This is a genomic window from Streptomyces sp. CB02009, from assembly GCF_001905825.1.
In the GTDB taxonomy this organism is placed as follows: domain Bacteria; phylum Actinomycetota; class Actinomycetes; order Streptomycetales; family Streptomycetaceae; genus Streptomyces.
Genome location: NZ_LIVV01000010.1, coordinates 170849 through 286191 on the forward strand (window position 1 = coordinate 170849; position 115343 = coordinate 286191).

The following is a 115343-nucleotide window of genomic DNA, read 5'->3' on the forward strand; positions in this document are numbered from 1 at the left end:
CGGGCGTCGAACTCGGCGAGTTCGGCCGCGCCGCGGGGGTCGCCGGGGTGGACGACGGCCAGCACGGCGGCGCGGACGCAGGCCGCGTCGTCGAAGAAGTGCGGGTTGTCGTGGCCGGTCGCGGGCGGACGCAGGCCGGTGGCCAGGTTGCCGAGGCCCGCGCGGACGGAGATCCGGGCGCGGAGCGGGAGGACGGCGGACTCGACCTCGGGCGCGCGTTCCGCCGCGGCGGCGACCTGTCCGGCGAGGGCGTTCCAGGCGAGGTCGACGGCGGCGCGGAGCCGGCGCTCCTCGGGGAGCCCGGTGAAGACCGGGCCGGAGGCGGTGAGGATCGCCTCGGCGGTGAAGACCGCCCATTCGGCGTCGTCGGAGGGGCCGAGCCGGAGGGGCTCGGGGGGCTGGTTGAGGGCGATGGGGACGGGGAGGGTGGTCGTGGCGTTCTGCTCGGCGAAGGTGTCGAGCTCGCGGGTGAGGCGGCGGGTCCACTCGGGCATGCGGGCGGCGCGGTGCCGTGCGGCGGGCCATCCCGCGGCGTCGCCCGCGGCGAGGCCGAGGAGGAGGCCTTCCACCGCGTCGCGCGGCGGCCTGCGGGGGGCCTCGGGCCGTCGGGCCTCCTGGGTGCCGCCCCAGGAGCCCGTGCCGTGGGGTGGGGCGAGGGCCGGCGGGTCGGTGCCCGGCAGCGGGGTCACCGTCAGGTCCTGGCGGGCGCCGAGCGGGGGGCCGGTGTCCGGCAGCCGGCGCTGTGCCCACCCTTCCCCCGGCTCCGTCAGGGGCTGCCCCCGCCGCCCCGCGGAACGGTGGCCCACGGCGGTGGCGGCGTCGCCCACGGCGGCGGGCGCGCTGCCCGCCGTCGCTGCCGCTGCCGTTGCCGGCTCCGTGGCCGTGGCCGTGCCCGTGGCTGTGTCCGTCGTCGTCGTGTCGTCGCCCATCAGGACTCCTCCTCCGGGGTCAGGAGGTCCGCCACGTCCAGGACGTGGTAGCCGCGCATCGAGGGGAGGCAGCTGCCCGTGACCGGGGTGATGGCCGAGGCCCACTCCTCGGGGATCGCCCGTACTCCGCCCGCCGCACCCGCCAGCGCGCCCGCCACCGCCGCCGTGGTGTCGGCGTCGCGGCCCATGTTGACGGCCGTCAGGACCGCCGTGCGGAAGTCGCCCCGCGCCGCCGCGAAGGCGCCGAACGCCAGACCCACCGCTTCCGGGGCCAGGTCCGTCCACGGATAGCCGCCGATGACGACCGCCGAGCGGACCTGGCGCTCGCGGGTCAGCGGGTCCGGCTGGACGCGCTGGGCGGCGACCACCGCGCGGCGCAGCGAGCGGGCCGTCCAGGAGTCCATCGGGACGGCCGAGAGGGCCGCCGCGATCACCGAGGTCACCCCCGCTCCCGCCATCGCCGCCGCGACGCCCGCCGCGACCGCCTGGCCGCCGTAGATGCCCTCGCCGTCGTGGCTGACGCTGCCGTCGATCGCGACCAGCCGGGCCGCCTCCGCCGGGCGGCCCGCCGCGAACACCCCGAACGGCGCCGCCCGCATGGCGAGACCGTCGCTCCAGGCATGCCGGTGCTGCGCGGAGATCGGCGCCGCGAGGCCCCGGCGGAGGTTCTCCAGGGTGCCGCGCTCCGAGAACCCCGCCCCGCGGAACGGGCCCTCGTCGAGATCGGCGATCCAGTGGTGCCAGGCCCGTTCCACGTGGTGGACGGTGAGGGCCGAGCCGTGCCGGGCGAGCAGCAGCGCGGAGAAGATGGCGTACTCGGTGTCGTCCGTGCCCGCCGGGCTGTCCGTCACGAAGCCCTCGATCCGGCCCCAGCGGCGGCGGATCTCGGAGGGGCGCATGTTCTCGGCGGGCGCGCCGAGCGCGTCGCCGACGGCGAGGCCGAGGAGCGCCCCTCTCGCCCGTTCGCGCGTATCGCATGCCGTGGTGGTCACCATGTCCGTGGCCCCTTCCTCGGTGGGGGCGCATCGACGGCGCCCCGATGCCTGGATCTGTGCCACGACGGGCCGCGAACGCGACGAAGAAACGTCTCTGTCACCCGCCTGACACCACGCCAGAACCCGGTTCACGCAGCAAGGTACGCCTTAGTAAGTACGGCCTGCCTTGCTGGCGCGCCCCTTACATCGCGCGTATTTTCGAGGGTGTTGGGGGCGGCGGGAGCAACCCGGCCCGCCGGAACGAGGGGAGAGCCATGTCCATCATCGAAGCTCAGGCGCCACTGCACGAGGCCCACCGCGACAACCACACGCACCGCGACGTGAACGGCGGTTGGCTGCGCCCGGCGGTCTTCGGCGCGATGGACGGACTCGTCTCCAACCTCGCCCTGATGACCGGTGTCGCGGGCGGCGCGGTCTCCACCCAGACCGTCGTCATCACCGGTCTCGCCGGACTCGCGGCCGGTGCCTTCTCCATGGCGGCCGGCGAGTACACCTCCGTCGCCTCGCAGCGCGAACTGGTCCAGGCGGAACTGGACGTCGAGCGCCGTCAGTTGCGCAAGCACCCGGTCGACGAGATGGAGGAGCTCGCCGCGCTCTACGTCTCCCGGGGCGTCGAGCCCGCGCTGGCCCGCGAGGTCGCGATGCAGCTGTCGAAGGACCCCGAGCAGGCCCTGGAGATCCACGCCCGCGAGGAGCTCGGCATCGACCCGGACGACCTGCCGTCGCCGATGGTCGCCGCCGTCTCGTCCTTCGGCTCCTTCGCGCTCGGCGCGCTCCTGCCCGTCCTGCCGTTCCTGCTCGGGGCGACCGCGCTCTGGCCGGCCGTGCTGCTCGCGCTCGTCGGGCTCTTCGCCTGCGGCGCGCTGGTGGCCCGGGTGACCGCGCGCGGCTGGCTCTTCAGCGGGATGCGGCAGCTCGTCCTCGGCGGCGCCGCCGCGGCCGTCACGTACGGGCTCGGCATGCTCCTCGGGGCCGCGCTGTAGCCCGCCCCGCGAGCGCGGGGAACCGGGTGCGGATTCCGTACGGGATGCCGTACGGAATCCGTACCCCCACAGAAGACCGAGAGGCTCCCAGAAGGGGCCTCTCGGTCATTTCGGGGCGCCTTTTCGGGGCGAAAGGCCCGTATCGGCTGTGACGTATATCCCTGGCCCGATCCGCCGCAGCGATGAGACACTATGCACGACGCCACATATGTAGCCGGTTACTCGGCGGTTTCGAACCCGTGACCAACGGGAATGAGGCCTGAGCGTCGCTGGGCAACGAAGCCCACACAGTGACGGGTCGCCGACGACCCGGAGATCCTCCGGATCACGTCGATCCGTCCCCGCGAGACAGGCCTCTGACCTCGCAAACCACAGGTGAACCCACACCACCGCTCCGTATCGGTGGTGTCCGCATGTTGGAACACGCTATCCACGTAGCGAGAAACCAGCCATCATGTAACCTGCACGAAATTTCGCGGAGGGCCAACGTCGTCCCTCGGCAGCAGAGCTCCCCCAGACGTGGTCTGGGAGATGCCCCCAGCCACGACGACGACGGGAGAGCCGATGCGTTCCGACGCCTGGTCGCCCATGGACGGTCGCCCTGCTCCGCAGGGGATGTACGACCCCCGTAACGAACACGACGCCTGCGGTGTCGGGTTCGTGGCCACCCTCACCGGTGTAGCCAGCCACGCGCTGGTCGAGCAGGCGCTGACCGTACTGCGCAACCTCGAGCACCGCGGCGCCACCGGCTCCGAGCCCGACTCCGGTGACGGCGCCGGCATCCTGCTCCAGGTCCCGGACGCCTTCCTCCGCGAGGTCGCCGGATTCGAGCTCCCCGAGGCCGGCGCGTACGCCGTCGGCATCGCCTTCCTCCCCGAGGACGGCACCGACGAGACCGCCGCGAAGATCGAGGCGATCGCCGCCGAAGAGGGCCTGAACGTCCTCGGCTGGCGTGACGTCCCCGTCGCCCCCGAACTGCTCGGCGCCTCCGCCCGCGCCACCATGCCGGTCTTCCGCCAGCTCTTCGTCGCCGACTCGGCCGGCGACGCCACCGGCATCGCGCTCGACCGCAAGGCCTTCGTCCTGCGCAAGCGCGCCGAGCGCGAGGCCGCGACGTACTTCCCGTCGCTCTCCGCCCGCACCATCGTCTACAAGGGCATGCTGACCACCGGCCAGCTGGAGCCCTTCTTCCCGGACCTGTCGGACCGCCGCTGCGCCACCGCCGTGGCCCTCGTCCACTCCCGGTTCTCCACCAACACCTTCCCGAGCTGGCCGCTGGCCCACCCGTACCGCTTCGTCGCCCACAACGGTGAGATCAACACCGTCAAGGGCAACCGGAACTGGATGACCGCCCGCGAGGCCCAGCTCGACTCCACCGTCTTCGGCGAGGGCCCGCTCGACCGGATCTTCCCGATCTGCACCCCGGACGCCTCCGACTCGGCCTCCTTCGACGAGGTCCTGGAGCTGCTCCACCTCGGTGGCCGCTCCCTGCCCCACGCGGTCCTGATGATGGTCCCGGAGGCGTGGGAGAACCACGAGACGATGGACCCGGCCCGCCGCGCCTTCTACCAGTACCACTCCACGATGATGGAGCCCTGGGACGGTCCGGCCTGCGTCACCTTCACCGACGGCGTCCAGGTCGGCGCGGTCCTCGACCGCAACGGACTGCGCCCCGGCCGCTACTGGGTCACCGACGAGGGCCTCGTCGTCCTCTCCTCCGAGGTCGGCGTCCTCGACATCGACCCCGCCAAGGTCGTCCGCAAGGGCCGCCTCCAGCCCGGCAAGATGTTCCTTGTCGACACCGCCGAGCACCGCATCGTCGAGGACGACGAGATCAAGGCCGCCCTCGCCGCCGAGCACCCCTACGAGGAGTGGCTGGAGACCGGCGAGATCGAGCTCTCCGACCTCCCCGAGCGCGAGCACATCGTGCACACCCACGCCTCGGTCACCCGCCGCCAGCAGACCTTCGGCTACACCGAGGAAGAGCTCCGCGTCATCCTCGCGCCGATGGCCCGCACCGCCGGCGAGCCCCTCGGCTCCATGGGCACGGACTCGCCGATCGCGGCCCTGTCCGCCCGCCCGCGGCTGCTCTTCGACTACTTCACCCAGCTGTTCGCGCAGGTCACCAACCCGCCGCTGGACGCCATCCGCGAAGAGCTCGTGACCTCGCTGCGCTCCTCGCTCGGCCCCGGCAGCAACCTGCTCGAGCCCACCTCCTCGACGTGTCGCAGCGTCACCCTGCCCTTCCCGGTGATCGACAACGACGAGCTGGCCAAGCTCATCCACATCAACGCCGACGGCGACATGCCCGGCATGAAGGCCGCGACCCTCTCCGGCCTCTACCGGGTCTCCGGCGGCGGCGACGCCCTCGCCGCCCGCCTCGACGCCATCTGCGCCGAGGCCGACACCGCCATCGAGGGCGGCGCCCGCCTCATCGTGCTCTCCGACCGGCACTCCGACGCCGAGCACGCGCCGATCCCCTCGCTGCTGCTCACCGCGGCCGTCCACCACCACCTCATCCGCACCAAGCAGCGCACCAAGGTGGGTCTGCTCGTCGAGGCCGGTGACGTCCGCGAGGTCCACCACGTCGCCCTGCTCATCGGCTACGGCGCCGCGGCGGTCAACCCGTACCTCGCCATGGAGTCCGTCGAGGACCTGGTCCGCGCCGGCACCTTCATCGAGGACCTGGAGGCCGAGCAGGCCATCCGGAACCTGATCTACGCCCTCGGCAAGGGCGTCCTCAAGGTCATGTCCAAGATGGGCATCTCCACCGTCGCCTCCTACCGCGGCGCCCAGGTCTTCGAGGCCGTCGGCCTCGACGAGACCTTCGTCGCCACGTACTTCAACGGCACGGCCACCAAGATCGGCGGCGCCGGCCTCGACGTCGTCGCCAAGGAGGTCGCCGCCCGCCACGCCAAGGCGTACCCCGTCTCCGGCGTCCCCTCGGCGCACCGCCTCCTGGACATCGGCGGCGAGTACCAGTGGCGCCGCGAGGGCGAGCCGCACCTGTTCGACCCGGAGACCGTCTTCCGCCTGCAGCACGCCACGCGCAACAAGCGGTACGACATCTTCAAGCAGTACACGGACCGGGTGAACGAGCAGTCCGAGCGCCTCATGACGCTCCGCGGCCTCTTCGGCCTCAGCTCCGACCGCCCCGCGATCCCGGTCGACGAGGTCGAGCCGGTCGCCGAGATCGTCAAGCGCTTCTCCACCGGCGCCATGTCGTACGGCTCCATCTCCCGCGAGGCGCACGAGACCCTCGCCGTCGCCATGAACCAGCTGGGCGCCAAGTCCAACACCGGTGAGGGCGGCGAGGACCCCGACCGCCTCTACGACCCGGCCCGCCGCTCCGCGATCAAGCAGGTCGCCTCCGGCCGCTTCGGCGTCACCAGCGAGTACCTGGTCAACGCCGACGACATCCAGATCAAGATGGCCCAGGGCGCCAAGCCCGGCGAGGGCGGCCAGCTGCCCGGCCACAAGGTCTACCCGTGGGTCGCCAAGACGCGTCACTCGACGCCCGGCGTCGGCCTCATCTCGCCGCCGCCGCACCACGACATCTACTCCATCGAGGATCTGGCCCAGCTGATCCACGACCTCAAGAACGCCAACCCGGTCGCCCGCATCCACGTGAAGCTGGTCTCCGAGGTCGGCGTCGGCACGGTCGCCGCAGGTGTCTCCAAGGCCCACGCGGACGTCGTCCTCATCTCCGGCCACGACGGCGGTACGGGCGCCTCGCCGCTCACCTCGCTCAAGCACGCGGGCGGCCCCTGGGAGCTCGGCCTCGCCGAGACCCAGCAGACGCTGCTGCTCAACGGCCTGCGCGACCGGATCGTCGTCCAGACCGACGGCCAGCTCAAGACCGGCCGCGACGTCGTCATCGCCGCGCTGCTCGGCGCCGAGGAGTTCGGCTTCGCCACCGCGCCGCTCGTCGTCTCCGGCTGCGTCATGATGCGCGTCTGCCACCTGGACACCTGCCCGGTCGGCATCGCCACCCAGAACCCGGTCCTCCGCGACCGCTTCTCCGGCAAGCCCGAGTTCGTCGTCAACTTCTTCGAGTTCATCGCCGAGGAGGTCCGCGAGCTCCTCGCCGAGCTGGGCTTCCGCAGCATCGAAGAGGCCGTCGGCCACGCCGAGCTGCTCGACACCAGCCGCGCCGTCACCCACTGGAAGGCGCAGGGTCTCGACCTGGAGCCGCTCTTCTACGTGCCGGAGCTGCCCGAGGGCGCGGTCCGCCACGCCCTGATCGAGCAGGACCACGGCCTGGAGAAGGCCCTCGACAACGAGCTGATCCAGCTCGCCGCCGAGGCCCTGAACGCCGCCTCCGCCGAGGAGGCCCAGCCGGTCCGCGCCCAGGTCGCCATCCGCAACATCAACCGCACGGTCGGCACCATGCTCGGCCACCAGGTGACGAAGCGGTTCGGCGGCGCCGGCCTCCCGGCCGACACCATCGACATCACCTTCACCGGCTCCGCGGGCCAGTCGTTCGGCGCCTTCCTGCCGAGCGGTGTCACCCTCCGCCTGGAGGGCGACGCCAACGACTACGTCGGCAAGGGCCTCTCCGGCGGCCGCGTGATCGTCCGCCCCGACCGGGGCGCCGACCACCTCGCCGAGTACTCCACGATCGCGGGCAACACGATCGGGTACGGCGCGACCGGCGGCGAACTGTTCCTCCGCGGCCGCACCGGCGAGCGCTTCTGCGTCCGCAACTCCGGCGCCCTGGTCGTCTCGGAGGGCGTGGGCGACCACGGCTGCGAGTACATGACCGGTGGCACGGCGGTCGTCCTCGGCGAGACCGGACGCAACTTCGCGGCCGGCATGTCGGGCGGTGTCGCCTACGTCGTCGACCTCGACCGGGACAACGTCAACTCCGGCAACCTGGGCGCGATCGAGGCCCTGTCGGACACCGACAAGGCGTGGCTGCACGATGTCGTGCGCCGCCACCACGAGGAGACCGGCTCCACGGTCGCCGAGAAGCTCCTCGCCGACTGGGACGCGCACGCGGACCGGTTCAGCAAGATCATCCCCACCACGTACAAGGCAGTGCTCGCCGCCAAGGACGCCGCTGAGCTCGCCGGTCTCTCCGAGGCCGAGACCACCGAGAAGATGATGGAGGCGGCGACCCATGGCTGACCCCAAGGGCTTCCTGACCACCGGTCGCGAGGTCGCGCAGACCCGCCCCGTGGGCGAGCGCGTCAGGGACTGGAACGAGGTCTACGTCCCCGGCTCCCTGCTGCCGATCATCAGCAAGCAGGCCGGCCGCTGCATGGACTGCGGCATCCCGTTCTGCCACAACGGCTGCCCGCTCGGGAACCTGATCCCCGAGTGGAACGACTACGCCTACCGCGAGGACTGGGCGGCGGCGTCGGAGCGGCTGCACGCCACCAACAACTTCCCGGAGTTCACCGGCCGCCTGTGCCCGGCTCCGTGCGAGTCCGCGTGCGTGCTCGGCATCAACCAGCCGGCCGTCACCATCAAGAACGTCGAAGTCTCCATCATCGACAAGGCCTGGGACGCGAACGACGTCAAGCCGCAGGTGCCCGAGCGCCTCTCCGGCAAGACCGCCGCCGTCATCGGCTCGGGCCCGGCGGGCCTCGCCGCCGCCCAGCAGCTCACCCGGGCCGGCCACACCGTGGTCGTGTACGAGCGCGCCGACCGCATCGGCGGCCTGCTGCGCTACGGCATCCCCGAGTTCAAGATGGAGAAGCGGCACATCAACCGCCGCATCGAGCAGATGCGCGCGGAGGGCACCAAGTTCCGCACGGGCATCGAGGTCGGCCGCGACCTGACGTCGACGGACCTGCGCAAGCGGTTCGACGCGGTGGTCATCGCCGCCGGCGCCACCACCGCCCGCGACCTGCCCGTCCCCGGCCGCGAGCTGAACGGCATCCACCAGGCGATGGAGTACCTGCCGCTGGCGAACAAGGTCGTCGAGGGTGACTTCGTCGCCCCGCCGATCACCGCCGAGGGCAAGCACGTCGTCGTCATCGGCGGCGGCGACACCGGCGCCGACTGCGTCGGCACCGCCCACCGCCAGGGCGCGGCCTCGGTCACGCAGCTGGAGATCATGCCCCGGCCGGGCGAGGAGCGGAACCCGGGCCAGCCCTGGCCGACCTTCCCCATGCTGTACAAGGTCACCTCCGCGCACGAGGAGGGCGGCGAGCGGGTCTACTCCGTCTCCACCACCCACTTCGAGGGCGACGAGGACGGCAACGTCCAGTCCCTCCACCTCATCGAGGTCGAGTTCGTCGACGGCAAGCTGACCCAGAAGCCGGGCACGGAGCGCAGCATCCCCGCCCAGCTGGTCACGCTCGCGATGGGCTTCACCGGCACCGACGTGGAGAACGGCCTGGTCGCCCAGTTTGGTCTGGACCTCGACGAGCGGGGTAACATCGCCCGAGACGCGGACTTCGCCACCAACGTCGATGGCGTGTACGTCGCCGGCGACGCCGGCCGCGGTCAGTCGCTCATCGTCTGGGCCATCGCCGAGGGCCGCTCGGCCGCCCGAGGCGTGGACCGCTACCTGACCGGCGCCAGCTCCCTGCCGGCCCCGATCCGCCCGACGGACCGTTCGCTGATGGTCTGATCCGACCGGATCACCCCGAGAACGTCCCGTACAACGAGGTACGGAACTGAGCGCGGCGCCCCCCGAATGTCCCCGACCGGACGACTGGGTGGGCGCTGTTGCGCGTCCGAAGGCGGGGAGACGGGACCGGCCGGGTCAGCTCACCGGACCGGGGAAGATCCAGGTGATCAGGGAGGCTGCCGACACGGCGAGGACGCCTACGAGGCCCATCCAGCGGGCCCAGGCGGTGGTGCGCCGGACGGTGGCAGCCCGCTCCTTCTCGTAGTTCAGCAGGTACTCCGCGTCGGTGAGCACTTCCTCGTCCGGCCGTTCGTGAACGGCTGAGACCATCATCCAGGAGGCCACAAGGAGGAGCAGGAAAGCCCCGGCGAGCAGCCCGATCACCCACCACCTCGGGCCTGTGGTCATCCTGCTCAGGTTCTCCTGCCCCTTGAGCACGAAGATCACGGTGAGCAATCCTGTGAGCGTGGTGAGGAAGTTCCGGTATCCCTCAGCCTGCTGGAGCGCGGCCCGCAGCCGCTCGGGCGGGCTCGCCATCGCCCGCCCCCGCAGGGAGGCGTTCCACAGCTCGTCGTCGGTGAAGTCACTCACAAGGAGATTCCCCCCGGCGGAAGCGCGATCCAGAACGAGGCTCCACAGCCGTCCGGGACCCCGTCCGGCCGATTCACATGCCAGGTCGTGCACTCGCATCTGGCATGCCTGGGCGAGCCTGTGGCCAGAAGATCCCGCAGGGGCTTCGAGGGGCCCTTGGTGACGTACTGGACCCCCGCGATGACGTTCTTGGTGACGCACCGGCACTGGGGACATTCGCCGGCGGCCTCCACGCCGTCGCCCTCGCTCCGCACGTGCCAGAGGAAGGCGGTCAGGGGCTGGGTGGGAGGGAAGGGCTTGCGCTGCCAGGGAATGGGGGAACTCATGCTTGCGGTCCTCTGTGCGTGGGAACGACGAGTGAGAACAACCGGGCGTAGCGGTGGAGGATCTCACGGACATCGTTCTCGGACTGCTCGGTCTCCTCGGCACAGAGGACGACGTGCTCGTCGGTGACGGTTCCCGCGATTGCGGGAGCTCGACCGGTCAACCGTTCGGTGAGGACGAGGACATCACGCCAGCCGGGGATGATGCCGCCTTCCTCGCCCTCCGGTTCGAGCGTGGTGACCTGGAGCCCGAGGGCCCGGAAGGGCGCGTACCGCTCGTAGGTCCTCGCGAGCGTCCAGCCGAACCGGCCGGCGACGAGGACGAGTTCGAGCGGACCGAGGCGCCCGGGGCCCAGCAGCCCCGGGTCGAAGGCGGCCAGGTCGAACTCGTCGGTGAGAAAGCCCTCCAGAGTCTCGGAGTCGGGTCCGGTGAAGGGGCCGGGGAGAGTGGGGCCACCGACGGCCTGGAAGGCGAGAGCGGTTCGGAAGGCGTCACCAAGGCTTTGACGGGAGCGCTTGGCCAGGTACAAGAGCTGTTGACAGGTCAGCACGGTGCGGAAGAGCATCCGTCCCTCCCGCATCCCCTCCTCGAACAATGTCGAGATCGACAGATGGGGGGCAAGGCTACGAAAGGGCTCGGAGAGTTCGACGATCTTCAAGGGAAAGGGCAGGGCGAGTGCCTCCACCTGGTCGATCTGAGCACCGAGAGTGCCTTTCTCCCGGGCGGCGAGCAGGGTCAACGGCTCGACACACAGGCCTCGCGCGTCGATGTCCCAGCGCCCACCGCGATAGGCCGAGAACGGATGAACCATGTCGAGGAGGCGGTCCAGAAAGGGGTCCATCGAGCTGATCTTTTCGAGGTTCGCCTCGACGAGGGCAAGGCACCCGGGAGTAAGCAAGCCGCACACATCCAGATGCCGCAGGTCCTGCCTCAGTGAGGCGAAGCCGTTGCTGATGTCGGCATTGCGCACGGCGGCGGCGATGCGCCATGGGCCGAAGGAGGGAGTGCCGGTCTCCGACTCGAAGGGAAAGAGCCCCCCGACCCAACGGGGCACGGTCCAATCGGCGACGGCGTCGGGGATTGCAGGTGCCGCGAGGCTTGTGGCAGCGGTGAGGTGGTTGATCTGTTCCACCACTCGGCCAACCGGAACTCGCATGCTCTGGGACCGCTTGAAGACGTCGAGGAGGCTGAAGTCACGCCTGACCCAGGGGGGCTCACCGTCCACGTCGTACGAGAGCAGGCGCCGCTCGTCACCGGTGAGCGGTCGATGGCCGAGAGTGGCATCGGACACCTCCGGCGCAAGGCGGAACCCCAGAGGTGCCAGCTCCCGGATTCGTTCGGCTAGCTGTTCACGCTGCTTGACGGAGGAGGCGCGCACGAGCAGGTCCACGGGGTGGACCGAGCCCCCGTGCCAGAGTTGGCTACTTCGCTCTGTGACCAGACTGATGTCGGAGGCGAGCAAGCTCGCCTCCGTCTCGAGGACAACGCCCTCTGCGAACGGGGGAACGTCGTCCCAGCCGGGAACGGGTACCCAGCGGGTCAGTTCTCGGGCGCCCGCGAGCGCCTCGGTCAGCAGAATGCCGTGGGCTGCGGCTACGGGAAGGAGCGGCGCGAAGGCTGCCGGCATCGGATGCCCCTCGACCGACTCGCGCCGCCGCGCCTCCCTCTCGGCGAAGTACAGGTCGGCCATGAGTACGGTCGGTGTCACAGCGTCCAGAGCGCGGATGTCGGTGGTTTCGGGCACCGGCACACCGGCGATGGCGTAGCGCCGTTGCGCGCGCACGGCCGTCGAGAGGGGTTGACCGGTGAGTGCTGCCGCCCACAGGGCAGCGGCCCAAGATCCATCGGGCACGACCCTGTCGAAGAGGAGCGCATCAATGCCTTGGGGCCGAGGGTACCCACTGGGCGTGAAGGGTCTGCGTACCTCGCTGAACACGTCCAGCACGGAGTTCCGCCATTGGACGAACAGGTCACCTTCGTACAGGCGCTCCGCACGGAACGCCTGCTCGTAGTGCCGCAGCCGGATGGATCGTCCGTCGAAGGGCAGGCACCCCACCTCACGCAGCCGGAACGCGGAGTTGGCCAGGCTTCGTTCGTCCTGTGTCGCGTGCAGGACTCCCAAGGCGTCTTCGTCGAGCGAGTCGAAGACCTTCACGGCCAGGGCCGGTTCGGTGAGGGCGAGTTCCCACAGCCACCGCAACCGCACCTCCGCGAAGCTTGCGACTGCCTCGGTCACGCCGTCGAGCAGCCGCTCCTCCACTCCTTCCTGATCCCAGTCGACCAGCCCGTTTCGGTCCACCGTCGGGACCGGCTGGTCGCGTTCGCGCAGGTTGAAGACATAGCCGTCGACCTCCGGCGCGTTCTTGATCACCACGCCGTCGAGGAGGAGCTGGCCCTGGCCCTGGACGAGCCATGCGTCGGTCCCCGCCCGCGCCGGGTCCTCCGGCCAGTCCTCCGCCGCCTTGAGCTCGCCCGGTGACCACTCCTCAGAGCGGATCTTGTTGCCCTCGCGGTCCAGTTCGAGCGCCGTCACCCGGTGGTCGCTCACCCACAGCAGTTTCCGCAGCGTCTCCACCAGTGACGGCGGTGTCTCGCCGTCCGCGCTCAGGTAGAGGCGGACCACCGTCCCACCGCGTTCCGGAGCGTCGGTGGTCTCCACGATCTCCAGGAGGCCCGAGCCGGACTGGATGGTGGCCTGGAGCGGGGCCTCCGTACGGGACGGGTTGCCGTGGAGGTCGATGGTGGCGGTGGTGACCACGACCTCTTCGGCAAGCATGAAGTAGCTGAACACTCCGATGCCGAAACGGCTGTTGAAGGGGATCGGCTCGATGCCGGCGCGCCGCCAGTTCCTGCGCTCCTGGACGAAGTCCGGATCCTGCTCGTATCGCTTGCCGGCCCGCGCGAACATCGAAGTGAGCTTCCGGCGGCTCATGCCGGTCCCCGTGTCGCGGCACTCGATGTACGGGCGATCCTCCTCGTCGTACGCCTGGACGAAGGAGATCTCGGGCTCATGCCCTCTCGCCCGGCACGTGTTCAGCCGCTCTCCATACGCGGCACGCAGCTGCCGGTAGCGGCAGGCGTCCAGGGCGTTCTGGTAGAGCTCCCTGACGGCGAGCATCTTGTCGCCGTACAGCTGGGTGCCCATGAGCAGCGGGCGGATCTCGTCCTCGGCGAGCCGGAAGCGCTCCAGCGGCTTGGTGTACTGCTGTTCCAGCGGCTCCAGGAAGTCCGTGGTCACCTTGCGTGGGATGCCGCGCAGCAGGTCCGGCGCGGTGGTGCGTGCATCCTTCCAGCCCCGGTGGAGTGCGCGGACCGAGGCGTCGGCGGTGGCTGCCAGCTCCTCCACGGCCGCGTGCAGCGCGGGGTGCGGGCAGAGGAAGTTGACCGCGAGGTCGTACCCGTCCCCACCGTCCGTCGGCATGTGCTCGTCGGCGGACTCGAGGCGGTACTCGGAGAGTGCCGCAGTGACGTCCGAGGGCACGAGGCGGCGATGCGCACCCAGGTGGTCGACCAGCACGCTGGACATGCGCCGGGGGTCGGCGGACAAGAGGGACGCCAGCCAGACGAGGTACGCGAGGTCGCGGGCGCGCCACGTGTTTCCGGGAACGGCGGGATGCTCGTTCCAGCGGAGTTCGCCGCTGTCGTTGATCCGAGGGCTGCTGCCTGGTGCGACCGTGACGTGAGCCAGTACCTGGCGGAGTTGGCGCTCGATCAGTGTGCGTTTCTGAGGTGAAGGTTCGCTGGGGGAACCGGCAGTTACCGCCGCTGTCACCATGTCCAGCAGGTGGTCGACCGCCGGGTAGTCGCCTGTACGGTCCCACAGTCGGTCCCAGTCGGCGATGAACCGGTGTCGCAGCCAGTGGTCGGCCGCCGCGGCCGGCTCGTGGAGATGACGCTGACGCAGAGTCTCGGCAGCCAGGCTCACCTGCGAGTGGGCGCGGGACACATCCCGAGCCGCGTCGCACACCAGGCGGTCGTGCGGGGTGAGGGCTTCGCGCCCCCGTCCGCCCTCGCGCCGGTCGATCCTGTCCGGCCGCAATGCCGCCAGCTCGCTCAGAGCGATGGCCACGACGCCTTCGTGAAGCAGGGGAGCAGCGAGTAGCGCCGCGGTCTCGGCGGGGGAGAGCCGCTCGCCGCCGGTGAGGCGGGCGGCCTCGACGAGCCGGCCGAGGCGCTCCACCACCCGGAGGGGGTAGTCGGGGTCGCTCCACGGGGTGACGAGCGCCGAGTCCGTGACAAGGCGACTCTTCGCGACCTCGCGCGCGAGGTCGGACAACCTTTCCTTGACCCGGTCGTGTGTGGCCGCGTCGTGCGAGGTGTGCTGCCAGAGTGTGGAAGCACTGATCGCATCGGCCCAGCGCTGGGTCACCCGCGAGCCCCGGCAGAGAACCAGCCGGTCCGCGAGGCCCTCCACGCACTGGAATTCGACCGTCGGCGGGGGCTCTACGAGCCGTGAAGCGAGCCGCTCGACCCGATTTCGGACGAAGTCGTGAACGTCCTTGAAGGTCTTCGGGGGACTGTTCCGCGACAGGGCCTCGGAGAGAGCGATACCGAAGTAGCTGCCCTTCTCGGGGTCGGCGTAGGCCGGCTGGCCGCGGCCGCTCGCGCGAAGCCAGGCCACATCGCGGTATGCGGAGTTCACGAGTGGAGTCTCGTGCGGGTCCGTGGGCGAGGATGGATCCTCGACGCGGCAGGTATCGAGGCAGACCACGACCGTGACGCCCGCGGGGAGGCCGCCGAGGAGGACCTCTGGGCTGACCTCGAGCATCGCCCGACCGAACAGCGACCCGTCGGCGCGAGGCCTGGCGTCGGCGGTGAGCAGGTACTCGCGCTCGCCGACGGTTACACCGTGGCAGGAGAAGTAGAGGAACGCGGTGTCCCCTGCCCGGCACGAGAGCATGAAGTCCTCGAGGGCGGTCTCGATCGAGCCGCACGTCGTGTCCCGTCGCTCCATGTCGGTGTGGCCCGGGTGCAGGGTGTCGATGTCGTAGCCGGACTCGGCGAGGGCGGATCCCACCATCTCTATGTCGCGGTCGACGAAGTCGAGCGGGGGGTAGCGCATGGAGAGTGCCTTGTCCCGTTTCAGGAACGGGGTCTTCCCCACGCCGATGAGCAGTGCCCGCCGCCTCCCGGTCACATCCGGCTCCCCGGCTGCGTCCGTCGACGCGTACGTCGTCGAGTTCACCTTCACCCCCAACTCCCCTGCGTGGCACCCTGGGCGCCCATGATTCCAGAACGCCACAGCGCGCGGAGGGCTCTCGAAGGGAGACGTGGACGTTCGCCAACATGCCGATTTCCAGGTGGACTTCTGCCCGGAAGCCGCCGGCGCCGAGGTGACAGACGTGGTACCCCGGGGGGCCGTCACGGTCGTGAGCTCGCCGCCCGGGGCGTTCACGCGGTCGTGTCCAGGGCCCGGAAGTGGGGGATGACCTTCGTGCCCCACTGGCGGACGGTCTCCAGGCAGGCTTCCTGCGGGACGGTGCCCATCTGGATCAGGCACATCACCTCGTCGACGCCGATCTCCCGGAGCCGTTCGACGTACGCGATCGCCGTGGCCGCGTCGCCGTACGCGTGCTCGGTGTTGTAGGTGCCGGTGTCGACCGGGCGGGCCGGGACGTTCGCCTCGTGCAGCCGGGCGATCAGCTCGTCCCGTTCGCGGGCCAGCGCGCCGGCGTGGTCCTCGTCCTCCGCGTATCCGGTGGGGGCGGGCGCGCCGCCGTACCAGTGGGCGATCGACTCGGCGAAGAAGCGCTGGCCCCGGGTGCCGAGCCGGAGCGCGCGGTCGGCGTCGTCCAGGACGACGGTCGGGCAGAGGGCGGAGAAGTGGTCGTTGACCTCGGTGGAGACGAACCGCGACCCGTCCCGGTCGGCGAGCGCCTCGTCGTACACCGCGCGCATCGCGCGGACGTCCTCGGCGCCCGCGAAGCCCATCACCAGGGCCCCGATGCCGAGTTCGGCCGCCTGCCGGAGGGACGCGTGCTGCGAGCAGGCCATGAAGAGCGGCGGGTGCGGCCGCTGGACCGGGCGGGGCAGGATCGCGCCGGGGCCGATGTCCAGCGAGCCGTGCCATTCGAACTCCGGCGCGCGCCACGCGGCGGCGAGGATCCGCAGGGCCTCCTCCGTCTGCGGCGCGGTGTCCTCGGGGCGCACCCCGAACATCCGCATCTCCTGGCGGGTCGCGCCCCGTCCGGCGCCGATGTCGACCCGGCCGCCGGAGAGCACGTCGAGCATGGCGGTGCGTTCGGCGACCCGGACGGGGTGCTGGTAGCCGAAGGGCATGGTGACCACGCCGTGGCCGACGCGGATGGTGCGGGTGCGGGCGGCGACCCAGGTCAGGAAGACCTCGGACGCGCTCATGTGGGCGTACTGGGTGAGGGAGTGGTGCTCGACCGCCCAGATCCGGTCGAAGCCCATCTCCTCGGCGAGGACGGCCTGTTCGACGCAGTCGTGGATGACGCGGTGTTCGCGGGCGGGGGTCGGGTCGACGAGCTGTGCTTCGAAGATCATGGAGAACTTCACGGGGCGCTCCTCCCGGAGGAGATACGGCGAATATGCCTAATCGAAATACTTCTAGCAGGCATAGGGGGAGGAGGGAAGGGCCGTAGACTGCCGCCCGTGGCGGACGAAGAGACCGTGCCGGCGCTACCGGCGACCAGCTGGGCCGTGCTCGGACTGCTCTCCTTCGGGCGGGAGTTGTCCGGCTACGACCTCAAGAAGTGGTCGGACCGGTCACTGGGGCTCTTCTACTGGAGCCCCTCCTTCAGCCAGATCTACAGCGAGCTCAAGCGCCTGGAGAAGGCCGGATACGCCGGCTCGCGCCTGGTCGCCCCGGAGGCGGGCCCGCGCGACAAGCGCGTCTACCGGATCACCGACGAAGGACTCTCCGCCGTCAAGGCCTGGGCCCGCACCGCGCCGCTCGACCCGCCCGTCCTCAAGCACGGGCCGATGCTCCGGCTCTGGCTCGGCCACCTCCTCGAACCCGAGCGGATGCGGGAGGTCCTCGCCGCCCACCGGGACCACGCCGAAACCATGCGGCTGCGCGCCGAGGCCGACGCGGCGGACGCGTCGGCGGACGAGGCCTGGGCGTACCCCCGGCTCACCCTCACCTGGGCCGAGCGGTACTACGCCGCCGAACGAGACCTCGCCGACGCCATGCTCGCGGACATCGAGCGGATGGGGCGGGAAGCGGCGGGCGGGGACGCCACGGGCAGGGACGCGACGGACGAGTCGGGAGGAGAGAACCCATGGCGATGAGTCTGCGGAAGGTCGAGGAGACCGCGCCCGCGCTGGTGAGCCTCTACAAGCAGGCGGGCGAGTCGCTGCGGCGGCACGGGATCGACGGCCAGCCCGTCGCCGTCCACCTCGTCGTCGACTACTCGGGGTCGATGAAGCCGTACTACGCCAGTGGCGCCGTCCAGGCCCTCGCCGACCGGGTGCTGGGACTCTCCGCCCAGCTCGACGACGACGGGCGGGTCCCCGTCGTCTTCTTCTCCACCGACATCGACGCCGAGACCGAGATCCGGCTCGACGACCACGCCGGCCGGATCGACCGCATCGTCGCCGGGCTCGGGCACATGGGGAAGACCAGCTACCACCTGGCCATGGACGCCGTCATCGACCACTACCTGGACAGCGGCTCCACCGCCCCCGCGCTCGTCGTCTTCCAGACCGACGGCGGGCCGATCAACCGGCTCGCGGCCGAGCGGTACGTCTGCAAGGCGGCCCGGCTGCCGATCTTCTGGCAGTTCGTCGGCTTCGGCGACCCCGGCAGCCGGCAGTTCGAGTTCCTGCGCCGGCTCGACGAACTGGACGTGCCGGCGAAGCGGCCCGTCGACAACTGCGGCTTCTTCCACGCGGGCCGGGACCCGGGCAGGGTCCCGGACGCGGAGCTGTACGACAGGCTCGTCTCCGAGTTCCCGGCCTGGCTCGCGGCGGCGCGACGCCAGGGCATCGTCCGGTCATGACGCGGCGTCCCCCACCTCCTCGCCGAGCCGCGCGAACTGCTCCTCGGTGAGGCTGACGTCGAGCGCGCCCAGGTTCTCCACGAGATGCGCGGCCGAGGTCGTGCCCGGGATCGGAAGGATGTGCGGGGCCCGGTGCAGCAGCCAGGCCAGGGCCGTCTGCGAAGGGCTGGCGCCGATCTCCCGGGCGACCCGGGCGACCGGTCCCTCCGGACCCGCGTGCCCGCCCATGGCGACCGGGAAGAAGGGCACGAACGCGATCCCGCGTCCGGCGGTGTGCTCGACGACGTCCTCGTGGTCGCGGTTCGCCAGGTTGTAGAGGTTCTGCACGGCCGCGATCGGCGCGACCGCCTCGGCCTCCGTCAACTGGGCGACCGTCACCTCCGAGAGGCCGATGTGCCGCACCTTGCCCTCGTCCTGGAGCTGCCGCAGGGCGCCGATCTGCTCGGCGACCGGGAAGGCCTCGTCGAGACGGTGCAGATGGAGCAGGTCGATCCGCTCGGTGCGCAGCCGGCGCAGGCTCAGCTCGGCCTGCTGGCGCAGATAGGCCGGGTGCCCGAGCGCCACCCATTCGGTGGGCGAGGGCCGCACCACGCCGACCTTGGTGGCGACCGCGACCCCCTCGCCGTACGGCCGCAGCGCCTCGGCGAGCAGCTCCTCCCCGGCCCCGAGGGCGTACGCGTCGGCCGTGTCGAAGAGGGTGACGCCCGCCTCGGCTGCCGTCCGCAGCAGCGCGATCGCCGCCGCCCGGTCGGCGGGGGCCGTCCAGACGCGGGCCTCCGGTCCCGTCGGGTCACCGGGGCCGTCGGCGAGTCGCATCGTGCCGTATCCGATCCGCCTGACCGGGAGGTCGCCGCCGAGCTGGAATATCGTCGGGTGCGAGGAGTCCGTGCCGGGCGTGCGGGCCGTGCCGTTCGCGGCGGTGGCGCTGGCCGCGCTGGCCGCGCCGGCCCTGTCGGTCGTGCTGGTCGCGCCGGCCGTGTCGGTCACGCTGGTCGTGTCGGTCGTGTTGTTCGTCATGCTCGGACCGTAGGAGCTCACACGGATGTGAGGTTCAAGCGCGCACGGGCGGATGTGAGGGGGGTCACATGAAGATCGGTGAGCTGTCGCGTGAGACCGGGGTGAGCGTCCGGCTGCTCCGCTACTACGAGGAGCAGGGCCTCCTCGCCTCGGAGCGCACCCCCGGCGGGCAGCGGACGTACGGCTCCGACGCGCCCTCCGTCGTGCGCCGGATCCGGGCCCTGCTCGGAGCCGGACTGCCGACCCGGGTGATCGCCGAGGTCCTCGACTGCGTCTGCGGCAGCGAAGGGGAGATCGAGCCCTGCCTCAGCCCGCTGCTGGTCGCCCGACTCGACGCCATCGACGAGCAGCTCCACGACCTCCAGGGCACCCGCTCCTCGCTCGCCGCGCTCGTGGCCGCGACCGAGGGGCGGAAACTCGCCACCGCCGACTGAGCGCGGGGGAATCCGGTGGCCCGCGGTCGGGGCCGTGGGCGATCATGACGGCCATGACTTCCCTGGTACGACACGTGACCATCGACTGCGCCGACGCCTACGCGCTCGCCACCTTCTGGGCGAAGGTCCTGGACTCCAAGGTCTCCGACGAGGACAAGCCGGGCGACGAGGAAGCACTCGTCGAGACGCCCGGGGCCGGCCTCCTCTTCATCCAGGTCCCCGAGCCGAAGACGGGCAAGAACCGCATCCACCTCGACCTCCAGCCGCAGGACCGCACCCGCGACGAGGAGGTCGAGCGGCTGCTCGGCCTCGGCGCGACCCTCCTCGACGACCGCCGCAACCCGGACGGCACCGGCTGGGCGACCCTGGGCGACCCGGAGGGCAACGAGTTCTGCGTCGAGCGCAGCACCGCCGAGCGCTCCGCCACGGCCTGACCCGGGACGTTCGGAGTAATACCGGACCGTAGGTGTCGGGTATCCGGTGTCTCCTGGACGCATGGGAGACACCGGAACCACCTGGTCGGCCTTCGAGGCCGTAGAACCCGCGTTCGCCGAGACCGTGCGCGAGCGCTTCGGGCAGTACACCCACCACACCCTCGCCACCGTGCGCGAGGACGGCTCGCCCCGGCTCAGCGGCATCGAGGTGGGCTTCCGCTTCGGTGAACTCTGGCTCGGCATGATGCCCGGCTCCCGCAAGGCCCGCGACCTGCGCCGCGACCCCCGGCTCAGCCTCCTCGCCAACCTGGGCGAGGGCACCGGCATGGGCGGCGGAGACGTCCGCGTCGCCGGGCGGGCCGTCGAGGTCACCGACCCGGAGACCGTCGCCCGGTACGTCGCCGACGCGGGGGAGCCCCAGCCGTTCCACCTCTTCCGGGTGGACCCGACCGAGGTCGTACGGACCTGGGTGGACGGCGACGAACTCGTCGTCCGGACGTGGTCCCCCGGACATCCGGCGCGCACCTTCCGCCGCGGCAACGACGACAGCCCGCCCCGCCTCGTGCCGTGACCGCGGGGACGGTCCCCGTCGGCGCCCGGCACCCGTGGCGCCAGAATGGACGCGTGCCGAACACTCCCCAGAGCTCAAGCAAGAAGAAGTCCCCGGTGAGCGGCGGGCCCGAGCGGCGCCGTGAACTCCTCGACACGGCGGCCGAGGTGTTCGCCGCGCAGGGGTACAACGCCACCACCGTCCGCAAGATCGCGGACGCCGCGGGCATGCTCGCCGGCAGCCTCTACTACCACTTCGATTCCAAGGAGTCGATGCTCGACGAGATCCTCTCCACCTTCCTCGACGAGCTGTGGCAGGGGTACGACGCCGTCCTCGACGCCGGCCTCGGGCCCCGCGAGACCATCGAGGCCCTGGTCACCGAGTCCTTCCGTGAGATCGACCGGCACCGTGCCGCGGTCGCCATCTACCAGAAGGAGTCCCGGCACCTCACCGACCAGCCCCGCTTCCAGTACCTCACCGACTCGCAGCACAGGTTCGAGAAGGCCTGGCTCGGCACCCTGGAGCGCGGGGTCGCCGCCGGCGTCTTCCGCGCCGACCTGGACATCCGCCTGACCTACCGCTTCGTCCGCGACACGGTCTGGGTCGCCGCGTCCTGGTACCGGCCGGGCGGCCTGCACCGCCCCGAGGAGATCGCCCGCCAGTACCTGTCCATGGTCCTGGACGGAATCGCCGTACGGACGTGAGGGCACGGAGGAGCCGTCACGGTCACCGGAAGCCGTCACGGTCGCCGTGTGCCGTCAGGGTCACCGTGAAGCCGTCACGGTCGCCGTGAAGCCGTCAGGATCACCGGACGGCTGTGAGGTCGCCCACGTCACACCCTCCTGGTCAGGTCTGATCCGTCCGGGCATCGGCCGGGAGGGGCGGGAAGGTTCCGGGGCGCACTATTGTTCCGGTAGAGACATCCGGGGCTCGTACCGCGCGTTCCGGGAAAACAGCCGGGGCCCGTATCGCGTGTTCCGGGTAGAGCAGCCGGGGCCCGCACCGTGCAGGTGCGGGCCCTGGCTGTGCCGCGAGCACCGGCCAGAAAGGCACGCATGATCCGCTCCGAACGCCCCCACAAGCGCAGCCCCCGCACCGCCCAGGCGAAGTCCACGTCACAGCCGAAGGCCTCCCGTGGAGGGCGCCGTCCCTCCGCGCCCCCGCCGCCGAGCGAGTTCACGCCGCCGGAGACGGTGACGCCCGCCCTGCCCGCGGTGGCCGCCTTCGCCGACCTCGACATGCCCGAGGGCCTGCTGCGGACCCTGGGCGAGCAGGGCGTCACGGAGCCGTTCCCGATCCAGGCCGCGACCCTTCCGAACTCGCTGGCCGGCCGTGACGTGCTCGGCCGGGGGCGTACCGGCTCCGGCAAGACCCTCGCGTTCGGACTCGCGATCCTGGCCCGTTCGGCCGGCCGCCGCGCCGAGCCGGGCGCGCCCCTCGCGCTCGTCCTGGTGCCCACCCGCGAGCTCGCCCAGCAGGTGACCGACGCGCTCACCCCGTACGCCTCCGCGCTGCGGCTCCGCGTCACCACCGTCGTCGGCGGCATGTCGATCAGCCGGCAGTCGTCCGCGCTGCGCCGCGGCGCCGAGATCCTCATCGCCACGCCCGGCCGGCTGCACGACCTCATCGACCGCGGCGACTGCCGTCTCGACCAGGTCGCCGTCACCGTCCTCGACGAGGCCGACCAGATGGCCGACATGGGCTTCCTGCCCCAGGTCACGAAGCTGCTCAAGCAGGTCGAGCCGGGCGGGCAGCGCCTGCTGTTCTCGGCCACCCTCGACCGGAACGTCGACCGGCTGGTCAAGATGTTCCTCGACGACCCGGTCGTCCACTCCGTCGACCCGTCGGCCGGCGCGGTCACGACGATGGAGCACCACGTCCTGTACGTGATGGACGAGACCGACAAGAAGGCCGTCACGCTGAAGATCGCTGCCCGCGACGGCCGGACGATCCTCTTCCTGGACACCAAGCGCTCCGTGGACCGGCTGGTCAAGCGGCTCCTCGCCAACGGTGTACGGGCCTCCGGCCTGCACGGCGGCCGCTCGCAGCCGCAGCGCAACCGGACCCTGGACCAGTTCAAGAGCGGCCAGGTCACCACGCTCGTCGCCACGAACGTGGCCGCCCGAGGCATCCACGTCGACGACCTCGACATGGTCGTCAACGTCGACCCGCCGATGGACCACAAGGACTACCTGCACCGCGGCGGCCGCACCGCCCGCGCCGGTGAGTCCGGCAGCGTCTTCACCCTGGTGCTGCCCGAGCAGAAGCGCGACATGGGCCGACTGATGTCGCACGCGGGCATCAGCCCCCGCACGGCGCAGATCAAGTCCAGCGACGAGCAGCTCGCCGAGCTGACCGGCGCGCGGGAGCCCTCGGGCGTCCCGGTCGTCGTCGAGACCCCGCAGCCGACCCAGCCGCGCAAGCCGGCCGGGTCCGGCTCCGGTGCCGGTGGCGGCCGTTCCGGCGGTCGGCGCCGCCGTCCCGCGGGGGCCGGAGGCACGGCCGGTACGGGCACGGCCTCGGGCCGTTCCGGAACCGCGGGCACGGCCTCGGGCCGCGCCGCGGGCTCCTCGGGCCGTGCGTCGGGCTCCGCGGGCCGCACCGCCGGTGCCGCCGGCGGCTCGGGCCGCGCGTCCGGCGGCGGCCGAGGCGCCGGCTCCGGCACGGGCGGCGGACGCGGTGCCGCCGCGGGCGCCGGAGCGGGTGCCGCCCGCTCCGGGCGTCAGGCTCCGGGCACCAGCCGTTCGCGCAGCGCGAGCAGCTCGCGGAACTCCAGGCCGAGGCCGTCCGACACGTAGCGGAACACGCTCCCGTACGAGGAGCGCAGCTGCTCCAGGGCGGTGTCGAGGTACTCCGCCCGCACCTCCTGGAGCGGAATGATCAGGGCCGGGTTCTGCATGAGCCCGGCCTGTTTCAATCCCTCCCGCACCTTTGCGTCGTACGCGGCGCGGAAGGTGTTGGAGGCCAGGTAGTCCGCCCGGGCGAGGGAGTCGGGCACGCCCAGGAGCGTGAGCAGCAGCCAGCTCGCCCAGCCGGTGCGGTCCTTGCCCGAGGTGCAGTGCAGGAGCAGGGGCCCGCGGCGGCGGTCGGCCAGGTCCCGCAGGGTCGCCGCGAAGGCGGCCCGGTTCGCGGGGTCGGTGACGAACGTCCGGTACACCTCGCGCATGAACGCGGCGGCCCGGCCGCCGCCCAGCATCTCCTCCTGCCGCACCGGGTCGCGCGAGCCGATCGCGGTGAGCAGCTGTCCGAACAGGCCGTTGTCGGTGACGGGCCGGGGGACCGGGACGGCACCGGCCGGGAGCCGGTCGGCGCCGTCGTGGCCGACCTCCAGGGGGATCCGCAGATCGACCACGGTGCCCAGGCCGAGCCCGGCGAGCGTGGTCAGGTCCGCGTCGGTCAGCTTGGCGAGGTGGTCGCCCCGGTAGGCGAGGCCGTACCGGACCCGGCTCCCGTCGTACGTGGGGTGGCCGCCGAGGTCGCGGACGTTGACCGCGCCCTGGAGCGGGATCTGCCGGATCGGGGGCGCCTGCGGGGACCGGGGGCGGGCGACCGCCTGTGTGGGCAGGGCGCCGAGCAGGGCGGTGGCGCCGGTGGCGGTGAGCAGCGCGCGTCGAGACAGGTGCACGGCCGGACTCCTTTGCGGCTCAAGGGGGTTGAGGGTCGAGGGCGGGCACCCGTGAGGGCGGGCGCCCATCAGGGCGGGTCCGCGTGAGTGCGGGCACCCGTGGGCGCATCGACCACCCTTCCACCTAACGTTTGTTAGGTCCGTTCTCGGAGGGAAGGTAGCAGCCGACGGGCCTGGAGGGGAGGGTCGTGCGCGGCCGCCCCGTTCCCCGCGAAGCGCCGATCACTCCCGTGCACACGGGATCCGCACGTTCGCGACCAAGGAGTCAACGTCCGGCGAATTGAAGGGAATCGGCCTTCCCGGCCGGATCTACGCGCGTCAAAATCTCAGCCATGCGAATCCCCCCTCGATTCACCTTCGCCGGCGGTGTCGCCGCCGCCCTCGTCTCCTCCCTCCTCCTCGGCGCCCCGGCCACCGCCGCGGCCCCGGCGTCCGTCACGGCCCCGGCGTCCGTCACGGCCACCGCCGCCGTCGGGGACATCTGCTACTCCGACCTCCCCGGCGAGGCGTACACGACCCTGCGTCTGATCGACGCGGGCGGCCCCTTCCCGTACAGCCAGGACGGCTCCGTCTTCCAGAACCGGGAGCAGATCCTGCCGGGCCGCTCGACCGGCTACTACCACGAGTACACGGTCGAGACCCCCGGCTCCTCCACCCGCGGCGCCCGCCGGATCGTGACCGGCGACTCGGCGCGGGAGGACTACTACACGTCCGACCACTACGCGTCCTTCGACCTGGTCGACTACGCCTGCTGAGCCCGCCCGGGAATCTGCCCGGGAGTCCACCCGGCAACCCGCCCGGGAGTCCGCCCGGGCAGGTCAGGCGCGGCGCGGGGACGTCCATTCCAGACGGGTCCTGACCCGGGGGTCGTGGACGTACTCCAGGGCGGCGAGTGCCGTCTCCCGCGCCGCGCCCTCCGGGTCGCCGTCCGCCAGGGCCGAGGCCAGCGCGTCGACGGCGCGCGGGTCCTGACGGATCGCCAGCCCGCGCGCGGCTTCCGCCGCCGTCTCCGGATCGGTGTCGCCGAGCCGCTCGGCGAGCCCCTCCCGCACCAGCGGGGTGTCGTCGGGCAGCTCGGCGAGCGCGAGCGTCGCCCAGTCCCGCACCCGCGCGTCCCCGTCCCGGCTGAGCGCGAGCAGCACCCCGAGCGCCTCCAGGTGCCCGGCCGGCACGATCCCGGCGAGGGCCCCCGCGACCGCCCGCCGGACGGCCGCGTCGGGATGCCCCGCCGCGGCGAGGAGTTCGGGTACGGCCGCCGGGTCCCCGCACTCCCCGAGCGCCGTCACCACCGAAAGGACCGGCTCCCGCGCCGGTACGGGCGAAGCCCCCGGCATCGGCGAAGGCCCCGGTACCGGCGAAGACCCCGGCGCCGAGGAAGGCCCCGGCTCCCGCGCAGAGGGAATCCGCCCGCGCCCCGCGGGTCCCGCCTCCCGCGGCACCGCCACCGCCACCGTCACCTCGGCCGCGACCCGGCGCAGCACAGGGACCGCGCTCGCCGCGAAGCCCGGCAGCGCGCCGAGCACCCTCGCGCCCAGCGCCCGGCGCAGCGGGTCGCGGTACGCGCACCACGCGGCCGCCGCCACGAACGTCTCCTCGTCGGCGCGGCCGGCGAGTTCGGCCACCGCCGTCGTCCAGTCGTCGAGCTCGGGATCGCCGCAGCGCAGCGCCCGCGCCGCCAGCTCCTCGTGCGAGGTGTGCAGCCCGAGCGCCGCCTCGACCAGCGTGGCGATCGCCGCGTGCCCGGTCTGCCGGTCGTCGCCGCGACCGGGCGCGCCGTCCTCCCGCAGCAGCTCGACGACCACCGTCACCCCGCCGTCCTCGCGGACCCGGCGGACCACCGCCTCGTACGTCTCGCCGCCCTCGTTCCCCGCGACGAGTCCGCGCCGCAGCTCGGCCGCCATGTCGACGCCGATCCAGCGCCGGGCCTCCCGCAGCGCGGCCTCCCGGGAGTTCGCCCCGTGGTCGAGCAGCGCCCGTACGCAGCCGGTGGAGCCGCGCCGGGCGGCGGCCACCAGCGGCAGGATCCCGTCGGGCCCGCGCCGGTCGGGGTCGGCCCCGTACTCGAGCAGCAGCCGGGCCGTGTCGCTGTGCCCGAGCCGCAGGGCCCAGGCGAGGGCCGTGAAGCCGTACGCCTCCTCCTGGTCGGGTGCGGCACCCGCCGCGAGCAGCGCCCGTACCACCTCGGTGTGCCCGCCGACGGCGGCCCCGCACAGGGGCAGGTCGTCGCCGTCCGCGCCGCTGCCCCGGCCGGGATCCGCCCCGGCGGCCAGCAGCACCCGTACGATTCCGGCCTCGTCGCCGACGGCCGCCCGGTACAGCGCGGTCTCCCCGTCCTCCCGGCCCTCGGGGTCGGCCCCGTCCCGCAGGGCCTGTACGGCCCCGTCCTCGTCTCCGTCACGGATGGCGTCGAACAGCGTGCTCATGCGCCGACCCTGACCCGCCGTCCGGTCCTGGCGCAAATCGATTCCCACCCTTCCGTCCCACCCGGCTCCCCGCCCCGTTCCCGGCGCCGCGGCCGGCTCGTACGCCTGTGCCAGAATCGGGCCGCATGACGCACGATCACGATCACGGCCGGGACGGTGCGACGCTCAGCGTCGGCCATGGGGACACCGCCCTCGCGAAGGCCCTGGAGGAGGGGCTCGACGCCTTCAACTTCGCGGCCACGGACACCACCCCCGAGGACCAGGGCGAGCTGTCCGTGAAGGCGGTCGACGAGCGCGGGGAGCTGATCGGCGGCCTCACCGGCTGGACCTGGAGCGGCCTCTTCGGCATCGACATGCTGTGGGTCCGCGAGGACAGTCGGCAGGACGGCTGGGGGAGCCGCCTCCTGCGCGCCGCCGAGGACGAGGCGCGGCGGCGCGGCTGCGACCGCGCCACCGTCTCGTCGTTCACCTTCCAGGCCCCGGACTTCTACCGGCGGCACGGTTACGTCGAGACCGGCCGGGTGCTCGGCATCCCCGGCGGCGCCGAGGACGTCCACTTCCACAAGAACCTGCTCCAGGACCGGCCCGGCGACCAGGGGTAGACCTCCTCCGAGCCCCGCCGGCGAGCAGGCCTAACCCGCGCACTCCAGCACCGTCCGGCACACCCCGCACCGGGCCTTCAGCGCCCGGCCCGCCGGGATCCGCAGGCGCTGCCGGCAGACCGGGCAGAGGAACGAGACACCGGTCGCCGGCGCCCCGCCCGTGAAGGCGTACGGGGCGCCCTCGCCGGCCCGCCCCCGCCGCCGCTCCCAGCCGTACCGGCGCCGCTCGGCCCAGCCGGCCCCGGCGAGCGGCGGCGCCGACCGCTCCCGGTCGGCCTCGGCCCGGCCCCGTACCCAGGCCTCGTACGCCACGGCGCTGGTGAACCACGGTGACGGGTCCTCGCCGAACACCTCGGCCCGTTTGGCGAGGACGTAGCCGAACTCCTCCGGGGTCAGATAGCCGAGCTTCTGGCTCTCCACCCCGTCCTGGCGGTACGCGTCGAGCAGCAGCCACCCCGCGCCCAGGTACGTGGTGACGACGTCGGTGAGGATCTCGTTCTCCGCGGTCCCGGGGAAGCCGAGGCCGAGCCGGTGCAGCAGGACGTGGGTGATCTCGTGGGCGAGGGCCGCGCCGATGTCCCGGCGGCGGGTCCGGAAGCGGTCGTTCAGCTCCACGAAGTACTCGGGCCCCGCGGCGAGCTCGACGGCCGCCGCGTGCTCCATCGGCCGGAAACTCACCACCAGGCGCGCCTCGGGCAGCCGCAGGTGCCGGACCAGGGCGCGGGCCACCCGCTGGGTGCCGAGGTGCAGGTCCTCGTCGTCCCCGAGGGCCACGTCGGCGGGGGCCACGCTCGTCGGGTGGCGGTGTACCCCGTCGGGGGAGAGGCGCCGGTAGAGCGCGGTGAGCGAGGCCCCGACGGCGGCGCGGTGCGGGAAGCCGTGGGCGACGCGGTCGCCCTCCTGACGGTGCGGCATACGGGACCCCCCCTCTGGCCCATTTTACGACCCGGTGCGGTGTGGCTGAAAAGGCTTCCTTGTGGCGGCAGTTGAGAGTTGTCCATAATCCGGACATGACTTGACGGGCGCATGTCATCGCCTGTCGAGGCAACCCCCCATGAGAGAAGGCAGACACGTGAATCAGAACCGCATGGTCCGTGCCCTCCAGAAGCTCGCCGCCGCCGGCGCCGTCGTCCTGGCGGCCGTCAGCCTCCAGCCCACTACCGCCTCCGCCGCCCCCGCCCCCGTCGTCGGAGGCACCCGCGCCGCCCAGGGCGAGTTCCCCTGGATGGTCCGGCTCTCCATGGGCTGCGGCGGCTCGCTGATCACCCCGCAGGTCGTCCTCACCGCGGCCCACTGTGTGAGCGGCTCCGGCAACAACACCAGCATCACCGCCACCGCCGGAGTCGTGGACCTGCAGAGCAGCAGCGCGATCAAGGTCAAGTCCACCAAGGTCCTCCAGGCCCCCGGCTACAACGGCAAGGGCAAGGACTGGGCGCTGATCAAGCTGGCCAGCCCGATCACCTCGCTGCCCAACCTGAAGCTCGCCGAGACCACCGCGTACAACACCGGCACCTTCACGGTGGCCGGCTGGGGCGCGGCCCGTGAGGGCGGCGGTCAGCAGCGCTACATGCTCAAGGCGAACGTGCCGTTCGTCTCCGACGCCTCCTGCCAGAGCTCGTACGGCAGCGACCTCGTCCCCGCCGAGGAGATCTGCGCCGGCTACAGCCAGGGCGGCGTCGACACCTGCCAGGGCGACTCCGGCGGCCCCATGTTCCGCAAGGACAACGCCGGAGCGTGGGTCCAGGTCGGCATCGTGAGCTGGGGCCAGGGCTGCGCCCGGCCCAACTACCCCGGCGTCTACACGGAGGTCTCGACCTTCGCCGCCGCGATCAAGTCGGCCGCGGCGACGCTGTAGCGGTCCGCACGACCAGGTGCCCCGGAGCGGCCTCGGCTCCGGGGCACCACCGCGTACTGGCTCCCGCCGTACGGGGACGGGCTCGGCGGACGCCGGGCGCGTCGGACTCCTGCGGGTCGCGGGCTTCGAGGGACGCCGGCCGGCCGGGCTTCTGCGAGACGCGGGCTTCGGCGGACGCCGGGCGCGACGGCCTCCTGCGCGTCGCGGGCTCAGTCGACGCCGAGCTCGACGGCGTATTGCGGGACGGGCGCCGCCTGAGGATTCGGCTAGCTCGACGGCCCCCTGCGGGAGGCGGGCTTCGGTGGACGCCGCGCCCGACGTCCTCCTGCGGGACGCGGGCTCAGTCGACGCCGAGCTCGACGGCGTACTGCGGGACGGGCGCAGCCTGAGGACTCGGCGAGCCCGACGGCACCCTGCGGGAGGCGGGCTTCGGCGGACGCCGGGCGCGACGGCCCCCGGCCCGACAGCCTCCCCCGCGGCGCGCACCGGCTCAGACGACGCCGAGTTCGACGCCCGGCTCCCCGTCCCCCTCCAGTTCCAGCAGCCACACCTCGTTCGTGCCCTCCCGCAGCACCGGGCCCGGGACGAACAGCGCCTCCTGCGGCCCCGCCGACCAGTACCGGCCCAGGCAGAAGCCGTTCACCCACACGAAGCCCCGGGTCCCGCCCGGCACCCGCAGCCACGCGTCCCCCGCCCCGGCCACCGCGAGCGTCCCCCGGCGCAGGCCCGGACCGCCCCGGCCCGCCGCCGCCTCGAAGGGCACCTTGTCCACGGCCGCCGCCTCGAAGGCGTCCAGCCGCAGCCCCCGGGACCGGAACCCGTGCAGATACTGCCGCTCGTGCCGCACACCCCCGGTGATGCCCTTCGGCTCCGCCAGCCGCGGCCCGTAGTTGACCCGGCCCAGCGACTCCACCCACAGGTCGACGACCGCAGGACCCGCCACCGGCCCGGGCAGCGACACGTCCTCCCCGTCCGAGGTGTCCAGCACCCCGGCCGCGGCCCCGTCCACGTACACCACCGCCCGGTCCCGCAGCCCCGTCACCCCCAGCGGGTACGGCTGCCGCGGCCCCGGGACCGCCACCCGGTAGCGGACCAGGCCCCGGTCCACCCCGAGCTGCTCGAAGGTCGGCGGCACCGGCGTCACCGCCTCCTCGTCACCGAGCACCTCAAGGACCGCCTCCAGCGGAGCCCACCCGTCGAGCACGCCGGACACCGGCGCCGCGAGCCCGGCCGGCGGCTCAGGAACCTCCGGCAGCGGCCCCTCCGCGTACGCCGCGAGCACCTCCCGGAAACGCCAGAACTTCTCCGTCGGCCGCCCCGCCTCGTCCACCGGCGCGTCGTAGTCGTACGAGGTCACCGTCGCCCGCAGCGGCCCGTCGTGCAGCTCACCCGCCCGGTTCGCACCGGCCCGACCGCCGAAGTTCGTGCCCCCGTGCGCCATGTACACGTTGACCGAGGCCCCGCACTCCAGGATTTCCCGCAGCGCCTCCGCCGCGTCCCCCGCGTCCCGCACCGCGTGCTCGGTGCCCCAGTGGTCGAACCAGCCGCACCAGAACTCCATGCACATCAGCGGCCCCGACGGCTGGTGGCGCCGCAGCGTCGCGAAACCCTCCCGCGCACCCGAACCGAAGTTCGCCGTCGCCAGCACCCCCGGCACCGAGCCGCCCGTCAGCATGTGGTCCTCGGGCCCGTCCGACGTGAACAGCGGAACGCTCACCGCGCAGCCACGCAGCAGCTCCGCCACCCACTCCAGATAGCCCCGGTCACTGCCGTAACTGCCGTACTCGTTCTCCACCTGCACCAGGACCACCGGCCCGCCCCGGTCGATCTGCCGCTCCACCACCTGCGGAAGCAGCCGCCGGAACCAGTCCTCCACCGGCACGAGGAACCCCGGGTCCAGCGTCCGCACCCGCCGTCCCAGCGGACCGGTCAGCCAGTGCGGCAGACCGCCGTTCTCCCACTCGGCGCAGATGTACGGCCCCGGGCGCACGATCGCCCGCATCCCGGCCCGCGCCACCGCGTCCAGGAACCGGCCCAGGGCGTCCGTGTCCACGTACCGCCCCGGCTCCGGCTCGTGCAGATTCCAGGGGACGTACGTCTCGACGCAATTGAGGCCCATCGCGCGCAGCATCCCGAGCCGGTGCTCCCACTGCGCCTCGTGCACCCGGAAGTAGTGCAGAGCCCCCGACAGGAGGCGCACCGGCCGACCGTCGAGCAGAAAGTCCTCGTCACCCACAGCGAACGTGCTCATGGCCTCACCCTCACCCTCTGGCGGCGAAGCGGTCCATGGACAAAGATCGTCGCAGTTTGGACGTTAGAGCCCGCCCGGCCCCGATCCGCCGGAGGGGCCGAGGAGGGGCCACCGCATGTACCACACCTGGATGCGCTACTTCACGCCCAGCCCCGTCCACCACCGCCTCGGCCTCGTCTGCCTCGGCGTCGGACTCCAGCACGGCACCCTGCCCACCGTCGGACCCCGCACCCTCGACCACCACGTGGCCGTCGTCGTCTCCGCCGGCAGCGGCTGGTACCGGGGCCCCGACGGCCGCCGCACCACCGTCACCGCACCCGCCCTCCTCTGGCTGACGCCCGGCGCCCCCCACCATTACGGCGCCGACCCCGGCACCGGCTGGGACGAGGCCTTCGTCGACTTCTCCGGGCCCGCCACCGCCACCTACACCGAACTCGGCTACATCGAACCCGACCGGCCCGTCGTCCCCCTCGCCGACGCCGCACCCGCCCGCGCCGCCATCGGCCGGATCGCCCGCGCCGCCCGCGCCGGCAACCCCCTCCTGGAGGTCGAGACCGGCGCCGCCGTCCACGAACTCCTCGTCGCGCTCCGCCGGTCCCGCGCCGACACCAACGCCGACGGCGACCCCGTCCTCGCCGCCCTCGCCCGCGACGCCTTCCAGCCGCTCTCCGTCGCCGAACACGCCGCCCGGCACGGCATGACCGCCGCCGAGCTGCGGACGGCCGTCCGCAGGGCCGCCGGATGCAGCCCCAAGGACTACCTGCTCACCGTGCGCCTCGGCCGCGCCAAAGAACTCCTCGCCGCCACCGAGCTGCCCGTCGCCGCCGTCGCCCGCCGCGTCGGCTACGACGACCCGGCCTACTTCTCCCGGCTCTTCACCCGCCGCGTCGGTACCGCCCCCATCCGCTTCCGCGAGCAGCAGGGACGTGCGGTGCACGGCGGCTGGAGCACCACCGTTCCGGATCCCGAACACCCGCCCACGATCCTCTCGAGATCCGTCTAAGCTCGCAGATCATGAGTGAGTCCCCGCGCCCCCACCAGCCCACCCCGCCGCAGGCCCCCGCCCCGTCCCAGCCCGACGAGGCCGTCCGGGCCGAGCTGACCCGGCTGCGCGAGAGCATCGACAACATCGACGCGGCGGTCGTGCACATGCTCGCCGAGCGCTTCAAGTGCACCCAGCAGGTCGGCGTCCTCAAGGCCGAGCACCAGCTGCCGCCCGCCGACCCGGCCCGCGAGGCCCGGCAGATCGCCCGGCTGCGGGAACTCGCCGGGAGCGCGAAACTGGACCCGGCCTTCGCGGAGAAACTGCTCAACTTCATCATCGCGGAGGTCATCCGCCACCACGAGACGATTGCGGACGGAGCACGCTGATGGCCCGCGTCACGGTCTTCACCCTCGGAGGGACCATCTCCGCACGAGGCGGTGACGCGGCCCGCATGAGCGGCCAGGAGGTCCTCGCCGAACTCGGCGGCGACCACGACGTCGTACTGAACGACTTCCGCCGCGTCCCCAGCTCCACCCTCACCCACGCCGACCTCGCCGCGCTCGCCGCCGAGGTCCGCGCCACCGTCGCCGCCGGCTCCGGCGTCGTCGTCGTCCAGGGCACCGACACCCTGGAGGAGACCGCCTTCCTCCTCGACCTGCTCTGCATCACCGAGCAGCCGATCGTCGTCACCGGCGCCATGCGCCGCCCCGACCTGCCCGGCGCCGACGGCCCCGCCAACCTGGCCGCCGCCCTCGCCGTCGCCGGCCACCCCGCCTGCCGGAACCTCGGCGTCCTCGTCGTCCTCGCCGACGAGATCCACGCCGCCCGCCTCGCCCGCAAGACCCACACGACCTCCGTCGCCACCTTCGCCTCACCCGGCGCGGGGCCGCTCGGCACCGTCGTCGAAGGCGAACCCCGCATCCTGCTCCGCCCCGCCGTCCAGGCCGCGTTCTGCCCGCTGCGGCTCGACCCCGACGTACGGGTGGCCCTGATCACCCTCTCCCTGGGCGACCGGGGCGAACTCCTCGACGCCGTCGACCACCGCTTCCAGGGCCTCGTCGTCGCCGCCTTCGGCGCCGGCCACGCCCCCGCCCGGCTCGTCGAACCCCTCGCCGAGATCGCCCGCCGCATCCCGGTCGTCCTCGCCTCCCGCACCGGAAGCGGCCCGACCCTCTCGGACACCTACCGCGGCCCCGGATCCGAATACGACCTGCTGCACCACGGACTGATCCCGGCCGGCCCCCTCGACCCCGCCAAGGCCCGGATCCTGCTCCACACGCTGCTCTCCAGCGGAGCGGCCGGCCCGGCAGGCTACGACCGCCCCCGGATCACCGCCGCCTTCGCCCACCTGAACGGCTCAGGACTCGCCTGAGAACACCGGGAAACCCCCCGGAGGACGGACCAGGACAAGGTCAGGACCCCACCACCCCTGCCCGACGCCGAACGCATCGGGCAGCATAGGGCCATGTCCGTACTGACGCGCGACGAAGCGCAGACCCGTGCCCAGCTCCTCGACGTCCAGCACTACAGCGTGGACCTCGACCTCACCACCGGCGACGAGACCTTCGAATCGACCAGCCTCATCCGGTTCACCGCCCGTACCGCCGGGGACACCTTCGTCGAGCTGAAGCCCGAAACCCTGCACTCCGCCCTCCTCGACGACGAACCCCTCGACGTCACCACCCTGGACGGCAACCGCCTCCCGCTGCGCCTGAGCGAGGGCGAGCACGTCCTGCGGATCAGTACGACCATGCGCTACTCCCGCACCGGCGAGGGCATGCACCGGTTCGCCGACCCCAGCGACGGCGCGTCGTACGTCTACACCCAGCTCTTCATGGAGGACGTCCAGCGCGTCTTCGCCGCCTTCGACCAGCCCGACCTCAAGGCCGTCTTCGAGACCGCCGTCACGGCCCCCGAGGGCTGGACCGTCCTCGCCAACGGCATCACCGAGCAGCACTCCGACGGCATCTGGCGCTCCGCCGCCACCCCGCCGCTCTCCACCTACTTCGTGTGCGTCGCCGCCGGCCCCTGGCACTCCGTCCGCACCGAGCACGCCGGGCTGCCCTTCGGCATCCACTGCCGCCGCTCCCTCGCCCCCCACCTCGACGCCGACGCCGACGAGATCCTCGCCGTCACCAAGGCCTGCTACGACCGGTTCCACGAGAAGTTCGACGAGCCGTACCCCTTCGACTCCTACGACCAGGCCTTCGTCCCCGAGTTCAACGCCGGCGCCATGGAGAACCCCGGCCTCGTCACCTTCCGCGACGAGTTCGTCTTCCGCTCCGCCGTCACCGTCACCGAGCGGCAGACCCGCGCCATGGTCATCGCCCACGAGATGGCCCACATGTGGTTCGGCGACCTCGTCACCCTGCGCTGGTGGGACGACATCTGGCTGAACGAGTCCTTCGCCGAGTACATGGGCTACCAGACCGTCAACGAGGCCTGCTCCGACCTCTTCCCCGACACCTGGGTCGACTTCGGCGTCACCCGGAAGGCCTGGGGGTACGAGGCGGACCAGCGGCCCTCCACCCACCCCGTCGCCCCCGACCCGGAAGCCGTCCCCGACACCGCCTCCGCCCTCCTCAACTTCGACGGCATCTCGTACGCCAAGGGCGCCTCCGCCCTCCGCCAGCTCGTCACCTGGCTCGGCGAGAAGGACTTCCTCGCCGGCATCAACATCCACTTCAAGCGCCACAAGTTCGGCAACGCCACCCTCGCCGACTTCATCGACAACCTCGCGGCCGCCACCGACCGCGACGTCCACGCCTGGGCCGACCAGTGGCTCCGCACCACCGGCGTCGACACCCTCACCCCCGCCCTCACCGGCGAAGGCCTCCACTGGAAGCTCACCGTCGACCGCGACGGCAGCCGCCCGCACCGGGTCGCCGCCGGCCTCTACGACCGCGACCCCTCCGGCGAACTCGTCCTCCGCGAACGCCGCGAACTCGACGTACCCCAGACCGAACCCGCCGAACTCACCGGCCCCCGCCCCGCCCTCGTCGTCCTCAACGACCAAGACCTCACCTACGCCAAGCTCCGCTTCGACCAGCCGTCCCTGGAAGCCGCCCTGCGCGGCCTCTCCCGCATCCCCGACGCGCTGACCCGCGCGGTGATCTGGAACGCCCTGCGCGACATGGTCCGCGACGGCGACCTCCGCCCCGCCGACTACCTCGAGGTCGCCCTCGCGCACCTCACCGAGGAGACCGAACTCGCCCTCGTCCAGGGCGTCCTCGGCTTCGCCCGCACCCAGATCGCCGACCGGTACGTCACCGAGGAGGAGCGCCCCGCCGCCCTCTCCACCATCCGGCAGATCGCCCGCGCCCTGCTGCGGCGCACCGAGGACGGCGAGGCGCCCGGCCTGCGCCTCACCGCCGTCCGCGCCCTCATCGACAGCGCGACCACCCCCGACCAGATCGCCTCCTGGCTCGACGAGGGCACCGTCCACGGCGGCCCCGAACTCGACCCGGAGCTGCGCTGGCGCATCCTCGCCCGCCTCGCCGTCCTCGGCGCCACCGACGAGCCGACGATCGCCGCCGAACTGGAGCGGGACCCGAGCGCCACCGGCCAGGAGGGCGCCGCCCGCTGCCGCGCCGCGCTCCCCACGGCGGAGGCCAAGGCCGCGGCCTGGTCGGCCCTCTTCGACACCGACGACCTCTCCAACTACCTCTTCACCGCCACCGCCCAGGGCTTCTGGCAGCCGGAACAGGCGGAACTCGTCCGCGACTACGTCCCCCGCTTCTACCCGGCGGCCATCGCCCTCGGCGCCAGGCGCGGCGCCGCGATGGCCGAGGCGGCCGGCCGCTACGCCTTCCCGTCGTACGCGATCGACCGGGAATCCCTCGCCCTGGGGGAGCGGCACCTGACGGACGAGATGATCCCGGCGCTCCGCCGCAAACTGGTCGACCAACTGGACGACCTGACCCGAGCCCTCACCGCCCACACCGCCTGACGAACCGCCCGGGGTCGGTGACCCGCCCCGGGCCGGGCTCGGCTCCGACCCCGCGCCGGGCCCCCGCCGGGCCGGTTCGGCTCCCGCCTGGCGTCGGGCCCCCGCCCGACCGGGCGGGCGCCCGCCCCCGCGCGTGCCTCCGCCCGGCCGGGGCGGCGCCCACCCGTCCGCGTGCGCCCGCCCGCCACGGGCACCCGCCCCGCTCGGGCTGCGCCCACCCGCCGGGGCGGATCCCACCCCCGCCACCCCCGTTGTGGGCATCTGTTCCGCTGGGGCGTGGGGGTCCCCCCGGACGGAGTCTGGGGGAGGGTGGGCACAACGGAACGGCGCCCGTTGCCGGGCCTAGGCTTCCGCGCCTGTACCCGCACCACTGGTGCGGCGCTGTTGGGGTGGGGCTTCAGGCACAAGGGGCGGAGGCGCCGCCAAGGGCGCCGTCCCGTGTGCCCACCCGTCCCGCCCCAGCGGGACGATTGCCCACACGGGGGTGGGCGAGGGTGCAGCCCGCACGGCGGCGCCGCCCACACGGTGGCGCGGCCCGCACGGGCCGTGGGCGGGGGCGCTGCCCGCTGGGGGCGGCGGGGCCCGCACGTCGCGGGTGGCCCCAGGCGGGGGTGCTGCCCGCAAGGCAGCGGGGGCGCGGGGCCCGCGAGCAGGTCGGCAGGGACGCCGCGTGGCCCGCACGGCGAGCGCCCCCTAGCACGAGGCGGAGGTGTCGTTCAGGCCGTGCGCGGCAAGGCGTCACCCGTTCGGGTTATAGCCGGCCACTCCCCGGACATACCCCCACAACCCCCGGCACCCTGTCGTCCATGCGTGCCGAACCCCCACCCCTCGCCGCCGATCCCACCGCCCTGAGCCGCCTCCTCGGCACCACCCTCGACGCCCTCCGCGACGGCGCCCGGACCCGCGGCGGCCCGCTTCCGGCCGGGGGTCCCGAGGCCGTCGCGCGGCGGGTGCGGGAGGCGCTGGGGGAGCCGCTGCCCGAGACGGGCCACGGCGCCGACGAGGCACTCCGTACCCTCGTGCGGGTCCTCGCGGAGGGCGCCGCCGACCCCGCCCACCCCCTCTGCGCCGCCCATCTCCACACCCCGCCCCTCGCCCTCGCCGCCGCCGCAGACCTCGCCGCCTCCGCCCTCAACCCGTCCATGGACTCCTGGGACCAGGCCCCCGCCGCCTCCGCGATCGAGGACCGGGTGACGGCCGCCCTCGCCGCCGAGGTCTTCCCGGACGCCCCGCGGCCCGACGCGCTCGTCACCACCGGCGGCACCGAGTCCAACCAGCTCGCCCTGCTCCTCGCACGCGAACGCCAGGGCCGCCAGGGCCGCGCCGTCCGCACCGTCGTCGGCGCGAACGCCCACCACTCCTTCCAGCGGGCCGCCTGGCTTCTCGGCCTCCCGGAGCCGGTCGTGGTGCCCACCCCGCGCGGCACCCTGGACCCGGCCGCCGTGCGCGAGGCACTGGCCGCCCTCAGCGGCCCGGTCCTCGTCGTGGCGACCGCGGGAACCACCGACGAGGGCCTCATCGACCCGATCCCCGCCCTGGCCGACCTCTGCGCCGACTACCGCGCCGACGACCGCACCGACAACCGCGCCGACCTCCCCGAGTACCGGCACGCCGACCTCCACGTCGACGCCGCCTACGGAGGCCCCCTCCTCTTCAGCCGCACCCACCGCCCCCTCCTCGACGGCCTGGCCCGCGCCCGTACCGTCACCGTCGACCTGCACAAACTGGGCTGGCAGCCGGCCGCCGCCGGACTCCTCGCCGTACGGGACGCCGCCGACCTCGCCGTACTGGGCCACACCGCCGCCTACCTCAACGCCGACGACGACACCGAGGCCGGCCTCCCCGACCTCCTCGGCCGCTCCCTGCGCACCACCCGCCGCCCCGACGTCCTCAAGACCGCCGTCACCCTCCGCGCCCTCGGCCGCGCCGGACTCGGCGAGCTCGTCGACGCCTGCATGGACCGGGCGCAGGAGCTGGCGGACCTCGTCGAGAAGGCACCGGGGCTCGACCTCCGGGCCCGCCCCACCCTCACCACCGTCCTCTTCCGGCCGAACGGCCCCGGCGTCACCGACGGGACCGTCGCCGCCGTCCGCCGCACCCTCCTCGCCGAGGGCCGCGCCGTCCTCGGCCGCGCCGAGGCGGACGGCCGCCTCTGGCTCAAGGCCACCCTGCTCAACCCCCACGCCACCTCCGGCGACCTGGCCCAGCTCATCACCCTCGTGGAAGGCAGCACGCACCGATGACCGGCACCACCCCCCAGGACGACCCCGACCGCCCCCACGATCTCGTCGGCGTCGGCATCGGCCCCTTCAACCTCTCGCTCGCCGCCCTCGCCCACGGCGCCCCCGGCGGGCTCGCCACCGCCTTCTTCGAGCAGAAGCCGGCCTTCCACTGGCACCCGGGCCTCCTCATCGAGGGCGCCACGCTCCAGGTCCCGTTCCTCGCCGACCTGGTGACCCTCGCCGACCCGGCCAGCCCGTGGACCTTCCTCAACTACCTGAAGAGCCGCGAGCGCCTCTTCCCCTTCTACTTCGCCGAGAAGTTCCACATCCAGCGCGCCGAGTACGACGCCTACTGCCGCTGGGTCAGCGAGCGGCTCCCCGGTCTGCACTTCGGGCACCAGGTCGACTCCGTCCGCTGGAACCCCGAACGGCGCCTGTTCGAAGTCGACTTCACCCAGATCGACCCGGGCGGCGAGGCCGAGGCCCTGGGCCGCGCCTACACCCGCAACGTCGTCCTCGGCGTCGGCACCGAGCCCTACGTCCCCGAGCCGCTCAAGCCGCTCGCCGACGCCCCCGGTGTCCCCGTCTTCCACTCGGCCGACTACCTCGCGCACCGCGAGACACTCCTCGCCGCCGGGCACGTCACCGTCATCGGATCCGGCCAGTCCGGCGCCGAGGTCTTCCTCGACCTGCTCCGGGCCCGCCCCGCCGGGGCCGAGCGCATCCACTGGCTGGCCCGCACCGAGGCCTTCGCGCCGATGGAGTACTCCAAGCTCGGCCTCGAACACTTCACCCCGGACTACACCCGCTACTTCCACGCCCTGCCCGAGCCGGTACGCGGCGAACTCATGCCCCGGCAATGGCAGTTGCACAAGGGCATCGACGCCGACACGATCGCCGCCATCCACGACGAGCTGTACCGCCGCACCCTGCACGGCGGCTGGCCGGAGGCCGTCCTCACCCCGGGCGTCCGGGTCCGGACCGCCGGCCGGGTGGCCACCACCCAGGTCGAGCTGCACCTGGAGCACCTCCAGCAGGGCACCCGCTCCCGCCTCACCACCGACGCCGTCGTCCTCGCCACCGGCTACCGGGAGCGCCCGGTCGACCGGATGCTCGCCGGACTCGACCCGTACCTCCGCCACGACTCCGCGGGGCGCGCCCGCGTCGACGAGCGGTACCGGCTCGTCCTCGACCCGTCCGTCACCGGCGCCGTGCACGTACAGAACGCCGAGCGGCACACCCACGGCGTCGGCGCCCCCGACCTCGGCCTCGCGGCCTGGCGCAGCGCGACCATCCTCAACTCGATCACCGGCAAGGACCCCTACCCACTGCCCCGCCGCACCGCCTTCACCACCTTCGGCCTGGAGACACGAGAGGCGCCGAGCATCCCGGCCCAGGGCCAGAAGCTGACGCCTCTCGTACAGCAGTGAGAACCCGACGGGCCTCAGAAGACGAGGCCCCCGGAAGATGAGCCCTAGAAGACGGGGACGCCGTCCCGCGTCAGCTTCCAGTCCACCGAGGCGAACAGGGACGGGTCGACCGTCCCCTTGGCCTGCACCCACCGGATGATCGTGTTGCGGATCTCGTCCGAGTCGGCCCACAGCTGCTGGGCGCCGGCGACGTGCGGGAACGCGCCGCCGCCGCTCGCCCGGTAGTTGTTGACCGCGAGGACGAACTTCGCCGCCGGGTCGAGGGGCTTGCCCTCGAAGGACAGGTTCACGATCCGGGAACCGGCCGGCCTGGCGATGTCGATGTCGTACGTGAGCCCGGAGACGGCGTCGTAGTTGTAGTCGGGGATGCCGTCGGCGTTGGTCAGCTTCGCCGTGTCGACCGGAGCGCCCGCCGGGGTCTGGACGTAGTACCGCGCGGAGAACTCCAGGTAGTCCTTCAGCTGGGCGCCCGTCATCAGTCGGGCCTCCAGGGTGTTCTCGAACGGGTACAGGCCGGCGGCGTCCTTGATGGAGACCTGGCCGGCCGGGATACGGGCCGTCCGGGAGAAGCAGGAGGCCTGCGAGAGGACCGGCAGGGACGCGTGGGCGCCGCCCGCGAGGGCCGCCTTCACGGTCTCGGCCTGGACGACGTTGATCAGGTCGATGATCGGCTCGTCCTTCCACGGCGCGTCGGCCGTGGTCATCGCGGCCGTGGAGGTGCCGATGATCTGGTTGACGTACGCCACGACCTTCTTGTGCTCGTCCCCGAGCAGCCCGGTGATCTCCGGGTCCTCCGCCACCGTGTTGGAGTTGAGGACCTGCGCCGCGACCTTCTCGACGGTCCAGCGGCCCTTCTCCCACACCAGGTCGAAGTCGAAGAGGGTGAGGCGCTGGCCCCACTTCAGGGGCTCGGACAGGACGACGTCCTTGCCGGTCTCCTTGTTCTTCACCCGGTACTCGGGGATCTCGGTGTGCGCGTGGCCGACGAGGATCGCGTCGATGCCCGGCACCTGCTCGGCGACCAGCCCGGCCGCGTTCTCGATGTGCGGGAGCTGGTCACCGTACGAGGAGGTGCCGCTGGAACCGGAGTGCGCCGAGACGACGACCACGTCCGCACCCATCGAGCGCAGCTTCGGCACCCATTTCGCGGCCTGCTCCTCGAGGCCGGGGAAGACCATCCGGCCGCTGACGTTGGCCTTGTCCCAGATGGCGATGCCGGGGTTGGTCAGGCCGAGCACCGCGACCTTCACGTCCTTGCCGTGCGGGGTGCGCAGCCGGTGCATGCTGTACGGGGCGAACGCCGGGCGCAGGGTCTTGGCGTCGAGCGCGTTGGCCCCGAGCAGCGGGAAGTCGCACTGCTCCTCGAACTTGCGGAGCACCGGGATGCCGTAGTTGAACTCGTGGTTGCCGAGCGCGGCGGCGTCGTAGCCGATGGCGTTCATGGCCTGGGCCATCGGGTGGACCGGGCCGCGGCGGGCGGTGATCGGGTCGACCTTGGCGTAGTAGTACGACAGCTGGGTGCCCTGGATGGTGTCGCCGGCGTCGATGAGGAGGGTGTTGCGGCGGCCCTTCTCCTTCCGCACCTGGTCGACCAGCGTGGAGATCTTCGCCAGGCCCACGTCGTTGTGCGCCTTGTCGTCGAACTCCTTGTCCGTGAAGTAGTCCCAGTTGAAGACGTTGCCGTGCAGGTCGGTGGTGCCCATCACGGTGAAGGAGTACCGCTTCCGCGGACGCGGGCGGCCGTGGCCGCCGTGGGCCTCGGCGGGAACGGCGACGGCTCCGGCGACGGCCACCCCGGCCCCGGCGGCGGCCGAGCGCTCCAGGAACGTCCTGCGGTTCAGCGGCATGTGTTCTCTCCCCTTGTGGTTCCGTGCCGTCGGCGCCGACCGTGGCGCACAACGCGCGTAGATTCTGACCCGGACAGCCACGTCGGCGACAGGGCTTTCGGGTCACGGAGTGGGAAAGTGTTCGGTGGACGATCGCTGCCGAACACGGAGGAGTCAGGACGTGACGCAGGAACACGCGACCCCGGAAGCGCCCCAGGTGACGGTCCGCGGAGAGGGACGGCTGGAGGTCGACCCGGAACTCGCCCGCATCTGGGTCGCCGTCTCCGCCCGGGGACCCGACCGCTCGACGACCCTCGCGGACCTCACCCGCCGCAACGCCCAGGTGCTCGACCTGGTCAAGGCGCAGGGCTCCGCGGTGGAGAAGCTGGAGACCGGCAGCTTCTCGATCTCCCCCGAACTCACCCGCAAGGGACGGGGGGAGCGGGTGCACGCCTTCCACGGCCGGGTGCGGGTCACGGCCGAGCTGACCGACTTCACCGTCCTCGGCGAGCTGGTGACCCGGCTCGCCGACCTGGAGCTGACGAGCGTCGACGGCCCCTGGTGGTTCCTGCGCCCCGCCTCCCCGGCGTACGCGGAGGCCCGCAGGCTCGCGGTGGACGAGGCGGTGCAGCGGGCGCGTGCCTACGCCGAGGCGCTCGGCACCTCGCTCTCCTCACTCCTCGAACTGTCGGACGCGGGGGTGGCGGAGCCGATGATGCCGCGGCGGGCGGCCTTCGGCTCGGCGGCGGTGGCGTACGCGGCGGAAGGCGCCGGAGAGGCCCCGCCGCTCGACCTCGAACCGCAGCGCCAGACAGTGACCGCCGAGGTCGTGGCGCGCTTCACGATGCGGCCGCCCGCACTCTGAGACAGGGGGCGCCGGGGCGCGTAAATCGCTCATCGGAGCACCCCGGCGCACAGATTCAAGACTTGTCAACAGCCTTTCACGGAAAGGTTGTTGAGTAGTCATGTCTTGCCAACTCGCTACTGGTGGGTAAGGCCTAGGCTCGACCCATGCGCCGAGCGAAAATCGTTTGTACCCTTGGGCCCGCCACCGAAACATACGACCAGATCAAGTCGTTGATCGAGGCCGGAATGGACGTGGCCCGCCTCAACCTCAGCCACGGCTCCTACGCCGAGCACGAGGAGCGCTACCAGCGCGTACGCAAAGCCTCCGACGAGACCGGCCGCAGCATCGGAGTCCTCGCCGACCTTCAAGGCCCGAAGATTCGCCTCGGCCGCTTCCGCGAAGGCCCCGTACTCCTTGAACGCGGCGACGAGTTCACCATCACCGTCGAACCGATGGAAGGCGACCGCCACTGCTGCGGCACGACCTACTCCGGCCTCGCCGCCGACGTCACCGCCGGTGAGCGCATCCTCGTCGACGACGGCCGCGTCACCCTCGAGGTCGTCTCCGTCGACGGACCCCGGGTGAACACCGTCGTGATCGAAGGCGGCATGGTCTCCGACAACAAGGGCCTCAACCTGCCCGGCGTCGCCGTCTCCGTCCCCGCCCTCTCCGAGAAGGACATCGAGGACCTGCGCTGGGCGCTGCGCATCGGCGCCGACGTCATCGCGCTCTCCTTCGTCCGCAGCGCCCGCGACATCGACGACGTCCACCGGATCATGGACGAGGAGGGCCGCCGGCTGCCCGTCATCGCCAAGATCGAGAAGCCGCAGGCCGTCGAGAACATCGAGGAGATCGTCGCCGCCTTCGACGGCATCATGGTCGCCCGCGGCGACCTCGGCGTCGAGATGCCGCTGGAGCAGGTGCCGATCGTCCAGAAGCGCGCCGTCAAGCTCGCCAAGCGGAACGCCAAGCCGGTCATCGTCGCCACCCAGATGCTCGACTCGATGATCGACAACTCCCGCCCCACCCGCGCGGAGGCCAGCGACGTGGCGAACGCCGTCATCGACGGCACCGACGCGGTGATGCTCTCCGGCGAGACCAGCGTCGGCCGCTTCCCGATCGAGACCGTGCGCACCATGAGCCGGATCGTCGAGGCCGCCGAGGAGGACGTCCTGGCCAAGGGCCTCCCGCCCCTCACCGACCGCAACAAGCCCCGCACCCAGGGCGGCGCGGTCGCCCGCGCGGCCGCCGAGATGGGCGACTTCCTCGGCGCCAAGTTCCTCGTCGCCTTCACCCAGTCCGGCGACACGGTCAAGCGCCTCTCCCGCTACCGCTCGCCGATCCCGCTCCTCGCCTTCACCCCCGACCCGGCGACGCGCTCCCAGCTCAACCTCACCTGGGGCGTCGAGACCTTCCTCGGCCCGCACGTCGACTCGACGGACGCGATGGTGGCCCAGGTCGACGAGGAACTCCTCCGGATCGGCCGCTGCCGTCCCGGCGACATCGTGGTGATCACGGCCGGCTCCCCGCCGGGAGTCGCGGGCTCGACGAACCTGGTACGGGTCCACCACATCGGGGACCCGCTGACGTAGGGCTCAGTGCGTGGGGCCGACGTGGCGGTCCATGAGGGTGACGTCGTCCCGCCGTGCCAGAGAGACGTCCTGCGCCCCGGCCGCCCGGCGCCTGCTCCGCCAGGCCGCACCGACATGCTTCGGCGTGTCGGTGGGCGGCCGCGTGGTCACGCGTGTGGGTGACGATCGCTGACTGCTCGTCGGCCTTCGAATCGAAGGAAAAGTGCCCCAGGTGGGATTCGAACCCACACTGTCCGCTGTTTGAGAGCGGCCTCTCTGACCAGTTGGAGTACTGGGGCCTTCGAAAGCGAGGACGTTACCGCCCCTGCGGGGCACCACATTACAGGAGCTAGGTAGGCTCAGGGGAGCAGTACTTGCCCCGCAACGAGGAGCTCCCGTGACCGCCCCCGAGTCGCCCCAGCCCGCCGACGACGCCGACGCGTCGCACGTCCCGCCGCTGACGACCCGCGTCGTCATCGCCGAGGACGAGGCCCTCATCCGCCTCGATCTCAAAGAGATGCTGGAGGAAGAGGGCTACACGGTCGTCGGCGAGGCCGGTGACGGCGCCAAGGCCGTCGAGCTGGCCCGCGAGCACCGCCCCGACCTCGTCATCCTCGACGTGAAGATGCCCGTCCTCGACGGCATCTCGGCCGCGGAGAAGATCGCCGGCGAGTCCATCGCCCCCGTCCTCATGCTCACCGCGTTCTCGCAGCGCGAGCTCGTCGAGCGGGCCCGGGACGCCGGTGCCATGGCGTACCTCGTGAAGCCGTTCAGCAAGAGCGACGTGGTGCCGGCCATCGAGATGGCCGTGTCCCGCTTCTCCGAACTGCGCGCCCTGGAGCAGGAGGTCGCCGACCTCTCCCAGCGGCTGGAGACCCGCAAGCTGGTCGACCGTGCCAAGTCCGTCCTGCAGACCCAGTACGGGCTGACGGAGCCGGCCGCGTTCCGCTGGATCCAGAAGACGTCCATGGACCGGCGCATGTCCATGCAGCAGGTCGCCGAGGCCGTCATCGAGGACGCCGAGGAGAAGAAGGCGGCCAAGGGCCAGTAGCCCCGCCCGCCCCGCCGTACGCGTACGGAGAAGGCCCGCCCCACGGCTCTGTGGGGCGGGCCTTCTGTCTGCGGTGCCGACCTGGCGGGTCAGTCCTCGCCGAGGTACGCCTTGCGGACGGACTCGTCGTGGAGCAGGTTCTGGCCGGTGCCGGAGAGCACGACCTTGCCGATCTCCATCACGTGGCCGTGGTCCGCGAGGGCGAGCGCGGCCTGGGCGTTCTGCTCGACGAGCAGGATCGTGGTGCCCTGGGCCTTCAGCTCGGCGATGGTGGCCATGATCTTCTGCATCATGATCGGCGAGAGGCCCATGGAGGGCTCGTCGAGCATGAGCAGCTTCGGCTGGGACATCAGCGCCCGGCCCATGGCGAGCATCTGCTGCTCGCCGCCGGAGAGCGTGCCGGCGGCCTGCTTGCGACGCTCGCCCAGGATCGGGAAGAGGTCGTAGGCGCGCTGGACGTCCTTGGCGATGCCCGCGGTGTCCTTCCGGAGGAAGGCGCCGAGGAGGAGGTTCTCCTCGATCGTCATCCGGGGGAAGATGTGGCGGCCTTCGGGGGAGTGGGCCAGACCCAGCGAGACGATCTTGTGTGCGGGGATCTTGCGGAGGGACTTGCCCTCGAACTTGATCTGGCCGCCGACCGGCTTGAGGAGCCCGGAGAGGGTCCGCAGGGTGGTGGTCTTCCCGGCGCCGTTGGTGCCGATGAGGGTGACGACCTCACCGGCGTCGACGGAGAAGGAGATGCCCTTGACGGCCTCGATCTTTCCGTAGGCGACGCGCAGGTCCTCGACTTCGAGCAGTGCGGTCATGCGTCGTTCTCCTTGCCCGAAGCAGGGTCGTGCGTGGTGTCCTCCGAGGAGGTCTCCTCGGCGGCCGGTGCCTCGTCGTCGGCGGCCTCGGGGGTGTCGGTCGCCGCGGGGGCCGCGGGGGCCTCGGGGGCGTCGTCCTCCGACGGCGCGTCCTCCTCGGTGGCCGCGTCCTCGGTGGGGGCGGCCTTCGCGGGGGCCTCCTCCGCCGGTGCGTCCGCGACGGGCTCGCCGAGGTAGGCGGCGATGACCCGCTCGTCGCTCTGGACGGTCTGGCTGTCGCCCTCGATCAGCTTCTGGCCCTGGACGAGCACGGCGACCCGGTCGCAGAGGTTGAAGATGAACCGCATGTCGTGCTCGATGACGAGGACGGCGATGCCCATGTCCCGGATGGCGAAGATGAGTTCCTCCGCCGCCCGCGTCTCCTGCGGGTTCATGCCGGCGGTGGGCTCGTCGAGCAGGATCAGGCCGGGGTCGCTCGCGAGGGCGCGGGCGATCTCGAGCTTGCGCTGCTCTCCGTAGGGGAGGTTCTTGGCGAGGTGCTGCGCCTTGTCCTGGAGGCCGATGAACTCCAGGAGCTCCATGGCCCGGTCCGTGGCCTCGGCCTCGGCCTTCTTGAAGCCGGGGAGGCGGAGCAGTGCCGACCAGAGGCCCTGCTTCATCCGGGTGTGGCGTCCGACGAGGACGTTCTCCAGGACCGTCATGTTGTGGAACAGACGGATGTTCTGGAAGGTGCGGGCGATGCCGGCGTCGGTGACCTTGTACGACGTGGGCGGCAGGACCTGGCCCTTGTACCGGACTTCGCCCTCGGTGGGGACGTAGAGGCCGGTGAGGCAGTTGAAGAAGGTGGTCTTGCCGGCGCCGTTGGGGCCGATGAGGCCGACGATCTCGCCGCTGTTGACGGTCAGGTTGACGTCGCGCACGGCGGTGAGGCCGCCGAAGCGCATGGTGACCCCGCGCGCGTCGAGCACGGCCTCGCCGGCGGTCGGCGCGGCGGTGGCGTCTGCGGTCTTCGTGGTGGTCGTCATGGTTCAGGCACCTGCCTTGGCGAGCGTGGCGGGCGTCTCGTCGTTCTCGTGGAACTCCAGCTGGTTGCGCCGGTTGGCGATCATGCCTTCCGGGCGGAAGCGCATGAGCAGGATCAGCGCGACGCCGAAGGCGAAGAGCTGGTACTCGCCCATGAACTGGAGCTTGTTGGGGATGAGGAAGAGGAGCGAGGCGCCGACCAGCGGACCGCTCATCGTGCCCATGCCGCCGAGGACGACGGCCGCGAGCAGGAAGGCGGAGTTGGGCGGGATCGGACCGGCGAAGAGGTACTGCTCCGGGGTCACCGTGTAGGTCACGTGGGCCTGCACGGTGCCGGCGAGGCCGGCGAGCGAGGCGCCGAGGGCGAAGGCGATGAGCTTGACGCGGAAGCCGTTGATGCCCATGGCGAGCGCGGCGGTCTCGTCCTCGCGGATGGCGACCCAGGCACGGCCGATGCGGGAGTTGCCGCTGCGCCGGAAGACCAGCACGACGACCGCCATGATCAGCAGCATCAGGAAGAAGTAGTTCGCGAAGCGGCCGATGGTGAATCCGGCGACGGAGTGCTCGGCGCCGAAGTCGAACCCGAAGATGTTGAGGTTCGGGATGGACGCGATGCCGTTGGAGCCGTTGGTGATGTCCGGGCCGGAGGTGCCGTCGGTGTTCATGACGGCGATGCGGAAGATCTCACCGAAGCCGAGCGTCACGATGGCGAGATAGTCGCCGCGGAGCCGCAGGGTCGGGGCGCCGATGAGGACACCGAAGACCAGGGAGGCTCCGGCGCCGACCAGGATGGCGGCCCAGAAGGGGAAGTGCACGCCGAACGGCGAGGTGGGGGCGCCCGAGACGAGGGCGGCCGCGTAGGCGCCGACGCCGAGGAAGGCGACGTAGCCGAGGTCGAGGAGACCGGCGAGGCCGACGACGATGTTCAGGCCCAGGGCGACCGTGGCGAAGATCAGGATGTAGACGCCGAGCGTCGCGTACTGGTCGTCGGTCTGGGTGAAGGGGAAGAGCGCCGCCGCGGTGAACGCACCCGCGATGGTGAGGTTCTGGTGCTTCTTGGTGAGCTGCGTGGCCTGCTGCATGAGGCCGGACTTGTTGACCGCGGCGAAGCCGAGGCCGGCCGTGATGAGGAAGCCGACGAACAGCTCGTCGTACTCGGTGCCGACGCCGTAGGTGAAGACGCCGAGCGCCACGGCGAGGATGCCCGTGATGATCAGGATCTCGACCGCGGAGTGCATCGGGGGCAGCTTGCGGGCGGTGCCGGTGGTGGCGAACGCTTCCTTGAAGACCGTCCAGCCGTTGCCGGCGCGGTGCTTGAACTGGTCCCAGCCGGTGTCTTCGGGGTCGACGGGGTGGACCGCGGGCCGCTCGAAGGGGAGGGCGAGGGCGCCGAGGAGGGTGATGAGGGTGGCGAACGCGACGATCGCGCCGCCCGGCTCCAGGTTGACCGGGCCGCCGAGCGAGACGCTGATGGCGGCGACGGTGTACCAGGTGGTGCCGAAGGCGGCGAGCGCGGCGAACTTGACGGCCGCGTCGGCGCCGGCCGGGGTGAGCCAGCGGGTGCCCTTGACGCCGTACGAGGAGAGGGCGAAGACGGCGGTGAGCAGTCCCAGGACCAGGACCTGGAGCTGCAGGCCGGCCGGGGAGCCGTAGTACGTGAGGTCGCCGGGGAACGTGGGCGTCCAGGTCCACGAGAGGAAACAGCTGGCGACGGTGAGGACGGCGCCGCCCAGGGTGAGGGCGCGGGCGGCCTTGACCGGCACGAAGCCGAGGAGGCCGGTGGCCTCGTCCTGCTTGGAGACCGGTGCTGCCTGGGGGTTCTCGGAGATGGTGGTCATGGTGCTCACGCCCTGTCCGCGACGCGCTCGCCCAGGAGGCCTTGGGGCCGGGCGAGGAGTACGACGATGAGGAGTACGAAGGCCCAGACGTCGGCCCAGGACTGGCCGCCGAGCTGCTCCATACCGGGGATGTGGCTGATGTACGCCGTCGCCATGGTCTCGGCGATACCGAGGACGACTCCGCCGATCATGGCTCCGTAGATGTTGCCGATACCGCCGAGGACGGCGGCCGTGAAGGCCTTGAGTCCGAGGAGGAAGCCCATCTTGTAGTCGACGACGCCGTACTTGAGGCCGTAGGCGACGGCGCCGACGGCGGCCATCGCGGCGCCGAGGGCGAACGCGATCACGATGATCCGGTCCGTGTTGACGCCCATGAGCTTGGCGGTGTCCGGGTCCTGCGCCGTGGCCTGCATGCCGCGGCCGACGCGGGTGCGCATGACGAAGAAGGCGAGGACGGCCATGCAGATCGGGGCGGCGATCAGGAGGAAGACGTCGCCGGTCTGGATGGTGACCGGGCCGAGCTCGATCGGACCGCCGGGGATCTGCGGGAAGGTCCGGGCGGACTTCGCCTCGGGGTACCAGACCCACACCGCGTACTGCAGGGCGAGCGAGAGACCGATGGCCGTGATGAGGGGGGCGAGGCGTGGGCCACCGCGGAGCGGGCGGTAGGCGAACCGTTCCGCTCCGACGGCTATGGTGGTCGCGACGATCACGGCACCGATGATCATGACGGGCAGCGCGACCCAAATGCTGGTGCCGCCGGGCAGGATGAGCCAGACCGTGAGCGCCCCGAAGCCGCCGGTCATGAAGATCTCGCCATGGGCGAAGTTGATGAGCTGGACGATGCCGTAGACCATCGTGTAGCCGACGGCGACGAGCCCGTACATGGATCCCAGTAGCAGGCCGTTGACCAGCTGCTGCGGCAGTTCGTTCACCGCATTGTCCTCCGAGACTTTCGACGGATGTGACACCGCGCGGGGAGCCAGGTGCGGCCCCCCGCGCGGTGAAAGTGGTGCTGAGTGGTGCTGAGTGATGCGGAGTTGCTGGTGATGCGGGGTGGTGAGGCTGATCAGCCGCCGAAGGTGTCGGACTTGACCGGCTTGAACGCGCCGCCCTCGACCTTGTAGACGGTGAGCTGCTTGTTGGTGGTGTCACCGAACTCGTCGAAGGAGACCTTGCCGGTCACGCCCTCGAAGGAGACACCCTGCATGGCCTCGACGACCTTGGCGCGCTCGGGGGCCTTGCCGCCGTTGCCCTCGGTGGCCTTCTTGACGGCCTCGATGATCGCCCAGGTGGAGTCGTACGCGTAGCCGCCGTAGGCCTCGTAGGCCTCCTTGTAGCCCTTGGCCTTGTAGTTGGCCAGGAACTCCTTGGCGGAGTCGAGGGACTCGATCGGCGCGCCGACGGAGGTGGCGATGTCGCCGTTGGTGGCGGCCGCGCCGCCGAGCTTCACGTACTCGGGGCTGTAGATCGCGTCGCCGCCGACGACGACGACCTTCGCGCCGGCTTCCTTGATCTGCTTGGCCAGCGGGCCGGCGGCCGGGTACTCGCCACCGTAGTAGACGACGTCGGCGCCGGAGCTCTTCACCTTGGTCGCGACCGCGGAGAAGTCCTTGGTGTCGGGGTTGATGTGCTCGGTGCCGAGGACCTTGCCGCCCAGCTTCTCGAACTCGCCCTTGAAGGTGCCCGCGAGGCCGGCGCCGTAGGTCTTCTTGTCGTCGATGATGAAGGCCTTGGTCTTCTTGGCCTCGTTGTAGACGTACTGGGCGGCGAACGGGCCCTGGATGGCGTCCGTGGTGGCGGTGCGGAAGTAGGACGTGTAGGTCCGCTTCTTGTCGCCGGTGCTCCAGTTGATGCCCTGGCTCAGCGCCGGGTTGGTGTTGGCCGGGGAGACCTGCACCAGCTTCGCGTCGTCGAAGACCTTCTGCATCGACTCGGCGACGGAGGAGTTCAGCGGGCCGACGACGCCGAGGACGCTCTTGTCGGCGACGAACTTGGTGGCGTTCTGCTGGCCGGCGGAGGGCTGCGCCTGGTCGTCCAGGGACTCCAGCTTGAAGGTCACGCCCTTGACGTAGGCCTTCTCGTTGGCGGTCTTGACCGCGAGGTCGGCGGAGTTCTTGATGCCGAGACCGAGGGCCGAGAGCTCGCCGGTGAGGGGCGCGTCGAGACCGATGGTCACGGTGACGTTGCCGCTCTCACCGCCGCCCTTCTCGGCGCCCTTGTCGTCGCGCGAACCACAGGCGGTGAGGGTGAGTGCTCCCGCGGTGACCGCGGTGGTGAGTATGAGCATCGAACGGTTTCGCACGAAGGGTCCTTTCCCTGGCGCGGCCCCCTCGGATGAGGCGGTGCCGTGAAGCTGCGGAGCGAGGGGTGCCGTTTTGGAACGCCGGGCCGTACTGGGGTTGGTACAGGGCCGTGCAGTAGGACGCGCCCGGCGGCGCGGTGACTGGCGGTGACTCTAAGCGCAGGTGGGGAGGGTCGGGGAGCGCCGAGGTCAGGATGTGACTGTCTTGTTATGCCGACGGGGAAAGAGTGTGCGCGCCGGGTGGGAAAACCGGGGCATAGAGGGCTGTAATGCGGTGTTCACATAGTGAGAACGCGCAGTTCCGCTAAGGGGCTTGAGCGATTCTTGGTACTGACGGTCCGCTCAGCGGACTCTCCGGATATCGGACAACGGCAGAAACCTGAGCGGACGAACCGGCCCCTCCGGTTCGGCGGCCGGCACCCTTTGTGTATGTGACACAGCGTGACGAAATTCCGGGCGGGGGCTGGGCGGGCGCGGGGTGGGAACGCCGAAGGGGCGGCACCCGAAGGTGCCGCCCCTTGGTCGTGCGTGGCTGGTCAGGCCCCCTGTGTGACCGCTCAGGCGTTCGAGGTGTCCGGAATGCTGGACGCGTCCTTCGCGGTGACCTCACGCAGCAGACACGTCAGCCGCGCCGTGCACACCCGCTTGTCCTGCTCGTCGGTGATCACGACCTCGTACGTGGCCGTCGACCGCCCGCGGTGCACCGGCGTCGCCACTCCGGTCACCAGGCCGCTGCGCACCCCGCGGTGGTGGGTGCAGTTCAGGTCCACGCCCACCGCGATCTTCGACACCCCGCCGTGCAGCATCGAACCGATGGAGCCCAGCGTCTCCGCGAGCACGGCCGAGGCGCCGCCGTGCAGCAGACCGTACGGCTGGGTGTTGCCCTCCACGGGCATGGTGCCGACGACCCGCTCGGCGGACGCCTCCAGGATCTGGACGCCCATCCGGTTGCCGAGGTGCCCGGCCGAGAACAGCGCCGGGAGGTCGACACCCAGCGCCGCGTACTCGTCGAGGACCTCCTGCGGGAACTTCACGTGCTGCTGCTCACCCATGCCCGGCTCCGTTCGTTTCGTACGTCTTCGTACGGCTGGTCTTCCTGAGCTGCCTGAGCAAACGCTTAGGCGGATGCGGATTCTTCCAGACGGACGATCACGGACTTGCTCGCGGGGGTGTTGCTGACGTCCGCCGTCGACTCCAGCGGCACGAGCACGTTCGTCTCCGGGTAGTAGGCCGCCGCGCACCCCCGGGACGTCGGGTAGTGCACCACCCGGAAGCCGGGCGCCCGCCGCTCGCTGCCGTCCGTCCACTCGCTCACCAGATCCGCGTACGCCCCGTCCGCGAAGCCCAGCGCCGCCGCGTCCTCGGGATGGACCAGGACGACCCGGCGGCCCCCCTTGATGCCCCGGTAGCGATCGTCGAGCCCGTAGATCGTGGTGTTGTACTGGTCGTGCGAGCGCAGCGTCTGGAGGAGCAGCCGCCCCTCCGGCACCCTCGGGTACTCCACCGGCGCCGCCGTGAAGTTGGCCTTGCCGGTCTTCGTCGGGAAGCGGCGCTCGTCGCGCGGACCGTGCGGCAGCCGGAAGCCGCCCGCGTCCGCCGCGAGACGGGCGTTGAAGTCCTCGAAGCCGGGCACCACGCGCGCGATGCGGTCCCGGATGGTGGCGTAGTCCGCCTCGAACTCCTCCCAGGGCGTGGCCGATCCGTCGCCGAGGACGGCGCGGGCCATCCTCGCCACGATCGCCGGCTCGGACAGCAGGTGCGGGCTCGCCGGCGGCAGATTGCCCCGCGAGGCGTGCACCTGGCTCATCGAGTCCTCGACCGTCACGAACTGCCTGCCACCCGCCTGCACGTCCTTGTCGGTACGGCCCAGGGTGGGCAGGATCAGCGCGCGCGTGCCCGCCACCGCGTGCGAGCGGTTCAGCTTCGTCGAGACGTGCACGGTCAGCCGGGCCCGGCGCATCGCCGCCTCCGTCACCTCCGTGTCGGGCGTCGCCCCCACGAAGTTGCCGCCCATCGCGAAGAACACCTTCGCCTCGCCGTCCCGCAGCGCCTGGATCGACCGGACCACGTCGAAGCCGTGGTGGCGCGGCGAGACGATCCCGAACTCCTTGTCCAGGGCGTCGAGGAAGGCGGGCGCGGGCCGCTCGAAGATCCCCATCGTGCGGTCGCCCTGCACGTTCGAATGGCCGCGCACCGGGCACACCCCGGCGCCCGGCCGGCCGATGTTGCCGCGCAGGAGGAGGAAGTTGACCACCTCGCGGATGGTCGGCACCGAGTGCTTGTGCTGGGTGAGACCCATCGCCCAGCACACCACGGTCCGCTCCGAGGCGAGCACCAGCTCCAGGGCCCGCTCGATCTCGGAGCGGTCCAGACCGGTCGCGGCGAGGGTCTCGTCCCAGTCGGCCTCCTTGGCCGCCGCGGCGAACTCCTCGTACCCGTGGGTGTGCTCCCGTACGAACTCCTCGTCGACCGCCCCGGCCGTCTCCAGGACCAGCTTGTTGAGGAGCCGGAAGAGCGCCTGGTCGCCGCCGATCCGGATCTGGAGGAAGAGGTCGTTGAGCGCGGCGCCCCTGAGCATGCCCAGCGGGGTCTGCGGGTTCTTGAACCGCTCCAGGCCCGCCTCGGGCAGCGGATTGACCGAGATGATCCGCGCGCCGCCCGCCTTGGCCTTCTCCAGGGCCGAGAGCATGCGCGGATGGTTCGTCCCCGGGTTCTGCCCGGCCACGATGATCAGGTCCGCCCGGTGCAGGTCCTCCAGGGAGACGCTGCCCTTGCCGATGCCGATGGTCTCCGTCAGCGCCGACCCCGAGGACTCGTGGCACATGTTGGAGCAGTCCGGCAGGTTGTTCGTGCCGAACTCGCGGGCGAAGAGCTGGAGCAGGAACGCCGCCTCGTTGCTCGTCCGCCCCGAGGTGTAGAAGAGCGCCTCGTCGGGGGAGGCGAGCGCCCGGAGCTCCTCCGCCAGGACGGCGAAGGCCCGCTCCCAGGTCACCGGCTCGTACCGGTCGCCGCCCTCCGGCAGCAGCATCGGCTCGGTGATCCGGCCCTGCTGGCCCAGCCAGTACCCGCTGCGGGTCGCCAGGTCCGCCAGCGGGTGCGCGGCGAAGAACTCCGGGGTGACCCGGCGCAGCGTCGCCTCCTCGGCGACCGCCTTCGCGCCGTTCTCGCAGAACTCGGCCACATGGCGCCTGTCCTCTTCCGGCCAGGCGCAGCCGGGACAGTCGAAGCCGTCCTTCTGGTTGACCTTGAGCAGGGTCCGCGCGGTGCGCCGCAGCCCCATCTGCTCCTGGGCGATCCGCAGGGTGTGCCCGATGGCGGGCAGCCCGGCGGCGGCGTGCTGCGGCGGCGTGACCTGCGGTGTGTCCTGAACCGGGTCGCCGACCGGCGGCTTGCTGACCATCGCGCTCTCCCTTGAGCGGTAATCCTGCGGCGTACGTCTCCGATCCTGTCACGCGGCGGTGACAGCCCGGCACCCCGCCGGTGCCCGCGGGAACGGTGGGCGGGATTGTCAGTCGGCCGTGGCAGGATCGTCATGTGGCCGAGACAGCATCGAAGAACCCCGCAGACACCCGCCCCCGCCTGCTCCTCATGGACGGGCACTCGCTCGCGTACCGGGCGTTCTTCGCGCTGCCCGCGGAGAACTTCACCACCGCGACCGGGCAGCCGACGAACGCGATCTACGGGTTCGCCTCGATGCTGGCGAACACGCTGCGCGACGAGGCGCCCACGCACTTCGCGGTCGCCTTCGACGTGTCCCGCAAGACCTGGCGGTCCGAGGAGTTCCCGGAGTACAAGGCGAACCGCTCCAAGACCCCCGACGAGTTCAAGGGGCAGGTCGAGCTGATCGGCGAGCTCCTCGACGCGATGAACGCGCCGCGGTTCGCCGTGGACGGCTTCGAGGCCGACGACGTCATCGCGACCCTCGCCACCCAGGCCGAGGCCGCCGGCTTCGAGGTCCTGATCGTCACCGGCGACCGGGACTCCTTCCAGCTGGTCTCCGACCACACCACCGTGCTCTACCCGACCAAGGGCGTCTCCGAGCTCACCCGCTTCACCCCGGAGAAGGTCCAGGAGAAGTACGGCCTCACGCCCTCGCAGTACCCCGACTTCGCGGCCCTGCGCGGCGACCCGTCGGACAACCTGCCCGGCATCCCCGGCGTCGGCGAGAAGACCGCGGCCAAGTGGATCAACCAGTTCGGCTCCTTCGACGAGCTCGTCGAGCGCGCCGAGGAGGTCAAGGGCAAGGCCGGCCAGAACTTCCGCGACCACCTGGAGTCGGTCAAGCTCAACCGCCGACTGACCGCGATGGTCACCGACGTCGAGCTGCCGAAGGGCGTCACGGACCTCGCCCGCGAGCCCTACGACCGGGGGGCGGTCGCCCTCGTCCTCGACACCCTGGAGATCCGCAACCCCTCGCTGCGCGAGCGGCTCCTCGCCGTCGACCCGGGCGCCGCCGAGGACACCGCCCCGGCCCCCGAGGCGGGCGTCGAGATCGACGGCACCGTCCTCGGCGCCGGCGAGCTCGCCCCCTGGCTCGCCGAGCACGGCACCGAGCCCCTCGGCATCGCCACCGTCGACACCTGGGCCCTCGGCACGGGGAACGTCGGGGAGGTCGCCCTCGCCGCCGCGGGAGGCGCCGCCGCGTGGTTCGAGCCGAGCGCGCTCGACGAGGCCGACGAGCAGGCCTGGGCCGCCTGGATCGCCGACCCCGACCGGCCGAAGGCCATGCACAACGCCAAGGGCGCCATGCGGGTCTTCCCCGAGCACGGCTGGAGCATCGCGGGCGTCACCATGGACACCGCCCTCGCCGCCTACCTCGTGAAGCCCGGCCGGCGCTCCTTCGCGCTCGACGCGCTCTCCGTCGAGTACCTGCACCGCGAGCTCGCCCCCGCGTCCGCCGCCGACGGCCAGCTCGCCTTCGGCGCCGACGACACCGCAGAGGCCGAGGCCCTCATGACCCAGGCGCGGGCCGTCCTCGATCTCGCCGCGGCCTTCGAGGAGAAGCTCGGCGAGGTCGGCGCCCGCGAGCTCCTCCACGACGTCGAGCTGCCCACCTCCGCCCTCCTCGCCCGCCTGGAGCGGCACGGCATCGCCGCCGACCGCGACCACCTGGAGGCCATGGAGCAGCAGTTCGCCGGGGCCGTGCAGCAGGCCGTGAAGGAGGCGCACGCCTCCGTCGGCCACGAGTTCAACCTCGGCTCGCCCAAGCAGCTCCAGGAGGTCTTCTTCGGCGAACTGAACCTGCCGAAGACCAAGAAGACCAAGACCGGTTACACCACGGACGCGGACGCGCTCGCCTGGCTGGCCGGCCAGACCGATCACGACCTGCCCGTGATCATGCTCCGGCACCGCGAGCAGGCTCGCCTGCGGTCCACCGTCGAGGGCCTGATCAAGACGATCGCCGCCGACGGGCGCATCCACACCACCTTCAGCCAGACGGTGGCCGCCACCGGCCGCCTCTCCTCCACCGACCCCAACCTGCAGAACGTGCCGGTGCGGACGGACGAGGGCCGCGCCATCCGGCACGGCTTCGTCGTCGGAGAGGGCTTCGAGGCCCTCATGACCGCCGACTACAGCCAGATCGAGCTGCGCGTCATGGCGCACCTCTCCGAGGACGAGGACCTCATCGAGGCCTTCACCTCCGGCGAGGACCTCCACACCACCGTCGCCTCCCAGGTCTTCGGCGTCGAGCGGTCCGCCGTCGACGCCGAGATGCGCCGCAAGATCAAGGCCATGTCGTACGGCCTCGCCTACGGCCTGTCCGCCTTCGGCCTCTCGCAGCAGCTGAACATCGATCCGGGCGAGGCCCGCGGCCTGATGGACACCTACTTCGAGCGCTTCGGCGGGGTACGGGACTACCTGCGCCGGGTCGTCGACGAGGCCCGCGCCACCGGCTACACCGAGACCATGCTCGGCCGCCGCCGCTACCTGCCCGATCTGAACAGCGACAACCGCCAGCGCCGCGAGGCCGCCGAGCGGATGGCGCTCAACGCCCCGATCCAGGGCACGGCCGCCGACATCGTGAAGGTCGCCATGCTGGGCGTCGACCGGGCGCTGACCGAGGCGGGCCTCGCCTCCCGGATGCTCCTCCAGGTCCACGACGAAATCGTGCTCGAACTCGCCCCCGGCGAGCGCGAGCAGGTCGAGGCCCTGGTCCGCGAGCAGATGTCGGCCGCGGCCGACCTGCGGGCCCCCCTGGACGTCTCGGTGGGCGTGGGCCACGACTGGGACTCGGCGGCCCACTGACCCTGCCCCGGCAGGTGGGCGCCACCCCAGGCGTCCCCTGCCGGAGCACGGGGTGTCTCGGCGATCCGGCCGGGCCCCGGGGGATGCCGCGCCGATCGGCCCGAGCCCAGGGGATGTCTCGCCGTTCAGGCCGGGCTCGCGGTGTCGCCGCTCCGGCGCGACCGGCAAGTCCTCCTAGGCGTCGGCGCCTGACGGCACCTCATGCGTGCGGCGGTCCTCATCGCCGGGCACCGGGGGAGGGGGCGTCGGACCCGCCGGCCGCGCGGGGCGCGACGATCCCAGGAGCCGGACCCCCGCCCCGTACAGCACGAGCCCGACGGCGAGCCCCGCACCGGCCCCGAAGCAGGCCGTCGGAATGACGTCCAGGGGCGTCTCGATCCGGTCCCAGCCCCAGTACGCCGCCCAGCGCAGCACCCGGTGGGCCGTCCCGGCGAGGACGCAACCGCCGATGAGTCCGGCCGCGAGCAGACGCCCGCGGCGGCCGGGGACCCGTACCCCGGCCGGCGGCTCCACGCCCGCGGCGGAGCGGAGCGCCCGCGCCGTGAACCACCCCAGGAGCCCGAGCGCCAGGGCCGAACCCCCGTACTGCGCGTAGAGATAGACCGGGAACCCGGCCACGACGTCACCGAGGAACGGGATCATCCGGGTCCCCCAGCGGTCGAGGTGGGTGAACGAGTCCCACACGACATGGGTGGTCGAGCCGACGACCGCCGAGACGCCGAACCACCCGGCGAGCGCGGCCGGGTGCCGGTCGCGCCAGACGCCGCCCCGGACGAACCCGTACACCCGCCCGCGCCACCGGGCGGGCAGCAGCACGACGAGCGGCTCACGGACGGTCAGCCACAGGGCCACCAGCACGGCGGTGATCAGGACGTCGACCGTGACGAGCCCGACGGGGGAGTGGGTGACGTCCCCGAAGACCATCGCCCCCGGGACGGCCGTCGCCGCGAAATAGGTCATGTCGGGCGCGAAGGAGCCCGCGACGAGCGCGGACGCGACCAGCGGCCCGCGCGCGGTCCCGTTCCGCCGCAGTCCGGGCAGCACGGCAGCGGCATGGCTCAGCGTGAACGGCAACGGGTGTTCCCCCAGGTTCCGGTGGCGACGGCCGCGGTACATCATCGGCCCCCGTGCAAGAGGTGTCCGACCCTCCGCCCGGTTCCCGCCCGGCGGCGCCGGGTCCGCCGCCCCCGGTCGCTCTCCGTGTCCGACCTGGGAAGTCGCCAGGCAGCCGAGAGGTGGCGAAAGCGTGAAAGGAGGTCAGGCGCCGGTGCCCGGCGGGCCGGAGTTGGCATAGGGTCGCCAGAGGTCTCGCGCGGGGAGCGCGGGACCTCAGTCGAGGGGGAAGGGACCACGGACATGTCAGCGCACTTGGGCCGCAGGCTGCGCAGGGGAGCCACCAGCGGTGCGGTGGTGGCCGCGGCGGTCGCCGCGCTCGCCGCCTCACAGGCGCCGGAGATGACCCCGCCGCCCACCGACAACGCCGGCGGGGACCGGGCCATCGGCGCCGGGGACACCGCGCCGCCGGCCGGGGACGGCTCCGCCACCGGCGACTCGCCGTACTACACCGAGCTGCCGCCGCTGAACACCCCGAACAAGCCCGGACTGCCCCCCGTCAAGCTCCCGGTGATCACCGGGCCCGCCCAGGCCGGCATACCCGCGTCCGTGCTCGCCGCCTACCAGCGCGCCGAGCAGTCGATCCGCTCGACCGCCCCCGGCTGCAACCTGCCCTGGCAGCTGCTCGCCGGCATCGGCAAGGTCGAGTCCGGACAGGCGCGCGGCGGCCGGGTCGACGCGAACGGCACCACCCTCTCGCCGATCCTCGGCCCCGTCCTCAACGGCGTCGGATTCGCCAACATCTCCGACACCGACGGCGGCGCCTTCGACGGCGACCGCACCCACGACCGCGCGGTCGGCCCGATGCAGTTCATCCCGTCCACCTGGGCCACCTGGGGCCAGGACGCGAACAGCGACGGGAAGCGGGACCCCAACAACATCTACGACGCCGCGCAGGCCGCCGGCCTCTACCTCTGCGCCAACGACCGCAACCTGGCGCTCAAGGCCGACCTCGACCGCGCGATCCTCAGCTACAACCGCTCGACGGAGTACCTGAACACGGTCATGTCGTGGTTCGAGTACTACCGGCGCGGCACCCACCAGGTCCCGGACGGCACGGGAGTGCTGCCGGTCGACCGCAGCGACGACCGGGGCCAGGACAACCGCCCCCTCCCCACGTCGCCCCTCACGCCGGCCCCGACGACCCCCGCCCCGAAGCCGTCCGAGCCGAAGCCCGACCCCACGAAGCCGGGCGGGCCCTCGGAGGTCACCAAGCCGCCGACGAAGCCGACCCCGCCGGTGAAGCCCCCGGTCACGCCGCCGACGAAGCCGACCGTTCCGCCGACCGTGCCGCCGGCCGTGAAGGTCGCCCGGCTCACGGTCGTCTCCTCCGGTCCGCTCACCGCGACCACCGGAAGCGCCTTCACCAAGACCCCGACCGTCGCGGCGCTCGACGCCGCGGGCGCGCCGATCACCGGTGTGAGCATCCGCTTCGAGATCACCGGCACCACCGACACCCGCTTCTCCGGCGGCGCGACGACCGCGACCGTCACCACGGGCTCGGCCGGCCTCGCCGCCGCCCCCGCCCTGCGGGCGGGCGAGAAGACCGGGTCGTTCACGGTCAAGGCCACCGTCGTGGGCCGCGGCATGGACGCCACCACGTTCACCGCGACCGTCACCGAACGGCAGGCGGACGCCCTCGCCCGGGTCGGCGGCGACCCGCTGTCGGCCGCCACCGGCGCCACGTTCGCCCAGTCCGTGCAGGTGAAGGCCACCGCCAAGGGCGCGCTCGCCCCCGGCGTGCTCGTCACGGCCGTGATCGCCGACGCCGAGGGCACCAAGGAGAGCGCCGACGGCCCGTCCTTCAAGGACGGGGTCCGCACACTCGTCCTGAAGACGGACGAGAACGGACTGATCGCGCTGCCGTCGATCCTCGCCGGCGACAAGGCCGGCGCGTACGTGCTCCGCCTCACCGCACCCGGCGGTGGCAGCACGGAGATCAAGCTGACGGTCACCGCGCCCACCGCCACCCCGAGCCCGAGCACGACCCCGGAGCCGACCCCCTCCGCCACCGGCTCGCCCGAGGCCTCCCCCTCGCCCTCGGCCTGACCCGGCCGCGCCTCCCTCTCCTCCCCACGCGCCGCTCCGCCGCCCCCCACCGGGCAGCGGAGCGGCGCTGCGCGTTCCCGGGGCGGTCCCGAGCATCGCTGTGCGTTCCGGGGCTGCCCCGAACGGGCTCTCCGCGTGCCGGGACGGGGCAGCGGCACCGGGATCCCCCGGCAGGGCGGTGCAACGTGTTCTCATCTCGCGGTCGCGTTGCTACGGTGCCCCCGCCCTGACGACCTATCAGATCGCACCCCGGGAGGCCGACCATGCGTGCCCTCGTCGCCGCCGCCATCGGACTCGCCCCAGTCCTCCTCTTCATCCTCCTCGTCTCCGTGGTCGATCTGCCGCCCGACGGGCCCACCTCGCCCAAGCCCCTGCTGACCGCCGATCCCGGCCCCAAGAAGTAGGGGGCGACCGTGCGCCGCCGAGCCAGCCTCGTCCTCCTCGCCCTCGCCGTCTTCTGCGCCGCGATGGCTCCGACCCTGCGCTGGTACGCCTTCCCCCGGCTGGCGAAGATCCCGCCGAACCAGTACCAGGAGACCGTCCTGGAGGCGCAGCCCGCGACCCTGCTCAACTACTCCACGCTCAAGGCGGAGAAGGTCGACAAGATCACGATCATCCAGACCCTCAAGGGCAACGTGGAGGAGTCGCGGCGCATCGAACGCGACGCCGGGCGCGACGTCGTCGTCTGGGACGCCCTCGCCTACATCACGGGCCCCGACGGCAAGATGGTCTCCAAGGTCCCCGAGCGGTACATCTTCGACGCCCACACCCAGGACCCGGTGAACGCCACCGGCGAATCCGTCGACGGCGACCCGGTCCGGCGCGAGGGCATCGAGTTCAAGTGGCCCTTCCTCACCGAGAAGCGGGACTACCAGTACTTCGACGCCCAGACCCGCACCTCGTCCCCCATCCACTACAAGGGCACCCGCACCTTCCGGGGCATGGAGGTCTACTACTTCGAGCAGACCATCCCCTGGACCAAGGTCCCCATGCCCAAGTCGATGCCGGTCAAGATCCCCCCGGAGGTCATCGCCGAATCCGGACTCACCCGCTGGTACACCACCAAGCGGATGTTCTGGATCGAGCCCGTCACCGGCGCCCCCGTCAACGGCGAGGAGATCCACAAGGAGGAGCTCCGCAACGCCAAGGCGCTGATGGGCGTCGACACCCTCACCGTCTTCGAGGGTCATGTGAAGATGCGCGAGGACTACATCCGCAGCGTCGGCGACATGGTCGCCTCCAACCGCCTCACGGTCCTCCTGCTGGTCTTCTACGCCCCCTGGACCCTGACCTTCCTGGCGCTGCTCCTCCTCGCCCTCGCCCTCTGGCTGGAGGCCCGCTCCCGCCGCCCGGCACCGGAACCCGCCACCGCCCCGCTCACCCCTCCCGTCTGAGCCGCACGCTCGTGAACCGGGTCGCCTCCGCGGCGGAGGGGTCCTCGGGCCACGGGTGCTTCGGATACCGCCCTCTCAGCTCCGCCCGCACGGACCGGTAGCCGTCCCGCCAGAACGACGTCAGGTCGGCGGTGACCGCCGCCGGCCGGCCCGCGGGGGAGAGGAGGTGGACGAGCACCGGGACCCCCGCCACCCGGGGCGTCTCCGCGAGCCCGAACATCTCCTGCAGCTTCACCGCGAGCACCGGCCGCTCACCGCCGTACTCGACCCGGATCCGCGATCCGCTCGGCACCTCGATCCGCTCGGGCGCCAGTTCCCCCAGCCGGCCCGCCTCGCCCGAAGCCCAGGGCAGCAGTCGGCGCAGGGCCTCACCGGCGTCGATCCGCCCCAGATCGGCGCGCCGCGCGGCCCGGGACAGCTCCGGCTCCAGCCACTCGTCGGCCCGCTCGACCAGCGCCTCGTCGGCCACGTCCGGCCAGGGTTCCCCCACCTCCCGGTGCAGGAAGGCGAGCCGGGCGCGCAGCTCGCCGGCCTCCCGGCTCCACCGCAGGAGCCCGGACCCCTCGCGCCGCAGCCCGTCGAGCAGCGCCTCCCGCAGGAGCGCGGGATCCGCCTTCGCCCCCAGCGGCCGGACCGTCAGCTCGACCGCGCCGAGCCGGTCCACCGACCGCGCGACCACGTCGCCGTCCTCCCAGCGGACCTCCTCGCCGGTGGACCGCAGATGCCCGGCCGCCCGCCGCGCCATGTCCTCGTCCACCACCGCCGCCAGCCGCACCCGTGCCGTCGCGTCCCGCGCCGTACGGTCCGCCACCGCCACGGCCAGCCACGGGGTGGCCCGCAGCCCGGACCCCTCACCGAGCCGGGCCCCGCTCCCCGACACCATCAGATAGCCGCCCTGCTCCCGCGCCCTCGCCACCCGCTCGGGAAAGGCGAGCGCCGTCACCAGACCGGCCACCGCGTCGTCCCCCGCCGCCGGCTCCGCCGAGCCCCCGGCGGCGCCCGGGCGCCCCGAAGCCCCAGAGGCACCCGGGGCACCGGAAGCCCCCGAGGCACCGGGCGCACCGGAAACCCCCGAGGCGCCGGAAGCACCGGAACCCCCCGAGGCACCGCCCGCCACCTCCGCCGCCGACCGCTCCAGACGGCGGGCCTCCGCCTTCCACCGGGCGCCGTACCCGTCCGCGCCCCGGCGGGCCGCACGCCAGGCCGCCGCCAGGTCGTCCCCGTAGTCGCGCGGCGGTTCCTCGCTGAGCAGCGCCACCACCTCCGCCGCCCGCCGCACCCCGACCTCCGGCGCACCGTCCAGGAGCGCACGGCCGAGCCGGGGATGGAGCCCGAGCCGGGACATCCGTACCCCTCGATCGGTGGCCCGCCCGGCCTCGTCCACGGCCCCGATCGAGCCGAGGACCGACCGCGCGGCCGTCATCGCCCCGGCGGGCGGCGCGTCGAGCAGTGCGAGGCCCTCCGCCGTCGGGTCGCCCCAACAGGCCGCCCGCAGGGCGAAGTCCGCCAGATCGGCGACCCTGATCTCCGGTGAAGGGAAGCGCGGCCTGCCCCCGTCGCTCGCCTCCGCCCAGCAGCGGTAGACGAACCCGAAGGCCTCACGGCCCGCCCGGCCCGCCCGCTGGGTCGCCGTCGCCTCCGAGACCGTCACCGTCGCCAGCGAGCCGAGACCGCGGGCGTGGTCCGTCCGCGGCTCACGGGCCAGACCCGAGTCCACGACGATCCGCACCCCCGGCACCGTCAGACTCGACTCCGCCACCGAGGTCGCGAGCACCACCCGCCGCGGCCCGCCCGGCTCCGTACCGCGCAGCACCGCGTCCTGCACCGCCGCCGGCGCCCGCCCGTGCAGCTGGAGCACCTCGGCGCCGACGCCGGCCAGCATCCCCGCCGTCCGCGCGATCTCCCCCGTACCCGGAAGGAAGCAGAGGACGTCCCCCTCGTGCCGCTCCAGCGCGAGCCGGACCGTCGCGGCCACGTGCCGGAGCAGCGTCGGATCCACCCAGGTGCCGTGGGCCGGCCGGACGCCCGACGGCGGCGCCTCGAAGAAGACCCGGCAACCGTGCCCCTCGCCGCTGCTCCGCACCACCGGCGCGGGACCGCCGCCGTCCAGGACCGTGAGCAGATCCGCCCAGGCCGCCGCGTCGCTCGTCGCCGACGCCGCGATCAGCTTCAGGTCCGGCCGCAACGTGGCCCGCACGTCCACGAGGAAGGCCATCGCCGTGTCGGCGTCCAGGTGCCGCTCGTGGCACTCGTCGAGCAGCACCACGTCGACACCCGCCAGCTCGGGATCGCGCTGGAGCCGCTGGAGCAGAATGCCCGTGGTCACCACCTCGACCCGCGTCGAGGGGCCGGTCCGCCTCTCGCCGCGGACCGAGAACCCGACCGTGCCGCCGGCCTCCTCGCCGAGCAGCCACGCCATCCGCCGGGCCGCCGCCCGGACCGCCATCCGCCGCGGCTCGGCCACCAGGACCCGACGCCGCGGTCCCTCCCCTATGAGACCCGCGAGCGCCAGCGGCACCAGCGTCGTCTTGCCCGTGCCGGGAGGCGCGGACAGCACGGCCGCACCGCGCCGGTCGAGCGCGGCCAGCAGCTCGGGGACGGCATGGCGGACGGGGAGACGGTCGAGAGCGTCGTTTCGGATCACGCACTCAGTCTCGTACGCGAGACGAAGAAGGCGGGTCCCGTCGTCCACAGGACCCACCTCTTCATATGACTAATGAGGGGGGAGCGGGCAAGGGAGGCCGCTACTCCGCGCGCTCGCAGACGAAGATCGCCGTGCCCGGGATCAGATTGCCCCGCAGCGGGGACCAGCCGCCCCACTCCTGGCTGTTCCACGCCGGCCACTCCGGCTCGACCAGGTCGACCAGGCGGAACCCGCCGGCCACCACGTCCCGCACCCGGTCGCCGATCGTCCGGTGGTGCTCCACGTACACCGCCCGCCCCTGCTCGTCCTGCTCCACATAAGGGGTGCGGTCGAAATAGGAGGCCGCGACCGACAGGCCCTCGGGACCGGGCTCGTCCGGGAACGCCCAGCGGATCGGGTGCGTCACCGAGAAGACCCACCGGCCGCCGGGCCGCAGCACCCGCCGCACCTCCCGGAACACCTTCACCGGGTCCGCGACGAACGGCACCGCGCCGTACGCCGAGCACGCCAGGTCGAAGGAGCCGTCCCGGAAGGGCAGGTCGCCCGCGTCGGCCTCCACCAGCGGCACGTCCCCGCCGATCCGCAGCGCGTGCTGGAGCTGGCGGTGCGAGAGGTCCAGGGCCACCGGCCGCGCCCCCTGCGCCGCCAGCCAGCGCGAGCACTGCGCCGCGCCCGCCCCGATCTCCAGGACGTCGAAGCCCTTCAGGGAGGCGGCCGGACCGAGGAGTCCGGCCTCGGCCTCGTCGAGCCCCTCGGGACCCCAGACGAACCGGTCGTCGCCCAGGAACGATCCGTGGTCGCTCTGGTACTCGTCGGCGTTCCTGTCCCACCAACCGCGGCTCGCGCGACTGCTCTCCGCGTCCCCCGCGTCACGCCGGGTCGCCTCCGCCTCCTCCTCGGCCGAGTCGGAGGGGACTTCGTGCTCGTACTCTTGGTTCATCTCGCCCGCCGATGTAGTTTGCGCTCAGTGCCGCTGTGTGCGGATCCCGCCGATGAGGCGTGGAAGGACACGAGTTGGTGCCGGAGTTGAGTAGATCTGCCCCGGGTGCGCGCTTCGCGCATTGACCCTGTCCGGCCGCCCCCGTATGCTAAAGGTTGCGCTGCGGGCCTGCGCGCCTCAGACGGAGCAGGCCGCGCTCGTACCTGTTGTATGTCCCCTCGGTTTTCGAGGCTCCTCCCGTCCGCGGGAAGTGGGGCCTCATTGGCTGTCCGGCTTCTTGGTGCGATACGGGCTCTCGGCGTAGCAGTACCTACGACTTTCTGTCCGTAACCGGAGCCCTTTCCCACATGACGAGCAGCACCGAGACCACCGCCACCAGCACCACCCCGCAGGTTGCGGTCAACGACATCGGTAACGAGGAAGCCTTCCTCGCCGCGATCGACGAGACGATCAAGTACTTCAACGACGGCGACATCGTCGACGGCGTCATCGTGAAGGTCGACCGGGACGAGGTCCTGCTCGACATCGGTTACAAGACCGAAGGTGTCATCCCGAGCCGCGAGCTCTCGATCAAGCACGACGTCGACCCGAACGAGGTCGTCAAGGTCGGCGACGAGATCGAGGCCCTGGTTCTCCAGAAGGAGGACAAGGAAGGCCGCCTGATCCTCTCGAAGAAGCGTGCCCAGTACGAGCGCGCCTGGGGCACCATCGAGAAGATCAAGGAAGAGGACGGCATCGTCACCGGTACCGTCATCGAGGTCGTCAAGGGTGGTCTCATCCTCGACATCGGCCTCCGTGGCTTCCTGCCGGCCTCCCTCGTCGAGATGCGTCGCGTCCGCGACCTCCAGCCCTACGTGGGCAAGGAGCTCGAGGCGAAGATCATCGAGCTGGACAAGAACCGCAACAACGTGGTCCTGTCCCGCCGCGCCTGGCTCGAGCAGACCCAGTCCGAGGTTCGCCAGACCTTCCTCACGACCCTCCAGAAGGGTCAGGTCCGCTCCGGCGTCGTGTCCTCGATCGTCAACTTCGGTGCCTTCGTGGACCTGGGTGGCGTCGACGGCCTCGTGCACGTCTCCGAGCTGTCCTGGAAGCACATCGACCACCCCTCCGAGGTTGTCGAGGTCGGCCAGGAGGTCACCGTCGAGGTTCTCGACGTGGACATGGACCGCGAGCGTGTCTCCCTGTCGCTGAAGGCGACGCAGGAGGACCCGTGGCAGCAGTTCGCCCGGACCCACCAGATCGGTCAGGTCGTCCCGGGTAAGGTCACCAAGCTGGTTCCGTTCGGTGCGTTCGTCCGCGTGGACGAGGGCATCGAGGGTCTGGTCCACATCTCCGAGCTGGCCGAGCGCCACGTGGAGATCCCGGAGCAGGTCGTCCAGGTCAACGACGAGATCTTCGTCAAGGTCATCGACATCGACCTCGAGCGTCGTCGCATCAGCCTCTCGCTGAAGCAGGCCAACGAGTCCTTCGGTGCCGACCCGGCCTCGGTCGAGTTCGACCCGACCCTGTACGGCATGGCCGCGTCCTACGACGACCAGGGCAACTACATCTACCCCGAGGGCTTCGACCCCGAGACCAACGACTGGCTCGAGGGCTTCGAGACCCAGCGCGAGGCCTGGGAGACCCAGTACGCCGAGGCGCAGGCTCGTTTCGAGCAGCACCAGGCTCAGGTCATCAAGTCCCGCGAGGCCGACGAGGCCGCCGCTGCCGAGGGCGCTGCCGCCCCGGCCGCCGGTGGCAACGCCGGTGCGGGCATCTCGGGTGGTTCGTACTCCTCGGAGTCGGACGACAACTCCGGCGCCCTGGCGTCGGACGAGGCGCTCGCCGCCCTCCGCGAGAAGCTCGCCGGCGGCCAGAGCTGAACAGGCTCTCCGCTGAGCGCTAGCCGCTAGCGAACCGAGGCCCGTTCCCCTTCGGGGGAGCGGGCCTCGGTCATGTTCCGGGGCGAAGCCCCCGAAAGCCGTGCTCCTCACCCCCGGGAAGGCCGCGCCCGTACGGAAGATCGCGCCGTCCGGGAATGGCGTCGCCACGCGCGACGTTCCCAGAGAGAACACGAGGAGGAGCGGTAATCGTGCTTGATCCCCAGGATTTGTACGAATGGGACGCCAAGGGCCTGGCTGTCGTCGACCTGGCACTGGCGCAGGAGTCGGCCGGGCTGGTCATGCTGTACCACTTCGACGGCTACATCGACGCGGGGGAGACCGGTGAGCAGATCGTCGAGGGCCTGCTCGACACCCTGCCCCACCAGCTCGTGGCCCGATTCGACCACGACCGGCTCGTGGACTACCGCGCCCGCCGCCCGCTGCTGACCTTCCGGCGCGACCGGTGGACCGCGTACGAGACGCCGTCCATCGAGGTCCGCCTCGTCCAGGACGCCACCGGCGCCCCCTTCCTCGTCCTCTCCGGCCCGGAGCCGGACGTCGAGTGGGAGCGGTTCGCCGCCGCCGTCCGGCAGATCATCGAGCGCCTCGGCGTGCGACTCTCCGTGAACTTCCACGGCATCCCCATGGGCGTGCCGCACACCCGGCCCGTCGGCCTCACCCCGCACGGCAGCCGTACCGACCTCATGCCGGGCCACCGCAGCCCCTTCGACGAGGCACAGGTCCCCGGCAGCGCCGAGGCCCTCGTCGAGTACCGGCTCACCGAGTCCGGCCACGACACCCTCGGTGTCGCCGCGCACGTCCCGCACTACGTCGCCCGCTCCCCGTACCCGGACGCGGCGCTGACCGCGCTCGAGGCCGTGACGGCCGCCACCGGCCTGGTCCTCCCCGAGGTGGCGCACGCCCTGCGGACCGAGGCCCGACGCACCCAGACCGAGATCGACCGCCAGATCGGCGAGGGCGACGAGGAGCTGGTCGCGCTCGTGCAGGGCCTCGAGCACCAGTACGACGCGGCGGCCGGCGCGGAGACCCGCGGCAGCCTCGTCGCCGAGCCCGTCGACCTGCCGTCGGCGGACGAGCTGGGCCGCGAGTTCGAGCGCTTCCTCGCCGAGCGGGAGGGCGACTCCTGACCCGTCGCGGGCAGGCCCTAAGCTGCCGCTCATGCTGAAGGTGGGCCTGACCGGCGGGATCGGCGCCGGCAAGAGCGAAGTGTCACGGCTGCTCGTCTCGTACGGGGCCGTGCTGATCGACGCGGACCGGATCGCCCGCGAGGTCGTCGAGCCCGGTACGCCGGGGCTCGCGGCCGTCGTGGAGGCCTTCGGGGAGGGCGTCCTCACCGCGGAGGGCACCCTCGACCGGCCGAAGCTCGGCTCCATCGTGTTCGCCGACGCGGACCGCCTCGCCGCCCTCAACGCCATCGTGCACCCGCTGGTCGGGGCCCGGTCGGCGGAACTGGAGAGCAGGGCGCGCACCGGAGACGTCGTCGTCCACGACGTGCCCCTGCTCACCGAGAACGGGCTCGCGCCGCTGTACGACCTGGTCGTGGTCGTGGACGCCTCCCCGGAGACCCAGCTCGACCGGCTCGTACGGCTCAGGGGCATGGCCGAGTCCGAGGCCCGCGCCAGGATGTCGGCCCAGGCCACGCGCGCCCAGCGGCTGGACGTCGCGGACCTCGTGATCGACAACGACGGGCCGCTCGACGCGCTCGAACCGCAGGTGCGGAAGGTCTGGGACGAGCTGGAGCGCCGCGCCTCGGCGGAATGAGGGTGCCCGGTCCGGTGTTCAACCACCGGATCGAGGGGAAGGATGCCATGGTGGCCGACAGAAACCCGGAAACACACGTCATCGACTTCCGCGCAGCCGAGCACCTGCTGGCAGCGAAGGACCCCCGTGGCGCCGTGAAGCTCCTGGACTCGGTGATCGCCGCCCATCCCGAGAACACGGCGGCGCGCCTGCTGCGGGCCCGCGCCTTCTTCGCCGCCGCGCAGCTGCGACCCGCGCAGCTGGAGTTCGAGCTGGTCCTGGAGCGCGAGCCGGACAACGCGTTCGCGCACTTCGCCCTCGCCCGCACCTTCGAGCGCTCGGGCCTGACCGCCCAGGCGACCCGGCACTTCCGCCTCGCGGCCGCGCTGGACCCGAAGCCCGAATACCTCCAGGCCGCCGGGTTCGACACGGAGAAGTAGGCGCTCAGAGGACGGGCGGAGGGGCCGAGCGGAGGGGCTGAGAGGCCGAGCGGAGGGGCCGAGCGGAGAAGCCGGCGCGGGCACGCGGGCGCGGCGAGCCCGAAGCCCCGGCAAGGGGAGATCCGGCGGGACGCGTGCGCTCAGCGCCGATTCCCGCCGTGATCCGGCTCGTACGGCGGGACGTTCCGGCCCGGCTGCCAGTGCGGGCCCTGGTGGATGTGGCGCACCACCATCGCCAGGTCGACCAGGACGACGAGGAACAGCACGCCGCAGGCCGCGGCCCAGCCCGGCCGGCCGAGCAGCGCGAAGACGGTCGTGCCGAAGGCGGCCCAGAGCAGTCCCCACAGACCCAGCCAGAAGCGCATGCGCAGGGGACTGCGCGCGGTCGCCGGCTCGTTCCCGGAACGCATGACGGTCACCCTCTCCCGTCCGAGCCCCGCAGGGCTCTTCCCAGGATGGACCTGCGGCGGGCCGAAGGGAACCGGCTAGTGGATGACGCTGTAGCTGCGCCACGGCAGGGCGCCCGGAGCGACCCGGTAGCTGGTGTTCGTGGGGAGGTAGATGTTGTGCTTCCCCTGGCAGTTCGGCGTCGGGAACAGCCTGATGTCGACCAGGGTGTTGTTCTCGACCCGGTGCACCCCGCTCGGGGCGATGAGGCGGTGGCAGCCGTTCACCGAGGGGCTCGTCACGGTCACCACGACCTCGCGCTCCGTCTCGTAGGAGAGCGTGCCGACCATGGTGCGGCCCAGGCTCGAACAGCCGGCGACGGCGAAGGTGAGCAGCACGGCCCCGGTGGCGGTCGTGAGACGCCGGCGAACGGACATGTCGGTTCCTCTTCTGTCGGAGTCCGGGTCGGTGTTCCGGCGGCAGCTCCGGTGCACCCGGTTTCACGCCACCCTCGCGCGCCCGGGGGCCCGTGTCATCCGCTGCTGGGCCGCTCGGGCGAACCCGCCTGGCGGCCGTTGTCAGACCCCCGCCGTAAGGTCGGAGATCCAGTCGACACCCGTCACCGGTGGGAAGGAGCGCGGAGCCGTGGCACACACCTGGACGACCAGCGCCGCCGTCTTCCTGCCGGCCGCCCTGCCCCGCGAGGGCCGGGTGGCCTTCTGGGCCCCCGACGGCGGTGCGCTGCCGGACCCGGCGGACAGCGGCGCGGAGCGCGTCGAGCTGACCGTCGCCCGGCGGCACGGCAGCGGTGCCCGGAGCCGGTCCGTCCCCGCCCTGAGCCTCCCGGTCGACGCGGCGCTGCCCCGTCTCGTCGCGGCCCGCCACCACCCGGCCGCCCATCGCGCGACCGCCGGCTGGGGCGCCGCCGCCCTGCACGCCCTGCACCTGGTGGCCCGCGGCCGCATGCTGCCGGGCCTCACCGCCGACGATCTGGACGCCTGGCGGGCCGGCCCGCTGGACGCCGACGACATCGCCCATCTGCGGGCCGTCGCCGCGGCCCTGCCGTACGAGGCGCACGCCGTGCCCGTTCCCGGGCGGGGGCCGCTGCGCCTGCCCGATCCCGAGGCCCTGGTGCGCGCCTTCCTCGACGCGGTCGCCGACATCCTGCCCAGGACCCCGGCCGCCGCCCATGCGGTGGGCGCGCCGTTCGCCGCCCGTGCTCCCCAGCACCTGCCCCGGGCGCGGGCCTGGGCCGCCGAGGCGGCGGCCGGGATGGACGCGGGCGTGCGGGTCTCGCTCCGCCTGGACTTCTCCCCCTACGAACTGTTCGACGCCGCCTCCGGAGCAGAAGCCGACGGAGCCGAGGGCGCCGACGGCGACGGCCGGGCCCCGCGCGGGAAGCGCCACGCGGCCGCCGCGCTCCTCCAGGTCCACAGCCTCGCCGACCCCACCCTCGTCATCGACGCCACGGCCCTCTGGGCCGGCGACGGCGAGCACTTCGGGCCCCGCGCCCGGGTCGACGCGGTCCTCGCCCTGCGCCGGGCCGCCCGCGTCTGGCCTCCGCTGGCCCGGCTCCTGGAGCGGGACGTGCCCGACGTCCTCGCGGTCACCGAGGACGAGCTGTACGAGCTGCTCGGCCCGGCCGCCGCCCGGCTCGCCGACGCCGGGGTCGCCGTCCACTGGCCGCGCGAGCTCGCCCGCTCCCTCAGCGCCTCCGCCGTCGTCAGCGCCGGCCTCGCCGCGCCCGGCTCGGCGACCGACGGCACCGCGTTCTTCGACAGCGAGGAACTCCTGCGGTTCAACTGGCAGCTGGCCCTCGACGGCGATCCGCTCACCGAGCGGGAGATGGACCACCTCGCCGAGGCCCACCGGCCGATCGTGCGCCTCCGCGACCAGTGGGTCGTCGTCGACCCCGACCTCGTCCGCAAGGCGCGCAAGCGGGAACTCGGCCTGCTCGAACCGGTCGACGCCCTCGCCGTCGCCCTCACCGGCACCGCCGAGGTGGACGGCGAGACCGTGCCCGCCGTCCCCGTCGGGGCGCTCGCCGCGCTCCGCGACCGGCTCCTCGCCGGACCCGAGGACGTGCAGCCCCCGCCCGGCCTCACCGCCACCCTCCGCGACTACCAGCTGCGCGGCCTGGCCTGGCTGGACCTGATGACCTCGCTCGGCCTCGGCGGCTGCCTCGCCGACGACATGGGCCTCGGCAAGACCGTCACCCTGATCGCCCTCCATCTGCGCCGTGCCCGGCGCGCCCCCACGCTCGTCGTCTGCCCGGCGTCGCTGCTCGGCAACTGGCAGCGCGAGGTGGGGAGGTTCGCCCCCGACGTGCCCGTCCGGCGTTTCCACGGAGCGGAGCGCGACCTCGACGGCGCCGAGGGCGGGTTCGTCCTCACCACCTACGGCACCCTGCGGACGAGCGCGGCCGAACTGGCCGGGCGGGAGTGGGGGATGGTCGTCGCCGACGAGGCCCAGCACGTCAAGAACCCGTTCTCCGCGACCGCGAGGGCGCTGCGCGAGATCCCCGCGCCCGCCCGGGTGGCCCTCACCGGCACCCCCGTGGAGAACAACCTCTCCGAGCTCTGGGCGCTCCTCGACTGGACCACACCCGGTCTCCTCGGCCCGCTCAAGGCCTTCCGCTCCCGGCACGCCCGTGCCGTCGAGAACCACGAGGAGATCGAGCACGAGGAGGCCGTCGCCCGGCTCGCCCGGCTCGTCCGGCCCTTCCTGCTGCGCCGCCGCAAGTCCGACCCCGGCATCGTCCCCGAGCTGCCGCCGAAGACGGAGTCCGACCACCCCGTCCCCCTCACCCGGGAGCAGGCCTCGCTGTACGAGGCGGTCGTCCGCGAGACCATGGCGCGGATCGAGGAGGCCGAGGGCATCGCCCGCCGCGGTCTCGTCATGAAGCTGCTGACCTCCCTCAAGCAGATCTGCAACCACCCCGCGCAGTACCTGAAGGAGGAGGCGCCACGCGGGAGCGGCACCGGGCGCCTCGCCGGCCGTTCGGGAAAGCTCGCCCTGCTCGACGAGCTCCTGGACACGATCCTCGCCGAGGACGGCTCGGTGCTCGTCTTCACCCAGTACGTGGCGATGGCGCGGCTCCTCGCCGACCATCTGGCCGCGCGCGGCATCCAGGCCCAACTCCTCCACGGCGGAACGCCGGTGGCCGAGCGGGAGCGGATGGTCGACCGCTTCCAGGCCGGCGAGGTCCCCGTCTTCCTGCTCTCCCTCAAGGCCGCGGGCACCGGCCTCAACCTCACCCGGGCCGGCCACGTCGTCCACTACGACCGCTGGTGGAACCCGGCCGTCGAGGAACAGGCCACCGACCGGGCCTACCGCATCGGGCAGACCCAGCCGGTGCAGGTCCACCGGCTCGTCGCCGAGGGCACGGTCGAGGACCGGATCGGCGAGATGCTCCGCGCCAAGCGGGCCCTGGCCGACGCCGTCCTCGGATCCGGCGAGGCGGCCCTCACCGAGCTGACCGACCGGGAGCTCGCCGACCTGGTGTCCCTGAGGAGGCCCTCGTGACCACCCCACGGGGCGCGCGCGGAGCGGTGCCCCGCCACGACGACCGCCGGCGCAGCTTCCCGCAGGTCGCGCCCCGGGAGGCCCCCGACGGGCGGTTCGCCGCCACCTGGTGGGGCAACGCCTGGGTGGAGGCCCTGGAGGACACCGCCCTCGACCCGGCACGCCTCGCCCGCGGCAAGGCGTACGCGGGGCGCGGCCATGTCGACGCGATCACCGTCACGCCCGGCCGGGTCGTCGCCTACGTGCACGGCAGCCGGCCCCGCCCGTACCGCACCGAGATCAGGATGCGGACCCTCGGCGACGACGGCTGGGAGCGGTTCCTCGACGAGGCGACCGCACGCCCCGACCACATCGCCGCCCTGCTCGACAAGGACGTGCCGCACGCCCTGGAGGCGGTCACCGGACTGCTGCCCGCACCGGGCGACCTCGTCCCCGACTGCTCCTGCCCGGACGACGGTTACCCCTGCAAGCACGCAGCCGCCCTCTGCTACCAGGCCGCCCGCCTCCTCGACGAGGACCCGTTCGTCCTCTTCCTGATGCGCGGCCGCGGGGAGCAGGAACTGCTCGCCGAGCTGACCCGGCGCAACGCCGCCCTGTCCGCCGCCGAGACGACCGCCGCCGCACCCCCGATGCCCACCGTCCCCGCCCGCGCGGTGTTCGCCGCGGCGGAGCGGTCCGGGCTGCCGCTGCCCCCTCCGCTGCCGGCCCCGGACCGGCCCGGCCGCCCGGCCGTGTTCCCCCCCGACCCCTACGCCCCCGACCCGCTCGCCCTCGACCTCCTGGCCTCCGAAGCCGCCGTCCGCGCCCACGCGTTCCTCACCACCGGACACGATCCGGTCGCCGCGCTCACGCCGTGGCAGGACGCCGTCCGGCTGGCCGCCGCGCACCCCGGTTCCGGTCTCACCGCCTCCACCCGCGCCCTCTACCGGGACCTGGCGTACGCGCTGGACCGCACCCCCACCGACCTCGCCCGCGCCGTCGCCGCCTGGCGGCAGGGCGGCGCCGCCGGTCTCGCCGTACTGGAAGATCCGTGGGATCCGCCGGCGGGTCCCTTCGACCGGGCCAGACCCGCCCTGATCGCCGCCGACTTCCCCGCCTTCCGCCCCTGGCGCAACCGGCTCTCCACCGACTCCCTCCAGCTCCGCCTCGGCCGGGACGGCCTCTGGTACGGCTACGAGTCGGATGCCGGCCGCGAGGACTGGTGGCCGCGCGGCGCCCCCGACCACGACCCGGTCGGCGCCCTCACCGATCTTCTGGGGCGCTGACCCACACTCGAACGGGGCCCACTCGATGGAGTGAAACCCGTCAACGGCAGGATCCGGCACGTGCGTTTGTCGCGTTGATTCCGGTACGGGCACTTGCCCGCACACCTCCGGAAGGCAGGAAGCCATGAGGCAGATTCGCCGAAGTGGTCTGGCCACACTGTTGGTCACGGGTGGGGCGATCGCCCTCTCGGCCGGCGCCGCGCACGCCGACTCCGGCGCGCAGGGCGCCGCGGTCGGTTCGCCGGGCGTCGGCTCCGGCAACACGGTTCAGCTGCCGGTGCACGTGCCGGTCAACGTCTGCGGCAACACGGTCAGCGTCGTCGGCCTGCTCAACCCGGCCTTCGGCAACGGCTGTGCCAACCGCTCCGCCGAGAAGGAGCCCGACGGCTACGGCTCGGAGGGCGGCGGCCGTACCCACAAGGACATCCCCGGTACCCCGCGCGGCGGAGAGCAGGCGGGCGGTTCGCACAGCGGCGGTTCCTCCGACGGCGGTTCCGCCAACGGCGGCGGGTCCACGGCCGAGACCCACGTCGCGGGCTCTCCCGGCGTGCTCTCCGGGAACGGCATCCAGCTGCCGGTCGACCTCCCCGTGAACATCAGCGGCAACTCGGTCAACGTGGTGGGCATCCTCAACCCGGTCTTCGGCAACACGTCGGTCAACGGCCCCTCGAAGCCCACGCCGCCGGTCGAGACGCCGACGCCGCGCCCGCAGACCCCCGTTCGGAACGTGCCGGTTCCGCAGCCGGAGACCGAGACCGAGACGGCGAAGCCCGTCCCGCTCCCCGCTCCGCAGGGCGAGACGAGCAACGTCGCGCTGGCCTCCACCGGTTCCGACAGCATCGGGTACGCCGGCGCCGCCAGTGCCGCGCTGCTGCTCGGCGGAGCCCTGCTGTACCGTCGCGCCCGCCGTGCCGGGGACCAGGCCTGACGGTTCCGCTCCGACGGCCGGGCCGACGCGGGCCGACACCCGAGCTGTCAGCCGCGCCGCCCCCGGCCGTCGGCGTTCCCGCCGCCGTGCCAGGCCCGGAGCACCGCCTCGATGGCGGGCGCCACCCTCGTCCGGGCCTGATGCCGGGGAACACCCTGCATGAGCAAGGTGTCGTACGGCGTGTCGAGATGGCGTACGGAGGCGCGCACCGCGGCCGTGACGGCGCCGCGGTCGAGGGAGCGGCCCGCCGCCGTGCGCCCCACCCGGCCACTGCCCTTCACCGAGGCGTGGACGGCGACCTCCGCGGCCCGGTCCGGCGGGATGGACGGGAAGAGCCGCAGGATCTCCGCCCGGAGGACCTCGGTGATCTCCACGTCGAGCGCCGCGCGCCGTACGGCGTCCCGCGCCCGGCGCCTGGCCCGGGCCTCCGCGTCCGCCAGGCAGGACCGTTCCGCCTCGGCGAGCGCCGCCTCCTCGACGAGCAGGCCCTGGCGCTCGTACCGGGTGCGGCGCCGGTTGTGCCGTACGACCACGGCCCAGAGCGCGCTGCCCTCACGGGCCCGGCGGGTGAGCGCCGTGTCGCCCCGCCGCAGGAAGACGAGATGCCCGAGGTCGGCGCAGTCGAGGCACACGGGGGCGTTGAACTCGACGATCATCCGCTCGAGGGGCCCCTGCCGGCATTCCGAGCAGCGGCGCCGCTTGAGCGGCTCGACGACCACGGGTGCGACGAGGTCCATGTCCGGGCCCCGTTCAGCGCACGCCGGGCGCGGCCGCGGCGATGAACTCGGCGAGTGCTTCCTTCGCCTCGGCCGAGAGCCGGGCGCGCTCCGACTCGCCCCGTGCCTCGTGCATGCAGTGCGTCTCCTCGAAGGCGGCCTCGGCCAGCCGGCGGACGTGGGGGTCGTCGCACACCAACTGCACCCGGAACAGGGCCTGCCGGGCGGCGGTCCGCTGCCGGTAGGAGGCGTGCCGGGACTCCTCCGCCTCCTCCGAGCCCGGATCCTCGGCCGCCCGGAACCAGCGGTCGTTCTGGCTGTGCCGGTAGTCGACGACCGCGCCCGCGTAGGCGCTGTAGGTCGCGATCCGCTCCTGGCGGAGCTGTTCGGTCCGGGCCAGCGAGGCGGTGCGCTCGGTGGCCCGCCCCTGGAACCAGTGGGTGGCGATGACGCCCAACAGGGTTCCCGCCACCGCTATCAGCGCCACATCCATGACCGGGCGCCCCCTCCCGTCCTGTCGTCCTGTCATCGGCCCGAAGGATCTTCGGGCCTTCAGATCATGACAGTCGAGGGGGTGTCACGTCACTGCCGGTAGCCGCTCAGAAACCGGCCGATGCGGCTGATCGCGGCGTCGAGGTCGTCGGCGTGGGGCAGCGTCAGGATGCGGAAGTGGTCCGGGCGCGGCCAGTTGAAGCCGGTGCCCTGGACGACCTGGATCTTCTCCCGCAGCAGCAGGTCGAGGACGAACTTCTCGTCGTCGTGGATCTGGTGCACGGCGGGGTCGAGGCGCGGGAAGGCGTACAGCGCTCCCTTGGGCTTCACGCAGGAGACGCCGGGGATCTCGTTGAGCTTCTCCCAGGCCCGGTCGCGCTGTTCGCGCAGCCTGCCGCCCGGAGCGGTCAGCTCGTGGATGGACTGCCGGCCGCCGAGCGCGGCCTGGATGGCGTACTGCGCGGGGGCGTTGGGGCAGAGCCGCATGGAGGCCAGCATGGTGAGGCCCTCCAGATAGTTCCTGGCGTGCTCCTTCGGGCCGGTGACGACCAGCCAGCCGGAGCGGAAGCCCGCCACCCGGTACGTCTTGGAGAGGCCGCCGAAGGTGAGGACGACCAGGTCGGGGGCGAGGGAGGCGGCCGGGTGGTGGACGGCGTCGTCGTAGACGATCTGGTCGTAGATCTCGTCGGCGAGAACCATCAGGCCGTGGCGCCTGGCGAGCGCGAAGATGCCCTCCAGGATCTCCTTCGGGTAGACGGCGCCCGTGGGGTTGTTGGGGTTGATGACGACGATGGCCCTGGTGCGGTCGGTGATCTTCGACGCCATGTCGTCGAGGTCCGGGTACCAGTCGGCGGACTCGTCGCACAGGTAGTGCACGGGCCTGCCGCCCGCGAGCGTGGTCACCGCCGTCCACAGCGGGTAGTCCGGGGCCGGTACGAGGACCTCGTCGCCGTCTTCGAGGAGGGCCTGGACGGCCATCGAGATCAGCTCGGACACGCCGTTGCCGAGGTAGACGTCGTCGACGTCCACGTCCGGCAGGCCCATGGACTGGTAGCGCTGGGCGACGGCGCGGCGGGCGGAGAGGATGCCGCGCGAGTCGGTGTAGCCGTGGGCCTTGGGGAGCATCCGGATCATGTCCTGGACGATCTCCTCGGGCGCCTCGAAGCCGAAGAGCGCCGGGTTGCCGGTGTTGAGGCGCAGGACGCTGTGGCCCGCCTCCTCCAGCGCGTTGGCGTGCTCGATGACCGGGCCCCGGATCTCGTAGCAGACCTCGCTCAGCTTGCTCGACTGCCGGAACTCCATGTCCGACCTCCCCAAGTCCCCGGAATCAGTGTTGCTTGGTTTTACCAAGTTCGAGCTTGGAAAGTCCAACAACATGTCTAGACTGCGTCGCATGCCACGTCAGCCACGCCGCCGCAGCTACGACCAGCACTGCGCCGCCGCGCGCGCCCTCGACCTCGTCGGCGACCGCTGGACCCTGCTCGTCGTCCGCGAACTCCTCGCCGGGCCGCGCCGCTACACCGACCTCCACGCCGACCTCCCGGGCGTCAGCACCGACATGCTCGCCGGCCGCCTCAAGGACATGGAGGGCGCCGAGCTGGTCACCCGCCGCCGACTCCCGCCGCCCGCCTCGGCGTTCGTGTACGAGCTCACCCCGCGCGGCCGCGACCTGCTGCCCGTGCTGCGCACCCTCGCCGCCTGGGGGGCGCCCGACCTGGGCGAACCGCGGCCCACCGACGCCGTCCGCGCCCACTGGTACGCGATCCCGCTCCTCGGGACACTCGCCGAGCTGGGCCCCGGCGTCGTCCAGGTCACCCTGGACGAGGGCGAGTTCTTCGTACGGGTCGAGGGCGACGGGGCGGTGTCGTACGGGGACGGGGCGTACGGCGGTGGTACGCCCGAGGCGCCCGACGCCCGGCTGCGGACCGACGTGGCGACGTGCCGGGCCCTCGCGGGCGGGGAGTCGACGCTCGCCGAGGCGATCGAGACGGGGCGCGCGGCGCTGGAGCGGCCCGTACGGGCGGCCCGGTCGTAGCCGGACCGGGGGATCGGTCGTCCCCGGGTGCCCGTCGGGTCCGTGGCGGGCGTCGCGTCAGCCCCGGTCCGACACCGCGTCCAGGCTTCGTGCCAGCCGGTTCCGGGCCTCGGTCTGCGCGGCGATCCGGGCGTCGAGCACGGCCAGTCGCTCGCGGGCGATCTCCAGGCCGCGGGCGGACGGCGGGACCGAGGGCATGTCGCCGTCCAGGCAGGAACGGAACGCGGACACGTCGTCCAGGGTGAGGCCGGCGTCCAGGAGGTGCCGGATGTTCGACACGCGCGTCACGGCGTCCTCGCCGTACACCCGGTATCCGTTGGCCGCGCGGGTCGACGCGATCAGGCCCGCCGCCTCGTAGTGGCGCAGCGCGCGCGGCGACACCCCCGTCCGCCGGGCCAGTTCACCGATGCGCAAGGACGCCACCTCCTCGACCACTCCTATCACGCGACCAGCGCACCCCCGTCGACGGGCAGGACGGTGCCGGTCAGGAAGGAGGCGTCCGGCGCCGCGAGCGAGGTGATCGCCCAGGCGACCTCCTCGGGGCGGCCGATCCGGCCCAGCGGAACGTGCGCGAGCTGCCAGGCCCGCAAGGCCTTCAACCGGTCGGGGGAGAGGCCCATGTGGTCCGCGATCGGGGTCTCGACCGGACCGGGGGCGACCGCCACCACCCGCACACCGTCGGGCGCGAGCTCCACCGCCCAGCAGCGGGTCAGCGTCTCCAGGGCGCTCTTGGTCGCCGGATAGACGGAGTTGGCCGGCCAGCCGCGCTGGCCGATCGTCGTCGTCACGTTCACCACGACGCCCCGCGACTCCCGGAGCGAGGGGAGGGCGGCCTGGGTCAGCAGGACCGGGGCGACGAGGTTGGTCTCGAGGAGCGGGGTGATCACGGAGCGGTCGAGGGTGCCGAGCGGGCCGCCGAGGGAGATCCCGGCGTTGTTGACGAGCACGTCGAGACGGTCGTGACCGGACACGGCGGCGCGGACGATCTCCTCGGCCGCGCCCTCCGCCGTGACGTCGGCGACGTACGGGTGGATGCCGGGGTGGCCCTCGGCGGTCTCCCGCAGCGGCTCGGACCTGCGGCCGACGGCGAGGACGCGCGCCCCCTGCTGTGCGAAGGCGCGGGCGGCGGCCCGGCCGATGCCGGTGCCCGCACCGGTGACGACGACGACCCTGCTGGCTGTGGTGGTGTCCATGAAGCCGATGGTGAAACAGTGACGCCAGTGACAAGGTCAAGCGCGGTGTGAGCGCGCGAGGTCAGTGTGCGGGGGAGAGGAACTCGAGCCGGTTCTCGTGGCAGTCGGTGATGTAGAAGCGCCGGTGTCCGGGGAAGTTTCCGTCCCACGTCACCTCGACGCCCCGGGCGGTCAGCCGCTCGGCCAGGCCGTCGATGTCGGCGACCAGGATGCCCGGGTGCCCCTTGCGGGACGGGCGGAAGTCCTCCTCGACCCCCAGATGGATCTCCAGCGCGTCCGAGCGGACCCACAGGCCGCCGCGGGCCGCGAGCACCGGAGGCTTCCGGATCTCGGTCATGCCCAGCACGTCCACATAGAATCGGCGGCACACCTCCTCGTCGCCCGGCGGCAGGGCGAGCTGTACATGGTGCAACCCGAGGCCGAAGGGCGATGCCGCCTCCGTGGTCTCGTAGGGCAGGGGCTGCTGACGCCGACTCATGGGGAACGGGTCCTCTCTTCCGGGCTTCCGGCCGCGCGGTCCTCGCCCGGCCCGGTCACCGTAATGCCGGGGGTGTCGGCCGGTGCACGTCAGGGGGATCTGCGGGCAGGATGAGCGGGATGCGATACGAGGCGATCACCTGGGAACGGCTGGCGGAGGCGCTGGCCCGACGGCTCGACGGCGCCGAGCCGTCTGACGGGAGCAGTTGGCTCAAGGTCGCCGTCGACGGGCCGCCCGCCGCGCCCGGCGGCGAGTTCGCCCACCAGCTCGCCGAGGCCCTGCGGACGCGTGGACGCTCCGTCCTCGTCGCGGGGACCGGCGGCTTCCTGCGGCCGGCGTCGTTGAGGTACGAGTACGGGAAGCAGGACCCCGATGCGTACTACGACGGGTGGACCGACAACGGGGCGCTGTGGCGCGAGGTCTTCGGGCCGCTGGAGTCCGGCGGCACCGGGCGGGTGCTGCCCGACCTCTGGGACCCGGTGAAGGACCGTGCGACCCGCAGCCCGTACGTGACGCTGCCGCCCGGCGGGGTGCTCGTCCTGCACGGGCCGTTCCTGCTCGGCCACTGGTTCCCCTTCGACCTGACCGTGCATCTGCGGCTCTCGGCCGCCGCCCTCGCCCGGCGCACCGAGGAGGCCTGGACGCTGCCGGCCTTCGCCCGGTACGAGACGGAGGTCGGTCCCGGCGACGCGGCGGACGTGGTCGTCCGCGCGGACGACCCGCGCCACCCGGCCTGGACGGGGTTCGGCGGCCAGGGCCCGTCCGGCGGGCGAGGGGCGGACGGAACGTAGGGGTGCCGTGCCCCCCTGGACCTGTCCAGGAGGTATCCAGCCCCCTAGGTCTGTCCGAGGGGTATCCAGCCCCCTCAGGCCTGTCCGAGGGGTAACCAGCCCCCTAGGGCCTGTCCGCGGGGCCCCGGCGCGGCTGTGGCTCCGTGGTCCTCCCCGGGTCAGCCGCCCGGTGGCCCCGTCGGCGGTCTGCCGCCGACCACCGTGACCGCCTCCGCGCCCGCGCGGCAGCCCGCGTCGGCCGCCTTCGCGGGGTCCGCGCCCGCGAGCCGGGCCGCCAGGAAGGCCCCGGTGAACGCGTCGCCCGCGCCCGTCGAGTCCACCGGCCCGACCGTGGGAGCCGTCACCCGCGCGGTCACCGATCCGTTCTCTGCGACCAGCGCGCCCGCCCGCCCGAGGGTGACCACGACCAGCGGGAACCGGCGGCTCAACTCGGCCGCCGCCCGCTCCGGTTCGTCGTGCCCGGTGAGCGACCGGGCCTCGTCGGCGTTGGGCAGCAGGACATCCGCGCCGTCGGCCGCCGCCAGGAACCGGTCCGCCCCGAGCTCCGCCAGGAACCCCGCCGACGCCGGATCCACGCTCACCGGCACCCCCGCCTCCCGCGCGTCCCGCAGCGCCAGCCGGGCCGTCCCGCGGCTCGGCGCGGCGAAGAACAGATAGCCGGAGAGATGCAGCCGGGCCACACCGTCGAGCAGGCCGGCCGACCAGTCGCCGGGGGAGAGCCGCAGGGCGGCGCCGCTGTCGGTGAGGAAGGTGCGCTCGGCCGAGGCGTCCACGAGCGCGATCACGCTGGCCGTCGCCGCCTCCGCGTCACGGACGAGCAGCGGACGCACGCCCGCGCGCCGCAGCGCCCGCTCGTGCCAGTCGGCCGCGTCCGTCCCCACCCGGCCGAGGACGCGCACGTCGGCGCACCCGGAACGCGCCGCCCAGCAGGCCGCGTTGGCCCCGGCGCCGCCCGGCAGGGTCCGTATCTCCGCGGCCGTGTCGGTCGCGGGCGCCAGCGGGGTCCGGTACCGGGCGACGACGTCCGTGACCACGTCCCCGACGACGAGCAGCGCACCCGCCGCCCGGCTCACCGGCCGCCCACGCCCGGCGCGGACCCGGACCCGGAGCCGCGCGAGGACCCGGCACCGGCACCGGACTCGGCGCCCGGTGCCGGTGCCGCGCCGCCCGTCCCCGCGCCGCCCGTCCCCGCGCCGCCCGGTTCCCCGTCGCCCGTCCCCGCGCCGTACGCCGTCGCGATGCTCGCCGCGAGCCGCACATTGCCCCGTACCGCCGCCAGGTTGGCCTCCAGGGACGCCCCTTCCGTGTGCACCGTCAGGTATTCGAGGAGGAACGGCGTCACCGCCTGCCCGGTGATCCCCTTCTCCTTCGCCGCCGCCAGTCCGCCCGCGAGCACCCGGTCGTGCAAGGCGGGATCCAACTGCTCCGCCACCGGCACCGGGTTGGCCACGATCAGCGCCGCCCGGGGCCCGCCGAGCCGGTCCTGGGCCCGTATCACCCCGGCCACCGCCTCCGGGCTCCGCAGGGTCCAGTCGACCGGCTCGCCCGACGAGGCGAGGTAGAAGCCGGGGAAGCGGTCCGTTCCGTACCCGACGACGGTCACGCCGAGTGTCTCCAGGCGCTGGAGCGTCGCGGGCACGTCGAGGATCGACTTGACCCCGGCGCACACCACGGTGGTGCCGACACGGGCGAGCAGCCGCAGGTCGGCGGACTCGTCCTGGGTGTCGGCCCACTCGCGGTGGACGCCGCCGAGGCCTCCGGTCGCGAACACCCGTATGCCGGCGGAGTCCGCGAGCCAGGCCGTCGCCGACACCGTCGTCGCCCCGGTCACCCCGGTCGCCAGGGCCGGGGCGAGGTCGCGGTGCCCCAGCTTCCGTACCGCCGGGTCCTCGGCGATCCGCGTCAGGGCCGCCCGGTCCAGGCCGATCCTGGCCGTGCCGTCGACCACGGCGATCGTGGCGGGGACGGCGCCGCCGGCCCGCACCAGTTCCTCCAGCTCCAGGGCCACCGCCAGGTTCCGCGGGCGCGGCAGGCCGTGGGCGATGATCGTCGATTCCAGCGCGACGACGGGACGTCCCTCGCGGAGCGCCTCGTGTACCTCTTCGGACACCTGTGTGGACATGTCCCATTCCTGGCGCGACCACGGGCCCGGCAAACCTCGGTGGCGAGCTCCGGCCACCCCGCGGGGCCGCCTTCGGATTCCGTCACCGGACGCCCGGCGGGGTCGTCCGGGGTGGCCGCGCCACCCGTCCGGCGCTGCGCCGAAGGGCTCGTGCGGATTTCGTCGCCGCGTCGGGTTCCGGGCATCGCGCCTGGTGGGAGGCGAAGCGGAGCGATTCCGTCCAGCCGGTCCCGGCCTCGGAGCGGGCCCGGGCCCCCGCTACAGTCACCGCCCATGACGACACATGACCAGCCCTCCTTCGCCGTGCACATCCCCGACGCGGAGCTCGAGGCGGAGCCCCTCGACCCCGCCCAGATCGTCTCCGGCACGCCCGAGGTGACGGGCAAGGTGCTGTGGGAGTCCGCGGACGGCAAGCAGCTGCGGGGCATCTGGCAGATCACGCCCGGCGTCGTCACCGACACCGAGGCCAACGAGCTCTTCGTGGTGGTCTCCGGCCGGGCGACCGTCGCCGTCGAGGGCGGGGACACCCTGGAGATCGGGCCCGGCGACGCCTGTGTGCTGCGCGAGGGGGACCGGACGACCTGGACGGTGCACGAGACCCTGCGCAAGGCGTACCACATCAGCCTCTGAAGCCCGGAGCCCGGAGCCCGGAGCCGGGAGCCCGGAGCCCGGAGCCCGGAGCCCGGAGCCCGGAAGTCTCTGACGCCCGGAAGCCCCTGGGCCTCTGAACGGGCCCCGCACAGCCCCGGGTTCGAGCCCGGATCGAGGTCTGGTAGGAAACCTTCCTATCCGCTAGCATCCCGGCAGCGGCTTGGCGCGGCGCCCCACCCCAAGGGGCGTGACGCGCTCAGCGAGAGCTCTGACCCGGCCGCCGAGCACCACCCCGCCGTGTGGCGCCCGAATCGCCACCCGGCCGGTCGCCCGTGTCCGTACCCCACGGCACGGGCGCCCCGGCCCGCCGTCGCGCGGCAGGTCCGTGGTGCGCCGCACCGGTGTCCAGCTCTCGCCGACCCCACAGGCCAGGGAGCCCAGGTATGCGCCTGAACGCCTCCGCCCCACCACGCCGCACCACCACCCCACTCCCCTTCGTCCTCGCCGCCGTGCTGCTGCTCGTCGGCGGGCTCCTGCTCGCCCTCCCGGACCGGGCCGGGGCCGCCGCCGACGTCCTGATCTCCCAGGGCCGGCCGGCCACCTCCTCCTCCGTCGAGGACGGCACCTTCGGCCCGGAGAAGGCCTTCGACGGCGTCTCCACCACCCGTTGGGCCAGCGCCGAAGGCGTCGACCCCCAGTGGATCCGGGTCGACCTCGGCCCCTCGGCCACCGTCTCCCGCGTCAAGCTCGTCTGGGAGGCCGCGTACGCCAAGGCCTACCGCGTCGAGATCTCCACCGACGGCACCACCTGGACCCGGCTCGCCAACGAGACCGCGGGGAACGGTGCCACGGACGACTGGACCGGACTCACGGGCCAAGGCCGCCACCTCCGCGTCTACGGGACCGCCCGCGGCACCTCGTACGGCTACTCGCTCTTCTCGGTGGAGGTCTACGGCACCACCGGCACCACGGAGCCGCCCACCGGCGCCTTCACGGTCGTCGCGGCCGGTGACATCGCCGCCCAGTGCACGGCCTCCAGCAGCTCCTGCGCCCACCCCAAGACCGCGGCCCTGGCCCAGCGGATCGCGCCGTCCTTCTACCTGACGATGGGCGACAACCAGTACGACGACGCCCTGCTCTCCGACTTCCGCGCCTACTACGACAAGTCCTGGGGCGCCTTCAAGGCGAAGACCCGTCCCGTCCCCGGCAACCATGAGACCTACGACCCGGCCGGCCCGCTCGCCGGCTACAAGTCCTACTTCGGCGCGATCGCCTACCCGCAGGGCAAGTCCTACTACAGCTACGACCAGGGCAACTGGCACTTCGTCGCGCTCGACTCCAACTCCTTCGACGACGCCGCCCAGATCCAGTGGCTCAAGGACGACCTCGCACGGAACACCAAGGGCTGCGTCGCCGCCTACTTCCACCACCCGCTGTACTCCTCCGGCGGCCACGGCAACGACCCCGTCTCCAAGCCCGTCTGGCAGATCCTCTACAACGCCAAGGCCGACCTGGTGCTCAACGGCCACGACCACCACTACGAGCGCTTCGCCCCGCAGGACCCCAACGGGCGGGCCACCGCCGACGGCATCGTCGAGATCGTCGGCGGCATGGGCGGAGCCGAGCCCTACGACATCGAGACCGTCCAGCCCAACAGCCAGAAGCGGATCAGCGGTCCGTACGGCGTCCTGAAGCTGGACCTCACCGACACCACCTACACCTGGCAGTACGTCGGCACCGACAACCAGGTGAAGGACTCCGGCCCGACCTACACCTGCCACTGATGTACCTCGCGACCACCGGTCGCCCCGACGCGCCGCCCGCCCCCTCGGGGGTCCGGCGGCGCGTCCCCGGCACCGTCCTCGCGCTCGGCGCGGTCAGCCTCGTCACCGACGTCTCCTCGGAGATGGTCACCGCCGTCCTGCCGCTCTACCTGGTCCTCGGACTCGGCCTCTCCCCGCTCCAGTTCGGGCTGCTCGACGGCCTCTCGACCGGCGCCACCGCGCTCGTACGCCTCCTCGGCGGCGCCACCGCCGACCGCGGCGGACGCCACAAGCAGGTCGGCGGGCTCGGCTACGCCCTGTCCGCCTGCTCCCGGCTCGGCCTGCTCCTCGCCGGCGGCGCGACCGGCTGGATCGCGACCGCGATCGCCGCCGACCGGCTCGGCAAGGGCGTCCGGACCGCCCCGCGCGACGCCCTCATCACCCTGCACAGCCCGCCCGAGGACCTGGGCCGCGCCTTCGGCACGCACAGGGCCATGGACACCACCGGCGCCCTCCTCGGTCCCCTGGCCGCCTTCGCGCTCCTGTGGGCGACGGCCGACGCGTACGACACCGTCTTCGCCGTCAGCTTCAGCGTCGGCGCGTTCGGCGTCCTGCTGTGGGTGCTGCTCGTCCCCGGCCGGAGGAGGGCCGACGAGAAGGCACCCGCCGTCCCGGCGGGGCCACGCGCGCGTGGCGGGTTCCGCGGCGGGCTGTCCGGTCGGTCGCCCGGCCGGTTGCTCGGCGGGCTGTTCGACGGACTGCTCGGCGGGCTGCGCTCGCCCGGGTACCGGCGGATCGTGGTCTGCGCCGGCATCCTCGGCGCCGCCACCATCGGCGACGCCTTCCTCTACCTGCTGCTCCAGCGGCGGCTCGCGTTCGACGCGACCTGGTTCCCCTTCCTGCCGCTCGGCGCGGCCGCCGTCTACCTGCTGCTCGCCGTCCCCGCCGGACGCCTCGCCGACCGGATCGGGCGGCGCGCACCGCTCCTGTACGGGCACGGGGCCCTGCTCCTCGCCTACGGCCTGCTCCTCGCCCCGCTGCCCGACACCGTGGCGCTCCTGGGCGTCCTCCTCCTGCTCGGGGTCTTCTACGCCGCCACCGACGGCGTCCTGATGGCCCTGGCGGGCCCCTTCCTGACCGAGGGCCGGCAGGCGAGCGGCCTCGCCGTGGTCCAGACGGCGCAGGCGCTGGCCCGGCTCGGTGCCGCCGTCGCGTTCGGCGCCGTCTGGACCATGAGCGGCCCGGAGACCGCGCTCGTCGCCGCGCTGCTCGCCCTCACGGCGGCGCTGTGCTGCGCCGCGCGGCTGCTGCCCACGACTCCTTCCGAGCCCTCCGAGAGGAGCGACTGACCCATGTCCGACCCGACCGGCGCCCGCCCTTCCACCCGTACGCGCGTGTGGATCCTCGTACTCGCCCTTCTGCTGCTCGGCGGCGGTGCCACCGCCTACACGCTGCGCGCGGCCTCGGGCCGCGAGGCCGCGGTCGCCGGGACCGCCGACCCCGGCTTCACCCTCGAACGCGGCACCGGCGCGCTCTACGCGCGGGACACCGCGAGCGGCCGCGTCGCGCGCGTGGACCCGTCCGCGCCCGGTGGCCGGGTGGTGGGCGGACCCTCCTGCGACCGCTTCCACGCGGCCGGGCCCACCGCCCTCTGCCTCCAGCGCAGGCCTGGCGTCCCGGCCCGCTCGTACGTCCTCGTGCTCGACCGGCGGCTGCGCGAGGTGCGCAGGATCGGTCTGCCGGGCATCCCCAGCCGGGCCCGGGTCTCGGCCTCGGGGAACATGCTCGCCTGGACCATGTTCGCGACCGGCGACTCGTACGCGCGCTCGTCCTTCTCCACCCGGACCTCGATCCTCGATCTGCGCACCGGCTACCTGGTGAAGAACATCGAGCAGATCCCGCTCACCCTCGGCGGCCGCCGGTACCACGCCCCCGACGTCAACTACTGGGGCGTCAGCTTCGCCGCCGACGACAACCGCTTCTACGCGACCGTCTCGACCGGCGGCCGCACCCATCTCGTGGAGGGCGACATGCGGAACTGGTCCGCCAAGGCCCTGCGGGAGAACGTCGAATGCCCCTCGCTCTCCCCGGACGGCACCCGGCTCGCCTTCAAGAAGCGGGTCTCCGACGGCCCGGGGGAGCCGTGGCGGCTCCACGTGTACGAGCTGGGCACCGGGCGCGAACACGCGGTCGCCGAGCGGCGCGGCATCGACGACCAGGCGCTCTGGACGGACCGGAGCACCCTGGCGTACGGCTACGGGGGAGCGGTCTGGTCGGTCCCGGCCGACGGTACGGGCACCCCGCGCCGGCTGGCGAGCGGGGCGTCCTCCCCGGCGGCGCCGCGCTGACCGGTGGCGGTGCCGCACCTGCTGACCTGCCGACCGACCGGGTGACCAGTCGACCGGCCGCACCGCCTCATGCCTTCCGGAGCGAGCCCCTGATCGCGAGCGCCGCCATGGGCAGCAGCAGGCAGGCGGCGATCGCGTTCAGCGGCCCGTAGCCCGCCTGCGCCACGATCAGGCCCGCCGCGAGGCCGCCGACGCCGGCGGCGGTGTTCATGATGAAGTCGGAGAGCCCCTGGACCGCCGCCCGGGCGGCCTGCGGCACCGAGTCCGTGAGCAGCGCGGAGCCGGACACCAGACCCGCCGACCAGCCCAGGCCGAGGAGGAACAGGCCGAGGGCGGTGCGGCCGTGGCTGGGCCCCGCCGTGCCCGCGACCAGCGCCGCCACGCCGATGAGACCGACCGCGAGTCCGATCACCGAGAGCCGCCCCAGCCGGTCGGAGAGCCAGCCCATCAGGGGCGAGAAGGCGTACATGCCGGCGATGTGCCCGCTGATGACGAGCCCGATCAGCTGGATGTCCGCCCCGTGGTGGGTGAGGGCCACCGGCGTCATCGACATGATCGACACCATCGCGGTGTGCGAGCCCGCGACGGTGACCACCGCGAGCCGGGCCTTCGGGGACTCCCGCACGGCCTTCATCCCGGCGCGCAGGGAACGTTCCTCCGGTGCCTCGCCCGCACCCGTCTCGTGGAGCGCGCGGGCGGTGAGGAGGGGATCGGGGCGCAGCAGTACGGCCACCACGGCGGCCGCGATCACGAAGACTCCGGCGGCCCAGACGAAGGGGCCGGCGGTGGCCGGTATCCCCAGGCCCGCCACGCTCTTCCCGGCCGGCGCGGCGATGTTCGGTCCGAGGACCGCCCCGATCGTCGTCGCCCACACCACGGTGGAGATGGCCCGCGCCCTGCGGTCCGGTTCGGCGAGGTCGGCGGCGGCGAAGCGGGCCGCCAGATTGGCCGAGGAGCCGGCGCCGAAGCCGACGAGGCCGAGGAGCAGCAGGGGGAAGCTGTCGGCGACCGCCCCGAGCACGGCGACCCCGGCGCCGACCGCGCCGATGAGGTACGCCAGGACGAGACCGGCCCGGCGGCCCCGCGAGGCCATCAGGGCGGCGAGCGGCATGGCGAGCAGCGCGGGACCCGCCACGGTCGCCGTGGAGGCGAGACCGGACAGCGCCTCGGAACCGCTGACGTCCCTGGCGAGCACGGCGGCGAGGGCGACGCCGGTGGCGATGCCGAGGCCCCCGAGGATCTGGGTGGCGAGGAGCACGGCCTGGACGCGCCGGCGCAGCGCGGGGAGCTCGGCGTCGGTGACGGGGGCGGGGCCGGGTATGTGTCCGGGCAGGGTGGCGTCAGGGGCGCCGGGGGTGTGGGTCACTTACGTGAGTGTGCCAGCCGTCCCACCTGATGGGAACGCCTCCCGTCGGGGCCGCCGAGCCCCCGGCCACGAGGCTGCCGAGCCACCGGCCCCGAAGCTGCCGAGCCACCGGCCCCGAGACCCGAGCCGCCCCCGGCCCCCGGTCGGAGCCCCGCCCCCGCCGTCCCGTCGACGCCCTCAGAACAGCGGCGTCGGCAGCACGCCCTCGAGTGCGAGCAGCTGCCGCTTGGTCTCCAGGCCGCCCCCGAAGCCGCCGAGCCCGCCGTCGCTCTCCACCACGCGGTGGCACGGCACCACGACCGGCAGCGGATTGGAGCCCATCGCCGCGCCGACCGCCTGGGCCGCCCCCGGCTGCCCCACGCGTCGGGCCAGGTCCCCGTACCCCACGACCGTGCCGTACGGCACACCGCTGGCCAGCTCGCGCAGCACCTGCCGGTTGAACCCGGCGGTCAGACTCCAGTCCAGGGGCAGGTCGACATCGCCCGGCTCGCCCGCGAAGTACCCGTCGAGCCGGCGTATCGCCCCGGCGAGCAGCCCCGAGGCGCGCTCCACCGGCTCCGCGCCGAGCTGCGCCGCCAGCCGGTCGAGCATCCGGTCCCGCCGTGCCGCGTCGGCGTGGAACTCGACCCGCACGAGCCCGTGCTCGGTCGCGGCGAGGAAGAGCGGCCCGATGGGGCACTCCATGACCGTCCACTCCACCGGTACGGCCCGCCCGCCGCCCTCCGGCCCCGCTTCGCTGTCCATGCCGCCCACGGTACGACCCGCCACCGACAACGGGGCCCGGAAGGCGAACACAAGATCACGAACCGGTCTCGCTCAGGTCTCACGAGTGGAAATTCCCCGGTCACGTGGTCGCGTGGCCCCCGGCGCGCCATAATCTCGCCCCGGTAGTACTACCCAGCGGTACCGACTGTTTTCGGACGACGTGGCACCAGGGGTGGAGGACACACGCTCATGCAGGGCACGGTCGACGGATTCAGCTACGGGATCGTCACTCCGGTGGCGGCGTTTCTCATGGCGTGCCTTGGCGGCGCCCTCGGCCTTCGCTGCACCACCAGATCGCTCCGCCACCGCGACAGCTTCAAGGCGGGCTGGCTCGCCCTCGGTGCCACGTCGATCGGCACCGGCATCTGGACCATGCACTTCATCGGCATGATGGGCTTCTCGGTCCGGCAGGCGCCCATCGAGTACGACCTGCCCATCACCTTCGCCAGCCTGGGCGTGGCCGTCCTGATGGTCGGCATCGGGATCTTCATCGTCGGCTACCGGGGGGCGACCGCCCTCACCCTGGTCACCGGCGGCACCATCACCGGCCTGGGCGTGGCCACCATGCACTATCTGGGCATGGCCGGGATGCGCCTCCAGGGGCGCGTCGAGTACGACACGCTCACCGTCGCGACGTCCGTGGTCATCGCCGTCGTGGCGGCCACGACGGCGCTCTGGGCAGCCGTTTCCGTACATGGATTTCTGGCCAGTCTCGGTGCGAGCCTGGTGATGGGCGTTGCCGTCAGTGGTATGCACTACACCGCCATGTCGGCGGTCAGCGTCCACCTGCACGGGGCGGACCCCGTCAAGGGCGCCGGGGACACCGCCACCTCGCTGCTGCCGATGCTGATCGGTCCCGCGGTCTTCCTCATCCTCGCCGCGGTCGTCGTCATGTTCGACCCGCTGCTCGTGATGGGCGACCCGGACTGGCGGGGCCCCGCCGCAGCCCGCCCCCCGCACCGCCCCGGCGTGCCCGCCCCGCGCCACGTACCGTCCTACGGCGAGCCCGCCAACTGGACGGCCCGGCCCGCCGGGCGCGGGGCCCGCAGGAGCGTCCCGCGGGGCGGACACCGCTCCCAGGACTGGTGACAGGGGGCCGCTGCCGAGCCGATCACCCCCCGACTGTCGGTGCCGGGTCGTACGGTGGTTGCATGCGGCCCGTTTCCAAGATCGAACGTTCGGTGGCGCCCTTCGAGGTCGTCAGTGAGTACCAGCCCAACGGCGACCAGCCCGCGGCCATCGCCGACCTGGAGCGGCGTATCCGCGCGGGCGAGAAGGACGTCGTGCTCCTCGGTGCCACCGGCACCGGCAAGTCCGCCACCACCGCGTGGATGATCGAGAAGCTCCAGCGCCCCACCCTGGTGATGGCGCCGAACAAGACCCTGGCCGCCCAGCTGGCGAACGAGTTCCGCGAGCTCCTGCCGAACAACGCGGTCGAGTACTTCGTCTCGTACTACGACTACTACCAGCCCGAGGCGTACGTGCCGCAGTCGGACACGTACATCGAGAAGGACTCCTCCATCAACGAGGAGGTGGAGCGGCTCCGCCACTCCGCGACGAACTCCCTGCTCACCCGCAGGGACGTCATCGTGGTCGCCTCCGTCTCCTGCATCTACGGCCTCGGCACGCCCCAGGAGTACGTGGACCGGATGGTCCCGCTCAAGGTCGGCGAGGAGCTCGACCGCGACCAGCTGCTCCGCCGCTTCGTCGACATCCAGTACACGCGCAACGACCTGGCGTTCACCCGCGGCACCTTCCGCGTCCGCGGCGACACCATCGAGATCTTCCCGGTCTACGAGGAGCTCGCCGTCCGCATCGAGATGTTCGGCGACGAGATCGAGGCCCTCTCCACCCTCCACCCGCTCACCGGCGAGGTGATCAGCGAGGACCGCGAGCTGTACGTGTTCCCCGCCAGCCACTACGTCGCAGGCCCCGAGCGCATGGAGCGGGCGGTCAACGACATCGAGCGCGAGCTGGAGGTCCGCCTGGCCGAGCTCGACAAGCAGGGCAAGCACCTGGAGTCCCAGCGCCTGCGCATGCGGACCACGTACGACCTGGAGATGATGCGCCAGATCGGCTCGTGCTCCGGCATCGAGAACTACTCGATGCACTTCGACGGCCGCGACCCCGGCTCCGCGCCCAACACCCTCATCGACTACTTCCCCGAGGACTTCCTCCTCGTCATCGACGAGTCGCACGTCACCGTGCCGCAGATCGGCGCCATGTACGAGGGCGACGCCTCCCGCAAGCGGACCCTCGTCGACCACGGCTTCCGCCTCCCGTCCGCCCTCGACAACCGCCCGCTGAAGTGGGAGGAGTTCCAGGAGCGCATCGGCCAGACCGTCTACCTCTCCGCGACCCCCGGAGCGTACGAACTCTCCCGCGGCGACGGCTTCGTCGAGCAGATCATCCGCCCCACCGGGCTCATCGACCCCGAGGTCGTCGTCAAGCCGACCGAGGGCCAGATCGACGACCTGGTCCACGAGATCCGGCTGCGCACCGAGCGCGACGAGCGCGTCCTCGTCACCACCCTCACCAAGAAGATGGCCGAGGACCTCACCGACTACTTCCTGGAGCTCGGCATCCAGGTGCGCTACCTGCACAGCGACGTCGACACCCTGCGCCGGATCGAGCTGCTGCGCGAGCTGCGCGCCGGTGAGTACGACGTCCTGGTCGGCATCAACCTGCTCCGCGAGGGTCTCGACCTCCCCGAGGTGTCCCTCGTCGCCATCCTCGACGCCGACAAGCAGGGCTTCCTGCGCTCCGGGACCTCCCTCATCCAGACCATCGGCCGCGCCGCGCGCAACGTCTCGGGTCAGGTCCACATGTACGCGGACCGGATCACCCCGGCGATGGAGCAGGCCATCGACGAGACCAACCGGCGCCGCGAGAAGCAGATCGCGTACAACACGGAGAACGGCATCGACCCGCAGCCGCTCCGCAAGAAGATCAACGACATCGTCGCGACCATCGCGCGCGAGGAGATCGACACCGAGGAGCTCCTCGGCAGCGGCTACCGCCAGGCCAAGGAGGGCAAGGGCGCCAAGGCCCCCGTGCCCGCGCTCGCCGCGCACGGCGCCAAGGGCAGGGGCAAGGCCGGCTCGACGGTCGAGCTCGGGGACCGGCCCGCCGCCGAACTGGCCTCGATCATCGAGGAGATGACCGACCGGATGCGCGCCGCCGCCGCCGAGCTGCAGTTCGAGGTGGCCGCCCGGCTCCGTGACGAAGTGGGAGAGCTGAAGAAGGAGTTGCGCCAGATGAAGGAGGCGGGACTCGCCTGACCCGACGCCGTCCGGCAGGGGGATCGGGGCGGGGCCCGGCGCGCGGTCCGGTGTGTTGCAAGACCGACACAAAACCGGACCGCCCCTCCGCGCTGTCAGTGGTGCTGCGTAATGTGCTCGGCAACCGCACGCACCGGAACAGCGGTCGCGGGGAACGCTAACGAGAGGGGCAAACGCGTGTCGGTCAACATGACCAAGGGTCAGGCCATCAGCCTGGAGAAGCAGGGTGGGGGCAGCCTCAGCCAGGTGCGGATGGGCCTCGGCTGGCAGGCCGCGCCGCGCCGCGGTCTCTTCGGCAAGCGCACCCAGGAGATCGACCTGGACGCCTCGGCCGTCCTCTTCGCGGACAAGCAGCCGGTCGACGTGGTCTTCTTCCGCCACCTCGTCAGCGACGACGGCTCGGTCAAGCACACCGGCGACAACCTGGTCGGCGGCGCGGGCCAGGGCGGGGACGACGAGGCGATCCTCGTCGACCTCCAGCGGGTCCCGGTCCACATCGACCAGATCGTCTTCACGGTGAACTCCTTCACCGGCCAGACGTTCCAGGAGGTGCAGAACGCGTTCTGCCGCATCGTCGACGAGACGAACGGCCAGGAGCTCGCGCGCTACACCCTCGACGGCGGCGGCAACTACACCGCGCAGATCATGGCGAAGGTGCACCGGGTCGGCTCCGGCTGGCAGATGACCGCCCTGGGCAACGCGGCCAACGGCCGCACCTTCCAGGACCTGATGCCCGCGATCCTGCCGCACCTGTAAGCAGGAGCGCACCGCACCCACCCACAGCTCCCGGCGGCAGCAGGCCACCGGGAGCTGTCCCGCATGAACCGCACCCGCTGGTCACGCCGCGTACGCCGAACAGCCGCGTACGCCGAGCGGTCGAGTACGTCGAACAGCCGCACACGCCGAACAGCCGAGAACGCCGAACAGCCGAGGGGACAGAGTCGATGACGGCCGAGCTGGTCCGGGGGCAGAACCACCCCCTGCCCGACACCCGACTGGAGATCCGGGTGTCGGCCGGTCACCCCGTCCTCGCCGGCGCCACCCTCGGCGACGAGCAGGGCAGGGTCCCCGGCGTGGAGTGGATCGCCCACCCTGGCGCGCCCTCCCTGCCCGGGATCGACGTCCCCGGGCAGGCAGCCGCCGACCACCGCCTCTCCGTGGACCTGGAGGCCGTCCCCGGCGCCGTCCACCGGGTCTCCGTGCTCCTCGCGCTGCCCGGGCCGCGGGCCGGCGGAGCCGCCCGGTTCGGGACGGTCGCCGCCCCGTTCGTGGCCGTCGCCGGCCCCGACGGCGCCGAGATCGCCACCTTCACGATCACCGGGCTCGACAGCGAGTCCGCCGTCGTCGCCCTGGAGCTGTACCGCCGCCAGGGCGCCTGGAAGGTCCGCGCCATGGGCCAGGGGTACGAGGGCGGGCTCGCCGCCCTCCTCGGCGACCAGGGCCTGGAGCGCCCCGCCGACCTTGCGGCGACGATCCTGGAGACCGTCGCGCCGGGCCCCGCCCCGGTCGCCGCTCCGGCGCGGCACGTCCCCGAGTCGGAGCACGTACGCCGCGCGGCGCCGGTGGCCGACCCGGCCCCGACCGGTCAGACGGCCCCGCCGCCGACCTCGCCGGCGGGCACCGGCACGGACCAGCCCACCCCGGTGCCGGGCGGCGGCCCGGTGAACTACTCCCACCCCCGCCGCCAGGCCGCCCCGGCGCCCGGCCCCGCACCCGTACCGGAGTCCGCGCCCCGGCAGGGGCCGCCCGTGCCGGTCGCCGGGGACGCTGCGGGCTGGTCCATGGACGAGCGGCTGTACAACCAGGTGTGGGGCATGTTCGAGGACCTGGCGCGGACCGCGGCCGCCTATCGCAGCGCCTGCGAGTTCGCCGAGAACCGGCTCGACCGGGAGCTCGACCAGACGCTCTCCGACTACCGCGCCCGCGCCGACGGCGCCAACGACGCCGCACGGGCCGCCGCCCGCGCCCGGCACGACGAGCTGGTGGCGCGGGCCCAGGAGGTCCTGGACCGGGACCTCGCCCAGCTCGTGGCCGAGTCCGGGGTCGTCGAGCCCGCCCTGCCCGTCGCCTTCGCCCGCTGGGATAACCCCGTCTGGCAGGCCTACCGCGTCCCGGCCGAGGAGCCGATGGCCGTCCGCCTCGGCGACCTCCACCTCCCCGAGCGAACGGATCTGCGCATCCCCATGCTCGTCCGGCTGCCGCTGGAGCGGGGGCTCTGGGTCGACAGCGGCCGGGGGCACTCCGAGGCCGCCGGCCTCCTCGACGAGGTCGAACTGCGGCGGCTCGCCCTGGACTGCGCGGTCGCGCACGCGGCGCGGCTGCTCGCGGCGCACCCGGCGGGCGCGTTCACCGTCCATGTCGTCGACCCGGCTGGTGCGGGCGCCGCCGCACTCGCTCCCCTCGTGGATTCGGGTGTCCTCGCGGCCCCGCCGGCCAGGGGCGCGGCAGGGGTCTCGGCGACGCTGGAGCAGCTGACCGAGCGGGTCGACCTGCTGCAGATGGCGGTGCGCGCGGGAGCCTCCGACGCCCTGCCGCCCGGCCTGGACGCGTCCCGGCAGCTGCTGCTCGTGCACGACTTCCCGCACGGCTTCGACGACCGGGCGGTCACCCGCCTCCGGTACCTCGCCGACGAGGGCCCGTCGGTCGGCGTCCATCTGCTGATGGTGGCGGACCGGGAGGACGCGTCCGCGTACGGGCCGCTGCTCGACCCGCTGTGGCGCTCGCTGCTCCGGCTGACCCCCGTCCCGGACGACCACCTCGCCGATCCGTGGGTCGGCCACGCCTGGTCGTACGAGCCCCCGATGCTCCCGCCGGGCAGCGCCGTACTCCTTCAGGTCCTCGGCCAGGTGGCGGCGGCGCGCCACGGGAGGCGGCCCTGAGAGTCCTGACGGACCGACAGCTCTGACCAGGCCTCTTGGGGGCCCTTTACCCTTCCCTTTACCTTCTCTTGGGTTTTCGGGTACTCTTCTTCGTGCGGAGGGGAGTACTCCCCATGCGCGGCGTACCCGTCAATACGGACGGATCATCCATGATCCGATCCCGGGGCGTCGGCCCGATGGCGACCGTCCGTCGCTCGGGTGGAAGAGACCTCCGGCAGCGACGACGCTGATCAGTAGCCGTACGACGCCGGAGGCGCAGTGGACGTTTCAACCACCCTGTGGGTAGTGACCATTCTCGGTCTCGCCGCCCTGATCGCTGCCGACTTCTTCATCGGGCGCAAGCCCCATGACGTGTCGGTCAAGGAAGCCGGAATCTGGACGATCGTCTGGGTCGTGCTGGCCGTACTCTTCGGCCTCGGCCTGCTGTTCTTCGGAAACAGCCAGGCGTCCGGAGAGTTCTTCGCCGGATACATCACCGAGAAGTCGCTCAGTGTCGACAACCTCTTCGTCTTCGTCCTGATCATGGCGAAGTTCGCGGTCCCCTCGCACCTCCAGCAGCGCGTGCTGCTCGTGGGTGTGGTGATCGCCCTGGTACTCCGCACGATCTTCATCGCCGCGGGCGCCGCGATCATCGCGAGCTTCTCCTGGGTCTTCTACATCTTCGGCGCGTTCCTGATCTACACCGCCTGGAAGCTCATCCAGGAGGCGCGCGCGGACGAGGACGAGGACGACTGGGAGGAGAACCGCCTCCTCAAGATGGCCGAGAAGAGGTTCGGCGTCGCCGACCGCTACCACGGCACCAAGCTCTTCATCCGGAACAACGGCAAGCGGATCATGACCCCGCTGATGGTCGTCATGCTGGCCATCGGCACCACCGACATCCTCTTCGCCCTCGACTCCATCCCGGCGATCTTCGGCCTCACCCAGGACCCGTACATCGTCTTCACGGCCAACGCCTTCGCCCTCATGGGTCTGCGACAGCTGTACTTCCTGATCGGCGGCCTGCTCAAGAAGCTGGTCCACCTCAGCTACGGCCTGTCGGTGATCCTCGGCTTCATCGGCGTCAAGCTCGTGCTGCACGCCCTGCACGAGTCCGGCGTGCACGTTCCGGAGATCACCATCCCGTTCTCGCTCGCCTTCATCGGCGGTGTCCTGCTCATCACCACGATCACCAGCCTCATCGCCTCGAAGCGGCAGTCGGAGCGCGAAGCGGCCGAGGGCGTGGCCGACGCCGACGGCATCGACGACGCCAAGAAGGACAGCATCGGCGCCTGACCCGCACGACAGGCGCAAGACGGACGGCGACGGCCGGCCGGGTACTCCCCGGCCGGCCGTCGCCGTTCCCCGTCCTCGGGCAGCCGCCTCCGCGTCCTCGCAGAGCTGTCCCCCCTGTCCTCGTCCTCAGGCCGAGGCCGGTTCGGGCTCCGCCCGCCGCTCGGCCCCGGCCCCGGCCCCGGCCCTGGACGGGAGCGTCTCCGGAAGGAGCGCGAAGCAGCCGAGGCTGACCAGGGCGACCACCGTCAGATAGGCCGCGACGCCCCAGGGCGGACCCGAGCCCCCGTCGGAGAGCGCGGTGGCGACGATCGGGGTGAGGGCGCCGCCCAGGACCCCCGCGAGGTTGTAGCCGAGGGCGGCCCCGGTGCAGCGGACGCGGGGCTCGTACAGCTCCGGGAGGTACGCGGCCACCACCGCGAACATCGTGATGAAGGCGAGCAGCGCGCCCAGGATGCCCAGGAACATCAGCAGCGGCCGCGCCGTGTGCAGCAGGGCCACCATCGGGACCATCCACAGCGCGGAGGCCGCGCACCCCGCCAGGCACAGCGGCCTGCGGCCCCAGCGGTCGGCGAGGACCGCCACGAACGGCGTGGCCGCGCCCTGCAGCGCGACCGCCGCCATGACACAGGTCAGCATCACCGTGCTGCTCACCCCGAGCCGCTCGGTGCCGTAGGCCAGGGCCCAGGTGGAGACCGCGTAGAAGGTGGCGTACCCGACCGCGAGCGCCCCTGCGGTCAGCAGCACGAGCCGCCAGTGGTCCCGGGCGACCTCGGCCAGCGGGGCGCCCGCGGTCCGCCCGGCCGCGGACAGCTTCTCGAACTGCGGGGTCTCCGCGAGCGAGGAGCGCAGCAGGAGCCCGACCGCCGCGAGCACGCCGGCGGCCCAGAACGGCACCCGCCAGCCCCAGGAGCGGAAGTCCGCGTCGCTCAGGCCGGCCGAGAGCGCCAGCATCACCCCGTTCGCCAGCAGGAAGCCGATCGACGGGCCGATCTGCGGGAAGCTCGACCAGAGCGCCCGCCGGTCCGCGGGGGCGTGCTCGGCGGTGAGCAGGACGGCCCCGCCCCACTCGCCGCCGAGGCCCAGGCCCTGGAGGAAGCGGAGTACGAGCAGCAGCACGGGTGCCGCGATGCCGATCGTCCCGTACGTGGGGACGCAGCCGACCGCGACCGTGGCACAGCCGGTCAGGAGCAGCGAGGCGAAGAGGACGGGGCGCCGTCCGTACCGGTCGCCGACGTGGCCGAAGAGGACCGAGCCGAGCGGACGGGACACGAAGCCGACGGCGAAGGTGCCGAAGGCGGCCAGGGTCCCGGCGAGCGGGGAGAAGGTCGGGAAGAAGAGCGGCCCCAGGACGAGGGCGGCGGCGGTCCCGTAGACGAAGAAGTCGAAGAACTCGATGGCGGTGCCGACGAGCGAGGCGCCGGCGAGCCTGCCCATCGAAGGCGCGGCGGGCGCGGCGGGCGGGGCCGCGGCAGCCGGGGGAGGAGGGGGAGGAGGTGGCGACGGAGCGTTACTGAGGCTCATGTCGCGCCAACTACCCCGCCGCCATCCGGGTTACGGGGGCGTGCGGGAGCACATGGCTGCTCAGCCGTGCGCTCTCCGCCTCCGCGGGGCTCCCCGCAGGGCTACCAGCCGCGCTCGCGCCACACGGCGAGCGAGGGCCGCTCGTCACCGAGCGTGGTGTCCTTGCCGTGGCCCGGGTAGATCCAGGACTCGTCGGGGAGGACCGCGAAGAGCTTGGTCTCCACGTCGTGGATCAGGCTCGCGAAGGCCTCCGGGTCCTTCCAGGTGTTGCCCACCCCGCCGGGGAAGAGGCAGTCGCCGGTGAAGACGTGCGGGTGGCCGTGCGGGTCGTCGTAGACGAGGGCGATCGAGCCCGGGGTGTGTCCGACCAGGCGGCGCGCGGTCAGCTCGACCCGCCCCACCCGGATCGTGTCGCCGTCCTCGACGGGCACGTCGGTCGCCACCGGGATGCCCTCCGCGTCGTACGCGCCCGCGTACGTCACGGCGCCGGTCGCGGCGACCACGTCGGCGAGCGCCTGCCAGTGGTCCCCGTGCCGGTGGGTGGTGACGACGGACGCGATGCCGTCGTCACCGATCAGCGTGAGGAGGGTGTCCGCGTCGTTGGCCGCGTCGATCAGCAGCTGCTCGCCGGTGGCCCGGCAGCGCAGCAGATACGCGTTGTTGTCCATCGGGCCGACCGCGACCTTCGAGATCATCAGGTCCGTCAGCTCGTGCACGTCCGCCGCGCCGCCGACCTTCACCACTCCGCTGTACGTCATGCGCTCAGACTATCGCCGGGCAGCGGCGGGCGGGGTGGCTCCCGCCGGGACCGCGGCGGCGGGCGGGACGGCTCCCGCCGGGACTACAGCGGCGGGAGCTCCGGAAGGCGGTCGCCCTCGAGGACGGTGAGACGGGCGCCCTTGACGTCGCGGCCGGAGAGCCAGCCGAGCAGCTCCGCGGCGGGCCCGCCCAGGACGACGGGGGCGCCGTCGGTGCCGCCGGTCGTCCAACCGGGGCCGCTCTCCTCGTACCCGACGCGGAGCGTCACCGGCGGGACCTCGGGGCGGCCGGACCAGCGGTCGGCGAGGAAGGCGATCTCCCGCAGGACGAACTCCTCGGGAAGGTCCTCGAGGTCGTAGCCGATCCCCAGGTCGACATGGTGCAGGTCCACCTCGACCCAGCGGCGGAAGGGGATGCGGGCGGCCGCGTCCGTGACGCCGTTGCGGAGTTCCACGGTCCGCGCCCAGTCGGCGGGCTCGGCGCCCACGGCCTGGAAGCGTTCGGCGCTCTCGCGCAGGTCGGCGACGTGGACGTCCAGCGGGCGCGGGGCGTCGCGCTCGATGTCGGCGTCGCGGGTCGCGGCGTCCTCGTACATGGGCCGGCCCCGGAGGACGTTCACCAGAGCGTCGGCGTTGCGGGCGAGGTGGGCCAGGACATGGCCACGGGTCCAGCCGGGAAGCCGTGACGGCTCGGCCAGTGCCGCGTTGTCCAGGGAAGAGGCTGCGGCGAGGAGTCGCTCGGTCGCTTCACGTACAGAGGCCAGGTCACGCACATGGTCGATCATGGCGCCGACCCTAGCGCCGCCACTCGATCGGGTGAAGCGGTGCGATCGAGGCCGGAAATCGAATGTACGTGCTATAGGCTCGACGGAAGCATCCGGCATCCTTGGTTGTTGGGTACTCAGGCACTCCAGACATCTCTGCGACCCGCACTCCCTGTGCCTCCGCTCTCTCAAGAAAGGTGCGGACCGGCGTGACCGACCGTCTCATCGTTCGTGGCGCTCGTGAGCACAACCTCAAGAACGTCTCGCTCGACCTCCCGCGTGACTCCCTGATCGTCTTCACGGGGCTCTCGGGATCGGGCAAGTCCTCCCTCGCGTTCGACACGATCTTCGCCGAGGGGCAGCGCCGCTACGTCGAGTCGCTCTCCTCGTACGCCCGACAGTTCCTCGGCCAGATGGACAAGCCGGACGTCGACTTCATCGAAGGTCTGTCGCCCGCGGTCTCCATCGACCAGAAGTCGACCTCGCGCAACCCGCGCTCGACGGTCGGCACCATCACCGAGGTCTACGACTACCTCCGCCTGCTCTTCGCCCGCATCGGCAAGCCGCACTGTCCCGAGTGCCGCCGGCCGATCTCCCGCCAGTCGCCGCAGGCCATCGTCGACAAGGTCCTCGAACTCCCCGAGGGCAGCCGCTTCCAGGTGCTCTCCCCGCTCGTGCGCGAGCGCAAGGGCGAGTTCGTCGACCTCTTCGCCGACCTCCAGACCAAGGGCTACAGCCGCGCCCGCGTCGACGGCGTGACCGTGCAGCTCAGCGAACCGCCGACGCTGAAGAAGCAGGAGAAGCACACGATCGAGGTGGTCGTCGACCGCCTCACCGTGAAGGACAGCGCCAAGCGCCGCCTCACCGACTCCGTCGAGACCGCGCTCGGACTCTCCGGCGGCATGGTCGTGCTCGACTTCGTCGACCTCGCCGAGGACGACCCCGAGCGCGAGCGGATGTACTCGGAGCACCTCTACTGCCCGTACGACGACCTCTCCTTCGAGGAGCTGGAGCCGCGCTCCTTCTCCTTCAACTCGCCGTTCGGCGCCTGCCCCGACTGCACCGGCATCGGCACCCGCATGGAGGTCGACCCGGAGCTGATCGTCCCCGACGAGGACAAGTCCCTCGACGAGGGCGCGATCCACCCCTGGTCGCACGGCCACACCAAGGAGTACTTCGGCCGGCTCATCGGCGGTCTGTCGCAGGCCCTCGGCTTCCGCACGGACCTGCCGTACGCGGCACTGCCGCAGCGCGCCAAGAAGGCCCTGATGCACGGCCACAAGACCCAGGTCGAGGTGCGCTACCGCAACCGGTACGGCCGCGAGCGGGCGTACACGACGCCGGCCTTCGAAGGCGCCGTCTCCTTCGTCAAGCGGCGGCACACCGAGGCCGAGAGCGACTCCAGCCGCGAGCGCTTCGAGGGCTACATGCGCGAGGTGCCGTGCCCCACCTGCGAGGGCACCCGCCTCAAGCCGATCGTCCTCGCGGTCACGGTCATGGAGAAGTCCATCGCCGAGGTCTCCGCGATGTCGATCAGCGACTGCGCCGAGTTCCTCTCCCGCCTCAGGCTGAACGCCCGGGACAAGAAGATCGCCGAGCGGGTCCTCAAGGAGGTCAACGAGCGGCTCCGCTTCCTCGTCGACGTCGGCCTCGACTACCTCTCGCTCAACCGCGCCGCGGGCACCCTCTCCGGCGGCGAGGCCCAGCGCATCCGGCTCGCCACCCAGATCGGCTCCGGCCTGGTCGGCGTGCTGTACGTGCTCGACGAGCCGTCCATCGGCCTCCACCAGCGCGACAACCACCGGCTCATCGAGACCCTCGTACGGCTCCGGGACATGGGCAACACGCTCATCGTCGTCGAGCACGACGAGGACACCATCAAGGTCGCCGACTGGATCGTCGACATCGGCCCCGGCGCCGGCGAGCACGGCGGCAAGGTCGTCCACTCCGGCACCTTGAAGGAGCTCCTCGGCAACGAGGAGTCGATGACCGGGCAGTACCTGTCCGGCCGCCGGGAGATCCCCACCCCGGACATCCGCCGCCCGGTCGACCCCGGCCGCCGGCTCACCGTCCACGGGGCCCGCGAGAACAACCTGCAGGACATCGACGTGTCCTTCCCGCTGGGCGTTCTCACCGCCGTCACCGGCGTCTCCGGCTCCGGCAAGTCGACCCTGGTCAACGACATCCTCTACACCCACCTCGCCCGCGAGCTGAACGGTGCCAAGTCGGTGCCCGGCCGGCACACGCGCGTGGACGGCGACGACCTCGTCGACAAGGTCGTGCACGTCGACCAGTCCCCGATCGGCCGCACCCCGCGGTCGAACCCGGCGACGTACACCGGCGTCTTCGACCACGTCCGCAAGCTCTTCGCCGAGACGATGGAGGCCAAGGTCCGGGGCTACCTGCCCGGCCGGTTCTCCTTCAACGTCAAGGGCGGCCGCTGCGAGAACTGCTCCGGCGACGGCACGATCAAGATCGAGATGAACTTCCTCCCGGACGTCTACGTCCCGTGCGAGGTCTGCCACGGCGACCGGTACAACCGGGAGACCCTGGAGGTCCACTACAAGGGCAAGTCCATCGCCGAAGTCCTGAACATGCCGATCGAGGAGGCCCTGGACTTCTTCGAGGCCGTCCCGACCATCGCGCGCCACCTGCGCACGCTCAACGAGGTCGGCCTCGGATACGTCCGGCTCGGCCAGTCCGCGCCGACGCTCTCGGGCGGCGAGGCACAGCGCGTGAAGCTCGCCTCCGAGCTCCAGAAGCGCTCCACGGGCCGCACGGTCTACGTCCTGGACGAGCCGACCACCGGTCTGCACTTCGAGGACATCTCGAAGCTGATCAAGGTCCTCTCCGGACTGGTCGACAAGGGCAACTCGGTGATCGTCATCGAGCACAACCTCGATGTCATCAAGACCGCCGACTGGCTCATCGACATGGGCCCCGAGGGCGGCAGCGGCGGCGGCCTGGTCGTCGCCGAGGGCACGCCCGAGGAGGTCGCCTCGGTCCCGGCCAGCCACACCGGCAAGTTCCTCCGCGAGATCCTCGGCGCGGACCGGGTCAGCGACGCCGGGGTCACCGTCCCGGCTGCCCGCGGGACCAGGAAGACGGCGGCGAAGAAGGCCCCGGCCAAGGCACCCGCCAAGAAGGCCGCGGCGACGAAGACGGCTGCCACGAAGTCGGCCGCCACGAAGTCGGCCACGAAGGCGACCGCCACCAAGGCGACCGCCACCAAGGCCGCCGCGAAGAAGGCGACGACGCGGGCCCGCAAGGCCTGACGTTCCCGGCAGGGCCCCCTCCTCGGGGGGCCCTGCCCGCGCGTCCGGGGTCCGTCCCGGACCCCGGACGGGGTCCGGGACGGACCCCGGGCCCGGCCGTCGGCGCCGGGCACCGCGCCGGTATCGTCGGTTCGGTCACGCCTTGCCCCGATCCACCGTGGAGCGCCCATGTCCGGCCAGTCCAGCCGCCGCACCGTACTGAAGGGCGCCGCTCTCGCCGGTGCCGCCGGGCTGGGAGTCGCCGCCTGCTCCACCGAATCCAAGCTCGGCCACGCCGGGGTCCCGACCCCGACCGCACCGGTCGACCTCGGCGCCCCGGACGACATCCCCGTCGGCGGCGCCAAGCTCTACCGCGAGCAGAAGGTCGTGGTGAGCTGCCCGGCCAAGGGCGAGTACAAGGCGTTCAGCGCCCAGTGCACCCACGCCGGCTGCGTCCTCGACAAGATCGAGAACAACGAGGGCAACTGCCCCTGCCACGGCAGCCGCTTCGACGTGACGACCGGCAAGGCGCTCAAGGGCCCGGCGACCGTCCCGCTCCCCGCCGTCCCGGTCCGCGTCGAGAACGGCAAGCTGATCGCGGGCCCGGAGTCCGCACCGAAGGCCTGAACGGCTCACCGCGGCCCGACCACATCGGGCCAGTCCCCCTGGGGGTCCCGCAGGGCTCCCGCCCCGTCAGCTCCAGTCCCAATCGATCCCCAGGATCCCCGGGCGCACCCCCTGCTCCACGACGTGCACCGTGCGGTGCCGGCCGCTCACGGTCAGCTCCGCACGGCCGCCGCGCGGCGCACCCGCCGACGCCTGCGCGAACCGCCGGCACCGCACCGGCAGCGCCGCCTCGTCGAAGCGCACCTGCAGCACGTACTGCCCGCCCGCGAAGCTGAACCCGCGTACGTACTCCCCGCTCGGTCCCCCCGTACCGTCCTCGAAGCCGTACGAGAACAGGTACGTGTCCCCGGCGCGCAGCCGGGTGTCGAAGAGCAGCTCGGCCACCAGCACCCCCGTCCCCGCGTCCCACCGCACCCGCCCCGTCCGGCAGTTCTCCGCCGCCCGCACCTCGACCCGCGACGGGTCGCAGCCCGGATCCCCGTGGTGGATGGCCAGATAGCGGTCCACGCCGTCCCGGTGCGCCCGCACGACCTGCTGCGACTCGCGCCCGACCAGCTCCCGGCCGGCCCCGACCCGGACCCGCTCGTGGTGCCCCACGGTGTGCAGCCCGCCGTCCGTCGGTGACTCCAGCGTGGCCAGGAGCTCCTCGACGGAGCCGGACGCCTCCACGAGCGAGCGGTACGAACGGGCCGCCGGGCGCTCCACCTCGGACCGCGCGGACGCGTCCTCCGTGAGCAGCCGCAGCAGCGAGTTCCCCGGCAGCTGCAGCACCTCCTCCAGCGCGCGGACCGCCTTGAGCGACTCCGGCCGCTGGGGACGGCGGGCACCCTGCTGCCAGTAGCTCAGACTCGTCACCCCGACCTTGACGCCCCGATGCGCGAGATGGTGCTGGACCCGCTGGAGCGGCAGCCCCCGCACGGCCAGCGCGGTGCGCAGCGCCAGATGGAAGGGGCCGGTGTGCAGGAGCTGCACCAGATCGGCCTCGGTGTGGCTCACGAGGACTCCTCAGTGAACGTTCACGGTGGGGGAGCGGAGTGTGGTGCCGCGTGGGGTGGGCGGGCAGGTGGACCGGGGGCGTCCGTTCACACCCGGGTCACACCGTTCACAGTCCGATGTCACCCCGCATTGAAGCGTGTTGACCGGATCCGGACAACGGCCGATGCTCCTGACCAGCGTCCGGACGCGATCCTCCACCCCCCACCCCCACACCCCACCCCCCGCTCCAGGGAGGAACGCGATGCGCAGAAGAAAGCTGAACCTCGCGGCACTCGCCGCAGCCGCCCTCTTTCTCGTCCCCACCACCTCGGCGTCCGCCGCACCCGCCGGCGAGGACGTCGCCGCCCTCGGCTCCAAGCGGCTGAACATCACCATGCAGGCCCAGCAGAAGACCAACTGGTGCTGGGCGGCCGGCGGCAACACCATCGCCACCTGGTTCGGCCGGAACTACAGCCAGAACCAGTTCTGCAACGCCGCCTTCAACCGCCAGCAGGGCTACGACTGCCCCAACAACCAGGCCACCCTCGGCAACGTCCAGACCGGCCTCAGCTGGGCCGGCATCAACCCCGGCTCCTACGTGACCGGCTGGCTGCGCTACTCCACCGTCCAGACCGAGATCAACGCCGACCGGCCCGTCGAGACCCGCATCCAGTGGTCCAGCGGCGGCGGCCACATGCACGTGATCTACGGCTACGACGACGCCAACAGCTGGGTCTACTGGGGCGATCCCTGGCCCTCCAGCGACCGCTACAACTGGGCCTCGCACGCCTGGTACGTCGACAACAGCTCCTTCTCCTGGACCCACTCGCTCTACCGGATAGGGGCGTGACGACGATGAACGCACGTGCCACGGGAGCGGGGCTCCTCACCGCCGCCGCGCTCGTCCTGCTCGGGGCGCTCCCGGCGGACGCCGCCGAGGCCCTGCCGCCCGCGCCCACCCCCGAACAGGCCGCCTCCGCGCCGGGGACCCTGGACACCCTGTCCCGGTTCTTCGCCCGGGACGGCGCCGTCGCCCGCTCCGCGGCCGCGCCGCGCGTCGAGGGCCGATCGGTGCCGGTGCGGATCCTCTCCCCGGACTTCGTCGCCGGGAAGCCGGGGGCGCCCGTCGCCCGGGTCGAGTTCCGGGCCAGCAGGGCCGTGTCCTCGGACGGCCAGAAGGCCTCGCTGTGGACCGTCGAGCGGGCGGGCGGCTGGCAGGTCGTCAACATCGCCACCGGCGACGACGAGATCCGTTACGCGGAGCTGGGCGGCGGCGGGCTCGTGTTCCGCGAGCCGCAGATCGACGCGTGGTACGTCCAGAAGGGGGCGAAGGTGCTGCCGCTGGACGAGGACGCGGTACGGGCCGTCGGCCGGAACGGGACGAGCCTGGCCGGCTACCGGGAGCGGGTGGCCCGAGCGTACGGGGACAAGCTCCCCGGCTCGGCCTACGCGAAGAAGGGCACGGCCGGGGGGTACGGCGGGCCCGGGGCGGACGCCTCGGCGGCGGGGCCCATGACTGCGCCTGCGGCTGAGCCGAGGGCCGGGGCGGTGGCGGCTGCTGCGGCTGAGCCGGGGGCCGGGGCGACGGTGACCGTGGCGTCGGCGACGGCGGGGGTGGGTGCCGGGTTGGCCCTGCTGCTGGTGTCGGTGGCGGCGGTCCGGCGGCGCCGGGCCACCACCCGGGAGCTCTGACCCGCTCCGCCCCCGGGGCGGGCACTCGTCCCCAGGACGGTGCCCGCCCCGTCGGCCTCCCGTTCCACTGGGGGCAGTCGCCCCTGCTGGAGTGCCTGCGCCTGATCGCGCCTGCGGTCGCCCCCCTTGTTGTGGCCTCCCGTTCCGCCGGGGCGATGCCCCGTGCCTGCGGCCACCCCTTCGTCGTGGTCAGCCGTTGCGCCGGGGCGGTGCACGCCCGCCCACCCCGTTGTGGGCATCTGTTCCGCTGGGGCGGAACGGGTGGGCACAACGGAACGGTGCCCGTTGCCGGGCCTAGGCTTCCGTGCCTTGACCCGCACCCGGAGTGCACCGCTGCTTGGGGTGCGGGTTCAGGCGCAAGGGGCGGGGGCGCCGCCGAGGGCGCCGTCCCGTGTGCCCACCCGTCCCGCCCTGCGGGACGATTGCCCACACGGGGCGGTGGTAGCGAGGGCGCGGCCACACGGCGGAGGGCTGCGGGGGCTGCCCGCGAGGCGGGTGACACTGTCGGGTGCGGCGCGGGTGCGCGGCCCAATCGGGCCCGCCCCGGCGGGTCGCGCAGTCAGGCGTGGCGCGGTGCGACCCCCTTCCAGGCGACCCGCGGCCACGGGGCGAGGCGACCAGGCCGCCAGGCAGACACAGGCCCACCGGCCACGTTCTTCCGGCCGGGTCAGCGGGCCAAGTAGCCGCCGTCCACCGGGAGGATCGCGCCCGTGATGAACGACGCCTCCTCCGACGCCAGGAAGACGATCGCCGACGCCACCTCCTCCGGCGTCCCGAAGCGGCCCATCGGGTGGCCGCGTGCCACCTCCGCCAGGTACTCCGGACCGCCCGGTTCCAGGCGGGCCGCCGCCACCCGCTCCGTCTCGATCGTGCCGGGGGCCACCGCGTTCACCCGGATCCCGTGTTCCGCCCACTCCACCGCCAGGTGCTTGGTCAGGCCGGTGGCGACGAACTTCGCCGGGCCGTAGACCGCCTGCCGGGCCTGTCCCGCCACGCCCGAGATCGACGACGTGCAGACGACGGCCCCGCCGCCCGTGACGAGCATCGCCTCGATCGCGTACTTGCAGGTCAGGAACATGCCCCGGCCGTCCACCGCCATCACCCGGTCGAAGTCGGAGCCCTCCGCCTCCGTGACGGAGAGCAGCGGGATCACTCCGGCGTTCGCCACCAGGACGTCCAGCCGTCCGAAGCGGTCCACCGCGGTGTCGATCATGCGCCGGGCGTCCTCCTCCCGGGACACGTCCCCGGTCACCGGGACCACCCCCGCCAGCGTCGCCAGCCGGTCCCCGTCGAGGTCGGCGGCGATCACCCGCGCGCCCTCCCGGAGGAACCGCTCCGCCGTCGCCCGTCCGATTCCGCTCGCCGCGCCCGTGATCACGCACACCCGGTCCGCCAGCCGTCCCGCCACCTGATTCGCCATGCATCGCCAACGAGTGCGCGAGGCCGGAGTGTCGGTGCCCGCCAGTAGGGTGGGGAGCATGGCAGACCCCTCCAGCTACCGCCCCAAGCCGGGTCAGATCCCCGACTCCCCGGGGGTCTACAAGTTCCGCGACGAGCACCGCCGGGTGATCTACGTGGGGAAGGCGAAGTCCCTCCGGCAGCGGCTGGCCAACTACTTCCAGCCGCTCACGAGCCTGCACCCGCGGACGGCCACGATGGTGACCACCGCGGCGTCCGTGGAGTGGACCGTCGTGTCGACCGAGGTCGAGGCGCTGCAGCTGGAGTACTCCTGGATCAAGGAGTACGACCCCCGGTTCAACGTGAAGTACCGGGACGACAAGAGCTACCCGTACCTCGCCGTGACGATGAACGAGGAGTTCCCGCGCGTCCAGGTCCTGCGCGGCCACAAGAAGAAGGGCGTGCGCTACTTCGGGCCGTACGCGCACGCGTGGGCGATCCGCGAGACCGTGGACCTGATGCTGCGGGTCTTCCCGGTCCGCACGTGCTCCGCGGGCGTCTTCCGCAACGCCGCCTCCGCCGGGCGGCCCTGCCTCCTCGGGTACATCGGCAAGTGCTCGGCGCCCTGCGTCGGCCGGGTCACCCCGGAGGAGCACCGTGAACTGGCCGAGGAGTTCAGCGACTTCATGGCCGGCCGTACGGGTACGTACATCCGCCGGCTCGAGAAGCAGATGATGATCGCGGCCGAGGACATGGAGTACGAGAAGGCCGCGCGGCTCCGCGACGACATAGAGGCGCTGCGCCGGGCCATGGAGAAGAGCGCGGTCGTGCTCGCCGACGCCACCGACGCCGACCTGATCGCCCTCGCGGAGGACGAGCTGGAGGCCGCCGTGCAGATCTTCCACGTGCGCGGCGGACGCGTCCGCGGCCAGCGCGGCTGGGTCACCGACAAGGTCGAGGCCGTCGACACGGCCGGGCTCGTCGAGCACGCGATCCAGCAGCTGTACGGAGAGGAGAGCGGGGACACGGTGCCCAAGGAGGTCCTGGTCCCGGCGCTGCCCGAGGACACCGCGGCCGTCACCGCCTGGCTCTCCGGGCGCCGCGGGTCCAACGTCTCGCTGCGGATCCCGCAGCGCGGCGACAAGAAGGACCTGATGGAGACCGTCGCGCGGAATGCCCAGCAGGCGCTCGTCCTGCACAAGACGAAGCGGGCCAGCGACCTGACGACCCGCTCCCGGGCCCTGGAGGAGATCGCCGAGGCGCTGGACCTGGACTCGGCGCCGCTGCGGATCGAGTGCTTCGACATCTCGCACCTCCAGGGTGACGACGTGGTGGCCTCGATGGTGGTGTTCGAGGACGGGCTGCCCCGCAAGAGCGAGTACCGCCGCTTCCAGATCAAGGGCCGGGTCGGGGACACGCAGGTCTGGCACGGCGAGGGGCAGGACGACGTCCGGTCCATGCACGAGGTGATCAGCCGCCGCTTCCGCCGCTATCTCCTGGAGAAGGAGAAGACGGGGGAGTGGGATCCCGAGGGCGTCGTCGAGGATCCGGACGAGGCGGGGCGGCCCAAGCGGTTCGCCTACCCGCCGCAGCTCGTCGTGGTCGACGGCGGGCAGCCGCAGGTCGCGGCGGCCCGCCGGGCCCTCGACGAGCTGGGGATCTCCGACATCGCGGTGTGCGGGCTCGCCAAGCGCCTGGAGGAGGTGTGGCTGCCCGGCGACGACGACCCGGTGGTGCTGCCCCGCTCCAGCGAGGGCCTCTACCTCCTCCAGCGGGTACGTGACACGGCTCACGACTTCGCCATCCGCTACCAGCGCTCCAAGCGCGCGAAACGCATCCGGACCAGCCCTCTCGACGCGGTGCCCGGCCTCGGCGACACCCGGAAACAGGCGTTGATCAAGCATTTCGGCTCGGTGAAGCGGCTCCGGCAGGCGACAATCGAGCAGATCTGCGAGGTACCCGGCATGGGCCGGAAGACCGCGGAGGCGGTCGTCGTGGCCCTCGCACAGGCGGCCCCGGCCGCACCTGCCGTGAACACGGCGACAGGAGAGATCATGGAAGACGACGGGGGCGGCACGGCATGACCGCGCACGAGCAGGACCGGAACGAACCGCAAGACCAGCACGACCGAGAAGACGGAGCAGGACACGTGAGTACGGGCACGAAGGAGACCCCCGGCGACAACGGCGCCGAGGCGGCCATTCCCGAGCTGGTGATCATCTCCGGCATGTCCGGAGCCGGCCGGTCCACCGCGGCGAAGTGTCTGGAGGACCTCGGCTGGTTCGTCGTGGACAACCTGCCGCCCGCGCTGATCCCCACCATGGTGGAGCTCGGCGCCCGATCCCAGGGCAATGTCGCCCGGATCGCCGTCGTCGTGGACGTCCGCGGCCGGCAGTTCTTCGACAACCTCAGGGAGTCCCTCGCCGACCTGGACGCCAAGCAGGTCACCCGCCGGATCGTCTTCCTGGAGTCGTCCGACGACGCCCTCGTCCGGCGCTTCGAGTCGGTCCGCAGGCCGCACCCGCTCCAGGGCGACGGCCGGATCACCGACGGCATCGCCGCCGAGCGCGACCTGCTGCGCGAGCTGCGCGGCGACGCCGACCTGGTGATCGACACCTCCAGCCTGAACGTCCACGAGCTGCGCGCCAAGATGGACGCCCAGTTCGCCGGCGACGAGGAGCCCGAGCTGCGGGCCACCGTCATGTCCTTCGGGTTCAAGTACGGCCTGCCGGTCGACGCCGACCTCGTCGTCGACATGCGCTTCCTGCCGAACCCGCACTGGGTCCCCGAGCTGCGTCCCTTCACCGGCCTCAACGAGGAGGTGTCGAACTACGTCTACAACCAGCCCGGCGCCAAGGAGTTCCTCGACCGCTACACCGAGCTGCTCCAGCTGATCGCCGCGGGCTACCGCCGCGAGGGCAAGCGGTACGTGACCATCGCCGTGGGCTGCACGGGCGGCAAGCACCGCTCCGTGGCCACGGCCGAGCGGCTCGCCGCCCGTATCGCCGCCGAAGGGGTCGAGACCGTCGTCGTGCACCGGGACATGGGGCGCGAGTGAAGCCGTACCGTCGACGTGCCTCCACCCTCTCGGTGCGGCGTACGCTCCGCAGGCGCGGCGCCCAGCCGAAGGTGGTCGCGCTGGGCGGCGGGATGGGGCTCTCCGCGTCCCTGGCCGCCCTCCGCCGGATCACCGGCGACCTCACCGCCGTCGTCACCGTCGCCGACGACGGCGGTTCCAGCGGCCGGCTCCGCGAGGAGCTGGGCGTGCTGCCCCCGGGCGACCTCCGCAAGGCGCTCGCCGCGCTCTGCGGCGACGACGACTGGGGCCAGACCTGGGCCCGGGTCATCCAGCACCGCTTCCAGTCCAAGGGCGAGATCAACGGCCACGCCGTCGGCAACCTGCTGATCGTCGCCCTCTGGGAGCAGCTCGGCGACCCCGTGCAGGCGCTCGACCTGGTGGGCCGGCTGCTCGGCGCCCAGGGCCGGGTGCTGCCGATGTCCGCCGTACCCCTGGAGCTCCAGGCCCTGGTCAAGGGCCATGATCCGGAGCGCCCGGACGACGTGGACACCGTGCGCGGCCAGGCGACGGTGGCGCTCACGCCGGGTGAGGTGCAGTCCGTGCACCTGGTGCCGAGCGACCCGCCGGCGGTGCCGGAGGCGGTCGAGGCGGTCCTGGACGCGGACTGGGTGGTGCTCGGTCCCGGCTCCTGGTTCTCCTCGGTGATCCCGCACCTGCTCGTGCCCGAGCTGCTCGACGCGCTGGCCGAGACGAAGGCCCGGAAGGTCCTCTCGCTGAACCTCGCGCCGCAGCCCGGAGAAACCGAGGGCTTCTCCCCGCAGCGTCATTTGGAGGTTTTGGGACGACACGCCCCTAAACTCGCCCTGGACGTGGTGCTGGCCGACGAGGCCGCCGTGCCCGACGTGTCAGCTAGGGAGCCCCTCGCCGATGCCGCCAAGCGGCTCGGTGCCGCGGTCGAGCTGGCGCCGGTGGCCGGGTCCGACGGCTCCGCGAAGCATGACCCGGAGCTGTTGGCCGCCGCGTACGACCGTATTTTTCGGATGCATGGAAGGATCGGCCCATGGCGATGACGGCAGCGGTGAAGGACGAGATCTCCCGGCTTCCCGTCACCCGGACCTGCTGCAGGAAGGCAGAGGTCTCGTCGATCCTGCGGTTCGCGGGCGGGCTGCACCTGGTGAGCGGCCGCATCGTGATCGAGGCGGAGCTGGACACCGCGATGGCGGCGCGCCGGCTCAAGCGGGACATCCTGGAGATCTTCGGGCACAGCTCGGAGCTGATCGTGATGGCCCCGGGCGGGCTGCGGCGCGGCTCGCGCTTCGTGGTGCGGGTGGTGGCCGGCGGCGACCAGCTGGCCCGGCAGACGGGGCTCGTGGACGGCCGGGGCCGTCCCATCCGGGGCCTCCCGCCGCAGGTGGTCTCCGGGGCGACCTGCGACGCGGAGGCGGCCTGGCGGGGCGCGTTCCTCGCGCACGGTTCGCTGACGGAGCCCGGCCGGTCCTCCTCCCTGGAGGTGACCTGCCCGGGTCCGGAGGCGGCGCTGGCCCTGGTCGGCGCGGCGCGCCGGCTCTCCATCGCGGCGAAGGCCCGTGAGGTACGGGGAGTGGACCGGGTCGTCGTCCGCGACGGCGACGCGATCGGCGCGCTGCTGACCCGGCTCGGCGCGCACGAGTCGGTGCTCGCCTGGGAGGAGCGGCGGATGCGGCGCGAGGTGCGCGCCACCGCCAACCGCCTGGCCAACTTCGACGACGCCAACCTGCGCCGCTCGGCCCGTGCCGCGGTCGCCGCGGGGGCCCGGGTGCAGCGCGCCCTGGAGATCCTCGGCGAGGAGGTGCCCGAGCACCTCGCGGCGGCCGGCCGGCTCCGGATGGAGCACAAGCAGGCCTCCCTGGAGGAGCTGGGCGCGCTCGCCGACCCGCCGCTGACGAAGGACGCGGTGGCCGGCCGGATCAGGCGGCTGCTGGCGATGGCCGACAAGAGGGCGCAGGACCTGGGCATTCCCGGGACCGAGTCCAACCTGACCGAGGAGCTGGACGACAGCCTGGTCGGCTGACCGGATCCCCCCTCGTACGGAATTGCGAACTCCGGGCTGCCGGTGCCTTTCTGAGGCACCGGCAGCTTTCTCGTACGCCCGCGAGGCACCCTTGACAGGCCCATGGGCGCCCATGAGCCTGGCGTCTGTTCACCTTCGTGACCGACAACAGCAAGGGGGGCTCATGAGACGTAGAGCGAGATCGATCCTCGCCGCGGCTTCACTGCTGATCGCGGGTATGGCGGCGGCACCCGTCGCCGGAGCGCAGCCGAACGACCGGGACGGCGGTGACGGCCTCTCCGTGTGGCGCGCCGAGGTGACCAAGGAGCAGGTTCCGCTGCTCCTGGAAGCCGGTGCCGACGCCCATGAACTGACCGAGCGGGTGCCCGCGAAGGGCTCCGCGACGGTCGAGCTCTTCCTCACCGGCCGGCAGGCCGGGCAGCTGCGCGGCCAGGGCGTCGAGCTCGCCGAGCACAGCCTGACGGCCTCCGCCGAGAAGCGGGTGGCCGCCGCGGGGGACGGCGTCTTCCGCCCGTACGGGGGCCCGAACGGCCTCAAGCAGGAGATCCTGGACACGGCCCGGGCGAACCCCGGGATCACCAAGGTCGTCTCCATCGGCAGGACCGTCAAGGGCCAGGACATCCTCGCCCTCAAGGTGAGCAAGGGCGCTCCGCGGGTCAAGGACGGCTCCAAGCCCGCCATGCTCTACATGTCCAACCAGCACGCCCGCGAGTGGATCACCCCGGAGATGACCCGGCGGCTGATGCACCACTACCTGGACGGGTACGGCAAGGACGAGCGGATCACCCGGATCGTCGACTCCACCGAGCTGTGGTTCGTGCTCTCCGCCAACCCGGACGGCTACGACTACACGCACGCCGACCCCGCCAACCGGCAGTGGCGCAAGAACCTCCGCGACAACGACGGCGACGGGCGGACCACCCCCGGCGACGGCGTCGACCTGAACCGCAACTTCGCCTACAAGTGGGGCTACGACAACGAGGGTTCCTCGCCCGACCCGGCCGACGAGACCTTCCGCGGCAAGGGCCCCATGTCGGAGCCCGAGACCAGGGCCCTCGACGCCTTCCAGAAGCGCATCGGCTTCACGTACGGCATCAACTACCACTCCGCCGCCCAGCTCCTGCTGTACGGCGTCGGCTGGCAGGTCGCCACCGACACCCCCGACGACGTGGCCCTCAAGGCCCTCGCCGGCACCCCGCAGAACTCGGCCGTCCCCGGCTACC

General features: G+C 72.5%; 90 protein-coding genes, 1 tRNA gene and 1 pseudogene (2 of these 92 running past the window's edge). 53 read left to right on the forward strand and 39 right to left on the reverse strand.

Features of this window, described 5'->3' with window-relative positions; all coding sequences use genetic code 11:
- Together AMK27_RS33525 and AMK27_RS33530 are read right to left on the reverse strand one after the other, a co-directional pair.
- Positions 1 to 929, reverse strand: the 5' portion of a protein-coding gene (locus AMK27_RS33525; RefSeq protein ID WP_241847682.1) for an ADP-ribosylglycohydrolase family protein. It extends 583 nt beyond the left edge of the window; 929 of the gene's 1512 nt are visible here — the first part of the coding sequence; it begins with the start codon at positions 927 to 929; its stop codon lies beyond the left edge, outside the window.
- A complete protein-coding gene (locus AMK27_RS33530; protein WP_073916918.1) occupies positions 929 to 1924 on the reverse strand; it encodes an ADP-ribosylglycohydrolase family protein in 996 nt (331 codons plus the stop codon). Before AMK27_RS33530 ends, AMK27_RS33525 begins: the two co-directional genes overlap by 1 nt.
- Positions 1925 to 2178: 254 nt before the next feature.
- Between AMK27_RS33530 and AMK27_RS33535 the strand changes: the two genes are divergently transcribed.
- The 3 genes from AMK27_RS33535 (at position 2179) to AMK27_RS33545 (ending at position 9490) form a co-directional block, all read left to right on the forward strand.
- Entirely contained in the window at positions 2179 to 2907 is a 729-nt protein-coding gene (locus tag AMK27_RS33535) for a VIT1/CCC1 transporter family protein (RefSeq protein ID WP_073916921.1), read from the forward strand.
- Between the two features lie 564 nt (positions 2908 to 3471).
- Entirely contained in the window at positions 3472 to 8037 is a 4566-nt protein-coding gene (gene gltB / locus AMK27_RS33540) for a glutamate synthase large subunit (RefSeq protein WP_073916924.1), read from the forward strand.
- Complete coding sequence (locus AMK27_RS33545; protein ID WP_073916927.1) at positions 8030 to 9490, forward strand: glutamate synthase subunit beta; 1461 nt, start codon at positions 8030 to 8032, stop codon at positions 9488 to 9490. Before gltB ends, AMK27_RS33545 begins: the two co-directional genes overlap by 8 nt.
- 135 nt (positions 9491 to 9625) lie before the next feature.
- On the opposite strand, the gene AMK27_RS33550 is transcribed toward AMK27_RS33545, so the two are convergent.
- From AMK27_RS33550 to AMK27_RS33560, 3 genes are all read right to left on the reverse strand, one after another.
- The gene (locus AMK27_RS33550) at positions 9626 to 10081 is read right to left on the reverse strand and encodes a hypothetical protein (protein ID WP_241847683.1); all 456 of its coding nucleotides are present in this window, start codon (positions 10079 to 10081) and stop codon (positions 9626 to 9628) included.
- Between the two features lie 322 nt (positions 10082 to 10403).
- Entirely contained in the window at positions 10404 to 15596 is a 5193-nt protein-coding gene (locus tag AMK27_RS33555; protein ID WP_158076941.1) for an HD domain-containing protein, read from the reverse strand.
- A 200-nt stretch (positions 15597 to 15796) separates the two neighbouring features.
- A complete protein-coding gene (locus tag AMK27_RS33560; RefSeq protein ID WP_073916933.1) occupies positions 15797 to 16924 on the reverse strand; it encodes an LLM class flavin-dependent oxidoreductase in 1128 nt (375 codons plus the stop codon).
- A 96-nt stretch (positions 16925 to 17020) separates the two neighbouring features.
- Here AMK27_RS33560 and AMK27_RS33565 point away from each other — a divergent pair, with 96 nt between their 5' ends.
- Both AMK27_RS33565 and AMK27_RS33570 read left to right on the forward strand, forming a co-directional pair.
- The gene (locus tag AMK27_RS33565) at positions 17021 to 17659 is read left to right on the forward strand and encodes a PadR family transcriptional regulator (protein WP_073916936.1); all 639 of its coding nucleotides are present in this window, start codon (positions 17021 to 17023) and stop codon (positions 17657 to 17659) included.
- Positions 17650 to 18369 carry a vWA domain-containing protein gene (locus tag AMK27_RS33570; protein ID WP_073916940.1) on the forward strand — a complete coding sequence of 240 codons (720 nt, stop codon included), beginning with the start codon at positions 17650 to 17652 and terminating at the stop codon, positions 18367 to 18369. The genes AMK27_RS33565 and AMK27_RS33570 overlap by 10 nt, the downstream gene beginning before the upstream one ends.
- Here AMK27_RS33570 and AMK27_RS33575 read toward each other — a convergent pair.
- Positions 18364 to 19386 carry an aldo/keto reductase gene (locus AMK27_RS33575; protein ID WP_079188671.1) on the reverse strand — a complete coding sequence of 341 codons (1023 nt, stop codon included), beginning with the start codon at positions 19384 to 19386 and terminating at the stop codon, positions 18364 to 18366. The two genes, AMK27_RS33570 and AMK27_RS33575, sit on opposite strands and share 6 nt — an antisense overlap.
- Positions 19387 to 19454: 68 nt before the next feature.
- Between AMK27_RS33575 and AMK27_RS33580 the strand changes: the two genes are divergently transcribed.
- The 5 genes and pseudogenes from AMK27_RS33580 to AMK27_RS33600 all read left to right on the forward strand — a co-directional run bounded on the left by AMK27_RS33580 (position 19455) and on the right by AMK27_RS33600 (position 23602).
- A complete protein-coding gene (locus tag AMK27_RS33580; RefSeq protein ID WP_073916943.1) occupies positions 19455 to 19820 on the forward strand; it encodes a MerR family transcriptional regulator in 366 nt (121 codons plus the stop codon).
- A 53-nt stretch (positions 19821 to 19873) separates the two neighbouring features.
- Positions 19874 to 20245: pseudogene (locus AMK27_RS42460) on the forward strand (VOC family protein); the annotation flags it as partial.
- 70 nt (positions 20246 to 20315) lie between these two features.
- Positions 20316 to 20825: a pyridoxamine 5'-phosphate oxidase family protein gene (locus AMK27_RS33590; RefSeq protein WP_073916949.1), complete on the forward strand. Its 510-nt coding sequence runs from the start codon at positions 20316 to 20318 to the stop codon at positions 20823 to 20825.
- Positions 20826 to 20878: 53 nt separating this feature from the next.
- Positions 20879 to 21508 (forward strand): TetR/AcrR family transcriptional regulator, encoded by a 630-nt coding sequence (locus AMK27_RS33595; RefSeq protein ID WP_073916952.1) that lies wholly within the window; start codon positions 20879 to 20881, stop codon positions 21506 to 21508.
- Positions 21509 to 21859: 351 nt separating this feature from the next.
- Positions 21860 to 23602, forward strand: coding sequence for a DEAD/DEAH box helicase (locus AMK27_RS33600; protein WP_073916955.1), 1743 nt, complete (start codon positions 21860 to 21862; stop codon positions 23600 to 23602).
- On the opposite strand, the gene AMK27_RS33605 is transcribed toward AMK27_RS33600, so the two are convergent.
- A complete protein-coding gene (locus tag AMK27_RS33605; protein WP_073916958.1) occupies positions 23527 to 24429 on the reverse strand; it encodes a tyrosine-protein phosphatase in 903 nt (300 codons plus the stop codon). The two genes, AMK27_RS33600 and AMK27_RS33605, sit on opposite strands and share 76 nt — an antisense overlap.
- A 332-nt stretch (positions 24430 to 24761) precedes the next feature.
- Between AMK27_RS33605 and AMK27_RS33610 the strand changes: the two genes are divergently transcribed.
- Entirely contained in the window at positions 24762 to 25184 is a 423-nt protein-coding gene (locus AMK27_RS33610; RefSeq protein WP_073916961.1) for a ribonuclease domain-containing protein, read from the forward strand.
- A gap of 63 nt (positions 25185 to 25247) precedes the next feature.
- On the opposite strand, the gene AMK27_RS33615 is transcribed toward AMK27_RS33610, so the two are convergent.
- The gene (locus AMK27_RS33615) at positions 25248 to 26852 is read right to left on the reverse strand and encodes an ankyrin repeat domain-containing protein (protein ID WP_073916965.1); all 1605 of its coding nucleotides are present in this window, start codon (positions 26850 to 26852) and stop codon (positions 25248 to 25250) included.
- A 125-nt stretch (positions 26853 to 26977) separates the two neighbouring features.
- Here AMK27_RS33615 and AMK27_RS33620 point away from each other — a divergent pair, with 125 nt between their 5' ends.
- A complete protein-coding gene (locus AMK27_RS33620) occupies positions 26978 to 27454 on the forward strand; it encodes a GNAT family N-acetyltransferase (RefSeq protein ID WP_073916968.1) in 477 nt (158 codons plus the stop codon).
- Positions 27455 to 27484: 30 nt separating this feature from the next.
- Here the strand turns inward: AMK27_RS33620 and AMK27_RS33625 are convergent, their stop codons facing one another.
- Positions 27485 to 28369 carry a hypothetical protein gene (locus tag AMK27_RS33625; RefSeq protein ID WP_073916971.1) on the reverse strand — a complete coding sequence of 295 codons (885 nt, stop codon included), beginning with the start codon at positions 28367 to 28369 and terminating at the stop codon, positions 27485 to 27487.
- A 172-nt stretch (positions 28370 to 28541) separates the two neighbouring features.
- Between AMK27_RS33625 and AMK27_RS33630 the strand changes: the two genes are divergently transcribed.
- Positions 28542 to 29309 carry a S1 family peptidase gene (locus AMK27_RS33630; protein ID WP_376342677.1) on the forward strand — a complete coding sequence of 256 codons (768 nt, stop codon included), beginning with the start codon at positions 28542 to 28544 and terminating at the stop codon, positions 29307 to 29309.
- 490 nt (positions 29310 to 29799) lie between these two features.
- Here AMK27_RS33630 and AMK27_RS33635 read toward each other — a convergent pair whose 3' ends face one another.
- Entirely contained in the window at positions 29800 to 31560 is a 1761-nt protein-coding gene (locus AMK27_RS33635; RefSeq protein ID WP_073916976.1) for a glycoside hydrolase family 35 protein, read from the reverse strand.
- A 115-nt stretch (positions 31561 to 31675) separates the two neighbouring features.
- Here AMK27_RS33635 and AMK27_RS33640 point away from each other — a divergent pair, with 115 nt between their 5' ends.
- The 6 genes from AMK27_RS33640 to AMK27_RS33665 all read left to right on the forward strand — a co-directional run bounded on the left by AMK27_RS33640 (position 31676) and on the right by AMK27_RS33665 (position 40146).
- A complete protein-coding gene (locus AMK27_RS33640) occupies positions 31676 to 32563 on the forward strand; it encodes a helix-turn-helix transcriptional regulator (protein WP_073916979.1) in 888 nt (295 codons plus the stop codon).
- An 11-nt stretch (positions 32564 to 32574) separates the two neighbouring features.
- Entirely contained in the window at positions 32575 to 32931 is a 357-nt protein-coding gene (locus AMK27_RS33645; protein ID WP_073916982.1) for a chorismate mutase, read from the forward strand.
- Positions 32931 to 33917, forward strand: a complete 987-nt coding sequence (locus AMK27_RS33650; protein ID WP_073916985.1) for an asparaginase — start codon at positions 32931 to 32933, stop codon at positions 33915 to 33917. The genes AMK27_RS33645 and AMK27_RS33650 overlap by 1 nt, the downstream gene beginning before the upstream one ends.
- Before the next feature lie 93 nt (positions 33918 to 34010).
- Complete coding sequence (gene pepN, locus AMK27_RS33655; protein ID WP_073916988.1) at positions 34011 to 36494, forward strand: aminopeptidase N; 2484 nt, start codon at positions 34011 to 34013, stop codon at positions 36492 to 36494.
- An 806-nt stretch (positions 36495 to 37300) separates the two neighbouring features.
- Entirely contained in the window at positions 37301 to 38737 is a 1437-nt protein-coding gene (locus tag AMK27_RS33660) for a pyridoxal phosphate-dependent decarboxylase family protein (protein ID WP_073916991.1), read from the forward strand.
- Entirely contained in the window at positions 38734 to 40146 is a 1413-nt protein-coding gene (locus AMK27_RS33665) for a lysine N(6)-hydroxylase/L-ornithine N(5)-oxygenase family protein (RefSeq protein WP_073916993.1), read from the forward strand. The genes AMK27_RS33660 and AMK27_RS33665 overlap by 4 nt, the downstream gene beginning before the upstream one ends.
- 44 nt (positions 40147 to 40190) lie before the next feature.
- Here the strand turns inward: AMK27_RS33665 and AMK27_RS33670 are convergent, their stop codons facing one another.
- A complete protein-coding gene (locus AMK27_RS33670; RefSeq protein WP_073916996.1) occupies positions 40191 to 41993 on the reverse strand; it encodes a bifunctional metallophosphatase/5'-nucleotidase in 1803 nt (600 codons plus the stop codon).
- A gap of 160 nt (positions 41994 to 42153) precedes the next feature.
- Here AMK27_RS33670 and AMK27_RS33675 point away from each other — a divergent pair, with 160 nt between their 5' ends.
- Together AMK27_RS33675 and pyk are read left to right on the forward strand one after the other, a co-directional pair.
- On the forward strand, positions 42154 to 42837 hold the full coding sequence (locus AMK27_RS33675; protein ID WP_073917000.1) for an SIMPL domain-containing protein: 684 nt from the start codon (positions 42154 to 42156) through the stop codon (positions 42835 to 42837).
- Positions 42838 to 42983: 146 nt separating this feature from the next.
- Positions 42984 to 44411, forward strand: coding sequence for a pyruvate kinase (pyk, locus tag AMK27_RS33680; RefSeq protein ID WP_073917002.1), 1428 nt, complete (start codon positions 42984 to 42986; stop codon positions 44409 to 44411).
- A 203-nt stretch (positions 44412 to 44614) separates the two neighbouring features.
- Here the strand turns inward: pyk and AMK27_RS33685 are convergent.
- Positions 44615 to 44689, reverse strand: a tRNA-Leu gene (locus AMK27_RS33685).
- Between the two features lie 98 nt (positions 44690 to 44787).
- Here AMK27_RS33685 and AMK27_RS33690 point away from each other — a divergent pair.
- Positions 44788 to 45441 carry an ANTAR domain-containing response regulator gene (locus AMK27_RS33690; protein WP_073917005.1) on the forward strand — a complete coding sequence of 218 codons (654 nt, stop codon included), beginning with the start codon at positions 44788 to 44790 and terminating at the stop codon, positions 45439 to 45441.
- A gap of 89 nt (positions 45442 to 45530) precedes the next feature.
- Here the strand turns inward: AMK27_RS33690 and AMK27_RS33695 are convergent, their stop codons facing one another.
- The 7 genes from AMK27_RS33695 to AMK27_RS33725 form a co-directional block, all read right to left on the reverse strand.
- Positions 45531 to 46247, reverse strand: coding sequence for an ABC transporter ATP-binding protein (locus AMK27_RS33695; RefSeq protein ID WP_024757294.1), 717 nt, complete (start codon positions 46245 to 46247; stop codon positions 45531 to 45533).
- Positions 46244 to 47272, reverse strand: coding sequence for an ABC transporter ATP-binding protein (locus AMK27_RS33700; protein ID WP_073917008.1), 1029 nt, complete (start codon positions 47270 to 47272; stop codon positions 46244 to 46246). The genes AMK27_RS33695 and AMK27_RS33700 overlap by 4 nt, the downstream gene beginning before the upstream one ends.
- 3 nt (positions 47273 to 47275) lie before the next feature.
- On the reverse strand, positions 47276 to 49108 hold the full coding sequence (locus AMK27_RS33705; protein ID WP_107425740.1) for a branched-chain amino acid ABC transporter permease: 1833 nt from the start codon (positions 49106 to 49108) through the stop codon (positions 47276 to 47278).
- A gap of 5 nt (positions 49109 to 49113) precedes the next feature.
- The gene (locus AMK27_RS33710) at positions 49114 to 50043 is read right to left on the reverse strand and encodes a branched-chain amino acid ABC transporter permease (RefSeq protein WP_073917016.1); all 930 of its coding nucleotides are present in this window, start codon (positions 50041 to 50043) and stop codon (positions 49114 to 49116) included.
- A gap of 134 nt (positions 50044 to 50177) precedes the next feature.
- Positions 50178 to 51398, reverse strand: a complete 1221-nt coding sequence (locus AMK27_RS33715; protein WP_252122792.1) for a branched-chain amino acid ABC transporter substrate-binding protein — start codon at positions 51396 to 51398, stop codon at positions 50178 to 50180.
- Positions 51399 to 51970: 572 nt separating this feature from the next.
- The gene (locus AMK27_RS33720; protein ID WP_073917023.1) at positions 51971 to 52465 is read right to left on the reverse strand and encodes a PaaI family thioesterase; all 495 of its coding nucleotides are present in this window, start codon (positions 52463 to 52465) and stop codon (positions 51971 to 51973) included.
- Between the two features lie 65 nt (positions 52466 to 52530).
- Positions 52531 to 54813, reverse strand: coding sequence for an FdhF/YdeP family oxidoreductase (locus AMK27_RS33725; protein WP_073917026.1), 2283 nt, complete (start codon positions 54811 to 54813; stop codon positions 52531 to 52533).
- A gap of 134 nt (positions 54814 to 54947) precedes the next feature.
- Here AMK27_RS33725 and polA point away from each other — a divergent pair, with 134 nt between their 5' ends.
- Positions 54948 to 57659, forward strand: coding sequence for a DNA polymerase I (gene polA / locus AMK27_RS33730; RefSeq protein WP_073917029.1), 2712 nt, complete (start codon positions 54948 to 54950; stop codon positions 57657 to 57659).
- Positions 57660 to 57833: 174 nt separating this feature from the next.
- On the opposite strand, the gene AMK27_RS33735 is transcribed toward polA, so the two are convergent.
- Complete coding sequence (locus tag AMK27_RS33735) at positions 57834 to 58733, reverse strand: DUF4184 family protein (protein WP_073917375.1); 900 nt, start codon at positions 58731 to 58733, stop codon at positions 57834 to 57836.
- Positions 58734 to 59015: 282 nt separating this feature from the next.
- Here AMK27_RS33735 and AMK27_RS33740 point away from each other — a divergent pair, with 282 nt between their 5' ends.
- The 3 genes from AMK27_RS33740 (at position 59016) to AMK27_RS33745 (ending at position 62215) form a co-directional block, all read left to right on the forward strand.
- Positions 59016 to 60821, forward strand: coding sequence for a lytic transglycosylase domain-containing protein (locus AMK27_RS33740; protein WP_073917032.1), 1806 nt, complete (start codon positions 59016 to 59018; stop codon positions 60819 to 60821).
- A gap of 263 nt (positions 60822 to 61084) precedes the next feature.
- Positions 61085 to 61225, forward strand: a complete 141-nt coding sequence (locus AMK27_RS42095) for an SPW_0924 family protein (RefSeq protein WP_106975930.1) — start codon at positions 61085 to 61087, stop codon at positions 61223 to 61225.
- Positions 61226 to 61234: 9 nt separating this feature from the next.
- Positions 61235 to 62215 carry a DUF3068 domain-containing protein gene (locus AMK27_RS33745; RefSeq protein WP_073917036.1) on the forward strand — a complete coding sequence of 327 codons (981 nt, stop codon included), beginning with the start codon at positions 61235 to 61237 and terminating at the stop codon, positions 62213 to 62215.
- On the opposite strand, the gene AMK27_RS33750 is transcribed toward AMK27_RS33745, so the two are convergent.
- A complete protein-coding gene (locus AMK27_RS33750; RefSeq protein WP_073917377.1) occupies positions 62199 to 64859 on the reverse strand; it encodes an ATP-dependent RNA helicase in 2661 nt (886 codons plus the stop codon). The two genes, AMK27_RS33745 and AMK27_RS33750, sit on opposite strands and share 17 nt — an antisense overlap.
- A gap of 100 nt (positions 64860 to 64959) precedes the next feature.
- Positions 64960 to 65799, reverse strand: coding sequence for a class I SAM-dependent methyltransferase (locus tag AMK27_RS33755; RefSeq protein ID WP_073917040.1), 840 nt, complete (start codon positions 65797 to 65799; stop codon positions 64960 to 64962).
- Between the two features lie 347 nt (positions 65800 to 66146).
- On the opposite strand from AMK27_RS33755, the gene rpsA reads away from it, so the two are divergent.
- The 4 genes from rpsA (at position 66147) to AMK27_RS33775 (ending at position 69862) form a co-directional block, all read left to right on the forward strand.
- The gene (gene rpsA, locus AMK27_RS33760) at positions 66147 to 67661 is read left to right on the forward strand and encodes a 30S ribosomal protein S1 (protein ID WP_030325237.1); all 1515 of its coding nucleotides are present in this window, start codon (positions 66147 to 66149) and stop codon (positions 67659 to 67661) included.
- Positions 67662 to 67870: 209 nt separating this feature from the next.
- Positions 67871 to 68809 (forward strand): PAC2 family protein, encoded by a 939-nt coding sequence (locus AMK27_RS33765; protein WP_073917043.1) that lies wholly within the window; start codon positions 67871 to 67873, stop codon positions 68807 to 68809.
- Between the two features lie 31 nt (positions 68810 to 68840).
- Entirely contained in the window at positions 68841 to 69443 is a 603-nt protein-coding gene (coaE, locus tag AMK27_RS33770) for a dephospho-CoA kinase (protein WP_073917046.1), read from the forward strand.
- A gap of 50 nt (positions 69444 to 69493) precedes the next feature.
- Complete coding sequence (locus AMK27_RS33775) at positions 69494 to 69862, forward strand: tetratricopeptide repeat protein (protein ID WP_073917378.1); 369 nt, start codon at positions 69494 to 69496, stop codon at positions 69860 to 69862.
- Between the two features lie 140 nt (positions 69863 to 70002).
- Here AMK27_RS33775 and AMK27_RS33780 read toward each other — a convergent pair whose 3' ends face one another.
- Positions 70003 to 70272 (reverse strand): DUF6343 family protein, encoded by a 270-nt coding sequence (locus AMK27_RS33780; protein WP_073917380.1) that lies wholly within the window; start codon positions 70270 to 70272, stop codon positions 70003 to 70005.
- Positions 70273 to 70347: 75 nt separating this feature from the next.
- A complete protein-coding gene (locus tag AMK27_RS33785; RefSeq protein WP_073917049.1) occupies positions 70348 to 70686 on the reverse strand; it encodes a hypothetical protein in 339 nt (112 codons plus the stop codon).
- A gap of 208 nt (positions 70687 to 70894) precedes the next feature.
- Between AMK27_RS33785 and AMK27_RS33790 the strand changes: the two genes are divergently transcribed.
- From AMK27_RS33790 to AMK27_RS33800, 3 genes are all read left to right on the forward strand, one after another.
- Positions 70895 to 73774: a DEAD/DEAH box helicase gene (locus tag AMK27_RS33790; RefSeq protein WP_073917052.1), complete on the forward strand. Its 2880-nt coding sequence runs from the start codon at positions 70895 to 70897 to the stop codon at positions 73772 to 73774.
- Positions 73771 to 75039: an SWIM zinc finger family protein gene (locus tag AMK27_RS33795; RefSeq protein ID WP_073917055.1), complete on the forward strand. Its 1269-nt coding sequence runs from the start codon at positions 73771 to 73773 to the stop codon at positions 75037 to 75039. Before AMK27_RS33790 ends, AMK27_RS33795 begins: the two co-directional genes overlap by 4 nt.
- A 124-nt stretch (positions 75040 to 75163) precedes the next feature.
- Complete coding sequence (locus AMK27_RS33800) at positions 75164 to 75967, forward strand: chaplin (RefSeq protein WP_073917058.1); 804 nt, start codon at positions 75164 to 75166, stop codon at positions 75965 to 75967.
- A 47-nt stretch (positions 75968 to 76014) separates the two neighbouring features.
- Here the strand turns inward: AMK27_RS33800 and AMK27_RS33805 are convergent, their stop codons facing one another.
- The 3 genes from AMK27_RS33805 to AMK27_RS33815 all read right to left on the reverse strand — a co-directional run bounded on the left by AMK27_RS33805 (position 76015) and on the right by AMK27_RS33815 (position 78477).
- Positions 76015 to 76704, reverse strand: coding sequence for a DUF2293 domain-containing protein (locus AMK27_RS33805; protein WP_073917061.1), 690 nt, complete (start codon positions 76702 to 76704; stop codon positions 76015 to 76017).
- Between the two features lie 13 nt (positions 76705 to 76717).
- Entirely contained in the window at positions 76718 to 77176 is a 459-nt protein-coding gene (locus AMK27_RS33810; protein WP_073917064.1) for a hypothetical protein, read from the reverse strand.
- Positions 77177 to 77265: 89 nt separating this feature from the next.
- Entirely contained in the window at positions 77266 to 78477 is a 1212-nt protein-coding gene (locus AMK27_RS33815) for a pyridoxal phosphate-dependent aminotransferase (RefSeq protein ID WP_073917067.1), read from the reverse strand.
- 91 nt (positions 78478 to 78568) lie between these two features.
- On the opposite strand from AMK27_RS33815, the gene AMK27_RS33820 reads away from it, so the two are divergent.
- The gene (locus tag AMK27_RS33820) at positions 78569 to 79210 is read left to right on the forward strand and encodes a winged helix-turn-helix transcriptional regulator (protein WP_073917070.1); all 642 of its coding nucleotides are present in this window, start codon (positions 78569 to 78571) and stop codon (positions 79208 to 79210) included.
- A gap of 57 nt (positions 79211 to 79267) precedes the next feature.
- Here AMK27_RS33820 and AMK27_RS33825 read toward each other — a convergent pair whose 3' ends face one another.
- From AMK27_RS33825 to AMK27_RS33835, 3 genes are all read right to left on the reverse strand, one after another.
- Positions 79268 to 79624, reverse strand: a complete 357-nt coding sequence (locus AMK27_RS33825) for a MerR family transcriptional regulator (protein WP_073917381.1) — start codon at positions 79622 to 79624, stop codon at positions 79268 to 79270.
- A gap of 26 nt (positions 79625 to 79650) precedes the next feature.
- Positions 79651 to 80403, reverse strand: a complete 753-nt coding sequence (locus tag AMK27_RS33830; protein ID WP_073917073.1) for an SDR family NAD(P)-dependent oxidoreductase — start codon at positions 80401 to 80403, stop codon at positions 79651 to 79653.
- A 61-nt stretch (positions 80404 to 80464) separates the two neighbouring features.
- Positions 80465 to 80881, reverse strand: a complete 417-nt coding sequence (locus AMK27_RS33835; protein WP_073917076.1) for a VOC family protein — start codon at positions 80879 to 80881, stop codon at positions 80465 to 80467.
- Between the two features lie 119 nt (positions 80882 to 81000).
- Between AMK27_RS33835 and AMK27_RS33840 the strand changes: the two genes are divergently transcribed.
- Entirely contained in the window at positions 81001 to 81672 is a 672-nt protein-coding gene (locus AMK27_RS33840; RefSeq protein WP_073917079.1) for a uridine kinase, read from the forward strand.
- Between the two features lie 158 nt (positions 81673 to 81830).
- Here AMK27_RS33840 and AMK27_RS33845 read toward each other — a convergent pair whose 3' ends face one another.
- Entirely contained in the window at positions 81831 to 82745 is a 915-nt protein-coding gene (locus tag AMK27_RS33845; protein ID WP_073917082.1) for a carbohydrate kinase family protein, read from the reverse strand.
- On the reverse strand, positions 82742 to 83794 hold the full coding sequence (locus tag AMK27_RS33850) for a pseudouridine-5'-phosphate glycosidase (protein ID WP_241847684.1): 1053 nt from the start codon (positions 83792 to 83794) through the stop codon (positions 82742 to 82744). The genes AMK27_RS33845 and AMK27_RS33850 overlap by 4 nt, the downstream gene beginning before the upstream one ends.
- A gap of 273 nt (positions 83795 to 84067) precedes the next feature.
- Between AMK27_RS33850 and AMK27_RS33855 the strand changes: the two genes are divergently transcribed.
- The 4 genes from AMK27_RS33855 to AMK27_RS33870 all read left to right on the forward strand — a co-directional run bounded on the left by AMK27_RS33855 (position 84068) and on the right by AMK27_RS33870 (position 88496).
- On the forward strand, positions 84068 to 84424 hold the full coding sequence (locus AMK27_RS33855) for a cupin domain-containing protein (protein ID WP_073917086.1): 357 nt from the start codon (positions 84068 to 84070) through the stop codon (positions 84422 to 84424).
- Positions 84425 to 84828: 404 nt separating this feature from the next.
- Entirely contained in the window at positions 84829 to 86169 is a 1341-nt protein-coding gene (locus tag AMK27_RS33860; protein WP_073917089.1) for a discoidin domain-containing protein, read from the forward strand.
- On the forward strand, positions 86169 to 87497 hold the full coding sequence (locus AMK27_RS33865) for an MFS transporter (protein WP_073917092.1): 1329 nt from the start codon (positions 86169 to 86171) through the stop codon (positions 87495 to 87497). Before AMK27_RS33860 ends, AMK27_RS33865 begins: the two co-directional genes overlap by 1 nt.
- A 3-nt stretch (positions 87498 to 87500) precedes the next feature.
- Entirely contained in the window at positions 87501 to 88496 is a 996-nt protein-coding gene (locus AMK27_RS33870; RefSeq protein ID WP_073917095.1) for a TolB family protein, read from the forward strand.
- Between the two features lie 67 nt (positions 88497 to 88563).
- Here the strand turns inward: AMK27_RS33870 and AMK27_RS33875 are convergent, their stop codons facing one another.
- Both AMK27_RS33875 and AMK27_RS33880 read right to left on the reverse strand, forming a co-directional pair.
- A complete protein-coding gene (locus AMK27_RS33875) occupies positions 88564 to 89862 on the reverse strand; it encodes an MFS transporter (RefSeq protein ID WP_382507226.1) in 1299 nt (432 codons plus the stop codon).
- A 177-nt stretch (positions 89863 to 90039) separates the two neighbouring features.
- Complete coding sequence (locus AMK27_RS33880) at positions 90040 to 90606, reverse strand: methylated-DNA--[protein]-cysteine S-methyltransferase (RefSeq protein ID WP_073917384.1); 567 nt, start codon at positions 90604 to 90606, stop codon at positions 90040 to 90042.
- Positions 90607 to 90816: 210 nt separating this feature from the next.
- On the opposite strand from AMK27_RS33880, the gene AMK27_RS33885 reads away from it, so the two are divergent.
- From AMK27_RS33885 to AMK27_RS33905, 5 genes are all read left to right on the forward strand, one after another.
- Positions 90817 to 91716, forward strand: a complete 900-nt coding sequence (locus AMK27_RS33885) for an MHYT domain-containing protein (protein WP_073917098.1) — start codon at positions 90817 to 90819, stop codon at positions 91714 to 91716.
- A 62-nt stretch (positions 91717 to 91778) separates the two neighbouring features.
- Positions 91779 to 93908 carry an excinuclease ABC subunit UvrB gene (gene uvrB, locus AMK27_RS33890; protein ID WP_073917101.1) on the forward strand — a complete coding sequence of 710 codons (2130 nt, stop codon included), beginning with the start codon at positions 91779 to 91781 and terminating at the stop codon, positions 93906 to 93908.
- A 177-nt stretch (positions 93909 to 94085) separates the two neighbouring features.
- Positions 94086 to 94664, forward strand: coding sequence for a TerD family protein (locus AMK27_RS33895; RefSeq protein WP_073917104.1), 579 nt, complete (start codon positions 94086 to 94088; stop codon positions 94662 to 94664).
- 188 nt (positions 94665 to 94852) lie between these two features.
- Complete coding sequence (locus AMK27_RS33900) at positions 94853 to 96787, forward strand: TerD family protein (protein ID WP_073917107.1); 1935 nt, start codon at positions 94853 to 94855, stop codon at positions 96785 to 96787.
- A gap of 258 nt (positions 96788 to 97045) precedes the next feature.
- Positions 97046 to 98062 (forward strand): TerC family protein, encoded by a 1017-nt coding sequence (locus tag AMK27_RS33905; RefSeq protein ID WP_073917110.1) that lies wholly within the window; start codon positions 97046 to 97048, stop codon positions 98060 to 98062.
- 126 nt (positions 98063 to 98188) lie between these two features.
- On the opposite strand, the gene AMK27_RS33910 is transcribed toward AMK27_RS33905, so the two are convergent.
- From AMK27_RS33910 to AMK27_RS33920, 3 genes are all read right to left on the reverse strand, one after another.
- The gene (locus tag AMK27_RS33910) at positions 98189 to 99496 is read right to left on the reverse strand and encodes an MFS transporter (protein WP_073917113.1); all 1308 of its coding nucleotides are present in this window, start codon (positions 99494 to 99496) and stop codon (positions 98189 to 98191) included.
- Between the two features lie 188 nt (positions 99497 to 99684).
- Positions 99685 to 100341, reverse strand: a complete 657-nt coding sequence (locus AMK27_RS33915; RefSeq protein ID WP_073917116.1) for an MBL fold metallo-hydrolase — start codon at positions 100339 to 100341, stop codon at positions 99685 to 99687.
- 83 nt (positions 100342 to 100424) lie between these two features.
- On the reverse strand, positions 100425 to 101126 hold the full coding sequence (locus AMK27_RS33920; protein WP_073917118.1) for a maleylpyruvate isomerase family mycothiol-dependent enzyme: 702 nt from the start codon (positions 101124 to 101126) through the stop codon (positions 100425 to 100427).
- Positions 101127 to 101314: 188 nt separating this feature from the next.
- On the opposite strand from AMK27_RS33920, the gene uvrA reads away from it, so the two are divergent.
- Together uvrA and AMK27_RS33930 are read left to right on the forward strand one after the other, a co-directional pair.
- The gene (gene uvrA / locus AMK27_RS33925) at positions 101315 to 104380 is read left to right on the forward strand and encodes an excinuclease ABC subunit UvrA (protein WP_073917121.1); all 3066 of its coding nucleotides are present in this window, start codon (positions 101315 to 101317) and stop codon (positions 104378 to 104380) included.
- Positions 104381 to 104548: 168 nt separating this feature from the next.
- Positions 104549 to 104986 (forward strand): Rieske (2Fe-2S) protein, encoded by a 438-nt coding sequence (locus AMK27_RS33930; RefSeq protein WP_073917123.1) that lies wholly within the window; start codon positions 104549 to 104551, stop codon positions 104984 to 104986.
- 66 nt (positions 104987 to 105052) lie between these two features.
- On the opposite strand, the gene AMK27_RS33935 is transcribed toward AMK27_RS33930, so the two are convergent.
- A complete protein-coding gene (locus AMK27_RS33935; RefSeq protein ID WP_073917126.1) occupies positions 105053 to 105982 on the reverse strand; it encodes a hypothetical protein in 930 nt (309 codons plus the stop codon).
- A gap of 241 nt (positions 105983 to 106223) precedes the next feature.
- On the opposite strand from AMK27_RS33935, the gene AMK27_RS33940 reads away from it, so the two are divergent.
- Both AMK27_RS33940 and AMK27_RS33945 read left to right on the forward strand, forming a co-directional pair.
- Entirely contained in the window at positions 106224 to 106811 is a 588-nt protein-coding gene (locus AMK27_RS33940) for a papain-like cysteine protease family protein (protein ID WP_073917129.1), read from the forward strand.
- Between the two features lie 5 nt (positions 106812 to 106816).
- Positions 106817 to 107653, forward strand: coding sequence for a hypothetical protein (locus tag AMK27_RS33945; protein ID WP_382507202.1), 837 nt, complete (start codon positions 106817 to 106819; stop codon positions 107651 to 107653).
- 667 nt (positions 107654 to 108320) lie between these two features.
- On the opposite strand, the gene AMK27_RS33950 is transcribed toward AMK27_RS33945, so the two are convergent.
- Positions 108321 to 109073 (reverse strand): SDR family NAD(P)-dependent oxidoreductase, encoded by a 753-nt coding sequence (locus tag AMK27_RS33950; RefSeq protein WP_073917134.1) that lies wholly within the window; start codon positions 109071 to 109073, stop codon positions 108321 to 108323.
- 58 nt (positions 109074 to 109131) lie between these two features.
- Here AMK27_RS33950 and uvrC point away from each other — a divergent pair, with 58 nt between their 5' ends.
- The 5 genes from uvrC to AMK27_RS33975 form a co-directional block, all read left to right on the forward strand.
- Positions 109132 to 111135, forward strand: coding sequence for an excinuclease ABC subunit UvrC (gene uvrC / locus AMK27_RS33955; protein ID WP_073917137.1), 2004 nt, complete (start codon positions 109132 to 109134; stop codon positions 111133 to 111135).
- A complete protein-coding gene (gene rapZ, locus AMK27_RS33960) occupies positions 111132 to 112109 on the forward strand; it encodes an RNase adapter RapZ (RefSeq protein WP_030322480.1) in 978 nt (325 codons plus the stop codon). Before uvrC ends, rapZ begins: the two co-directional genes overlap by 4 nt.
- Entirely contained in the window at positions 112106 to 113140 is a 1035-nt protein-coding gene (locus AMK27_RS33965; RefSeq protein WP_073917140.1) for a gluconeogenesis factor YvcK family protein, read from the forward strand. Before rapZ ends, AMK27_RS33965 begins: the two co-directional genes overlap by 4 nt.
- Positions 113131 to 114120, forward strand: coding sequence for a DNA-binding protein WhiA (gene whiA, locus AMK27_RS33970; RefSeq protein WP_030205188.1), 990 nt, complete (start codon positions 113131 to 113133; stop codon positions 114118 to 114120). Before AMK27_RS33965 ends, whiA begins: the two co-directional genes overlap by 10 nt.
- Positions 114121 to 114283: 163 nt before the next feature.
- Positions 114284 to 115343, forward strand: the beginning of a protein-coding gene (locus tag AMK27_RS33975; RefSeq protein ID WP_073917143.1) for a M14 family metallopeptidase. It continues 1892 nt past the right edge of the window; 1060 of the gene's 2952 nt are visible here — the first part of the coding sequence; it begins with the start codon at positions 114284 to 114286; its stop codon lies beyond the right edge, outside the window.

What these genes read in the sequence shown, in the direction of transcription:
- AMK27_RS33705 (WP_107425740.1), bottom strand. Translation starts at nt 49,108, where the DNA reads ATGACCACCATCTCCGAGAACCCCCAGGCAGCACCGGTCTCCAAGCAG.
- AMK27_RS33880 (WP_073917384.1), bottom strand. Translation starts at nt 90,606, where the DNA reads ATGGACAGCGAAGCGGGGCCGGAGGGCGGCGGGCGGGCCGTACCGGTG.
- AMK27_RS33740 (WP_073917032.1), top strand. Translation starts at nt 59,016, where the DNA reads ATGTCAGCGCACTTGGGCCGCAGGCTGCGCAGGGGAGCCACCAGCGGT.
- rapZ (WP_030322480.1), top strand. Translation starts at nt 111,132, where the DNA reads ATGACCGCGCACGAGCAGGACCGGAACGAACCGCAAGACCAGCACGAC.
- AMK27_RS33575 (WP_079188671.1), bottom strand. Translation starts at nt 19,386, where the DNA reads ATGACGAACAACACGACCGACACGACCAGCGTGACCGACACGGCCGGC.
- whiA (WP_030205188.1), top strand. Translation starts at nt 113,131, where the DNA reads ATGGCGATGACGGCAGCGGTGAAGGACGAGATCTCCCGGCTTCCCGTC.
- AMK27_RS33945 (WP_382507202.1), top strand. Translation starts at nt 106,817, where the DNA reads ATGAACGCACGTGCCACGGGAGCGGGGCTCCTCACCGCCGCCGCGCTC.
- pyk (WP_073917002.1), top strand. Translation starts at nt 42,984, where the DNA reads ATGCGCCGAGCGAAAATCGTTTGTACCCTTGGGCCCGCCACCGAAACA.
- AMK27_RS33810 (WP_073917064.1), bottom strand. Translation starts at nt 77,176, where the DNA reads ATGGATGTGGCGCTGATAGCGGTGGCGGGAACCCTGTTGGGCGTCATC.
- uvrC (WP_073917137.1), top strand. Translation starts at nt 109,132, where the DNA reads ATGGCAGACCCCTCCAGCTACCGCCCCAAGCCGGGTCAGATCCCCGAC.
- AMK27_RS33755 (WP_073917040.1), bottom strand. Translation starts at nt 65,799, where the DNA reads ATGAACCAAGAGTACGAGCACGAAGTCCCCTCCGACTCGGCCGAGGAG.
- uvrB (WP_073917101.1), top strand. Translation starts at nt 91,779, where the DNA reads ATGCGGCCCGTTTCCAAGATCGAACGTTCGGTGGCGCCCTTCGAGGTC.
- AMK27_RS33910 (WP_073917113.1), bottom strand. Translation starts at nt 99,496, where the DNA reads ATGGGCAGGCTCGCCGGCGCCTCGCTCGTCGGCACCGCCATCGAGTTC.
- AMK27_RS33665 (WP_073916993.1), top strand. Translation starts at nt 38,734, where the DNA reads ATGACCGGCACCACCCCCCAGGACGACCCCGACCGCCCCCACGATCTC.
- AMK27_RS33630 (WP_376342677.1), top strand. Translation starts at nt 28,542, where the DNA reads ATGGTCCGTGCCCTCCAGAAGCTCGCCGCCGCCGGCGCCGTCGTCCTG.
- coaE (WP_073917046.1), top strand. Translation starts at nt 68,841, where the DNA reads ATGCTGAAGGTGGGCCTGACCGGCGGGATCGGCGCCGGCAAGAGCGAA.
- AMK27_RS33720 (WP_073917023.1), bottom strand. Translation starts at nt 52,465, where the DNA reads ATGGGTGAGCAGCAGCACGTGAAGTTCCCGCAGGAGGTCCTCGACGAG.
- AMK27_RS33830 (WP_073917073.1), bottom strand. Translation starts at nt 80,403, where the DNA reads ATGGACACCACCACAGCCAGCAGGGTCGTCGTCGTCACCGGTGCGGGC.
- AMK27_RS33835 (WP_073917076.1), bottom strand. Translation starts at nt 80,881, where the DNA reads ATGAGTCGGCGTCAGCAGCCCCTGCCCTACGAGACCACGGAGGCGGCA.
- AMK27_RS33545 (WP_073916927.1), top strand. Translation starts at nt 8,030, where the DNA reads ATGGCTGACCCCAAGGGCTTCCTGACCACCGGTCGCGAGGTCGCGCAG.
- AMK27_RS33900 (WP_073917107.1), top strand. Translation starts at nt 94,853, where the DNA reads ATGACGGCCGAGCTGGTCCGGGGGCAGAACCACCCCCTGCCCGACACC.
- AMK27_RS33535 (WP_073916921.1), top strand. Translation starts at nt 2,179, where the DNA reads ATGTCCATCATCGAAGCTCAGGCGCCACTGCACGAGGCCCACCGCGAC.
- AMK27_RS33700 (WP_073917008.1), bottom strand. Translation starts at nt 47,272, where the DNA reads ATGACGACCACCACGAAGACCGCAGACGCCACCGCCGCGCCGACCGCC.
- AMK27_RS33785 (WP_073917049.1), bottom strand. Translation starts at nt 70,686, where the DNA reads ATGTCCGTTCGCCGGCGTCTCACGACCGCCACCGGGGCCGTGCTGCTC.
- AMK27_RS33940 (WP_073917129.1), top strand. Translation starts at nt 106,224, where the DNA reads ATGCGCAGAAGAAAGCTGAACCTCGCGGCACTCGCCGCAGCCGCCCTC.
- rpsA (WP_030325237.1), top strand. Translation starts at nt 66,147, where the DNA reads ATGACGAGCAGCACCGAGACCACCGCCACCAGCACCACCCCGCAGGTT.
- AMK27_RS33915 (WP_073917116.1), bottom strand. Translation starts at nt 100,341, where the DNA reads ATGACGTACAGCGGAGTGGTGAAGGTCGGCGGCGCGGCGGACGTGCAC.
- AMK27_RS33920 (WP_073917118.1), bottom strand. Translation starts at nt 101,126, where the DNA reads ATGATCGACCATGTGCGTGACCTGGCCTCTGTACGTGAAGCGACCGAG.
- AMK27_RS33660 (WP_073916991.1), top strand. Translation starts at nt 37,301, where the DNA reads ATGCGTGCCGAACCCCCACCCCTCGCCGCCGATCCCACCGCCCTGAGC.
- AMK27_RS33850 (WP_241847684.1), bottom strand. Translation starts at nt 83,794, where the DNA reads ATGTCCACACAGGTGTCCGAAGAGGTACACGAGGCGCTCCGCGAGGGA.
- AMK27_RS33780 (WP_073917380.1), bottom strand. Translation starts at nt 70,272, where the DNA reads ATGCGTTCCGGGAACGAGCCGGCGACCGCGCGCAGTCCCCTGCGCATG.
- AMK27_RS33715 (WP_252122792.1), bottom strand. Translation starts at nt 51,398, where the DNA reads ATGCTCATACTCACCACCGCGGTCACCGCGGGAGCACTCACCCTCACC.
- AMK27_RS33865 (WP_073917092.1), top strand. Translation starts at nt 86,169, where the DNA reads ATGTACCTCGCGACCACCGGTCGCCCCGACGCGCCGCCCGCCCCCTCG.
- AMK27_RS33640 (WP_073916979.1), top strand. Translation starts at nt 31,676, where the DNA reads ATGTACCACACCTGGATGCGCTACTTCACGCCCAGCCCCGTCCACCAC.
- AMK27_RS42095 (WP_106975930.1), top strand. Translation starts at nt 61,085, where the DNA reads ATGCGTGCCCTCGTCGCCGCCGCCATCGGACTCGCCCCAGTCCTCCTC.
- AMK27_RS33815 (WP_073917067.1), bottom strand. Translation starts at nt 78,477, where the DNA reads ATGGAGTTCCGGCAGTCGAGCAAGCTGAGCGAGGTCTGCTACGAGATC.
- AMK27_RS33580 (WP_073916943.1), top strand. Translation starts at nt 19,455, where the DNA reads ATGAAGATCGGTGAGCTGTCGCGTGAGACCGGGGTGAGCGTCCGGCTG.
- AMK27_RS33610 (WP_073916961.1), top strand. Translation starts at nt 24,762, where the DNA reads ATGCGAATCCCCCCTCGATTCACCTTCGCCGGCGGTGTCGCCGCCGCC.
- AMK27_RS33885 (WP_073917098.1), top strand. Translation starts at nt 90,817, where the DNA reads ATGCAGGGCACGGTCGACGGATTCAGCTACGGGATCGTCACTCCGGTG.
- AMK27_RS33725 (WP_073917026.1), bottom strand. Translation starts at nt 54,813, where the DNA reads ATGGTCAGCAAGCCGCCGGTCGGCGACCCGGTTCAGGACACACCGCAG.
- AMK27_RS33805 (WP_073917061.1), bottom strand. Translation starts at nt 76,704, where the DNA reads ATGGACCTCGTCGCACCCGTGGTCGTCGAGCCGCTCAAGCGGCGCCGC.
- AMK27_RS33930 (WP_073917123.1), top strand. Translation starts at nt 104,549, where the DNA reads ATGTCCGGCCAGTCCAGCCGCCGCACCGTACTGAAGGGCGCCGCTCTC.
- AMK27_RS33840 (WP_073917079.1), top strand. Translation starts at nt 81,001, where the DNA reads ATGCGATACGAGGCGATCACCTGGGAACGGCTGGCGGAGGCGCTGGCC.
- AMK27_RS33695 (WP_024757294.1), bottom strand. Translation starts at nt 46,247, where the DNA reads ATGACCGCACTGCTCGAAGTCGAGGACCTGCGCGTCGCCTACGGAAAG.
- AMK27_RS33860 (WP_073917089.1), top strand. Translation starts at nt 84,829, where the DNA reads ATGCGCCTGAACGCCTCCGCCCCACCACGCCGCACCACCACCCCACTC.
- pepN (WP_073916988.1), top strand. Translation starts at nt 34,011, where the DNA reads ATGTCCGTACTGACGCGCGACGAAGCGCAGACCCGTGCCCAGCTCCTC.
- AMK27_RS33615 (WP_073916965.1), bottom strand. Translation starts at nt 26,852, where the DNA reads ATGAGCACGCTGTTCGACGCCATCCGTGACGGAGACGAGGACGGGGCC.
- AMK27_RS33590 (WP_073916949.1), top strand. Translation starts at nt 20,316, where the DNA reads ATGGGAGACACCGGAACCACCTGGTCGGCCTTCGAGGCCGTAGAACCC.
- AMK27_RS33645 (WP_073916982.1), top strand. Translation starts at nt 32,575, where the DNA reads ATGAGTGAGTCCCCGCGCCCCCACCAGCCCACCCCGCCGCAGGCCCCC.
- AMK27_RS33855 (WP_073917086.1), top strand. Translation starts at nt 84,068, where the DNA reads ATGACGACACATGACCAGCCCTCCTTCGCCGTGCACATCCCCGACGCG.
- AMK27_RS33635 (WP_073916976.1), bottom strand. Translation starts at nt 31,560, where the DNA reads ATGAGCACGTTCGCTGTGGGTGACGAGGACTTTCTGCTCGACGGTCGG.
- AMK27_RS33800 (WP_073917058.1), top strand. Translation starts at nt 75,164, where the DNA reads ATGAGGCAGATTCGCCGAAGTGGTCTGGCCACACTGTTGGTCACGGGT.
- AMK27_RS33620 (WP_073916968.1), top strand. Translation starts at nt 26,978, where the DNA reads ATGACGCACGATCACGATCACGGCCGGGACGGTGCGACGCTCAGCGTC.
- AMK27_RS33530 (WP_073916918.1), bottom strand. Translation starts at nt 1,924, where the DNA reads ATGGTGACCACCACGGCATGCGATACGCGCGAACGGGCGAGAGGGGCG.
- AMK27_RS33625 (WP_073916971.1), bottom strand. Translation starts at nt 28,369, where the DNA reads ATGCCGCACCGTCAGGAGGGCGACCGCGTCGCCCACGGCTTCCCGCAC.
- AMK27_RS33670 (WP_073916996.1), bottom strand. Translation starts at nt 41,993, where the DNA reads ATGCCGCTGAACCGCAGGACGTTCCTGGAGCGCTCGGCCGCCGCCGGG.
- AMK27_RS33820 (WP_073917070.1), top strand. Translation starts at nt 78,569, where the DNA reads ATGCCACGTCAGCCACGCCGCCGCAGCTACGACCAGCACTGCGCCGCC.
- AMK27_RS33650 (WP_073916985.1), top strand. Translation starts at nt 32,931, where the DNA reads ATGGCCCGCGTCACGGTCTTCACCCTCGGAGGGACCATCTCCGCACGA.
- gltB (WP_073916924.1), top strand. Translation starts at nt 3,472, where the DNA reads ATGCGTTCCGACGCCTGGTCGCCCATGGACGGTCGCCCTGCTCCGCAG.
- AMK27_RS33870 (WP_073917095.1), top strand. Translation starts at nt 87,501, where the DNA reads ATGTCCGACCCGACCGGCGCCCGCCCTTCCACCCGTACGCGCGTGTGG.
- AMK27_RS33950 (WP_073917134.1), bottom strand. Translation starts at nt 109,073, where the DNA reads ATGGCGAATCAGGTGGCGGGACGGCTGGCGGACCGGGTGTGCGTGATC.
- AMK27_RS33600 (WP_073916955.1), top strand. Translation starts at nt 21,860, where the DNA reads ATGATCCGCTCCGAACGCCCCCACAAGCGCAGCCCCCGCACCGCCCAG.
- AMK27_RS33570 (WP_073916940.1), top strand. Translation starts at nt 17,650, where the DNA reads ATGGCGATGAGTCTGCGGAAGGTCGAGGAGACCGCGCCCGCGCTGGTG.